109 protein-coding genes and 1 pseudogene (2 of these 110 only partly in view) are annotated in these 112,767 nt (G+C 62.2%); 59 read left to right on the top strand and 51 right to left on the bottom strand.

All coding sequences use genetic code 11. The features are described from left to right. A protein-coding gene (locus tag NTD82_RS25785) for a PA5502 family lipoprotein (protein ID WP_262130776.1) crosses the window boundary here: on the top strand, positions 1–673 show its 3' portion. Its footprint begins 44 nt before the window's first position; the window shows 673 of its 717 coding nt (coding positions 45–717); its start codon lies off the left edge, out of view; it ends in the stop codon at positions 671–673. Positions 674–778: 105 nt separating this feature from the next. Here the strand turns inward: NTD82_RS25785 and katE are convergent, their stop codons facing one another. Next, positions 779–2,917, bottom strand: a complete 2,139-nt coding sequence (katE, locus tag NTD82_RS25780; RefSeq protein WP_095159054.1) for a catalase HPII — start codon at positions 2,915–2,917, stop codon at positions 779–781. Between the two features lie 226 nt (positions 2,918–3,143). Between katE and NTD82_RS25775 the strand changes: the two genes are divergently transcribed. Genes NTD82_RS25775 through NTD82_RS25765 form a run of 3 tightly spaced genes read left to right on the top strand, consistent with a single transcriptional unit; the run spans position 3,144 to position 5,653 of the window. Continuing rightward, positions 3,144–4,151, top strand: coding sequence for a methionine ABC transporter ATP-binding protein (locus tag NTD82_RS25775; RefSeq protein WP_262130775.1), 1,008 nt, complete (start codon positions 3,144–3,146; stop codon positions 4,149–4,151). Beyond that, a complete protein-coding gene (locus NTD82_RS25770) occupies positions 4,151–4,822 on the top strand; it encodes a methionine ABC transporter permease (RefSeq protein ID WP_262130774.1) in 672 nt (223 codons plus the stop codon). The genes NTD82_RS25775 and NTD82_RS25770 overlap by 1 nt, the downstream gene beginning before the upstream one ends. A 57-nt stretch (positions 4,823–4,879) precedes the next feature. Next, positions 4,880–5,653 carry a MetQ/NlpA family ABC transporter substrate-binding protein gene (locus tag NTD82_RS25765; protein WP_095159057.1) on the top strand — a complete coding sequence of 258 codons (774 nt, stop codon included), beginning with the start codon at positions 4,880–4,882 and terminating at the stop codon, positions 5,651–5,653. 87 nt (positions 5,654–5,740) lie between these two features. Here NTD82_RS25765 and NTD82_RS25760 read toward each other — a convergent pair whose 3' ends face one another. Genes NTD82_RS25760 through NTD82_RS25740 form a run of 5 tightly spaced genes read right to left on the bottom strand, consistent with a single transcriptional unit; the run spans position 5,741 to position 9,651 of the window. Beyond that, positions 5,741–6,373: an SCO family protein gene (locus NTD82_RS25760; RefSeq protein WP_262130773.1), complete on the bottom strand. Its 633-nt coding sequence runs from the start codon at positions 6,371–6,373 to the stop codon at positions 5,741–5,743. Beyond that, the gene (cyoE, locus tag NTD82_RS25755; RefSeq protein ID WP_262130772.1) at positions 6,370–7,269 is read right to left on the bottom strand and encodes a heme o synthase; all 900 of its coding nucleotides are present in this window, start codon (positions 7,267–7,269) and stop codon (positions 6,370–6,372) included. Before cyoE ends, NTD82_RS25760 begins: the two co-directional genes overlap by 4 nt. Next, positions 7,254–8,336, bottom strand: a complete 1,083-nt coding sequence (locus tag NTD82_RS25750; protein ID WP_262130771.1) for a COX15/CtaA family protein — start codon at positions 8,334–8,336, stop codon at positions 7,254–7,256. Before NTD82_RS25750 ends, cyoE begins: the two co-directional genes overlap by 16 nt. 9 nt (positions 8,337–8,345) lie before the next feature. Then, positions 8,346–8,939: a hypothetical protein gene (locus tag NTD82_RS25745; protein WP_410017090.1), complete on the bottom strand. Its 594-nt coding sequence runs from the start codon at positions 8,937–8,939 to the stop codon at positions 8,346–8,348. Then, complete coding sequence (locus NTD82_RS25740; protein ID WP_262130769.1) at positions 8,905–9,651, bottom strand: SURF1 family protein; 747 nt, start codon at positions 9,649–9,651, stop codon at positions 8,905–8,907. Before NTD82_RS25740 ends, NTD82_RS25745 begins: the two co-directional genes overlap by 35 nt. Positions 9,652–9,700: 49 nt before the next feature. Between NTD82_RS25740 and NTD82_RS25735 the strand changes: the two genes are divergently transcribed. Next, positions 9,701–9,904 carry a twin transmembrane helix small protein gene (locus NTD82_RS25735; protein ID WP_095159063.1) on the top strand — a complete coding sequence of 68 codons (204 nt, stop codon included), beginning with the start codon at positions 9,701–9,703 and terminating at the stop codon, positions 9,902–9,904. Between the two features lie 9 nt (positions 9,905–9,913). Here the strand turns inward: NTD82_RS25735 and NTD82_RS25730 are convergent, their stop codons facing one another. Genes NTD82_RS25730 through coxB form a run of 4 tightly spaced genes read right to left on the bottom strand, consistent with a single transcriptional unit; the run spans position 9,914 to position 14,139 of the window. Further along, entirely contained in the window at positions 9,914–10,798 is an 885-nt protein-coding gene (locus NTD82_RS25730; protein ID WP_110969900.1) for a cytochrome c oxidase subunit 3, read from the bottom strand. Positions 10,799–10,810: 12 nt separating this feature from the next. Next, complete coding sequence (locus NTD82_RS25725) at positions 10,811–11,380, bottom strand: cytochrome c oxidase assembly protein (protein WP_110969899.1); 570 nt, start codon at positions 11,378–11,380, stop codon at positions 10,811–10,813. Between the two features lie 16 nt (positions 11,381–11,396). Next, the gene (gene ctaD / locus NTD82_RS25720) at positions 11,397–12,989 is read right to left on the bottom strand and encodes a cytochrome c oxidase subunit I (protein ID WP_095159066.1); all 1,593 of its coding nucleotides are present in this window, start codon (positions 12,987–12,989) and stop codon (positions 11,397–11,399) included. Positions 12,990–13,011: 22 nt separating this feature from the next. Then, entirely contained in the window at positions 13,012–14,139 is a 1,128-nt protein-coding gene (gene coxB, locus NTD82_RS25715; RefSeq protein WP_095159067.1) for a cytochrome c oxidase subunit II, read from the bottom strand. 368 nt (positions 14,140–14,507) lie between these two features. Here coxB and NTD82_RS25710 point away from each other — a divergent pair, with 368 nt between their 5' ends. Further along, the gene (locus NTD82_RS25710) at positions 14,508–15,161 is read left to right on the top strand and encodes a hypothetical protein (RefSeq protein ID WP_262130768.1); all 654 of its coding nucleotides are present in this window, start codon (positions 14,508–14,510) and stop codon (positions 15,159–15,161) included. Positions 15,162–15,290: 129 nt separating this feature from the next. Here the strand turns inward: NTD82_RS25710 and NTD82_RS25705 are convergent, their stop codons facing one another. From NTD82_RS25705 to prlC, 8 genes are all read right to left on the bottom strand, one after another. Then, complete coding sequence (locus NTD82_RS25705; RefSeq protein ID WP_262130804.1) at positions 15,291–17,684, bottom strand: TonB-dependent siderophore receptor; 2,394 nt, start codon at positions 17,682–17,684, stop codon at positions 15,291–15,293. Between the two features lie 133 nt (positions 17,685–17,817). After that, positions 17,818–18,786 carry a FecR domain-containing protein gene (locus tag NTD82_RS25700; protein WP_262130767.1) on the bottom strand — a complete coding sequence of 323 codons (969 nt, stop codon included), beginning with the start codon at positions 18,784–18,786 and terminating at the stop codon, positions 17,818–17,820. Between the two features lie 4 nt (positions 18,787–18,790). After that, entirely contained in the window at positions 18,791–19,303 is a 513-nt protein-coding gene (locus NTD82_RS25695; protein ID WP_095159070.1) for a sigma-70 family RNA polymerase sigma factor, read from the bottom strand. A 115-nt stretch (positions 19,304–19,418) separates the two neighbouring features. Beyond that, a complete protein-coding gene (locus NTD82_RS25690; protein WP_262130766.1) occupies positions 19,419–20,951 on the bottom strand; it encodes a SulP family inorganic anion transporter in 1,533 nt (510 codons plus the stop codon). A gap of 188 nt (positions 20,952–21,139) precedes the next feature. Continuing rightward, positions 21,140–21,862 (bottom strand): carbonic anhydrase, encoded by a 723-nt coding sequence (locus NTD82_RS25685; RefSeq protein ID WP_095159072.1) that lies wholly within the window; start codon positions 21,860–21,862, stop codon positions 21,140–21,142. Between the two features lie 247 nt (positions 21,863–22,109). Beyond that, the gene (locus tag NTD82_RS25680; RefSeq protein ID WP_095159073.1) at positions 22,110–23,168 is read right to left on the bottom strand and encodes a PA0069 family radical SAM protein; all 1,059 of its coding nucleotides are present in this window, start codon (positions 23,166–23,168) and stop codon (positions 22,110–22,112) included. Between the two features lie 319 nt (positions 23,169–23,487). Then, positions 23,488–23,754 (bottom strand): YheV family putative zinc ribbon protein, encoded by a 267-nt coding sequence (locus NTD82_RS25675; RefSeq protein ID WP_095159074.1) that lies wholly within the window; start codon positions 23,752–23,754, stop codon positions 23,488–23,490. After that, positions 23,751–25,802, bottom strand: a complete 2,052-nt coding sequence (prlC, locus tag NTD82_RS25670) for an oligopeptidase A (protein ID WP_262130765.1) — start codon at positions 25,800–25,802, stop codon at positions 23,751–23,753. Before prlC ends, NTD82_RS25675 begins: the two co-directional genes overlap by 4 nt. Before the next feature lie 91 nt (positions 25,803–25,893). Between prlC and NTD82_RS25665 the strand changes: the two genes are divergently transcribed. Together NTD82_RS25665 and NTD82_RS25660 are read left to right on the top strand one after the other, a co-directional pair. Then, the gene (locus tag NTD82_RS25665) at positions 25,894–26,442 is read left to right on the top strand and encodes a gamma carbonic anhydrase family protein (RefSeq protein WP_095159076.1); all 549 of its coding nucleotides are present in this window, start codon (positions 25,894–25,896) and stop codon (positions 26,440–26,442) included. A 31-nt stretch (positions 26,443–26,473) separates the two neighbouring features. Further along, entirely contained in the window at positions 26,474–27,124 is a 651-nt protein-coding gene (locus tag NTD82_RS25660; RefSeq protein WP_095159077.1) for an HAD family hydrolase, read from the top strand. A 122-nt stretch (positions 27,125–27,246) separates the two neighbouring features. Here NTD82_RS25660 and NTD82_RS25655 read toward each other — a convergent pair whose 3' ends face one another. Next, positions 27,247–28,308, bottom strand: coding sequence for an aminopeptidase (locus tag NTD82_RS25655; RefSeq protein WP_262130803.1), 1,062 nt, complete (start codon positions 28,306–28,308; stop codon positions 27,247–27,249). 83 nt (positions 28,309–28,391) lie between these two features. Here NTD82_RS25655 and NTD82_RS25650 point away from each other — a divergent pair, with 83 nt between their 5' ends. Then, positions 28,392–28,805 carry a hypothetical protein gene (locus NTD82_RS25650; RefSeq protein WP_262130764.1) on the top strand — a complete coding sequence of 138 codons (414 nt, stop codon included), beginning with the start codon at positions 28,392–28,394 and terminating at the stop codon, positions 28,803–28,805. Between the two features lie 53 nt (positions 28,806–28,858). Next, a complete protein-coding gene (locus NTD82_RS25645) occupies positions 28,859–29,269 on the top strand; it encodes a hypothetical protein (RefSeq protein ID WP_095159080.1) in 411 nt (136 codons plus the stop codon). Positions 29,270–29,272: 3 nt separating this feature from the next. Here the strand turns inward: NTD82_RS25645 and NTD82_RS25640 are convergent, their stop codons facing one another. Further along, positions 29,273–29,506: a DUF1161 domain-containing protein gene (locus NTD82_RS25640; protein WP_095159081.1), complete on the bottom strand. Its 234-nt coding sequence runs from the start codon at positions 29,504–29,506 to the stop codon at positions 29,273–29,275. Between the two features lie 83 nt (positions 29,507–29,589). After that, positions 29,590–30,015, bottom strand: coding sequence for an OsmC family protein (locus NTD82_RS25635; RefSeq protein ID WP_262130763.1), 426 nt, complete (start codon positions 30,013–30,015; stop codon positions 29,590–29,592). 173 nt (positions 30,016–30,188) lie between these two features. Between NTD82_RS25635 and NTD82_RS25630 the strand changes: the two genes are divergently transcribed. Continuing rightward, on the top strand, positions 30,189–31,193 hold the full coding sequence (locus tag NTD82_RS25630; RefSeq protein WP_262130762.1) for an LLM class flavin-dependent oxidoreductase: 1,005 nt from the start codon (positions 30,189–30,191) through the stop codon (positions 31,191–31,193). Between the two features lie 60 nt (positions 31,194–31,253). Here the strand turns inward: NTD82_RS25630 and NTD82_RS25625 are convergent, their stop codons facing one another. Together NTD82_RS25625 and NTD82_RS25620 are read right to left on the bottom strand one after the other, a co-directional pair. Beyond that, positions 31,254–31,478 (bottom strand): DUF1161 domain-containing protein, encoded by a 225-nt coding sequence (locus NTD82_RS25625; protein WP_095159084.1) that lies wholly within the window; start codon positions 31,476–31,478, stop codon positions 31,254–31,256. An 82-nt stretch (positions 31,479–31,560) separates the two neighbouring features. Continuing rightward, positions 31,561–31,776: a dodecin gene (locus NTD82_RS25620; RefSeq protein ID WP_095159085.1), complete on the bottom strand. Its 216-nt coding sequence runs from the start codon at positions 31,774–31,776 to the stop codon at positions 31,561–31,563. Between the two features lie 153 nt (positions 31,777–31,929). Here NTD82_RS25620 and NTD82_RS25615 point away from each other — a divergent pair, with 153 nt between their 5' ends. Then, complete coding sequence (locus NTD82_RS25615; RefSeq protein ID WP_262130761.1) at positions 31,930–32,256, top strand: YqjD family protein; 327 nt, start codon at positions 31,930–31,932, stop codon at positions 32,254–32,256. On the opposite strand, the gene NTD82_RS25610 is transcribed toward NTD82_RS25615, so the two are convergent. Next, a complete protein-coding gene (locus NTD82_RS25610; RefSeq protein WP_262130760.1) occupies positions 32,253–33,146 on the bottom strand; it encodes a LysR family transcriptional regulator in 894 nt (297 codons plus the stop codon). The two genes, NTD82_RS25615 and NTD82_RS25610, sit on opposite strands and share 4 nt — an antisense overlap. 110 nt (positions 33,147–33,256) lie before the next feature. On the opposite strand from NTD82_RS25610, the gene trpB reads away from it, so the two are divergent. Together trpB and trpA are read left to right on the top strand one after the other, a co-directional pair. Beyond that, positions 33,257–34,483 carry a tryptophan synthase subunit beta gene (trpB, locus tag NTD82_RS25605; protein WP_095159088.1) on the top strand — a complete coding sequence of 409 codons (1,227 nt, stop codon included), beginning with the start codon at positions 33,257–33,259 and terminating at the stop codon, positions 34,481–34,483. Then, complete coding sequence (gene trpA, locus NTD82_RS25600; protein ID WP_095159089.1) at positions 34,480–35,292, top strand: tryptophan synthase subunit alpha; 813 nt, start codon at positions 34,480–34,482, stop codon at positions 35,290–35,292. The genes trpB and trpA overlap by 4 nt, the downstream gene beginning before the upstream one ends. Before the next feature lie 98 nt (positions 35,293–35,390). Here the strand turns inward: trpA and NTD82_RS25595 are convergent, their stop codons facing one another. Next, a complete protein-coding gene (locus NTD82_RS25595; protein ID WP_095159090.1) occupies positions 35,391–35,720 on the bottom strand; it encodes a DOPA 4,5-dioxygenase family protein in 330 nt (109 codons plus the stop codon). Between the two features lie 360 nt (positions 35,721–36,080). Between NTD82_RS25595 and NTD82_RS25590 the strand changes: the two genes are divergently transcribed. Both NTD82_RS25590 and NTD82_RS25585 read left to right on the top strand, forming a co-directional pair. Then, a complete protein-coding gene (locus NTD82_RS25590; RefSeq protein WP_262130759.1) occupies positions 36,081–37,652 on the top strand; it encodes a SulP family inorganic anion transporter in 1,572 nt (523 codons plus the stop codon). A 450-nt stretch (positions 37,653–38,102) separates the two neighbouring features. Further along, a complete protein-coding gene (locus tag NTD82_RS25585; RefSeq protein ID WP_262130758.1) occupies positions 38,103–38,345 on the top strand; it encodes a hypothetical protein in 243 nt (80 codons plus the stop codon). Positions 38,346–38,421: 76 nt separating this feature from the next. Here the strand turns inward: NTD82_RS25585 and aroE are convergent, their stop codons facing one another. Both aroE and hemF read right to left on the bottom strand, forming a co-directional pair. Then, complete coding sequence (gene aroE, locus NTD82_RS25580; protein ID WP_095159093.1) at positions 38,422–39,246, bottom strand: shikimate dehydrogenase; 825 nt, start codon at positions 39,244–39,246, stop codon at positions 38,422–38,424. A gap of 55 nt (positions 39,247–39,301) precedes the next feature. Next, complete coding sequence (gene hemF, locus NTD82_RS25575) at positions 39,302–40,228, bottom strand: oxygen-dependent coproporphyrinogen oxidase (protein WP_095159094.1); 927 nt, start codon at positions 40,226–40,228, stop codon at positions 39,302–39,304. 154 nt (positions 40,229–40,382) lie between these two features. Between hemF and NTD82_RS25570 the strand changes: the two genes are divergently transcribed. Beyond that, positions 40,383–41,360 carry an NADPH:quinone reductase gene (locus NTD82_RS25570; RefSeq protein WP_262130757.1) on the top strand — a complete coding sequence of 326 codons (978 nt, stop codon included), beginning with the start codon at positions 40,383–40,385 and terminating at the stop codon, positions 41,358–41,360. 115 nt (positions 41,361–41,475) lie between these two features. Here NTD82_RS25570 and NTD82_RS25565 read toward each other — a convergent pair whose 3' ends face one another. Next, positions 41,476–42,033: an L-threonylcarbamoyladenylate synthase gene (locus NTD82_RS25565; RefSeq protein ID WP_095159096.1), complete on the bottom strand. Its 558-nt coding sequence runs from the start codon at positions 42,031–42,033 to the stop codon at positions 41,476–41,478. Between the two features lie 37 nt (positions 42,034–42,070). Beyond that, positions 42,071–43,168: a DNA-processing protein DprA gene (gene dprA, locus NTD82_RS25560; protein WP_262130756.1), complete on the bottom strand. Its 1,098-nt coding sequence runs from the start codon at positions 43,166–43,168 to the stop codon at positions 42,071–42,073. Between the two features lie 209 nt (positions 43,169–43,377). Between dprA and def the strand changes: the two genes are divergently transcribed. Genes def through NTD82_RS25535 form a run of 5 tightly spaced genes read left to right on the top strand, consistent with a single transcriptional unit; the run spans position 43,378 to position 47,919 of the window. Next, positions 43,378–43,884, top strand: coding sequence for a peptide deformylase (gene def, locus NTD82_RS25555; RefSeq protein ID WP_262130755.1), 507 nt, complete (start codon positions 43,378–43,380; stop codon positions 43,882–43,884). A gap of 58 nt (positions 43,885–43,942) precedes the next feature. Continuing rightward, entirely contained in the window at positions 43,943–44,875 is a 933-nt protein-coding gene (gene fmt, locus NTD82_RS25550; protein WP_262130754.1) for a methionyl-tRNA formyltransferase, read from the top strand. Further along, positions 44,872–46,185: a 16S rRNA (cytosine(967)-C(5))-methyltransferase RsmB gene (gene rsmB / locus NTD82_RS25545; RefSeq protein WP_262130753.1), complete on the top strand. Its 1,314-nt coding sequence runs from the start codon at positions 44,872–44,874 to the stop codon at positions 46,183–46,185. The genes fmt and rsmB overlap by 4 nt, the downstream gene beginning before the upstream one ends. A gap of 21 nt (positions 46,186–46,206) precedes the next feature. Next, positions 46,207–47,580 carry a Trk system potassium transporter TrkA gene (trkA, locus tag NTD82_RS25540; protein WP_262130752.1) on the top strand — a complete coding sequence of 458 codons (1,374 nt, stop codon included), beginning with the start codon at positions 46,207–46,209 and terminating at the stop codon, positions 47,578–47,580. A gap of 24 nt (positions 47,581–47,604) precedes the next feature. Then, positions 47,605–47,919: a tetratricopeptide repeat protein gene (locus tag NTD82_RS25535; RefSeq protein WP_262130751.1), complete on the top strand. Its 315-nt coding sequence runs from the start codon at positions 47,605–47,607 to the stop codon at positions 47,917–47,919. Positions 47,920–48,025: 106 nt separating this feature from the next. Here the strand turns inward: NTD82_RS25535 and NTD82_RS25530 are convergent, their stop codons facing one another. Then, entirely contained in the window at positions 48,026–48,913 is an 888-nt protein-coding gene (locus tag NTD82_RS25530) for a lysophospholipid acyltransferase (protein WP_262130750.1), read from the bottom strand. Between the two features lie 39 nt (positions 48,914–48,952). Beyond that, the gene (locus NTD82_RS25525) at positions 48,953–49,504 is read right to left on the bottom strand and encodes a DNA-3-methyladenine glycosylase I (RefSeq protein WP_262130749.1); all 552 of its coding nucleotides are present in this window, start codon (positions 49,502–49,504) and stop codon (positions 48,953–48,955) included. An 82-nt stretch (positions 49,505–49,586) separates the two neighbouring features. Between NTD82_RS25525 and glyQ the strand changes: the two genes are divergently transcribed. The 4 genes from glyQ to NTD82_RS25505 all read left to right on the top strand — a co-directional run bounded on the left by glyQ (position 49,587) and on the right by NTD82_RS25505 (position 53,959). Further along, complete coding sequence (gene glyQ, locus NTD82_RS25520; protein ID WP_110969864.1) at positions 49,587–50,534, top strand: glycine--tRNA ligase subunit alpha; 948 nt, start codon at positions 49,587–49,589, stop codon at positions 50,532–50,534. After that, entirely contained in the window at positions 50,531–52,585 is a 2,055-nt protein-coding gene (glyS, locus tag NTD82_RS25515) for a glycine--tRNA ligase subunit beta (protein ID WP_262130748.1), read from the top strand. The genes glyQ and glyS overlap by 4 nt, the downstream gene beginning before the upstream one ends. Positions 52,586–52,588: 3 nt before the next feature. Beyond that, positions 52,589–53,122, top strand: coding sequence for a D-glycero-beta-D-manno-heptose 1,7-bisphosphate 7-phosphatase (gene gmhB / locus NTD82_RS25510; RefSeq protein ID WP_095159106.1), 534 nt, complete (start codon positions 52,589–52,591; stop codon positions 53,120–53,122). 63 nt (positions 53,123–53,185) lie between these two features. Beyond that, positions 53,186–53,959, top strand: a complete 774-nt coding sequence (locus NTD82_RS25505) for a lysophospholipid acyltransferase family protein (protein ID WP_095159107.1) — start codon at positions 53,186–53,188, stop codon at positions 53,957–53,959. A 171-nt stretch (positions 53,960–54,130) separates the two neighbouring features. On the opposite strand, the gene NTD82_RS25500 is transcribed toward NTD82_RS25505, so the two are convergent. Further along, positions 54,131–55,753 carry an MFS transporter gene (locus NTD82_RS25500; RefSeq protein WP_262130747.1) on the bottom strand — a complete coding sequence of 541 codons (1,623 nt, stop codon included), beginning with the start codon at positions 55,751–55,753 and terminating at the stop codon, positions 54,131–54,133. Positions 55,754–55,862: 109 nt separating this feature from the next. Then, entirely contained in the window at positions 55,863–57,512 is a 1,650-nt protein-coding gene (locus tag NTD82_RS25495; RefSeq protein WP_262130746.1) for a GMC family oxidoreductase, read from the bottom strand. A gap of 138 nt (positions 57,513–57,650) precedes the next feature. Between NTD82_RS25495 and NTD82_RS25490 the strand changes: the two genes are divergently transcribed. After that, positions 57,651–58,538: a LysR family transcriptional regulator gene (locus NTD82_RS25490; protein WP_095159110.1), complete on the top strand. Its 888-nt coding sequence runs from the start codon at positions 57,651–57,653 to the stop codon at positions 58,536–58,538. Position 58,539: 1 nt separating this feature from the next. Here NTD82_RS25490 and NTD82_RS25485 read toward each other — a convergent pair whose 3' ends face one another. The 6 genes from NTD82_RS25485 to dnaA form a co-directional block, all read right to left on the bottom strand. Further along, the gene (locus NTD82_RS25485; RefSeq protein WP_262130745.1) at positions 58,540–59,358 is read right to left on the bottom strand and encodes a sulfite exporter TauE/SafE family protein; all 819 of its coding nucleotides are present in this window, start codon (positions 59,356–59,358) and stop codon (positions 58,540–58,542) included. Between the two features lie 2 nt (positions 59,359–59,360). After that, positions 59,361–60,248 carry an MBL fold metallo-hydrolase gene (locus NTD82_RS25480; RefSeq protein WP_262130744.1) on the bottom strand — a complete coding sequence of 296 codons (888 nt, stop codon included), beginning with the start codon at positions 60,246–60,248 and terminating at the stop codon, positions 59,361–59,363. A gap of 158 nt (positions 60,249–60,406) precedes the next feature. Then, on the bottom strand, positions 60,407–62,824 hold the full coding sequence (gene gyrB / locus NTD82_RS25475; protein ID WP_095159113.1) for a DNA topoisomerase (ATP-hydrolyzing) subunit B: 2,418 nt from the start codon (positions 62,822–62,824) through the stop codon (positions 60,407–60,409). 4 nt (positions 62,825–62,828) lie between these two features. Continuing rightward, positions 62,829–63,932 (bottom strand): DNA replication/repair protein RecF, encoded by a 1,104-nt coding sequence (gene recF, locus NTD82_RS25470; protein ID WP_095159114.1) that lies wholly within the window; start codon positions 63,930–63,932, stop codon positions 62,829–62,831. An 18-nt stretch (positions 63,933–63,950) separates the two neighbouring features. Further along, entirely contained in the window at positions 63,951–65,054 is a 1,104-nt protein-coding gene (gene dnaN, locus NTD82_RS25465; protein ID WP_042121660.1) for a DNA polymerase III subunit beta, read from the bottom strand. A 35-nt stretch (positions 65,055–65,089) separates the two neighbouring features. Then, positions 65,090–66,622, bottom strand: a complete 1,533-nt coding sequence (dnaA, locus tag NTD82_RS25460) for a chromosomal replication initiator protein DnaA (RefSeq protein WP_095159115.1) — start codon at positions 66,620–66,622, stop codon at positions 65,090–65,092. A gap of 592 nt (positions 66,623–67,214) precedes the next feature. On the opposite strand from dnaA, the gene rpmH reads away from it, so the two are divergent. From rpmH to NTD82_RS25350, 22 genes and pseudogenes are all read left to right on the top strand, one after another. Then, positions 67,215–67,349: a 50S ribosomal protein L34 gene (gene rpmH, locus NTD82_RS25455; RefSeq protein ID WP_002551315.1), complete on the top strand. Its 135-nt coding sequence runs from the start codon at positions 67,215–67,217 to the stop codon at positions 67,347–67,349. A 13-nt stretch (positions 67,350–67,362) separates the two neighbouring features. Beyond that, positions 67,363–67,767 (top strand): ribonuclease P protein component, encoded by a 405-nt coding sequence (gene rnpA / locus NTD82_RS25450; RefSeq protein ID WP_218241378.1) that lies wholly within the window; start codon positions 67,363–67,365, stop codon positions 67,765–67,767. Further along, positions 67,760–68,005 (top strand): membrane protein insertion efficiency factor YidD, encoded by a 246-nt coding sequence (gene yidD, locus NTD82_RS25445; RefSeq protein ID WP_095159116.1) that lies wholly within the window; start codon positions 67,760–67,762, stop codon positions 68,003–68,005. Before rnpA ends, yidD begins: the two co-directional genes overlap by 8 nt. Before the next feature lie 2 nt (positions 68,006–68,007). Continuing rightward, positions 68,008–69,687 carry a membrane protein insertase YidC gene (gene yidC, locus NTD82_RS25440; RefSeq protein ID WP_095159117.1) on the top strand — a complete coding sequence of 560 codons (1,680 nt, stop codon included), beginning with the start codon at positions 68,008–68,010 and terminating at the stop codon, positions 69,685–69,687. An 84-nt stretch (positions 69,688–69,771) separates the two neighbouring features. Further along, entirely contained in the window at positions 69,772–71,142 is a 1,371-nt protein-coding gene (gene mnmE / locus NTD82_RS25435) for a tRNA uridine-5-carboxymethylaminomethyl(34) synthesis GTPase MnmE (protein ID WP_262130743.1), read from the top strand. Positions 71,143–71,660: 518 nt separating this feature from the next. Continuing rightward, positions 71,661–73,553 carry a tRNA uridine-5-carboxymethylaminomethyl(34) synthesis enzyme MnmG gene (gene mnmG, locus NTD82_RS25430; protein ID WP_110969851.1) on the top strand — a complete coding sequence of 631 codons (1,893 nt, stop codon included), beginning with the start codon at positions 71,661–71,663 and terminating at the stop codon, positions 73,551–73,553. Further along, complete coding sequence (gene rsmG, locus NTD82_RS25425) at positions 73,550–74,194, top strand: 16S rRNA (guanine(527)-N(7))-methyltransferase RsmG (RefSeq protein WP_095159120.1); 645 nt, start codon at positions 73,550–73,552, stop codon at positions 74,192–74,194. The genes mnmG and rsmG overlap by 4 nt, the downstream gene beginning before the upstream one ends. An 18-nt stretch (positions 74,195–74,212) precedes the next feature. Beyond that, positions 74,213–75,004, top strand: a complete 792-nt coding sequence (locus NTD82_RS25420) for a ParA family protein (RefSeq protein ID WP_095159121.1) — start codon at positions 74,213–74,215, stop codon at positions 75,002–75,004. A gap of 9 nt (positions 75,005–75,013) precedes the next feature. Beyond that, a complete protein-coding gene (locus tag NTD82_RS25415) occupies positions 75,014–75,886 on the top strand; it encodes a ParB/RepB/Spo0J family partition protein (RefSeq protein ID WP_262130742.1) in 873 nt (290 codons plus the stop codon). Between the two features lie 149 nt (positions 75,887–76,035). Next, entirely contained in the window at positions 76,036–76,443 is a 408-nt protein-coding gene (locus tag NTD82_RS25410; protein ID WP_262130741.1) for a F0F1 ATP synthase subunit I, read from the top strand. Positions 76,444–76,459: 16 nt separating this feature from the next. After that, positions 76,460–77,329 (top strand): F0F1 ATP synthase subunit A, encoded by an 870-nt coding sequence (atpB, locus tag NTD82_RS25405; RefSeq protein ID WP_095159124.1) that lies wholly within the window; start codon positions 76,460–76,462, stop codon positions 77,327–77,329. Between the two features lie 145 nt (positions 77,330–77,474). Beyond that, a complete protein-coding gene (gene atpE / locus NTD82_RS25400) occupies positions 77,475–77,732 on the top strand; it encodes a F0F1 ATP synthase subunit C (protein WP_003097235.1) in 258 nt (85 codons plus the stop codon). A gap of 57 nt (positions 77,733–77,789) precedes the next feature. Then, positions 77,790–78,260, top strand: a complete 471-nt coding sequence (locus NTD82_RS25395; RefSeq protein WP_095159125.1) for a F0F1 ATP synthase subunit B — start codon at positions 77,790–77,792, stop codon at positions 78,258–78,260. Positions 78,261–78,272: 12 nt separating this feature from the next. Continuing rightward, the gene (locus tag NTD82_RS25390) at positions 78,273–78,809 is read left to right on the top strand and encodes a F0F1 ATP synthase subunit delta (RefSeq protein ID WP_095159126.1); all 537 of its coding nucleotides are present in this window, start codon (positions 78,273–78,275) and stop codon (positions 78,807–78,809) included. Between the two features lie 21 nt (positions 78,810–78,830). Further along, positions 78,831–80,375, top strand: coding sequence for a F0F1 ATP synthase subunit alpha (gene atpA, locus NTD82_RS25385; protein WP_095159127.1), 1,545 nt, complete (start codon positions 78,831–78,833; stop codon positions 80,373–80,375). Between the two features lie 50 nt (positions 80,376–80,425). Further along, complete coding sequence (gene atpG / locus NTD82_RS25380) at positions 80,426–81,286, top strand: F0F1 ATP synthase subunit gamma (protein ID WP_095159128.1); 861 nt, start codon at positions 80,426–80,428, stop codon at positions 81,284–81,286. Positions 81,287–81,313: 27 nt separating this feature from the next. Beyond that, a complete protein-coding gene (gene atpD / locus NTD82_RS25375; RefSeq protein ID WP_095159129.1) occupies positions 81,314–82,690 on the top strand; it encodes a F0F1 ATP synthase subunit beta in 1,377 nt (458 codons plus the stop codon). A gap of 44 nt (positions 82,691–82,734) precedes the next feature. After that, positions 82,735–83,151 carry a F0F1 ATP synthase subunit epsilon gene (locus tag NTD82_RS25370; RefSeq protein WP_095159130.1) on the top strand — a complete coding sequence of 139 codons (417 nt, stop codon included), beginning with the start codon at positions 82,735–82,737 and terminating at the stop codon, positions 83,149–83,151. Positions 83,152–83,274: 123 nt separating this feature from the next. After that, complete coding sequence (gene glmU, locus NTD82_RS25365; protein WP_262130740.1) at positions 83,275–84,642, top strand: bifunctional UDP-N-acetylglucosamine diphosphorylase/glucosamine-1-phosphate N-acetyltransferase GlmU; 1,368 nt, start codon at positions 83,275–83,277, stop codon at positions 84,640–84,642. Between the two features lie 194 nt (positions 84,643–84,836). Further along, positions 84,837–85,613 carry a DeoR/GlpR family DNA-binding transcription regulator gene (locus NTD82_RS25360; protein ID WP_262130739.1) on the top strand — a complete coding sequence of 259 codons (777 nt, stop codon included), beginning with the start codon at positions 84,837–84,839 and terminating at the stop codon, positions 85,611–85,613. A 3-nt stretch (positions 85,614–85,616) separates the two neighbouring features. After that, positions 85,617–87,452, top strand: a complete 1,836-nt coding sequence (glmS, locus tag NTD82_RS25355; RefSeq protein ID WP_175653095.1) for a glutamine--fructose-6-phosphate transaminase (isomerizing) — start codon at positions 85,617–85,619, stop codon at positions 87,450–87,452. 95 nt (positions 87,453–87,547) lie between these two features. Beyond that, a pseudogene (locus NTD82_RS25350) lies at positions 87,548–88,408 on the top strand (methyl-accepting chemotaxis protein); the annotation flags it as partial. A 29-nt stretch (positions 88,409–88,437) separates the two neighbouring features. Here the strand turns inward: NTD82_RS25350 and lpdA are convergent. Further along, positions 88,438–89,838 carry a dihydrolipoyl dehydrogenase gene (lpdA, locus tag NTD82_RS25345; RefSeq protein WP_262130738.1) on the bottom strand — a complete coding sequence of 467 codons (1,401 nt, stop codon included), beginning with the start codon at positions 89,836–89,838 and terminating at the stop codon, positions 88,438–88,440. A 212-nt stretch (positions 89,839–90,050) separates the two neighbouring features. Between lpdA and cfaB the strand changes: the two genes are divergently transcribed. Further along, positions 90,051–91,235, top strand: coding sequence for a C17 cyclopropane fatty acid synthase CfaB (gene cfaB / locus NTD82_RS25340; RefSeq protein ID WP_262130737.1), 1,185 nt, complete (start codon positions 90,051–90,053; stop codon positions 91,233–91,235). Positions 91,236–91,245: 10 nt separating this feature from the next. On the opposite strand, the gene cls is transcribed toward cfaB, so the two are convergent. Next, positions 91,246–92,685, bottom strand: a complete 1,440-nt coding sequence (gene cls / locus NTD82_RS25335; protein ID WP_095158882.1) for a cardiolipin synthase — start codon at positions 92,683–92,685, stop codon at positions 91,246–91,248. A gap of 127 nt (positions 92,686–92,812) precedes the next feature. Between cls and NTD82_RS25330 the strand changes: the two genes are divergently transcribed. Beyond that, positions 92,813–93,340, top strand: a complete 528-nt coding sequence (locus tag NTD82_RS25330; RefSeq protein WP_095158883.1) for a DUF3617 domain-containing protein — start codon at positions 92,813–92,815, stop codon at positions 93,338–93,340. A gap of 8 nt (positions 93,341–93,348) precedes the next feature. Here the strand turns inward: NTD82_RS25330 and folE2 are convergent, their stop codons facing one another. Then, on the bottom strand, positions 93,349–94,236 hold the full coding sequence (folE2, locus tag NTD82_RS25325; RefSeq protein WP_262130736.1) for a GTP cyclohydrolase FolE2: 888 nt from the start codon (positions 94,234–94,236) through the stop codon (positions 93,349–93,351). A 75-nt stretch (positions 94,237–94,311) separates the two neighbouring features. After that, positions 94,312–94,692: a glutamine synthetase gene (locus NTD82_RS25320; protein ID WP_262130735.1), complete on the bottom strand. Its 381-nt coding sequence runs from the start codon at positions 94,690–94,692 to the stop codon at positions 94,312–94,314. Between the two features lie 116 nt (positions 94,693–94,808). Here NTD82_RS25320 and zigA point away from each other — a divergent pair, with 116 nt between their 5' ends. Genes zigA through NTD82_RS25305 form a run of 3 tightly spaced genes read left to right on the top strand, consistent with a single transcriptional unit; the run spans position 94,809 to position 97,673 of the window. Further along, positions 94,809–96,017, top strand: coding sequence for a zinc metallochaperone GTPase ZigA (gene zigA / locus NTD82_RS25315; protein WP_262130734.1), 1,209 nt, complete (start codon positions 94,809–94,811; stop codon positions 96,015–96,017). Next, the gene (locus NTD82_RS25310) at positions 96,017–96,652 is read left to right on the top strand and encodes a DUF1826 domain-containing protein (RefSeq protein ID WP_095158887.1); all 636 of its coding nucleotides are present in this window, start codon (positions 96,017–96,019) and stop codon (positions 96,650–96,652) included. Before zigA ends, NTD82_RS25310 begins: the two co-directional genes overlap by 1 nt. 43 nt (positions 96,653–96,695) lie before the next feature. Further along, on the top strand, positions 96,696–97,673 hold the full coding sequence (locus tag NTD82_RS25305) for a CobW family GTP-binding protein (RefSeq protein ID WP_262130733.1): 978 nt from the start codon (positions 96,696–96,698) through the stop codon (positions 97,671–97,673). On the opposite strand, the gene NTD82_RS25300 is transcribed toward NTD82_RS25305, so the two are convergent. After that, positions 97,670–98,062, bottom strand: coding sequence for a DUF3301 domain-containing protein (locus tag NTD82_RS25300; RefSeq protein WP_262130732.1), 393 nt, complete (start codon positions 98,060–98,062; stop codon positions 97,670–97,672). The genes NTD82_RS25305 and NTD82_RS25300 overlap by 4 nt on opposite strands. A gap of 118 nt (positions 98,063–98,180) precedes the next feature. Between NTD82_RS25300 and pdxY the strand changes: the two genes are divergently transcribed. Then, complete coding sequence (pdxY, locus tag NTD82_RS25295; RefSeq protein ID WP_095158890.1) at positions 98,181–99,053, top strand: pyridoxal kinase PdxY; 873 nt, start codon at positions 98,181–98,183, stop codon at positions 99,051–99,053. Here the strand turns inward: pdxY and NTD82_RS25290 are convergent. After that, positions 99,050–99,541 carry an acyl-CoA thioesterase gene (locus NTD82_RS25290; protein ID WP_095158891.1) on the bottom strand — a complete coding sequence of 164 codons (492 nt, stop codon included), beginning with the start codon at positions 99,539–99,541 and terminating at the stop codon, positions 99,050–99,052. The genes pdxY and NTD82_RS25290 overlap by 4 nt on opposite strands. Before the next feature lie 322 nt (positions 99,542–99,863). Between NTD82_RS25290 and NTD82_RS25285 the strand changes: the two genes are divergently transcribed. After that, positions 99,864–101,624 (top strand): cation:proton antiporter, encoded by a 1,761-nt coding sequence (locus tag NTD82_RS25285; protein ID WP_262130731.1) that lies wholly within the window; start codon positions 99,864–99,866, stop codon positions 101,622–101,624. Here the strand turns inward: NTD82_RS25285 and NTD82_RS25280 are convergent. The 4 genes from NTD82_RS25280 to uvrD form a co-directional block, all read right to left on the bottom strand. Beyond that, entirely contained in the window at positions 101,618–102,439 is an 822-nt protein-coding gene (locus NTD82_RS25280) for an alpha/beta hydrolase (protein WP_262130730.1), read from the bottom strand. The two genes, NTD82_RS25285 and NTD82_RS25280, sit on opposite strands and share 7 nt — an antisense overlap. 152 nt (positions 102,440–102,591) lie before the next feature. After that, positions 102,592–102,999 (bottom strand): SMI1/KNR4 family protein, encoded by a 408-nt coding sequence (locus NTD82_RS25275; protein WP_095158893.1) that lies wholly within the window; start codon positions 102,997–102,999, stop codon positions 102,592–102,594. 120 nt (positions 103,000–103,119) lie between these two features. Then, the gene (locus NTD82_RS25270; protein ID WP_110969824.1) at positions 103,120–103,974 is read right to left on the bottom strand and encodes a Tim44 domain-containing protein; all 855 of its coding nucleotides are present in this window, start codon (positions 103,972–103,974) and stop codon (positions 103,120–103,122) included. A gap of 180 nt (positions 103,975–104,154) precedes the next feature. Next, complete coding sequence (uvrD, locus tag NTD82_RS25265) at positions 104,155–106,338, bottom strand: DNA helicase II (protein ID WP_262130729.1); 2,184 nt, start codon at positions 106,336–106,338, stop codon at positions 104,155–104,157. A 235-nt stretch (positions 106,339–106,573) separates the two neighbouring features. Between uvrD and NTD82_RS25260 the strand changes: the two genes are divergently transcribed. Further along, complete coding sequence (locus NTD82_RS25260; RefSeq protein WP_262130728.1) at positions 106,574–109,444, top strand: putative bifunctional diguanylate cyclase/phosphodiesterase; 2,871 nt, start codon at positions 106,574–106,576, stop codon at positions 109,442–109,444. Positions 109,445–109,447: 3 nt separating this feature from the next. Here NTD82_RS25260 and zwf read toward each other — a convergent pair whose 3' ends face one another. Beyond that, positions 109,448–110,890 (bottom strand): glucose-6-phosphate dehydrogenase, encoded by a 1,443-nt coding sequence (gene zwf / locus NTD82_RS25255; protein WP_095158897.1) that lies wholly within the window; start codon positions 110,888–110,890, stop codon positions 109,448–109,450. Between the two features lie 103 nt (positions 110,891–110,993). Here zwf and hexR point away from each other — a divergent pair, with 103 nt between their 5' ends. After that, complete coding sequence (gene hexR, locus NTD82_RS25250) at positions 110,994–111,860, top strand: transcriptional regulator HexR (protein WP_095158898.1); 867 nt, start codon at positions 110,994–110,996, stop codon at positions 111,858–111,860. 171 nt (positions 111,861–112,031) lie between these two features. Next, positions 112,032–112,250 carry a PA3496 family putative envelope integrity protein gene (locus tag NTD82_RS25245; protein ID WP_095158899.1) on the top strand — a complete coding sequence of 73 codons (219 nt, stop codon included), beginning with the start codon at positions 112,032–112,034 and terminating at the stop codon, positions 112,248–112,250. Here NTD82_RS25245 and NTD82_RS25240 read toward each other — a convergent pair. Then, a protein-coding gene (locus tag NTD82_RS25240; RefSeq protein WP_175653128.1) for a LysR family transcriptional regulator crosses the window boundary here: on the bottom strand, positions 112,192–112,767 show its 3' portion. It continues 372 nt past the right edge of the window; the window shows 576 of its 948 coding nt (coding positions 373–948); its start codon lies off the right edge, out of view; its stop codon occupies positions 112,192–112,194. The two genes, NTD82_RS25245 and NTD82_RS25240, sit on opposite strands and share 59 nt — an antisense overlap.

The raw sequence follows: 112,767 nt of genomic DNA, 5'->3' as shown, positions 1-112,767 counted from the left end.
CCTGATCCTGACCGCTTGCGCCAGCAAGCCGGTCGAAAGCACCGTCGTGCCGGCCGCGCCGGATGCCTGGCAACAACTGCAACAAAGCATCGCCAGCAACGAACTGGCCACCGCCGAGGACCAGTTGGCAACCCTGCAAACCGAATCGCCCAACGACAGCCGCGTCGAGCAATACCAGCGGCAACTGGCCGAGGCCTACCTGCAACGCAGCCAGATCGTCCTGCAGAAAGGTGATGTGAATGCCGCCGCAACCGCTTTGGCGCGCGCTCGCGCACTGATGCCCAAGGCCCCGGCGCTGACTGGCGGCGTCAACGGCGCCATCGCCCAGGCGCGCAAGGCCGAGCTGGACAAGGCCGAAGCTGCGCTCAAGGCCGCCGAGGCCAAGCCCAAGGCCAAACTGATTGATCCCACCGCGTTGAGCACGGTGATCGCCCTGGATATCCGCGAGATCGGCAAACTGCGTCGCCAGCTCGATGACATTGCCACCGACGTGGTCAATTACCAGTGCGACGTGCTTTTCCAGGTGCCGCGTACGGCCGATTACCCGTGGCTTTCGGGTTTACTGGCCAAGCGGGTGAACAAGCGCGATCCGGATTTCGAGTTGCAGGTGCGCAATGAAATCCACCGCAATCAGCCGGCGCAGGTGGTTCTGACTCCTCGTCGCAGCGAGTGATTTAAAGATCCCTCTTCGAATCTGGGGCCCTTTCGCGAGCAAGCTCGCTCCTACAGTTGGATCTGTAGAAGCGAGCTTGCCGGGCGCCGAACCGTCGCGAAGGGCTTAGGCCGGAATTGCCTTGGCCGCCGCCTCCCGCTCCCACACCCGATGCTTGCCGATCGCGGCAATGAACGCCTTGACCGTCTTGCCATCGCTGCCCGCCAGCAAACCGCTGTCGGCCTTGAGGTTGAGGCTGTCGAACCAGCCTTTCGCGGCCGCATCGCCCGCGACGGGCTTGAGGTGCTTGTAGGCTTCGAGAATGAAGTGCACCGCCACGCCGTCGCCTTTCAGCGCATCCAACACCGACTTGCCACTGGCGATCCATACCGCGTCGAAAATCACGGACGGCATGCCCTCCATCGACGCGTCCACCGCCAGCGGTTTGCCCGCGGAGGTCTTGACCGGCGCCGAGGTCGGGCCCAGCACCTTGATTTGCAGGCTTTCCGCTTCCAGCGCCTTGACCAGTTTGTCGGTCTCGGCGGCGTCGACACCGTCGGCCACCAGCAGCGCCACCTTGCGGCCTTTGATGCCTTCGCCCGGATGATTCATCTGGCTCAGCGCCGGCGAGGCCTTGAGCGATGAGTCAGGCGTATCCACGGTTCCGGCGGTCGGGGCCGGCAGGCCGAGGTTAGCGGCGACCTTCGCCGCCAGGTCCAGGTCGATATTGGCGAGGATTTCATTCACCTCGCGCACGCGGATGTGCTCGCGCTCGACCTTGCCCAACTCAAAGCTGTAGGCCGCGACGATATGCGCCTGCTCGTTCGGGCTCATGCTGTGGAAAAACAGCCGGGCCTGGGAGAAGTGATCGCCGAACGACTCGCTGCGCTGACGGATCTTGTGCGCCTCGATGCGCTCCGGGTACGACTCGAAGCCGCCGTCACGCGGGCCTGGCGGGGTTTCCTTCGGCCAGCCGCCGTCGATGGAGTTGGGCTCGTAGGACGTACGCCCCTTGTCGATGGTGACGCGGTGCAGGGCGTCGCGCTGGCCATTGTGGTTCGGCGCCAGCGGGCGGTTGATCGGGATTTCGTGGAAGTTCGGCCCGCCCAGACGGCTGATCTGGGTGTCGGTGTAGGAGAACAGCCGGCCCTGCAGCAGCGGGTCGTTACTGAAATCGATGCCCGGCACGATATGCCCAGGACAGAACGCCACCTGTTCGGTCTCGGCGAAGAAGTTGTCCGGGTTGCGGTTGAGCACCAGCCGGCCCAGCGGGGTTACCGGCACCAGCTCCTCGGGGATGATCTTGGTCGGGTCGAGCAGGTCGAATTCGAACTTGTGTTCGTCGGCCTCCGGCACGATCTGCACGCCAAACTCCCATTCCGGGTAATTGCCGGTTTCGATCGCTTCCCAGAGGTCGCGGCGATGGTAATCGGTGTCTTTGCCGGCGAGTTTCTGCGCTTCGTCCCAAAGCAGCGACAGCACGCCCTGTTTCGGCTTCCAGTGGAATTTGACGAAACTGGCCACGCCCTCGGCGTTGACCAGGCGGAAGGTGTGCACGCCGAAGCCTTCCATGGTTCGCAAGCTTTTCGGAATGGCCCGGTCAGACATGGCCCAAATCACCATGTGCGCCGACTCCGGCACCAGCGAGACGAAGTCCCAGAAGGTGTCGTGGGCCGAGCCGCCCGTGGGGATCTCGTTGTGCGGTTCGGGCTTCACGGCGTGGACGAAGTCGGGAAACTTGATCGCGTCCTGGATGAAGAACACCGGCATGTTGTTGCCAACCAGGTCGAAATTGCCCTCATCGGTGTAGAACTTCACGGCAAAACCGCGCACATCGCGCACGGTGTCGCCCGAGCCGCGAGGGCCCTGGACGGTCGAGAAGCGGACGAACACCGGGGTGATCTTTTCAGGGTCTTGAAGAAAACCGGCCTTGGTCAGCGCGGCATGGTTCTCGTAGGACTGGAAAAAGCCATGGGCGCCGACACCGCGGGCATGGACGATGCGTTCCGGGATGCGTTCGTGGTCAAAATGCGTGATTTTCTCGCGCATGATGAAGTCTTCCAGCAGCGACGGCCCGCGGTCGCCTGCCTTGAGGCTGTTCTGGTTGTCGGCGACTTTCACGCCCTGGTTGGTGCGCAAGGCCTGGCCCGTGGCGTCGCTACGCACCGTCTCGAGGCTCTGCAGCTTGGCGTTGGTGTTGGCCCGGTCGGGGGTGTCGACACCGGCGAGCTGGCTTTCCCGCGGCGGGTTCTTCTTGCTGGGCATGATCTGCTTTCCTCATCAGTCGTCAGGCGCCCTTCGCGGGCTTGTTCTGTTAGTGACTGGGGCGGCAAGCCAGGCGTTCCATCGGATGTGGCGACCACTGATCGCGTTATTCCCGCGACGTTGGTCCAATACGAAATAAATGCTAAGAACCTCTATACGAACAGGCTAAAATGCGCGGCCGGCTAACCGCTGACCCCCTTTCCATGCGCCCCACAAGGTTCGCTACGTGATCGAGTTTCAACAAGTCCACAAGACCTACCGCGTCGCCGGTAGGGACATTCCCGCGCTGCACCCCACCAGCCTGAGCATCGACAACGGCCAGGTGTTCGGCCTGATCGGCCATTCCGGTGCCGGCAAAAGTACGCTGCTGCGCCTGATCAACCGTCTGGAAGCCCCGAGCGGCGGCAAGATCATCGTCGATGGCGAGGACGTGACCGCGTTCGACGCCAACGCCCTGCGCCGTTTCCGCCAGCAGGTCGGGATGATCTTCCAGCACTTCAACCTGCTCGCCTCCAAGACCGTGGCCGACAACGTCGCCCTGCCACTGACCCTGGCCGGCGAGCTGTCGCGCAAGGACATCGACGCTCGGGTCAGCGAGCTGCTGGCGCGGGTCGGGTTGTCCGAGCATGCGAAGAAATATCCGGCACAGTTGTCGGGCGGACAGAAGCAGCGCGTCGGCATTGCCCGCGCCCTGTCGACCCAGCCGAAGATCCTGCTGTGTGACGAAGCCACCAGCGCCCTCGACCCGCAGACCACCGCCTCGGTGCTGCAACTGCTGGCCGAGATCAACCGCGAGCTGAAACTGACCATCGTGCTGATCACCCATGAAATGGACGTGATCCGCCGTGTCTGCGACCAGGTTGCAGTGATGGACGCCGGCCGGATCGTCGAGCAAGGCTCGGTGACCGAGGTGTTCCTGCACCCGAAACACCCGACCACCAAGCGCTTCGTCCAGGAAGACGAGCAGGTCGACGAAGCCGAACAGCGCGACGACTTCGCCCACGTACCGGGCCGCATCGTGCGCCTGACCTTCCAGGGCGACGCCACCTACGCGCCGCTGCTGGGCACCGTGGCCCGCGAGACGGGCGTGGACTACAGCATCCTTGCCGGGCGCATCGACCGCATCAAGGACACTCCGTATGGGCAACTGACCCTGGCCGTCACCGGCGGCGACATGGAAGCGGCGTTCGCCCGCTTCACCGCGGCTGACGTTCACATGGAGGTACTGCGCTGATGGACGCCCTGAGTTTCTTCGCCAACGTCGACTGGTCCGAGATCTGGCTGGCCACCGGCGACACCATGATCATGCTGTTCGGCTCGCTGCTGTTCACCGTGCTGCTGGGCTTGCCACTGGGCGTGCTGCTGTTCCTCTGCGGGCCGCGGCAGATGTTCGAACAGAAGGGCGTGTATGCGCTGCTGTCGCTGATCGTCAACATCCTGCGCTCGCTGCCGTTCATCATCCTGCTGATCGTGATGATTCCGGTGACGGTGTTGATCACCGGCACCTCGCTGGGCGTGGCCGGGGCCATCCCGCCGCTGGTGGTCGGTGCCACGCCATTCTTCGCGCGCCTGGTGGAAACCGCGCTGCGCGAGGTTGACCGCGGCATCATCGAGGCGACCCAGTCGATGGGCGCCACCACCCGCCAGATCATCGTCAATGCCCTGCTGCCGGAAGCGCGGCCGGGTATCTTCGCCGCCATCACCGTGACCGCCATCACCCTGGTGTCCTACACCGCGATGGCGGGTGTGGTCGGTGCCGGCGGTCTGGGTGACCTGGCCATCCGCTTTGGCTACCAGCGTTTCCAGACCGACGTGATGATCGTCACCGTGGTCCTGCTGCTGATCCTGGTTCAAGTTCTGCAGAGCGTCGGCGACAAACTGGTTGTGCATTTTTCCCGTAAGTAATGGGTCGGCGCTGCCGACACGCCGGGGGTCGTGATGGCCCCCTCAAGGAGTGATGGAATGAAGAAACTGCTTGCTGCTGTCGCCGCCTTCGCGGCCATCTCCGCCAATGCCGCGGAAACCCTGAGCGTCGCGGCGACCGCCGTGCCGCACGCCGAGATCCTCGAATTCGTGAAGCCGACCCTGGCCAAAGAAGGCGTGGACCTGAAAGTGAAGGTGTTCACTGACTACATCCAGCCGAACGTGCAGGTGGCCGAAAAGCGCCTGGACGCCAACTTCTTCCAGCACCAGCCGTACCTGGATGAGTTCAACAAGGGCAAGGGTACCAACCTGGTGAGCATTGCCGGCGTGCACCTGGAGCCACTGGGTGCCTATTCGAGCAAGTTCAAGAAACTGGACGAAATCCCGTCGGGCGCCAACGTGGTCATCCCGAACGACGCCACCAACGGCGGCCGCGCGCTGCTGCTGCTGCAGAAGGCTGGCCTGATCAAGCTGAAAGACGCGGCCAACATCCTGTCCACGCCGAAAGACATCGCCGAAAACCCGAAAGACCTGAAGATCCGCGAACTGGAAGCCGCCACCCTGCCGCGCGTGCTGACCCAGGTCGACCTGGCGCTGATCAACACCAACTACGCGCTGGAAGCCAAGCTGAACCCGGAGAAAGACGCGCTGATCATCGAAGGCAGCGACTCGCCTTACGTGAACATCCTGGTTGCCCGCCCGGACAACAAAGACTCCGACGCGCTGAAGAAACTGGTCGGTGCGCTGCACTCGCCTGAGGTGAAGCAGTTCATCCTCGAGAAGTACAAGGGCGCGGTTATTCCGGCGTTCTGATCTATCTGCATCGCGAGCGAGCTCGCTCCTACAGGTTCTCTGTAGGCGCGAGCTTGTCAGGGCACCGAACCGTCGCGATGGCCCGCCTCAATCCCGCTTCACCAACCCCGGCAATTGCGCTACCAGCTTCTGGTTGTTGAACGGCGCCCGTATAAAGCCCCGCTGCGCGCCATCCGGTCCGATCACCGCGAGGTTGCCGCTGTGATCCACGGTGTACCCCTCCTTGCTGGTATCCGCCGGAATGAACGGGATGCTCAAGGCATTCGCCAGTTTCTGCGTCGCTTCCAGCGAGCCGGTCAGGCCACGGAAATCCTTGTCGAAATAACCCAGGTATTGCTTGAGCTGCGCCGGCGTGTCGCGGTTCGGGTCGACGCTGACCAGCACCACCTGCATCCGCTCCACCGCCTCTTTCGGCAGTTCACTCTTCACCTGCCGCAATTGCGCCAGGGTCGTCGGGCAGATGTCCGGGCAGAAGGTGTAGCCGAAGAACACCAACGACCACTTGCCCTTCAACTGGTCAACGCGCACCGGCTGGCCGTTTTCGTCGCTCATTTCAAGCTCCGGCACCGCGCGGCTCTGCGGCAGCAGGATGATGCCGGCGTCGATCAGCTCGGCCGGGTTGCCCTGGCTGCGACCGCTGAGCACTTTGTTGATGGTAAGCCCGAGAATCAATGCGACCAGGGCGACGAGGATAAAGACGGTTTTCTGGGTTCGAGTCATAGATTCAGTAGTAGGTAGTGGTCTACGAGCAGCGCGATGAACAGCAGGAACAAGTACCAGACAGAGTACTTGAAGGTCTTGATCGCAGCGTGCGGCCGAACGCCACGGTACAACACCCAGGCCCACTGCAGGAAGCGCGCCCCCAGCAGCACGGCGCAGGCCAGGTAAAGCGGCCCACTCATATGGATGGCATACGGCAGCAGGCTCACCGCCAGCAATACGCAGGTGTAAAGCAGGATGTGCACCTTGGTGTAGTGCTCGCCGTGGGTCACCGGCAGCATCGGGATGTCGGCCTTGGCGTATTCGGCCTTGCGGTGGATGGCCAGGGCCCAGAAGTGCGGCGGGGTCCAGGCGAAGATGATCAGCACCAGCAGCAGCGGTTCGGCGCTCAGATGCCCGCTTACCGCTACCCAGCCCAACAGCGGCGGCGCCGCGCCGGCCAGTCCACCGATCACGATGTTCTGCGGTGTCGCGCGCTTGAGAAAGCCGGTGTAGATCACCGCATAGCCCAATAGCGAGGCCAGGGTCAGCCAGGCCGTGAGGGCGTTGGTGAAGGTCAGCAGCAGCGTCAGGCCGATCAGCGCCAGCAGCAGCGCGAACAGCATCGCCGGCAGCGGCGCCACCCGGCCTTCGGCCAGCGGTCGTTTGTGGGTGCGGGCCATCAGCGCGTCGATCCGCCGGTCCACCACGTGGTTCACCGCCGCCGCCGCGCCGGCGCAACAGCCGATGCCCAGGTTGCCGAACAGCAGCACGGTCCAGGGCACCCCGGCGCGCGTCGCGAGAAACATGCCCACCAGCGAGGTGATGAGCATCAGCACCACCACCTTGGGTTTGGTCAGTTCCAGATAGTCACGCCAGCCGGCCTGGCTCTGGCTTTCGGTCAGAAGCGCTGCCATGGATTGTCTCCCAGATAATGAAGGTCACCCGCAAGCCTGAGCGGGGTAAGCCGCCAGCCCGGGCTGACGCGGCGCGCGCGTGGCTGCATGGCCAGGCGGGTGCGGTAATTGACCAGCACCATGGTCAGCAGCAACCCGGCGCCGCCGGCGTTGTGCGCGACCGCCACGGCCAGCGGCAAGTGGAACACCACGTTGCTGATGCCCAGGGCGATTTGTATGAACAGCGCCGCCAGCACCAGCTTGGCCAGGCGCCGCAAGCCGACGCGGTGCAGTTGCCAGGCCAGCGCCAACGCCACGCAAGTGACCAGCATCGCGCCGAGGCGGTGGGTGATGTGGATGGCGGTGCGGGCCTCGCTGTCGAGCTGGCCGCCCAGGTAGTTGGGGCCGATGTGCTGGGTGAGGTGGAAGCCGTTGGCGAAGTCCGCCTCCGGCCACCATTGCCCGTGGCAGGTTGGCAGGTCGATGCAGGCCACCGCCGCGTAGTTGGCGCTGACCCAGCCCCCCAAGGCGACCTGCCCGATCACCAGCAACAACGCCGCGGCCGCCAACCGGCGCAGTCGTCGCGGCAGACCGGGCAGCGGCATATAGGCGCGGGACAGGCGCAAGCTAAGCAGGAACAGCAGGCTCAAGGTGGCAAAGCCGCCAAGCAGGTGCGCCGTCACCACCTGCGGCCAGAGTTGCAGGGTCACGGTCCACATGCCGAACGCTGCCTGCACCAGCACCACCCCGAGCACGATCAGTGGCAGGCGATAGGGCTGGCCGTCATGCCCATGGCGGCGCAGCGCCTGCACCGCGAGCATGGCGATCACCAGGGCCAGGGTGCCGGCGAAATAGCGGTGGACCATCTCGTTGCGGCCTTTGTGCGCTTCCACCGGCGAGTCGGGGAAGTTCAGCTCGGCGTGGGCCAGTTGCGCTTCGGTCTTGGGCACGCTGATGAAGCCGTAGCAGCCCGGCCAGTCCGGGCAGCCGAGGCCGGCGTGGGTGAGGCGGGTGTAGGCGCCGAGCAGCACCACCAGCAGCGCCAGCCCGGTGGCGAACACAGCGAGACGATATCCAGGTCGGGTCATGACGTGCTCCTAACCGATGTTGGACAGTTTGAGCAGGTGGCGCAGGTCGTTGAGCACGTCCTTGCCCTTGACCCGTGCGTCGTAGCGCAGCACCAGGTTGCCGTGAGGATCGACGATCCACAGTTGCGCCTCGCCGCGGTTGGGAATGGTCGCGCCATAGCGCGTCGGGTCCAGTGCGTAGCGCTGCAATTGCGGGTATTCGCGCTCGACCCGCGCCAGGTACTCGCCGCTCAGCGGTTCCGTGCTGGCCAGGGCGTGGCTGGCGCGGCCGGCGTCGCGGGCCAGGCCGATGTTGATCTGGCGGGCCAGGTAGACCAGTTGCTGGCAGTCCACCGCGCACTCCTTCGGCGTGGTGACCAGCAACTGCCAGCGCTGGTCGTCGGACTGCACGCCAAGGTCGGCCAGGCTCTGGCCATTGCCGATCATCTCGCCGTGGTAGCTGCGGCCTTCCGGCACCCAGAACTGCAGTTTGTACATGCCGGTGGCGAGCAGCATCGGCCCCACCACCACCAGCAAAATCAGGATGAGCTGCAAACGCCCCCAGGCCCGGCCGCGTGGCGCCTTGCCTTCAGACATGTCGAGTGGACCTGTGGCGACTCCCATGCTGTTGCTCCTTTTTATTGTTTTGATGCCAACCGAAATAGAGGAAGAGAACGATCAGGGCCAGCGCCAGGGCGAACCACTGCACGGCGTAACCCAGGTGTTTTTCCGGCCCGAGGGCGACCACCGGCCAGTCCACCCGGAAACTGCCGGGCCCCGGTTCCAGGCGCAGTTCATGGGCGTAGCCGTCGCGGGCCAGTTGGCTCCAGAGATGGCTGGCGTCGATGCTGTTGAGCAGCCGCGGCCAGTCGCCGTTCGGCGCATCGGCGCGCAGCAGGAAGCTGGCGCCCGGCGCGATATAGACCCAGGCGGTGAGGTTCAGGGTGTGCTGCGGCGTGTCGAAGGCCACCGGCACGCGCCGGTCGGGCCAGGGCAGCCAGCCGCGATTGACCAGCCACCAGCGCTGGCTCGGCTCATCGAAGAACGGTTGCAGCAGTTCGACGCCGGCGTGGCCATCGCGCATGCGGCTGTCCAGCAGCAGGCTGTGCTGGGCATCGAATTGACCGCGAAGGTGCACGCGGCGATAGGCGGGATCGACTTCATCGAGCAGGCGTTCGCCGGCCACCGGCTGGGCAATTTCGCGCTCGGCATAGACCTCCAGCAGCGCCCGCTTTTCCTCGGCGCGACCGAGCTGCCAGACGCCCAGGCCGATCAGCACCGGCAGCAGCATCAGCACCACCAGGGTCGGCACCACGCCAGGGCGAAAGGGCCTCATCGGGGCCCCGCTATACTCAAAGTCATCACATCCCCCCGGAGTTTTCGCCATGCTCAAAGCCGCGATCGTTGTGTTGTTGCTGGCGACTGTCGTCAGCCTGTTCAGCGGCCTGGTGTTTCTGGTCAAGGACGACGGAAACTCGACCCGTCTGCTCAAGGCCCTGACCGTACGGGTCAGTCTGGCCGCCCTCACCCTCGGCCTGATCACCTGGGGTTTCTACAGCGGCCAACTGGTTTCCCACGCCCCTTGGTAAGGCCTCCCGTCACAGCACGTAAACGAAGATAAACAACCCGACCCAGACCACATCGACGAAGTGCCAGTACCAACTGGCCGCTTCGAAACCGAAGTGTTTGTCGGCGTTGAAATGCCCTTTCAACACCCGCATCAGCATCACGAAGAGAATCAGGGTGCCCATGGTCACGTGGGCGCCGTGGAAGCCGGTGAGCATGAAGAAGGTCGCGCCGTAGATGCCCGAACCGAGGGTCAGCCCCAGCTTGGTGTAGGCCTCGTGGTACTCGTAGGCCTGCAGGATGAGGAAGGCGATACCGAGCGCGACGGTCAGCGCCAGCCAGAATTTCAGCGGGCCGCGATGGTCCTTGCGCAGGGCGTGGTGGGCGATGGTGATGGTCACGCTGGAGCTGACCAGCAGGATGGTGTTGATCAGCGGCAGGTGCCACGGGTCGATGACTTCCTTGGGCGGCGGGAACAGTTTCGGGTCCGGCGTGTGCAGCAGCGGCCAGGTGAACTCGAAGTTGGGCCAGAGCATGTGCGCCACGCCCTTGGCGCCTTCACCGCCGAGCCACGGCCCGGCCAGGTGGCGCACGTAAAACAGCGCACCGAAGAAGGCGATGAAGAACATCACCTCGGAAAAGATGAACCACGACATGCCCCAGCGGAACGAACGGTCCATCTGCGGGCTGTAGAGCCCGGCGCGACTTTCCTTGATCACCGCGCCGAACCAGCCGAACAGCATGTAGGCCAGACATAGCGCACCGACGAAGAAAATCAGCGGACCGTGAGAGTCGCGCCCCGCCTTGAGGTCGTTGAACCAGGTGCCGAGGCCGAACACCGTGATGAACATGCCAACGGTGGCGATGATCGGCCATTTGCTTTGCGCCGGTACGTAGTAATGCTCGTGAGAGGCCATGAATTGTTCTCCTTATCGGGCGCTCTGCGGGTTCTGGCTGGCCACATGGGCGACCGGCGGCTGGCGAGCGGTGATGTCGAACAGCGTGTAGGCGAGCGTCAGGTGTTTCACATCCTTGGGTAGGTCGCGGTCGACGATGAAACGCACCGGCATTTCGATGCGCTCACCCGGCTGCAGCACCTGCTGGCTGAAGCAGAAGCATTCGGTCTTGTGGAAATACGCCGCCGCCTCGGCCGGCGAAATGCTCGGGATGGCCTGGGCGGTCATGGGTTTGTCGGTCGGGTTGTGGGCAACGAAGATCATCTGGTTGACCGCCCCCGGGTTGACGTCGATCTGGTCGGCGGTGGAGTAGAAGTCCCAGACCATGTCGATGGCGTTGGTCGAGAGGAACTGCACCTTCACCGAGCGCGCCGGGTCCACCACCTGGCTGCCTTCGTACTGGCCGCCGGTCTTGCCGTTGATGCCGAACGCGCGGCACATCACGTCGTAGATCGGCACCAGGGCGAAGCCGAAGGCGAACATCAGCACCGCCAGCATCAGCAGGCGGGTGACCAGGCGCTTGATCGAGATGCCCTCGTTCATGACCGCGATGCTCCTTTCACTTCACTTCCGGTGGCGTCTGGAAGGTGTGGTACGGCGCCGGCGACGGAATCGTCCACTCCAGTCCTTCGGCGCCATCCCACGGCTTGGCCGGCGCCGGCTCACCGCCGCGGATGCATTTGATGACGATGAACAGGAAGAAGATCTGCGTGGCGCCGAAGGTGAAGGCGCCGATCGACGAGATCATGTTGAAGTCGGCGAACTGCAGGTTGTAGTCCGGGATCCGCCGCGGCATGCCGGCCAGGCCAACGAAGTGCATCGGGAAGAACGCCAGGTTCATGCCGACGAACGACAGCCAGAAATGCAACTTGCCGAGGGTTTCGTCGTACATGTGCCCGGTCCACTTCGGCAGCCAGTAGTAGGCCGAGGCGAAGATCCCGAAGATCGCCCCCGGCACCAGCACGTAGTGGAAGTGCGCCACCACGAAGTAGGTGTCGTGGTACTGGAAGTCCGCCGGGGCGATGGCCAGCATCAACCCGGAGAACCCGCCGATGGTGAACAGGATGACGAAGGCGATGGCGAACAGCATCGGCGTCTCGAAGGTCAGCGAGCCTTCCCACATGGTGCTGACCCAGTTGAACACCTTCACCCCGGTGGGCACGGCGATCAGCATGGTCGCGTACATGAAGAACAGCTCGCCCACCACCGGAATGCCCACCACGAACATGTGGTGCGCCCAGACGATGAACGACAGGAAGGCGATCGCGCCGGTGGCGTAGACCATCGAGGTGTAGCCGAACAGCGGCTTACGCGAGAACGCCGGGATGATCGAACTGACCGCGCCGAACGCCGGCAGGATCATGATGTACACCTCGGGGTGGCCGAAGAACCAGAACACATGCTGGAACAGCACCGGGTCACCACCGCCGGCGGCGCTGAAGAAGCTGGTGCCGAAATGGATGTCCATCAGCATCATGGTCACCACGCCTGCCAGCACCGGCATTACCGCGATCAGCAGGAAGGCGGTGATCAGCCAGGTCCAGACGAACAGCGGCATCTTCATCAGGGTCATGCCGGGGGCACGCAGGTTGAGGATGGTGGCGATGACGTTGATCGCGCCCATGATCGAGCTGATGCCCATGAGGTGAATGGCGAAGATAAAGAAGGTCACGCTTTCCGGCGCGTAGGTGGTCGAGAGCGGCGCGTAGAAGGTCCAGCCGAAGTTCGGCCCGCCACCGGGCATGAACAGCGTGGACACCAGCAGCAGGAACGCCGCCGGCAACAGCCAGAAGCTGAAGTTGTTCATCCGCGGCAGGGCCATGTCCGGCGCGCCGATCATCAGCGGGATCATCCAGTTGGCCAGGCCGACGAAGGCCGGCATCACCGCGCCGAAGACCATCACCAGGCCGTGCATGGTGGTCATCTGGTTGAAGAACTCCGGCTGGACGATCTGCAGGCCGGGCTGGAACAGCTCGGCGCGGATCACCATGGCGAAGGAGCCGCCCAGCAGGAAGGCGATAAAGGCGAACCACAGGTACATCGAGCCGATGTCTTTATGGTTGGTCGTCAGCACCCAGCGCATCAGGCCCTTGGCCGGGCCGTGGGCGTGGTCATGCCCGGCATGACCGTGGTCGTCGATCACTGTGCTCATGTCCTGTCTCCTGAAAACCGGCTCATTTGCTTTCCGCCTGTTTGATCGCCAGCACGTCTTTCGGCGTGACCATGTCGCCCTTGTTGTTGCCCCAGGCGTTGCGTTCGTAGGTGACGACGGCGGCCAGATCGACTTCCGAGAGTTGCTTGCCGAACGCCGCCATCGCGGTGCCGGGCTTGCCGTGGAACACCAGGTTGAGGTGGTCTTCCTTCGGTCCGGTGGCGATCTTCGAGCCTTTGAGCGCCGGGAACATCGGCGGCAGGCCCTGGCCTTCGGCCTGGTGACAGGCCACGCAGGTGGTGTGGTAGACCTTGTCGCCGCGCTCGACCAGCTCTTGCAGCGTCCATTCCTTGCTGGTCAGTTCCTTGAGCTTGGCCGCCTCGGCCTTGCGTTCGCCGAGCCAGGTGTCGTAGTCCTCTTTCGACTTGACCTCGACCACCACCGGCATGAAACCGTGGTCCTTGCCGCACAGCTCGGTGCACTGGCCGCGGTAGATGCCGGGTTTTTCGACACGGGTCCAGGCTTCGTTGACGAAGCCGGGGATGGCGTCGCGCTTGACCGCGAAGGCCGGCACCCACCAGGAGTGGATAACGTCGGCGGCGGTGACCAGGAAGCGCACTTTCGCGCCCACCGGCAACACCAGCGGCTGGTCGACTTCAAGGAGGTAGTGTTCGTCTTTCGGCGCTTTGTTGTGGATCTGGTCCGCCGGGGTCGCCAGGTTGCTGAAGAACTCGACGTCCTGGCCCAGGTATTTGTAGTGCCATTTCCACTGGTAGCCGGTGACCTGGATATCCACGTCCGATTCACTGGCGTCGTAGATGTCGATCAGGGTCTTGGTCGCCGGAATGGCCATGACCACCAGAATCAGGAAGGGCACCACGGTCCAGAGAATTTCGACCCAGGTGTGTTCGTGGAAATGCGCCGGCTGCTGGCCGGTGGAGCGGCGGTGGACGATCATCGACCAGAACATCGCGCCGAATACCACGAGGCCGATCACCACGCAGATCCAGAAGATGGTCATGTGCAGGTCGAACACGGCATTGCTGACTTCGGTCGCCCCCGGCGCCATGTTCACGGTCCAGGCGGCATGCGCTGGCGTGAGTAGCGACCACAGCAGGAGGCCCATCCAGACATGTGGATGTCGCATCATTGCGGGTTCCCCTTATCGTTCTTGTTATCCCGGAGGCGGGACCTACGGCAGGGGGCACGGCGTCAAGACTGCGGACTTTGACGACGGCCCCCCGCTGCACAACAGGCGGGCCTCATCAGCCAAATCACTTTCACAGCGGAGTATAGACAGGGGTCCCGACCGCGCAATGACGCGGCGGAAAAGCGCTGCTGACCAATCAGTCATCGCCGAAAATCCTTGTAGGACATTGGCTTACATGAATGATGGCATCTTGATATAACCCCATACTGCAAAAGGGCATGAGGGTTATGAGAAATGGATCTTAGGCGATAACAAAATAGGACTAATTTAGTGTCTTCCGTACGTCACCGCTTGTCCTTGGAGTTGTCATGAAGATTGCCGCTTTGCGCGAGCAGATCGCCCAAGCCCACCGTCACGAAGCCGAAACCGGCCAATTGAAGGAACGGCTAGAGCGCCAGTTACCCCATCTGCATCCCTTGATTCAGTTACCCGAGCAGGACGCGCAGGGTGCGTTGAACCGTTTCGTTACCGCTTACATCGATCAGGTCCCGGAGCTGCTGGAGGCCGCCAACGACGTCGCCCGCGAAGCGGGTATCGAATCGCAGATCAAACCGGTGCTGAAAATCGCCGAGGAATATTTCATCACCCCGCCGCAGATCGTGAATGGCCAGGTCGGCCTGGATTGCCTGCTGGACGAAGCGTATCTGGCGCATCGCCTGGTGGAAGAGGTCAACGACCTGTACATCAAGCATTTCCAGCAGCCGTTGATTCCGCTGGATACCACCGTGGCCAACCTGATCGCCCACCAGTTGATCGGCGAAGAATTCGCCAACCAGCTCGATGAAGTGGCGCATCACTCGCTGGACAACATGCTCAACGACGAAAGCTTCGCGCTGGAGTCAGTGGAGGCGTACCGCGAAACGCTGAGCAGCCCGGAGACGGGCGCAGCGTGGAAACGCTGGCCGTGCCTGTCGCGGCAGCTCGGGGTTGGGCTGGAGTTGGGCCAACAGCAGACGGGCTGATATTTATTGCCACTTTGATGGCCCTATCGTCGGCAAGCCAGCTCCCACAGGTCTTGTGGGAGTTGGCTTGTCGGGGCGCATCGCCGGCAAGCTGGCTTGCCAGCGATGAGGCCAGCACCAACAGCCGATTTACCAGTTGTAACTCACCGTCCCCAACACCGTCCGCTCTTCACCCCAGTAGCAACGCCCGGCGTTGTTGCAGCCCGCCACATATTCCTGGTCGAACAGGTTGCGAGCGTTGACCTCGGCCGACCAGTGCGCATTCACCTGATAGCCGATGGTGGCATCCACCAGCGTCACGTCACCCGTATCCAGCTTGCCGTACAGCGACGGGCTGGTGTACGCGAAGGTGCTGTCGAAATGACGGACACCAGCGCCAACACGCAGGCCCTTGAGCTGGCCGTCGAGGAAGCGGTAGGTGCTCCACAGCGACGCCTGGTTGCGCGGAACGCCGGTGACCTGATGGCCTTCGAGCAGCGAGCCGGCCACGTCCTTGGTGATCCGCGAGTCGGTGTAGGTGTAAGCCGCCGTCACGTTGATGTTTTCGCTGATGTCGCTGTTCAGCTCCAGTTCCACGCCCTTGGCGCGGCTGCGACCAATGTTGCGGTAGTCGCCGCTGGCGCTGTCGTACAGCGAGTCATCCTTCTTGCGCAGGTCATAGACCGACGCGCTGATCAGCGTATTCCAGCCCTTGGGCTCGTATTTCACACCGGCTTCGTATTGCTCGCTCAGCGTCGGGTCCAGCGGCCCCGAGGCGCTCGATACCTGCTGGATCGGGTTGTACGCGGTGGAATAGCTCAGGTACGGCGAGACACCGTTGTCGAACTGGTACATCAAGCCGGTCTGCCAGGTGAACTGACCATCCCAGTAGTCGAGGTCGGCCGGCGCGTTGAGGGTGCCGCGGCGATTGCGGTACTCGCTGTTGACCCGGTCATAGCGCCCGCCCAGCAACAGCACCCAGTTGTCGAGCCGGGACTGGATCTGGCTGTAGACGCCATACATGGTCTGTTCGAGCAGGGCGTCCTGGACCCGCGTCGAGGTCACCGGGTCGCCGTTGTAGACCGGGTTGAACACGTTGACGCTACCGCCGAAACCGGCGTTCCAGTCCTGATTGAACGAGGTGCGGTCGAGGCTGGCGCCGACCAGCAAGGTGTTTTCCACCTCGCCAAGGTTGAAGCGGCCTTCGACCTGGTTATCCAGCGAATAGGCGATCGACTTGTTGTAGCGGTCGTAGGCGGTGTTGGTCACCGTGGTGCCGAAGCCGCCGTTGTTCAGGTTGCCCGGCCAGATCTCCTGGCGGTCGATGCGCGACTGCATGTAGCGGGAGTTCTGCCGGTACTGCCAGTCGTCGTTGAACTGGTGATGGAATTCGTAGCCGAGGGTCCAGGTTTCCCGCTCGAAATTGTCCCAGCCGGGATTGCCCAGCAGGGCGTGCTTGCTGATCTTGCCGTTGGGATTGTTCAGCAGGGTGCCGGCCGCCGGGTAGCCCAGCTCCATCAGCGTACGGTCGCGCTGGTAGGACGCCAGCAGCGTCAGGTCATTCTGTTCGTCGAAGTTCAGCGTGAGCGACGGCGCGACATACAGGCGGTCGTCCGGCTGATGATCGACCTGAGTGCCGGACTTGCGCCCCAGCACCACCAACCGCCCGAGCACGTTGGGGTTGTCCGCCAGCGGGCCGGACACGTCGATGCCCAGTTGGCGGCGCTCATTGGAGCCATAGCTGAGCTGGATTTCGCCGCGTGGCTGGGCGGTCGGGCGCTTGCTCACCAGGTTGACCACGCCGCCGGGGGCGTTTTCGCCATACAGGATCGAGGTCGGGCCACGGAACACTTCCACCCGCTCCACGCCATAAGGCTCGCTGCTGGTGTCGTAGCGGTTGCCCTGCACCCGCAGGCCGTCGCGCAGCAGCCCGTAGCCGTAGTCGGTGGCGTTGAAACCGCGAATGAAGAACAGGTCGCCCGCCTGACCATCACCGGCCGCGAAGGGCGGGGCGAAGATGCCGGGAACGTAGCCCAGCACTTCGGTCAGGCTCTGCGATTGCTGGTCGTCCATGCGCTGGCGGGTAACCACCGAGACCGAGCGCGGGGTGTCGGCCAGCGCGGTGCTGGTCTTGCTCGCCGTCGCCGAATGGGTGGCGCGATAGCCTTTGTCTTCCTGGCCGTAGCGGCTGGCCAGGCCCTGACCGTTGATCGATGTCGCGTCCAATTGCACCGCGCCCGTCTCGGGAGCGGGTTGCAGCACATAGCCGCTGGCGCCCTGGGACACGGCGACCAGGCCGCTGCCCGCGAGCAACACCGCCAGGGCCTGTTCGACGCTGTATTCCCCGTCCAGCCCGGCGCTGCGCTTGCCGGTCGCAAGGCTGTCGCTGCCAGCCAGGTAAATGCCGGCCTGGCTGCTGAAGTCATTGAGCACCGTGCTCAGGCTACCCGCCGCAACGTGGAAGGTCTGGAGCCGGGCGCTGGCCTGCGCGGCCTGGACAGCGGCGGGCAGAAGGGCGAGCGGGGCGAAGCTGAGGATGGTCATCGGCACGAGTGCCAACACGCAGGAGCGGGGCGACGACATGGCAGTCCCTGTTGTGTTCATGCGGTAGATGGGAGGGTTCTGCTGTTGAACCGGACGACGGACGCAAAGGGGAACCGCCCGCTGAAAAAAATTTTCAGGCCGGCTCGACAGTCACCCACCAGTCGGTCATCCGCTTGATCCGCACCGGCAACGCGGCTTCGAGCAGGCGCAGGGCGTGATCCGTGTCGTCGAGGGGGAAGGTGCCCATCACCGCCAGCCGGGCGAGGTCCGGGTGCAGGCCGAGATGGCCGGGACGGTAGCGGCCCAGCGCATCGATCAGCTCTTCGAGGGGCATGGCCTCGGCGGTCAGCCGATCCTGCAGCCAGGATTCGCCCGCCCTCTGCGCCGGCGCCGGGGGCGAGACGGCGAGGGCGCTGAAATCGACGCGCTGGCCGGCCTCGATCAGCGCGCGGGTGCCAGTGCGCGTGAAGATTTCCACCTCACCCTGATAGACGTTGAGCCGGGCATTGCCCTCGGCATAGCGAAGCGCCAGGCGAATCGGCGTCGACACCATCTGCAACATGCCGGCCCCGGTTTCCAGCAGCAAAGGCCGGCGATCCCGCACCGAGGATTGCAACAGGACCTCACCGAAACGCAGGTCGAGCAGGCGCTGCCGCGCGTCGAAACGGGTATCGACGGCGGTCTGCGCGCCCAGCCACAAGGTGCTGCCATCGGCCAGCGCCACCTCGCGGTTCTCGCCGGTGCCGGTGTGCAGATCGGCGGTCCAGCCATTGCGCGATGCCGCCTGCCAGCCGCCGAGGCCCGCCATCGAACCGATCGCCAGCACCAACAGCGACTTCACCGTCTGGCGCCGCCCCAGGCGTGCCGGCCCGCGCTCGCGCAGCAGGCGGCCGGCGCGTTCGCCTTCCGCCCGCAGCGGGGCGAAGCGTTCGCCCACCCGTTCCATGTAGCGCCAGGCGGCCTGATGCTCGGCATGCTGGTCGAACCAGCATTGCCACTGCTCGCGAACGCTGCTCTGGTCGCCTTCTTCCTGCAGCCGCACGTACCACTGGGCGGCGTGTTCGAGGGTCGCGTGGCTGAGTTTTTCCTGGGTGGCCCTCATCGCGTCACTCCACCAGCAAGCCGTCGAGTTCGGCTTCGAGCACGGCGCAATGGAGGAACGCCTGCGCCATGTACTTCTTGACCATGCGCTCGCTGACCTCCAGGCGCTCGGCGATCACCGCGTAGGTCACGCCTTCGACCTGCGCCATGAGAAACGCTTCGCGCACCTTGGCCGGCAGGCGCGACAGCATCGCGTCGACCTCGAACAGGGTTTCGATCACCAACGCCGTGTGTTCAGCGGAAGGCACCGTCGCCTCGGGCTGCGCCGCCAGGGTTTCGCGCCAGGCGCGCTCGATCTGGGCGTGGCGCCAATGATCGATGCACAGGCCCTTGGCGATGGTGGCGAGGTACGAGCGTTCGCCGACCTGGCTGTCGAACTCGACAGGTCGGCGCAATACGCGCAGGAACGTGTCATGCAACAGATCGGCGGCATCCCAGCCATTGCCCAGGCGACGGCGCAGGAACAGCAGCAGCCAGGGTGAGTGTCGAACGTAGAGGGTCTGGGCAGGGGAAGGCATGGGAGATCCGCGCGCGGGTGACGCAAATGGTATTGATTCTTAATAGTATGGCAGTGACGGCACCTGCTGCAACGTGCGCTTACATTCGCAGGTGCCGGGTCTTTTCAGGGTTCGCCTACGTGCCCAGGCCCGCCGTGGTTCGTACCCGCCCTTCGACGCGCCGCTTCAACCGCCGCGACTCGATCACCAGCGTCGACCCGTTAGCGGCGTTCGCCCGCCCCCAGTCCTCCAGCAGTTCCAGGCAGGAATGGTCGATGTAACTGAGGTTGGCCAGCGGCACGTGCAAGGTGGTGCCCGGCGGAATTGCGTCCAGCGCCTGGGTCAGCGCCGGCACCTTGAGGAAGGTCGCGGCGCCGCTCAAGCGCAGTTCCATATGCCCGGGCCGCGCCAGGCTGCTGACGCTGATCTTCAGCCGCGCCGCCTTGAGCGCCAGTTTCAGCAAGGTCAGGGCGAAGCCCAGCAGCACGCCGGTCAGCAGGTCGGTGAAGACGATCGCCAGGGCGGTCGCCGCGTAGGTGAACATCGGCATCCGCCCATAACGACCGAGCCCGCGAAAGGCCTTGAGGTCCACCAGTTTCACCCCGGTGAACACCAGCACCCCGGCCAGACTCGCCACCGGGATCTGCTGCAGCACACTGCCCAGTAGCACCACGAACGCCAGCAGCCAGACGCCATGGAACACCGCCGACAGCCGCGTCCGCGCGCCCGCCTGAACATTGGCCGAACTGCGCACGATCACCCCGGTCATCGGCAGCGCACCCAGCACGCCGCAGATCATGTTGCCGACCCCTTGCGCCGAGAGTTCACGGTCGAAGTCCGAGCGCTGGCCGCTGTGCATGCGGTCCACCGCCGCCGCCGACAGCAGGGTTTCGGCGCTGGCGATAAAGGCCAGGGCGAAGGCCGCGACCAGCAGCGTCGGGTCGGCCAGCGCCAGCAGGTCGGCGGGGCGCAGCCAGTCGATCGCCTGGCTCAGGTCGTCCGGCACCTGCACGCGGTTGACCGGCAGGGCCAGGGCGATGCTCAGCAACGTCATCAAGCTCACCCCGAGCAGCGCGCCCGGCACGAAGCGCAGCGTGTTCGGTTTCCAGCGTTCCCAGGCCCACATCACCGCGATGGTGCCGAGGCCCAGGGCCGCGGCCTGCCAGCCGTTGCCCGCGTGCTCCAGCGGCAGCGCATCGCCGACGACCGCGGGAAAGCCCAGCAGGTTGTCCAGCCCGGAGGGCAGCGGCGAGCGGTCGAACATCACATGCACCTGCGACAGCACGATCAGCACGCCGATACCGGCGAGCATGCCGTAGACCACCGCCGGCGCCGTGACCCGGAACCAGCAGCCAAGACGGAAGCGCCCGGCCAGCAATTGCAGCAAGCCGGCCAGCAGCAGGATCGGCCCGAGCATGGCCATGCCGTGCTGGCGCACCAGTTCGAACACCAGCACCGCCAGCCCGGCGGCCGGGCCGCTGACCTGCAACGGCGAGCCGGCCAGCCAACCCACCAACAGCCCGCCGACGATGCCGGTAATCAGGCCCTTGGCCGGCGGCATGCCGGACGCGATGGCGATCCCCATGCACAGCGGCAGCGCCACCAGAAACACCACCACCGATGCCAAGAGGTCCCGCGGCAAGGCCGCTTTGAATTGCGTCATGTTCATCCTGTTCTCCTTTTTCAGGCCGTTCCTCTGGCCATATTCATGCGCAGCGCCAAATCACGGGCAGCCGAAGGCCGCCGGCGCTGCGGCAAGGCATCAAAGCGTTTTCAAAGACAGCCGACGCCCATCCACGGGCCGCGCGTGGCGGCCTGTGGTGGGTCAGTCAGCAGAATTGGGTGAAGCGAGAAGGCTTAGAAGCGGCCTTTTGGAGTAGCGCTTGGTATCGGCTCGCCGCGCTTGAGCGGCAGGAAGGCATCGCTGGCGGCGTCGTAGGCGGAGATCTCGCTGGTCTCGATGTCGTAGATCCAGCCGTGGATATACAACTGACCGGCCGCCAGGCGCGAAGCCACCGACGGGTGCGTGCGCAAGTGGTGCAGTTGGGCGATGACGTTTTCCTTGGTCAGCACCTGCATGTTCTCGTGCTCGGTACCGCACTGGCAGTTGTCCTCGACCACGGTGCGGGCGACTTCAGCATGGCGCAGCCAGGCTTTGACGGTCGGCATCTTTTCCAGCGACTGCGGGTTCAACACCGCGCGCATGGCGCCACAGTCGGAGTGGCCGCAAATGATGATGTGGTGGACGCCCAGCGCCAGCACCGCATATTCGATGGCGGTCGACACACCACCGTTCATCTGGCCATAAGGCGGCACGACGTTACCGACGTTACGGGTAACGAACAGGTCGCCGGGCGAGCTTTGAGTAATCAGTTCGGGAACGATCCGCGAGTCGGCGCAGGTAATGAACATCGCTCGGGGTTTTTGGGCGGTGGCGAGCTTTTTGAAGAGCTCTTCCTGTTCAGGGAACACTTCGTGATGGAATCGCAAAAAGCCATCAACGATGTGTTTCAGGGCGCCATCGGCAGTCTCGGCTTCCGGAGTAGCCGGGCCGGTCGGAGAGGGTTCCTTGTTCGACATGATTCATCCTCTTTGACAGGTTCGTAGGTAAGTCCAGTTTACCGGGTTGAGATTCAGACAGGCTTACGTCACTTGGATTACAGATGTAGTCAACAAATCACATATTCGTTTGCCTGAATTCCTACGCTACTTGTCGAAACTTAACTGAAACTGAATTCGGATGGCTCTAGAACAAGGGTTACAGGGGGTTTTGCCGGGGCCTCGATGGTATCAAAAAACCATCAGTTGCCAATGGCCATTATTGTTTTTACAACAATGACAACTGACCGCCCGGCGGACAGAAGGCCGTGCAATCCAGCGAATAGCCGCCGCGACGGTTCAGCCCGTAACGCCGGATGGCCTTGTCGAAGCGCTGCGCCAGCAGGTCGGCGAACACCCCTTCACCGCGCATGCGAGCGCCGAAACGGCTGTCGTACAGCTCACCGCCCCGGCTCTGCCGCACCAGGCTGAGGACATGGGCGGCCCGTTGCGGGTAATGGTCCTGCAACCACTGCTCGAACAACGGCGCCACCTCCAGCGGCAGGCGCAGCAGCATGTACGCGGCGCTCAACGCCCCGGCCTCGCTGGCGGCCTCCAGCAGACGCTCCAGTTCGCTGTCGTTGATCATCGGGATCATCGGCGAGCACAACACCCCCACCGGAATCCCCGCCTCGCGCATCACCCGGATCGCCCGCAGCCGGGCCTTGGGCGCGGCGGCGCGCGGTTCGAGGGTGCGCTTGAGTTCATCGTCGAGGGTTGTGAGGCTGATCATCACCGACACCAGCCGCTGCTTCGCCAGTTCGCTGAGCAGGTCGAGGTCGCGCAGGATCAGCGACCCCTTGGTGACGATGGTCACCGGATGCCGGTAGCGCAGCAGCACCTCCAGCAGGCGCCGGGTCAGTTGCTGCTCGCGCTCGATCGGCTGATACGGGTCGGTGTTGGAGCCCAGGTTGATCGGCGCACAGACATACCCCGGCTTCGACAATTGCTGCTCGAGCACGGCGGCGGCGTTGGTCTTGGCGATCAGCTTCGTTTCGAAATCCAGGCCGGGAGACAGGTCCCAGTAAGCGTGGCTGGGCCTCGCGTAGCAATAAATGCAACCGTGCTCACACCCGCGATAGGGATTGATCGAACGGTCGAAGGGCAGGTCCGGGGAGTTGTTGCGGGTGATGATGGTTTTCGCGGTTTCGATGCGGACTTCGGTGCCTTGGGTCAACGGCACTTCCTGATACCAGCCGTCGTCCTCGACCACCGAGCGGTTGGGGGCAAAGCGGTTGTGCGGATTGTGCGCGGTCCCGCGACCGCGCACCGGCGTTGGAGCAGCCATGACGCCCACCTCGATACTGTTTATTCATACAGTATAAAAGCATTTTTCTTACCGCCACACCTGATATTTCTGTCAGTTGTCGCTTGCCATGCCCCGTCACACACTCGAAGTGAGCCCATAGCGCCGTCTCTAGGGATAAAACAGTGCGGACGCTTACATCAGAGCAGGTGATCTCATGCAAAGGGCCGTCCCAGTGGGAACGATAGCCACCCGCGAATGGCAGAAATGCACCCAGGCATTCACGTTTCGGATGTAACACGCCAAACATCCGCTTTATGCCAAATGAAAAGGCCGTTCGGGGTAACCGAACGGCCTTCGTTCATTCCGACGGCTTCTTCAGCTTCGGATTGGGAAAGAACTGCACCGTCTGCACCGCAGGTTTCGGCGCTTTCGCCTCATTCTGGTTGACCCGCGTGCCCAGCTCCTTCGGCACCGACAGGCCCTGCTCGTTGAGGGTGTCGGAGAAACCACAGGCCACGCACTCGCGGTGCGGCGTGCCGTCGACGTTCCACATCATCAGCTTGTCCGGCTCGCTGCACGCCGGGCAGACCGCCCCGGCGATGAAGCGTTTCTTGGTCGTGCTCATGCCGCCAGGTCCTCGCTCAGGCCGCTGTGGCGCAGCAGCGCGTCGATGGACGGCTCGCGACCGCGGAAGTCGACGAACAGCAGCATCGGTTCCTGGGAACCGCCGCGGGCCAGGATCGCCTCACGGAAAGCACGGCCGGTCTCGGCATTGAGCACTCCGTCTTCCTCGAAGCGCGAGAAGGCATCGGCGGACAGCACTTCAGCCCACTTGTAGCTGTAGTAACCCGCGGCGTAACCGCCGGCGAAGATGTGCGCGAAGCTGTTGGGGAAGCGGTTGTAGGCCGGTGGCCGCATGACCGAGACCTCGTCGCGCACGCCTTCGAGGACTTCCAGCACGCTGCGGCCGTCGCCGTGGCTGGCGTGCAGTTCGAAGTCGAACAGCGAGAATTCCAGTTGGCGGACCATCATCAGCCCGGACTGGAAGTTCTTCGCCGCCAGCATTTTCTCCAGCAGGTCCTGTGGCAGCGGCTCGCCGCTTTCGTAATGACCGGAAATCAGCGCCAGGCCTTCCGGCTCCCAGCACCAGTTCTCCATGAATTGGCTCGGCAGTTCCACCGCGTCCCAGGCCACGCCGTTGATACCGGACACGCCGGCATGCTCGATGCGGGTCAGCAGGTGGTGCAGGCCATGGCCGAATTCGTGGAACAGGGTGGTGACTTCATCGTGGGTCAACAGCGCCGGCTTGCCCGGAGCGGCCGGGGTGAAGTTGCACACCAGGTTGGCCACCGGGCTCTGCAGCTTGCCATCAGCCGTGCGGCGACGGTCGCGGGCGCCGTCCATCCAGGCACCGCCGCGCTTGTTGGCGCGGGCGTAGAGGTCGAAGAAGAAGCGGCCGACATGCTGGCCGTTCTCCTTGATTTCGAACAGGCGCACGTCCGGGTGCCAGGTGTCGAAGCCCTTGAGCTCGGCAATCTCGATGCCGTACAGGCGCTGGACGATGGCGAACAGGCCGGTCAGCACCTTGTCGATCGGGAAGTAGGCGCGCAGGGTTTCCTGGGAAACGCTGTAGCGCTGCTCGCGCAACTTCTCGCCGTAGAAACCGCTGTCCCAACTGCTGAGGTCCGGGCAGCCCTGTTCGGCGGCGTAGGCCTTGAGCTGGGCCAGGTCCTGGGCGGCGAACGGCTTGCTGCGCTTGGCCAGGTCCCGCAGGAAACCCAGCACCTGGTCGCTGGACTCGGCCATCTTGGTCGCCAGGCTCAGCTCGGCAAAGTTGGCGAAGCCCAGCAGCTCGGCCAGTTCCTGGCGCAGGTCGAGGATCTCGCGCATCACCGGGCCGTTGTCGAACTGGCCGGCATTCGGGCCCTGGTCGGAGGCGCGGGTGCAGTAGGCGGCGTAGATTTCTTCGCGCAGGGCACGGTCGGTGGCGTAGGTCATCACCGCGTAGTAGCTGGGGAATTCCAGGCTGATCAGCCAGCCGTCGAGGCCCTTGGCCTGGGCGGCGGCGGCCATCTGCGCCTTGGCCGAATCGGTCAGGCCGGCGAGGGCGGCTTCGTCGGTGACGTGCTTGGTCCAGGCCTGGGTGGCGTCGAGCAACTGGTTGGAGAAGCGGCTGCCCAGCTCGGACAGCTTGCTCTGCACTTCGGCATAACGCTGCTGCTGGTCGGCGGGCAGGTCGATGCCCGACAGGCGGAAGTCGCGCAGGGCGTGTTCGATGATGGTTTTTTGCGCCACGTCGAAGCCGGCGGCTTCGGGGCTGGCGGCCAGCGCTTCCCAGGCCTGGAACAGTTCGCGGTTCTGGCCCAGCTCGGTGGCGTAGGCGCTCAGGGCGGGCAGGCAGGCCTCGTAGGCTTCGCGCAGTTCGGCGCTGTTGCACACGGCGTTGAGGTGGCTGACGGGACTCCAGGCCGCGCCGAGGCGGTCGTTGAGTTCGTCCATGGCCAGGACCAGTCCGGCCCAGCTCGGGTTCTGGCCCTGGGTCTTGAGAAGGGCGGCAATGGCGTTGCGGTTGTCGGCCAGGATCTGTTCAATCGCCGGCAGCACGTGCTCGGCGCGGATCGCCGAGAAGGGCGGCAGGTCGTAGGACTGCAGAAGCGGGTTGGTCGCACTCACGGTTGGACACCTTGGCAGAAGAAACACCGGCCCATCTTAATTACAATCGGCGCCGACCGCAGCTAATAAGCCTCAGAGAGAGACGCTATTCATGGCCATTCGCACCTTCCAGCAGCACACGCCCCGCCTGGGCGAACGCGCCTTCGTCGACCGCAGCGCGGTGGTTATCGGCGACGTCGAGATCGGCGATGACAGCTCGGTCTGGCCGCTGACGGTGATCCGCGGCGACATGCACCGCATCCGCATCGGTGCGCGCACCAGCGTGCAGGACGCCAGCGTGTTGCACATCACTCACGCCGGGCCCTTCAACCCCGACGGCTTCCCGCTGCTGATCGGCGACGACGTGACCATCGGCCACAAGGTCATGCTCCACGGCTGCACCCTCGGCAACCGCATCCTGGTGGGCATGGGCAGCACGATCATGGACGGCGCCATCGTCGAGGACGAAGTGATCATCGGCGCCGGTAGCCTGGTGCCGCCAGGCAAACGCCTGGAAAGCGGTTTCCTCTATGTCGGCAGCCCGGTGAAGCAGGCCCGCCCGCTAACCGACAAGGAGCGCGCGTTCTTCCCCTACAGCGCCGCCAACTACGTCCGACTCAAGGACCAGCACCTTGCTGAAGGCTACGACCAGCCCGAGTGAACGTATCCACACCCCTTTTTCCGAGATTGCCATGCACCAGCAGAACATCCTCTTCGACCTCGACGGCACCCTGACCGACCCGCGCGAAGGCATCACCCGCTCTATCCAGTACGCCCTGGCCAAGCTCGGCATCGACGAACCGGACCTGACCCGCCTGGAACACTTCATCGGCCCGCCGCTGTTGCAGGCGTTCATGCAGTTCTATGACTTCGACGAGGCCAAGGCGTGGGAGGCGGTGAATTTCTACCGTGAACGCTTCAAGGTCACCGGGCTGTACGAGAACCGCGTGTTCGACGGCGTCGGCGAATTGCTCAGCGAGCTGCAAGGGCAGGGGCGCACGCTGTATGTTGCGACGTCCAAGCCGTGGGTATTCGCCCGCGAGATTGCCCGACACTTCGATTTTGCCCGGCATTTCAAAGTGATCTACGGCAGTGAGCTGGACGGCACGCGGACCAACAAGGTCGAGCTGATCGGTCACCTGTTGGCCGAGGAAGGCCTGGACCCGGCGCAGACCCTGATGATCGGCGACCGCAAGCACGACCTGATTGGTGCGCGCAGCAACGGGCTGGAAGCGGTGGCGGTGGGGTATGGGTTTGGGAGTCATGAGGAGCTGGCGGCGGAAGCACCGGCGTATCACTTTGCGACGTTGGCAGAGATGCATCGGGCGTTCATGAAACCCTGAGTTGATGGGTTACTGAGGGCCTCATCGCCGGCAAGGCCGGCTCCCACAGGATTTCCAGTCGGTCACAAAACCAATGCCCGACAAACTACTTGTGGGAGCCGGCCTTGCCGGCGATGAGGCCCTTAAAGCCCCTTCAAAACCAACTGCCGCTCCCCAACCGGCAACCGCCCAATCTCTTCCACCCGCCCATAAAACCGCTGCCAATCCCCGCCCACCTGGGCAAACACCGCCGCAAACGCCGGCACCCACTGGTCATACAGCCCGAACGGCAACAGCTTGGCGTTGTTCATCGGTGCATTGATCCAGGCATCGAAACGTCCGACCCCGCCCCACTCGCTGTCTCGCAACTGCCGGTACTCCCGGCGTAGCCGCTCGAACTCCGCCTGCTTGGCCGCACGCATCGCATCCGGCGCCAGCGGCTGGGTGTACAGCGCCTTGAGCCGTTCCCGGCTCGCCAGCACCAATCCGACAAACTGGTCACGCTGCTTGCCACCCTCCTGCACCTGCACCGCCAATCCCCGCGCCGCACGCCATTGCCGCGTGCCTTCCTGCTCGACAAAGGTGGCGAAGGACTCATTGAAGGCGGTGTCGTCCTTCACGTACACCCGCTGGTGCGCCAGCTCGTGGAAGATCACCGTCGCCAGGCGCTCGTCGCCCCAGCCGAGCATGGAGTTGAGGATCGGATCGTCAAACCAGCCCAGCGTCGAATAGGCCTCGACCCCGCCGATATACACATCCAGCCCTTGCAGCTTCTGCACCGCCGCGGCCCCGCGCGCACCGCCCTGGCTGTAGTAGCCGCGGTAGGCGACGCAGCCGGCGATGGGGAAGCAGTGGGTCTGCGGCTCCAGCGAAAACTCCGGGGTGGCGAACACGTTCCACACCACGAACGGCCGGCCGATATCGGCGTAGACCCGGTAGCTGCGGTTGTCCGGCAGTTTCAGGTGCCGGCTGGCGAAAGCGCGGGCGCGTTGGGACTGTTCCAGGTGCTGGCGCAGTTTCGGTTCGGTGGCGGGATCGGCCAGCAATTGCGGCACCGGGGTGCGGGCGCGCAGCAGTTGCCACTGGCCGTTGGCGAGCTGGCCGTAGTAACCCACGCTCGCGCAACCGTTCAGCAGGCTGATCAGTAACAGGGGAACAAACAGGCGAAAAACGCGGTCGAGTGCCCCGGGGCTTGAGCGCAACAACAGAAGAATTCGAATCATGCGTGGGGTGGTCCCGCTCAAGTCCAGATCGATCCAAGACTATCCTGCCCGCCCGGAGTTTTGCCATGCGAACGATGCTCGCTGCCAGCGCCCTTCTGGCGCTCACCGGTTGCGCCGGCCTGCCCGCGCCGGACCCGACTCAGGCCTGGGTCGATCTCGCCCCCGGCCATGACGACACCTTGCACGCCGTCGAAGTGGACGAGCGAGCGTGGGACGACACCCGCTATTTCCAGGTCAGCCCCGGCAATCACCAGCTCACCGTGCGCTATCTGTTCGCCGTGGACCCGAGCAATATCGGCCCCACCAGCGAACCACTGTGGCGCGATTGCCAGCTCAATCTCAAGTTCAAGGACTTCAACGCCGGTCAAAAATACCGCCTGCAAGCGGGCAGCATCGGTTTCCGGCCCTGGGCAAAACTCTATGACGAACAGCAAAAAGTGGTGGGAAGCGGCGTGCCGGCTGGCTGCCAGCGCACCTGAGGGCCGCTGATGGCGCTATGCTTACGTTCTGTTACCTTTCTGGAGAGCTGAACATGCGCCAACCCGCGATGTTCCTCGCTTTCACCACGCTGGGCGCCTGCACCAGTCCGATGCCTCCGGTCGATCAGAAGCAGGCCTGGGTCGATCTCTACACCATCACCCCCGGCAAAGTGCTGATGGCCGAGCGTCTCGACGGCAAACGCCTCAACGACGGCCGTTACTTCCAGGTGTCGCCGGGCAAGCACGAGTTGGTGGTGCGCTTCGACTATGAGATCAGCACCGGCCTCTTCACCACCGACCCGACCGAGCGCACCTGCTACCTGACGCTGGAATACGACGGTTTCGAAGCCGGCCAGCGTTACCGGCTGGAAGCCCGGGCCATCGCCCTGCAACCCAACGCCTGGCTGTACGACGCCGAGCGCAAGGTGGTGGCGCAGGAACGGCTGACCCACTGCATCCCTTGAGGCTTACTGGCCGTTGCGCTGGTAGATGATCTTCTTGGTGCCGCCGTCGCAACTGCCCACGACCATGTTCTGGTCGTGGACTTCGCTGTTGGGCACGATTTCCAGGGTGTAGGACGTTACGCCTCGGGCCTGGATCTTGGCTTCGATCTCGGCCTTCAATTCCTCGCACGACTTGATCGCGGCGGAAGCATTGAAGGCCAACAGCGAAGCCAGCACGGCGATTGCGATACGGATCATGAGCAGTTCCTCGTGGCAAAAGACCTTGAGCCAACATCAGGTTGGACCGAAGGAGCATGCCATGGTTCTGCTACCAGGCAAGCTCACTGCAACAGCGTGGCGTCCAGGCTGATCTTCGCGTTCAACACTTTCGAGACCGGGCAGCCGGCCTTGGCCTTGTTAGCCAGTTCCAGGAACTGCTCCTCACTGGCGCCGGGCACCTTGGCCTTGAGGATCAGGTGAACGGCGGTGATGGCGAAGCCGTCGGGCTGTTTGTCGAGGGTGACTTCGGCAGTGGTGTCGATACGTTCTGCGGTCAGGCCCGCTTCACCGAGGATCATCGACAGCGCCATGGAGAAACACCCGGAGTGGGCGGCGCCGATCAGTTCTTCCGGGTTGGTGCCCGGCGTCCCTTCGAAACGGGTGTTGAAACCGTAGGGAACCTGTTTCAGCGCGCCGCTTTCCGTGGATATCTGGCCCTTGCCATCCTTCAGGCCGCCTTGCCAAACGGCCGATGCAGTCTTTTTCATGGTGCCTCCTCGGGTTGCCGACGCGGGTTGCGCCGTTACCTGAATTCAGAGGCCCCGCTCGCGGGCAAGTTCAGCCCGTTTGCCACATCCGGTATTGATTCCTCGGGCAACCGCCCCCACAGAGCAACAAAGGCTGCCATTTTTCGGCGGCTTCCGTTTGCTCAGGAGACCCCATGACGCAACTCGCGGACATCAAGATTTCCACCCTCGACCTCGTGCCCGTGCGCCAGGACAGTGGCCCGGCGCAATCGCTGCGTAATTCGCTGGACCTGGCGCAGCACGTCGAGCGCTTCGGTTACCACCGCTTCTGGGTGGCCGAGCACCACAACATGGACGGCATCGCCAGCTCGGCCACGTCGGTGCTGCTGGCGTACCTGGCCGGCGGCACCTCGACCATCCGCGTCGGTTCCGGCGGGGTGATGCTGCCCAACCATGCGCCGCTGGTGATTGCCGAACAGTTCGGCACCCTGGCCAGCCTCTATCCCGGCCGCATCGACCTCGGCCTCGGCCGCGCTCCCGGCTCCGACCAGATGACCGCCCGCGCCCTGCGCCGCGAACGCTCCGGCAGCGCCGACGACTTCCCCGAAGACGTGGCCGAACTGGTGCGCTACCTCGGCCCGCGCACACCTGATCAAAAAGTGATCGCCGTGCCCGGCTACGGCACCGAAGTGCCAATCTGGCTGCTCGGCTCCAGCCTGTTCAGCGCGCAACTGGCGGGCCAGCGCGGTCTGCCGTACGCCTTCGCCTCGCACTTCGCGCCGCGCTTCATGCACGAGGCGATTCGCGTGTACCGCAATCATTTCCAGCCATCGGCGGTGCTCGACAAGCCGTATGTGATGCTGGGCGTGCCGATGGTGGTGGCCGATACCGACGAACACGCCGAGTACCTGGCGACCTCGGTGTACCAGCGCATCCTCGCGCTGATGCGCGGCCAGAGCCTGGTGCAAAAGCCGCCGGTGGAAAGCATGAACGGGCTGTGGTTGCCTCATGAACGCGAGGCGGTGGGGGATTTCCTCGGCCTGGCGATGGTCGGCAGCCCACAGAAGGTCAAGGCCAAGCTGGAAGTGTTGCTGGAGCAGACCCAGGCGGATGAGCTGATCTTCACCTGTGATCTGTATGAGCATGCGGACCGCGTGCGGTCGTATGAACTGATGGCGCAGACGGTGCTCGGCAACTGAGGTTGTGATCGCGAGCAAGCTCGCTCCTACAGAGGAGCGAGCGTGCTCGCAATTGGCCACTCACCCACGCTTGTAGACAATCTCCTTGGTCCCGCCCTCGCAGGTCCCGACCACCTTCCCGCTCGCGGCTGCCCCCTTGCCTACAACCTCCAGCGAATAATGCTGAACGCCCTTGGCATCCAGCTTCGCCGCAATCTCGCTCTTCAATTCTTCACACGGCTTGCCCGCCGCCAGCGCGGTGCCGGCCAGGCCCATCAGTGCTACTGCCAGAATCAGTTGCTTCATTGATCGCTCTCCTTGGTGGATCAAAAACGAGAAAGGCCCCGGTGTCATTCCGGAGCCCTGGGTATCTAACCGGGTAATCGTTTCAACTGTTGGCGATGCGGAACCCGACTTTCAGGGTGACCTGAAAATGCGCCGCCTTGTTGTCGCGGATATGCCCGCGGGTATCCACCACTTCAAACCATTCCAGATGCTTGATGCTCTTGCCGGCCTCGGCCAGGGCACTGTTGATCGCGTCCTCGATGCTGGTGGGGGACGAGCCGACAAGCTCGATCTTCTTGTAGGTGTGATGATCGGACATCGCTGTTCTCCTTGAAGGTGTGCCGGTTGAGCCTAGCAGCGCCAGGGCGTTTTTCCTCTGAGGGGCATTTGGACCGAAACGTTCGATCGCACTTTCCAGACACGTCGTAGTCGGAACCTACAACACCTCACTCAACGCTGAAGGAGAGTCACCATGGCAACAAGTTCGCTACGCAAAGCCGCGCTGCAAAGCATGGAAGCGGAAATCGAAAGCCTGCTGAAATCGCTGGAAAGCCTGAAAGACGATGCCTCGGACGAATCGCGCAAAACCGTGAAGGCGCTGAGAAGCAACGCCGAGAACGCCCTGCGCCACTCGCGCAACCTGCTTGGTGATGCCTATGAAGAGGTGAAAACCAAGACCCGCGAAACCGGCCTCGCCACGCGCGACTACGCACAGCAACACCCCTGGACCACCGCCGGCGTTGCCGTTGGCGCGCTGGGTCTGCTGGCGGCTTACCTGCTGTGCAGCAAACGCGACTAAACCTGGCGCGCCAGTTCCGCGCGCAACCATCCCGCCAGTTGCTCGGCGCGCCCATCCGCGGCGCGTCGAGGGACCCACAGTGCCAGTGACGCCTCGGTCTGGCTGAAGCCCCACGGCGCGGCCAGGCGTCCGGCGCGCAAATCGTCGGCCACCAGCGGTTGTGGCGCGATCGCCACACCAAGCCCGGCCACCGCCGCCTCCAGCAAGTAATACAGATGCTCGAAATCCTGTCCGTAGCGCAGCGCTCGCGGGTCGATGCCCTGTTGCCGCGCCCAGTCCGGCCAGGCCTGAGGCCGGGAGTTGGTCTGCAATACGGCTTCGTCGAGCAGCGCGCTGGCCGGTGCCTGGCGCAGGCGCTCGAAACCGGCGAAATGCGGGCTGAGCACCGGACCGATGCATTCCCGGGCCAGCACATGAACCTGCATGTCCGCCGGCCACGGCGGCTCGGCGAAGACCAGCAGGGCATCCAGGCCGGGCCGGCGCGGATCGAGATCGCCTTCGCCGGCCGAGAGGTGCAGGCGCAGGTCCGGCAGGTCGGCCTTGAGCCGCCCCAGTCGCGGAATGAACCAGCGCGCCAGCAGGCTGCCCGAGCAGCCAAGGACGAACGGCGCATCGGCGCCGCTCTGGCTCACCTCGGCGCAGACCGAACGCAACCGCTCGAACGCCTCGCCGCTGACCTCGCGCAGGCGCAGCCCGGCATCTGTGAGTTTGATGCCGCGCCCATCCTTGACGAACAGGCTCACGCCGAGATGGCTTTCCAGCGTCTTCAACTGCCGGCTGACCGCGCCGTGGGTCACGTGCAGTTGCTCGGCGGCCTGGCTGACGCTGCCCAGACGAGCGGTAACTTCGAAGGCCCGAAGGGCATTGAGCGGCGGCAGTTCCCTGGACATGACGTGTGAGTTTTCCTGACAGGTTGCGGCGATCTTATCGGTTTTCAGCGAGGCGTGTCGTGGTTAGAGTAGGCCCATTGTCAGCCCACCCTTCTTCCTGGAGCGACCCCATGACCCAGAGCAACCTTCGCAGCGGCCCCGACGCCAACGGCCTGTTCGGCGCCTTTGGCGGCCGCTACGTCGCTGAAACCCTGATGCCGCTGGTGCTCGACCTGGCCCGCGAATACGAAGCGGCCAAGGCCGACCCGGAATTCCTCGAACAACTGGCGTACTTCCAGCGCGACTACATCGGCCGTCCGAACCCGCTGTACTTCGCCGAGCGCCTGACCGAACACTGCGGCGGCGCGAAGATCTTCTTCAAGCGTGAAGAGCTCAACCACACCGGCGCGCACAAGGTGAACAACTGCATCGGCCAGGTGCTGCTGGCCAAGCGCATGGGCAAGAAACGCCTGATCGCCGAAACCGGCGCCGGCATGCACGGCGTGGCCACCGCCACCGTCGCCGCGCGCTTCGGCCTGCCTTGCGTGATCTACATGGGCGCCACCGACATCGAGCGCCAGCAAGCCAACGTGTTCCGCATGAAGCTGCTGGGCGCCGAAATCGTCCCGGTCACTGCCGGCACCGGCACCCTGAAAGACGCCATGAACGAGGCGCTGCGTGACTGGGTCACCAACGTCGACGACACCTTCTACCTGATCGGCACCGTGGCCGGCCCGCACCCGTACCCGGCGATGGTCCGCGACTTCCAGTCGATCATCGGCAAGGAGACCCGCGCCCAGTTGCAAGAGAAGGAAGGTCGCCTGCCCGACAGCCTGGTCGCCTGCGTCGGCGGCGGCTCCAACGCCATGGGCCTGTTCCACGACTTCCTCGATGACAGCAGCGTGCAGATCATCGGCGTCGAAGCCGGCGGTCACGGCGTCGACACCGACAAGCACGCCGCCAGCCTCAACGGTGGCGTTCCAGGCGTCCTGCACGGCAACCGCACCTACCTGCTGCAGGACGAAGACGGCCAGATCACCGACGCCCACTCGATTTCCGCCGGCCTCGACTACCCCGGCATCGGCCCGGAACACGCCTGGTTGCATGAGATCAAGCGCGTCGAATACGTCAGCATCACCGACGACGAAGCCCTGGCCGCGTTCCACACCACCTGCCGCCTGGAAGGCATCATCCCGGCGCTGGAAACCTCCCACGCGCTGGCCGAAGCCATCAAGCGCGCGCCGACCCTGCCCAAGGATCACCTGATGGTGGTGTGCCTGTCCGGGCGCGGCGACAAAGACATGCAAACCGTAATGAGCCATATGGCCGCGACCCAAGCGCAGGAGAAGCAGGCATGAGCCGTCTTGAACAACGTTTTTCCGAGCTGAAGCAAGAAGGCCGCGCCGCCCTGGTGACCTTCGTCACCGCTGGCGACCCGGGTTACGACGCTTCGCTGGCGATCCTCAAGGGCCTGCCGGCGGCGGGTGCGGACGTGATCGAACTGGGCATGCCGTTCACCGACCCAATGGCCGACGGTGTCGCCATCCAGCTGGCGACCCTGCGCGCCCTGGACGCTGGCCAGACCCTGGCCAAGACCCTGCAAATGGTTCGTGAATTCCGCGTTGACGACCAGACCACCCCGATCGTGCTGATGGGTTACTACAACCCGATCCACCGCTTTGGCGTCGAGGCGTTCGTCGCCCAGGCCAACGAAGCGGGCGTCGACGGCCTGATCATCGTCGACCTGCCGCCTGAGCACGACGCCGAACTGGCGGCCCCGGCCCAGGCCGCGGGCATCGACTTCATCCGCCTGACCACCCCGACCACCGACGACGCGCGCCTGCCGCGCGTGCTGGAGCGCAGCTCGGGCTTCGTCTACTACGTCTCGGTGGCTGGTGTGACCGGTGCGGGCTCGGCGACTACTGAACACGTCACCGAAGCCATTGCCCGCCTGCGTCGGCATACCCCGTTGCCGATCAGCGTTGGCTTTGGTATCCGCACGCCGGAGCAGGCCGCGGCGATTGCGCGGCTGGCAGACGGTGTGGTCGTGGGTTCGGCGCTTGTGGATAAAATCGCCACCGCCGCCAGCCCGGAGCAGGCTGTGGATAACGTGCTGGCGCTGTGCTCGGCACTGGCCGAAGGTGTGCGGGCCGCGCGCAAGGCGTGATCCGCAATGGGGACGGTTCAGCGTCCCGACACGCTCGCTCCTACAGTCCAGCGTAGGAGCGAGCTTGCTCGCGATAGGCCGCGTTGCGGCCCCAGACATCACTCAAAAATCGAAAGATCCAGCGGCCTGACCGCCCCCATCCAGATCGCATGATCCCGGTGGTCCGCCAGCTCATCCCCGGTCAGCGGATGCAGAAACACCACCAGCCCCTGGCGATACAGCGCCAGCCACGGCAACACCACCCCGACCACCTCCGGCCCGAAGGCCAACTGGCAGCTCCAATCCGGATGCGGCCCCACCAATTTGCGGTGCATGCGCCCCATGGTCACCGGAAACAGCGCCGACGCCTCTTCGCATAACAAACGCGCCTGCTCGAACGTGCTGGCGTCGTAATACACGTGGGCGTGATACCCCTTGATCCTTTGCACACTGACTCCTTGGAAAACTGGTCTGCCCGGCACTATACCGGCTGCCGGGATTGCTCTTCACCCAACCATTCGACGAATCGTTCCGCCCGCGTACCGAGCGGGTTACACCAAGGACGTACTACGTACCATTCAAAAGCAGAACGAATTGATCCTTCAAGCGGCCGGCAAAGCAGGCCCGGCTCAAGAACGGCGGCCACCAAAACCGCGAAACAACGGCCACACCATCGTCCAGCACCGAAACCTCACGTGTACCTGCTCGTACAGCAGTACACAGGCCTCGGTCAGCGCCGGCATCGCCCGCTTGCACCTGCGCGCCGGACACCGCACCCTGAACGGCCTTCACCGGTATAGAGCGACCCCATGGCCTGGCCCGATCGCCACAGACTCCTGCCCTTTCTGCGCTGGCTGCCGCAGCAGAACCGCGCCAGCGTACGCCGCGACCTGCTGGTGGGCCTGAGTGGGGCGATTCTGGCGCTGCCGCAGTCCATCGCCTACGCCCTGATCGCCGGCCTTCCCGCCGAATACGGACTCTATGCCGCCATCGTGCCGGTGCTGATCGCCTGCCTCTGGGGCTCGTCGTGGCACCTGATCTGCGGGCCGACCGCCGCCATCTCCATCGTCCTCTACGCCAGCGTCAGCCCCATGGCGGTGGCCGGCAGCGCGGACTACATCACCCTGATCCTGTTGCTGACCTTCCTCGCCGGCGTGTTCCAGTGGCTTATGGGCATGCTGCGCTTCGGCGCGCTGGTGAACTTCGTTTCCCATTCGGTGGTGATCGGCTTCACCCTCGGCGCCGCCGTGGTCATCGCCCTCGGCCAGTTGCCGAGCCTGATGGGGCTCGACCTGGACAGCCAGACCACCGCGCTGAAAACCCTGCAAAGCCTGCTGGAGCACGTCGGCGAGATCGACGTGCCGTCGCTGCTGCTGGGATTGGGCACGTTGCTGATCGGCATGCTGATCAAACTGACCCGGCCGCGCTGGCCCAGCCTGTTGATAAGTCTAGTCGGGGCGAGCCTGCTGGCGGTGCTGTGGCCGGCGATGTTCGGGCATGTCGTTCGGGTGCCGGCGTTTATCGGCCAACTGCCGCCGCTGAGCCCGCTGCCGTTGCTCGACCTCGAACTGATCCTGCGCTTGCTGCCCGGCGCAGTGGCGGTGGGCATGCTTGGCCTGGTCACCAGCCTGTCCATCGCCCGCTCGCTGTCGATCCGCTCGGAGCAGTTGATCGACGCCAACCAGGAAATCCGCGCCCAGGGCCTGTCCAACATGATCGGCGCGTGGTGCTCGGGCTACCTCTCGTCCGGCTCGTTCACCCGCTCCGGGCTGAACTACGATGCCGGTGCCCGCTCGCCGCTGGCCGGGATATTTTCCGCGCTGTGGGTGGGATTATTCGCCGTGGCCGGTGCGCAACTGATCGCGCATATCCCGATTCCGGCGATGGCCGGGAGCATCCTGCTGATCTGCTGGGGGCTGGTGGATCACCGCGCGATCCGCGCGCTGTACCGGGTCAGCCGGCCGGAGTTTCTGGTGATGATCCTGACCTTCGTCGCCACCTTGCTGCTGGAATTGCAGACGGCGATCTACGCCGGGGTGCTGGCGTCGCTGTTCTTCTACCTCAAGCGCACCTCGCAGCCGCGGGTGCAGCAGAGCCGGGAAGGCGAGGCGGATGTGTTGCGGGTGGGTGGTTCGATCTTCTTTGGCGCCAGCCATTACCTGCAGGTGCGGCTGCAGCGCTGCCAGGCGGCCGAGGTGGTGATCGATGCGCGGCAGATCAACTTCATCGACTATTCCGGGGTCGAGATGCTGCATCAGGAAGCGCGGCGCTTGCGGCGACAGGACCGCAGCCTGACCTTGCGTCGGGCGCGGCCACAGGTGGTTGAAGAGTTGCAGAAGCTGGAAGGGGTGGAGCGGTGTCCGATTCGGTTTGAAGACTGAAGCCTGCTCGGGTGGCTGCCATGTGCATGTCGATGGTTCTCAGTGCCCTTCGCATCGCGAGCAAGCTCGCTCCTACAATGGCTTGCCCAAACCTCTGTAGGAGCGCGCTTGCTCGCGATGGGGCTGTGAAAACGGTTCCTGTTGGTGTCGCATATAGCTACGAACTTCACCAATCTCCGACTTTCTTGTAGGCAACTTCCCAAGCATACTGCCGCGCCTCATTAGCTGTTGCGCCCTGGTTAATCGCTGCCTAGTCTTCGGCGGTCGTTGAACATCGACGATCGGCTTTGACAGGCCGCCCTTCAGGTCGCCACCGCTGTTATGGCAGCTGTGCGCGTGGGCACCTCATGGTGCGCCGGGTTTCCTGGACCGGTCTGTCAACCCGCGTACAGCTGCCACCATCTGTTTGACAGCAGGCAATGGCAGCTCCTTTCACCCAGGAGATTCGCCATGAAAAAGCTCGTTCCCGATCCACCCCCTATCCTCAGTATCAAACCCGGCCTCACGCACGCCGATGCAATCAGCAAGGCCGCCGAGTACCTGGACCACGCGCTCGAAGCCGTCAGCCAGTTGCCCGAGCAAGCCAAGCCCCGACAGCAAGAAGCGCTGAGCAGTACGCAGGTCCACCTCAGGGTCACCAAGGCATTCCTGAATGTCGCGATGGCGAAATCGACGGTGAACATGCCGATATAACCCCGCCCCAAGCGCCATAAAAAAACCGGCCGTTGAATTCACTCAACGGCCGGTTTTTTCGATCTTCGCCCCGGGACTATCCCCGCGCCAACTGCCGACGCAGCTCCGCCAGCACCGGCGCACTATCCGGCCGTACACCCCGCCAGATGAAGAACGCCTCCGCCGCCTGCTCGGCCAGCATGCCCAGACCGTCCAGCACCTTGGCCGCGCCGTGTTCGGTGGCCCATTGGCAGAACGGGGTCGGCTCTTTGCCGTACATCATGTCGTAGCACACGGTCAGGCCCGGCTGGATCAGGCTCGGGTCGATCGGCGGCATTTCGCCGGCGAGGCTCGCCGAGGTGGCGTTGATGATGAGATCCACCGGCTCCTTGAGCCAGCTGAAGCCGCTGGCCGCCACCGGACCGAGGTCGGCGAATTCGCGGGCCAGTTGCTCGGCCTTTTCCACGGTGCGGTTGGCGATCACCAACGACGCCGGGTTGTGCGCCAGCAGCGGCTCCAACACCCCGCGCACCGCGCCGCCGGCACCGAGCAGAAGGATGCGCTTGCCGGCCAGTTCCACGCCCGCGTTGACGGTGAGGTCGCGGACCAGTCCGGCGCCGTCGGTGTTGTCGCCCAACAGGGTGCCGTCTTCCAGCTTGCTCAGGGTGTTCACCGCCCCGGCGCGCTGGGCGCGGGGGGTGAGGCGGTCGACCAGGCGGAAGGCTTCTTCCTTGAACGGCACGGTGACGTTGGCGCCAAGGCCCTGTTTGAAGAAGCCCAGCGCGCACGCGGTGAAATCATCCAGCGGCGCCAGCAGGGTGTCGTATTCCAACGCCTGGCCAGTCTGGTCGGCAAACAGCCGGTGGATCAACGGCGACTTGCTGTGGCCGATCGGATTGCCGAATACAACGTACTGGTCCATTCACGCGCTTCCTCAGTCAGGCCCGACGACCGGGCAACGGTTGTGCACAATGGGCTCAGTGCCCGGCCTTGTCCAGATTCAGCCAGTCGCGATCCTGCAGGAAGTACTCGGTCAGGCGAGCTTCGGCGCTGCCCGGCTCGGGCTTCCAGTCGTAGCCCCAACGCACTTGCGGCGGCAGCGACATGAGGATCGACTCGGTACGCCCGCCCGACTGCAGGCCGAACAGGGTGCCGCGGTCGTAGACCAGGTTGAACTCGACGTAGCGGCCACGGCGGAATTCCTGGAATTCGCGCTGTTCGGCGGTGTACGGCTCGGCCTTGCGGCGCTGGATGATCGGCAGGTACGCCTCGACGTAGGCATCGCCGATGGCGCGCATGAAGGCGAAGCTGGTGTCGAAGTCCCATTCGTTCAGGTCGTCGAAGAACAGGCCGCCGATGCCACGCGGCTCGCCACGGTGCTTGAGGTGGAAGTAGCGGTCGCACCAGGCTTTGTAGCGCGGGTAGACGTCAGCCCCGAACGGCGCGCAGGCCTGCTCGGCCACGCGGTGCCAGTGAATGCAGTCTTCTTCGTTGCCGTAGTACGGGGTCAGGTCGAAACCGCCGCCGAACCACCAGACCGCTTCTTCACCTTCTTTCTCGGCGATGAAGAAGCGCACGTTGGCGTGGGAGGTCGGCACATGCGGGTTGTGCGGGTGGATCACCAGCGACACGCCGAGGGCTTCGAAGCCACGGCCGGCCAGTTCCGGGCGGTGGGCGCTGGCCGACGGCGGCAGGCCGCTGCCGAAGACGTGGGAGAAGTTGACGCCGCCTTTCTCGATGACCTTGCCGTCGCCGATCACCCGGGTGCGTCCGCCACCGCCGGCCTCACGGGTCCAGGCATCCTCGACGAAGCGGGCGCCGCCGTCTTCGGTTTCCAGAGCGGCGCAAATCCGGTCTTGCAGGTCCAGCAGGTAGGCTTTCACGGCCTCGGTGCGGCTAGTCATCGGGTCACCTTGAAGCGGGCATGGGCCGGCCCAGGCGGCACCGGCGGAAAAATTCGGCGCACAGCATACCACCGTGCATGTGCCCTCCGTAGTTGACGGCGATCAAGCAAAAGCGTCCGATAGGCCCTTTCCCCGATGTCTCAGGAGAGTGCAGATGGCCAAGCGTATTCAGTTCAGCCAGCATGGCGGCCCCGAGGTACTGACCCTGGTCGATTTCGAACCCGCGGCACCCGCGCCGGGCAATGTGCTCGTGCGCAACCACGCCATCGGTCTGAATTTCATCGACACCTATTTCCGTAGCGGCCTCTACGCGCCGCCCGCCCTGCCGTCCGGCCTCGGGACCGAGGGCGCCGGCGTGGTCGAGGCGGTGGGCGATGGCGTGAGCCGCTTCAAGATTGGCGACCGCGTGGCCTACGGTGGCGGGCCGCTGGGCGCCTACAGCGAACTGCATGAACTGCCGGCGAACAACCTGGTGGAGATTCCGCAAAGCATCAGCTTCGAAGACGCCGCTGCGGTGATGCTCAAGGGCCTGACCGTGCAGTACCTGCTGCGCCAGACCTTCGACGTGCAGCCGGGCCAGATCATTCTGTTCCATGCGGCGGCGGGCGGGGTTGGATCGCTGGCCTGCCAATGGGCCAAGGCGTTGGGCGCGAAGCTGATCGGCACCGTCAGCTCGGCGGAAAAAGCCGAGCGCGCCAAAGCCCTGGGCGCCTGGGCGACCATCGATTACAGCCGTGAGGATGTGGCGCAGCGGGTGCTGGAACTGACCGACGGCAAGAAATGCCCGGTGGTGTATGACGGCGTGGGCCAGGACACCTGGCTGACGTCGCTGGACTGCCTGGCGCCGCGTGGTTTGATGGTGAGTTTCGGTAATGCGTCGGGCGCGGTGAGCGGAGTCAACCTCGGCATCCTGGCGCAGAAGGGCTCGCTGTACGTCACCCGCCCGACCCTGGCGAGCTACGCCAACAGCGCGGAAAACACCCAGGCCATGGCCAACGAACTGTTCGCGATGATCGCCAGCGGCAAGCTGAAGGTGGATATCCAGCAGCGCTATTCGCTGGCTGAGGCGGCGAAAGCGCAGGAGGCGTTGTCGGCGCGGCGGACGGTGGGGTCGACTGTCCTGATTCCCTGATTTTCCGGACTGCGCGTGTTCCCCCCCTGTAGGAGCGAGCTTGCTCGCGATAGCCCCGCAAGATGGCTTCATCGCGAGCAAGCTCGCTCCTACAGGGGGGCGAGTGAGCCGTTAGTCAGCCCGCCCGAACCACCTCACCACTGGCCAGATCCCGAATCACACTCGGATTCTTCCGCCCACCCAACGCCCCACCCAGCACCAGATCAAGCTGGTTGTGGAAATACTGCTCCACCCGCAACCGCGACTTGGCGGCCGGGCGTCCGGCCGGGTTGGCCGAGGTCGATACCAGCGGGCCAACCAGCGAACACAGATCCCGCACCAGCGGATGATCACTGACCCGCAACGCCACGGTGTCATGCACGCCGGTGATCCACTCCGGCAGCATGCCCTGGTGCGGCACCAGCCAGGTGTTCGGGCCGGGCCAGGTGCTGGCCATGCGGTCGAGCCAGAGTTCGGGGAAGTCTTCGAAGAGGAAGTCGAACTGGCGGATGTTGTCGGCGATCAGGATCAGGCCCTTGTTCACCGAGCGCGACTTGAGCGCCAGCAGCCGGTCCACCGCTTCTTCATTCCATGGGTCACAGCCCAGGCCCCAGACCGCTTCGGTCGGATAGGCGATCACCGCTCCGGCCCGGATTTCCCGCGCGGCTTGTTGCGCACGCCAACTGTTGACCATTTCTGTTACTCCGCTTGAAGGCTGGTGGGCAGTTTACTTAGCCAGGGCGGGCAAACCAACGCCCGGCTTCATTGCACACGCGGCCATCCAGTTCCAGGTCGGTCAACGCCGCCAGCACGCGGTTCAGCGGCAGGCCGCTGGCGTGGGCCAGGCCTTCGCTGGTCAGTGGCGCGGCCAGCAGCAGGGCAACCAACGGATGAGCCGGTTTATCCACAGGCGCCGGCGAAAGGTTCTGCCAGCCGCGCAGGCTTTCAAGGATCTGCTCGATGCTTTCCACCAGCAGCGCGCCGTCGCGGATCAACTGGTGGCAGCCCTTGGCGCCGGGGTGGTGGATCGAACCGGGAATGGCGAACACCTCGCGACCCTGTTCCGCCGCCAGCCGCGCGGTGATCAACGAGCCACTGGCGAGGCTCGCCTCCACCACCAGCACGCCCAGGGAAAGCCCGCTGATGATGCGGTTGCGCCGTGGGAAGTTGGCGGGCAGCGGCCCGGCATCCAGGGGAAACTCGGAAACCAGCGCACTGCCTTGTTCCAGCATGTGACGTGCCAGGTTGCGGTGGCGCTGTGGATAAAGTTTTTGCAAGCCGGTGCCGAGCACACCGATCGACGCCCCGCCCACCTCGATCGCGGCCTGGTGCGCGGCACCGTCGATGCCCAGGGCCAGGCCGCTGGTCACGACAAAACCGGCCCGGGCCAGGCTGCGGGAAAACGCTGCCGCAGTGCCCAACGCCGGCGGCGAAGCACGGCGGCTGCCGACGATGGCCAACTGCGGTTTATCCACAAGCGCAGGGTCGCCGGCGACAAATAGCAGCGGTGGCGGATTGGGGATTTCCGCGAGCAGCGCAGGGTAGGCGGGGTCGTCCCACATCAGCAAATGCTGGCCCGAACGCTCTAGCCAGGCCATTGCCGCCGCCGCGCCATCGCGCACTTCGGCGCTGCGTCGGGCCTCGCTCGCCGCTGGTGGCAGACCCAGCGTCCGCCAGGCGGAAGCCGGTGCGCTGAGCGCCGCCGAGGCACTACCAAACGCGTGGATCAGTTTCATAAAGCGTTGCGGGCCGACCTCGGGCAGACGCTGCAGACGCAAACGCGCCTCCAGTTCGGCAGGCGGGCAAGCGGGAAAATCGGGGCAGGGCATAAGACCGTCCTTGATCTTTTCGGGATTACCCACATCTCACAACCTGTGGATAACTCTGTTGATAATGCTTTGACAACTGCCCGACGAACGCGGTCCGACAGCCGGCTTTTCAACCCTAGACGACCTTTTCGCAGGTGCCGAACGCGCAGAATCCCTTTATTATGTGCGCTCATGTTTGTCACACATCGCACAGTGCAGCTCATACGCTTATGGCCATTCTGAACATCCTCGAATTCCCGGACCCGCGCCTTCGCACCATCGCCAAACCGGTGACGGAAGTCGACGACGCCATCCGCCAGTTGGTGGATGACATGTTCGAAACCATGTACGAAGCCCCAGGCATCGGCCTGGCCGCGACCCAGGTCAACGTGCACAAGCGCGTCGTGGTCATGGACCTGAGCGAAGATCGCAGCGAGCCGCGGGTGTTCATCAACCCCGAGCTGGAAGAACTGACCGACGACATGGGCCAGTACCAGGAAGGCTGCCTGTCGGTGCCGGGGTTCTACGAGAACGTCGACCGTCCGCTGAAAGTCCGGGTCAAGGCCCTGGACCGCGACGGCAAACCCTACGATCTGATCGCCGAAGGCCTGCTGGCCGTGTGCATCCAGCACGAATGCGACCACCTCAACGGCAAGCTGTTCGTCGATTACCTGTCGACGCTCAAACGCGACCGCATCAAGAAGAAGCTGGAAAAGCAGCACCGCCAGCAAGCTTGATCCTCCTCACTCCAGAAGGCTTGCTCCGGCAAGCCTTTTTCTTTTAAGCGAGAACTCCATGCGCATCGTCTTCGCGGGCACCCCCGAGTTTGCCGCCGAACACCTCAAGGCCCTGCTGGCCAGCCACCACGAAATCATCGCCGTCTACACCCAGCCGGACCGGCCGGCCGGCCGTGGGCAGAAGCTGATGCCCAGCCCGGTGAAGCAACTGGCTGTGGATAACAACATTCCGGTGCTGCAACCGCCGACCTTGCGCAACCCCGACGCCCAGGCCGAACTGGCCGCGCTCGCGCCAGACCTGATGGTGGTGGTGGCCTACGGCCTGATCCTGCCGCAAGTGGTGCTGGATATTCCCAAGCTCGGCTGCATCAACAGCCACGCCTCGCTGCTGCCGCGCTGGCGCGGTGCCGCGCCGATCCAGCGCGCCGTGGAAGCCGGCGATGCCGACAGCGGCGTGACCGTGATGCGCATGGAGGCCGGCCTGGACACGGGCCCGATGCTGCTGAAAGTCAGCACGCCGATCAGCGCCACGGACACCGGCGGCACCCTGCATGACCGCCTGGCCGAACTCGGCCCGCCCGCCGTGCTGGAAGCCATCGCCGGCCTCGACGCTGGCACCCTGCAAGGCGAAGTGCAGGACGATGCCCTGGCCACGTATGCACACAAGCTGAACAAGGACGAAGCACGCCTGGACTGGAGCCGCCCGGCCGTCGAGCTGGAGCGTCTGGTGCGCGCCTTCAACCCGTGGCCGATCTGCCACAGCACCCTGGCGGGCGAAGCGCTGAAAGTGCTGGCCGCCAACCTGGCCGAAGGCCAGGGCGCGCCGGGTGAAATCCTTTCGGCGAGCAAGGACGGCCTGGTCGTCGCCTGCGGCGAGCAGGCGCTGAGCCTGACCCGCCTGCAACTGCCCGGCGGCAAGGCGCTGAACTTCAGCGACCTGTTCAACAGCCGCCGCGAGAAATTCACCCCCGGCACGGTACTCGGCCAATGAACCCGCGTCTGGCCGCCGCCCGTGCCCTGGCCGCCGTGCTCAGCGGCAAGGCCTCGCTGAACAGTTCGCTGCCGGCGCAACTGGACAAGGTCGAGGCCCGCGACCGCGGCCTGACCCAAGACCTCGCCTTCGGCACCGCGCGCTGGCAGCCACGGCTCTCGGCGCTGGCCGAGCGCCTGCTGCAAAAACCTTTCAAGAGCGCCGACGCCGATGTGCAGGCGCTGCTGCTGGTGGGCCTGTACCAGTTGTTCTACACCCGCGTCCCGGAGCACGCCGCAATCGGCGAAACCGTGGGCTGCGCCGACAAGCTGAAAAAGCCGTGGGCCAAGGGCCTGCTCAACGCAGTGCTGCGCCGTGCCCAACGTGAAGGCAACGACATCCTCGCCGAGCTGGAGCGCGATCCGGTGGTGCGCACCGCCCACCCGCGCTGGCTGCAAAAGTCGCTGAAGGCGTTCTGGCCGGAGCAGTGGGAAGCCATCTGCGCCGCCAACAACGCCCATCCGCCGATGATCCTGCGGGTCAACCGCCGCCATCACAGCCGCGACGCCTACCTTGAACTGCTGCGCCAGGCCGGCATCGACGCCGCGCCGTGCCAGTACAGCGCCGACGGTATCCTCCTCGCCGCCGCCAGCGATGTGCGTGACCTGCCCGGCTTCGCCGAAGGCTGGATCAGCGTCCAGGACGAAGCCGCGCAACTGGCCGCCGACCTGCTGGAGCTGGCGCCGGGGCAACGGGTGCTGGACGCCTGCTGCGCCCCCGGCGGCAAGACCTGCCACCTGCTCGAAGCCGAACCGAAGCTGGCCGGCGTGGTCGCCATCGACCTGGAAGCCAAGCGCCTGGTGCGGGTCCGCGAGAACCTCGACCGCCTCGGCCTCGACGCCCAACTGATCGCCTGCGATGCCCGCGACACCGGCGAGTGGTGGGACGGCCAGGGCTTCCAGCGCATCCTGCTGGACGCACCGTGCTCGGCCACCGGCGTGATCCGTCGCCACCCGGACATCAAGCTGACCCGCCAGCCCGACGACATCGCCGCGCTGGCCGTCCTGCAAGGCGAACTGCTCGACGCGCTCTGGCCGACCCTCGAGGTCGGCGGCATGCTGCTCTACGCCACCTGCTCCACCTTGCCCACGGAAAACACCGAGGTGATCGAGGCGTTCCTCGCCCGCACCCCCGGCGCCCGTGAGCTGGACCTGGCCACCGACGCCGGCATTCGCCAGCCGCACGGTCGCCAACTGCTCGCCCAGGAAGGCGGGCACGACGGTTTCTACTACGCCAAGCTGATAAAAATCGCCGCCGCGCGCGGCCTATAACAACAAAGGAAGGGACAGCGGATGAAGATCATCATCCTTGGCGCGGGGCAGGTCGGCGGGACGCTGGCCGAACACCTGGCCAGCGAAGCCAACGACATCACCGTGGTCGACACCGATGGCGAACGCCTGCGCGATCTCGGCGATCGCCTCGATATCCGCACCGTCCAGGGTCGCGGCTCGCTGCCGACCATCCTGCGCCAGGCCGGCGCCGACGACGCCGACATGCTGGTGGCGGTGACCAACAGCGACGAGACCAACATGGTCGCCTGCCAGGTCGCCTACACGCTGTTCCACACCCCGACCAAGATCGCCCGGGTCCGCGAGTCCGCCTACCTGACCCGCAACGAGCTGTTCGACAACGAAGCCATTCCGGTGGACGTGCTCATCAGCCCGGAACAGGTGGTGACCCACTGCATCAAGCGCCTGATCGAACACCCCGGCGCGCTACAGGTGATCGACTTCGCCGAAGGCAAGGCGCAACTGGTGGCGGTGAAGGCTTACTACGGCGGGCCGCTGGTGGGCCAGCAACTGCGCCAGATCCGCGCGCACATGCCGAATGTCGACACCCGCGTGGCGGCTATCTTCCGTCGCGACCGGCCGATCCTGCCGCAAGGCGACACGGTGATCGAAGCCGACGACGAGGTGTTCTTCATTGCCGCCAAGGCGCACATCCGCGCGGTGATGGGCGAGCTGCGCCGCCTCGATGAAACCAACAAGCGCGTAGTGATCGCCGGTGGCGGGCAGATCGGCGAACGCCTGGCCGAGGCCATCGAAAGCCGCTATCAGGTGAAAATCATCGAGATGAACGCGGCCCGCTGCCGCTACCTCTCCGACAACCTCGACAGCACCGTGGTGCTCCAGGGCAGTGCCTCGGACCGCGACCTGCTGCTGGAAGAGAACATCGCCGACGCCGACATCTTCCTGGCCCTGACCAACGACGACGAGGCCAACATCATGTCCTCGCTGCTGGCCAAGCGCCTCGGCGCGCGCAAAGTGATGACCATCATCAACAACCCGGCCTACGTCGACCTGGTGCAGGGCGGCGAAATCGATATCGCCATCAGCCCGCAACTGGCGACCATCGGCACCTTGCTGGCTCACGTGCGCCGCGGCGATATCGTCAGCGTGCACTCCCTGCGCCGTGGCGCGGCGGAAGCCATCGAAGCGATCGCCCATGGCGACTCGAAGTCGAGCAAGGTGGTGGGCAAGGCCATCGAAGACATCAACCTGCCGCCGGGCACCACCATCGGCGCGATCATCCGCGACGACGAAGTGCTGATCGCCCACGACGACACGGTGATCAAGAGCGGCGACCACGTGATCCTGTTCGTTGTGGATAAAAAGTACATTCGCGATGTGGAGAAGCTGTTCCACGTCGGTCTGACGTTCTTCTGACCGTTACCGAAGGAAGGGAAGGCAATGCGCGAATCGCTGGAAAAGATGCTCGCCAAGGGTGTGGATAACCCGCTGTTGCGCTTTGGGCTGGGCAAGTCCTGGCTGGACGAAGGCAATGGCGCCGAAGCGGCGGTGCACCTGGCGCGGTGTGTGGAGCTGGATCCGAAGTATTCGGCGGCGTGGAAGTTGCTCGGCAAGGCGTGGGTGGCGGCTGGGGATAACGCTGCGGCGCGGGCGGCCTGGCAGCAGGGGATTGCGGCGGCGCAGGCTCATGGGGACAAGCAGGCCGAGAAGGAAATGGCGGTGTTCTTGAAGAAGCTGGATAAAGCGGGGAATTGAGTCGTCTGGTTTCGAGGGCTTCGCGAGCAAGCTCGCTCCTACAGGGGATTGCGTCATCCCTGTAGGAGCGAGCTCGTCGGGGCGCCGAACCGTCGCGATGAGGCCCTCAATACCAACGAGCTTCCCCAGCCGGCCGCTTCTTGAACCGTTTCATGCTCCACATGTACTGACTCGGATAGGCCCGCACATACTTTTCCACCACCTGGCTCATCGCCGCCGCCGAGGTCTCGGTGTCGGTGCTGTACATCGCCTCCGGCGCCGCTTCGAGGATCACCTTGAAGCCTGAACCGTCCGGCAGCCGCAAGGCATGCAGGAACACCCCGACCGCCTTGCCGCCCGCCAGCATGTTCGGCACGAACTTGCTGGTCAGCGCTTTGGTCCCCAGGAACGGCACGAAGATCCCCGCCGATTCGGCCGGCTCCGGGTCCGCCGGAATGCCGACCTGACCGCCTTTGCGCACTTCCTTGATGATGCTCAGGATGCCTTCCTTGGTCGAAGGCGCAACGCGGTTGCCCAGTTGCACACGCTGTTCGCGCAGCAGGTCATCGACCGCCTTGAGCTTGGGCGGGCGGTAGAAAATGATCGGTTTGCACTGGCTGCAATAGAAGTGGTTGAGCACTTCCCAGTTGCCGAGGTGGCTGGTGATGCCAACCACGCCTTTGCCCGAGGCCAGCGCGTCTTTCAACACCTCCAGGCCTTCGACTTCACGCACCAGGTCGATGGAACGCTGCGCCGGCCAGATCCAGGCGCAGGCGCTTTCGGTGAAAGACTTGCCGATGTCCATCAGCGAGCGTCCCACCAACTTCTCGCGCTCGACCGGGTCCATCTCGGGGAAGCATTTGGCGAGGTTGATCCGCACCACTTCACGGGAGCTGTTCGGCACCTTCCACATGATCCAGCCGATGGCCGCGCCGACCCGTTGCACCGCGCCCCAAGGCAGCTTGGCAAACAACCGCAACGCCCCGACCATCAAGGCGCCCTTGAACTTTTCCACAGGCAGGTTCCTCCGTAAGCAAGCCGGGCATTGTAACCGTCAGCGCCGCAGGGCGGCGTATCGATCGCAATCGGTGGTGTGATCCATGACCATGCCGGTGGCCTGCATGAAGGCATAACAGATGGTCGGCCCGACGAAAGTGAAGCCGGCCTTTTGCAGCGCCTTGCTCATGGCCTTGGCCTCGTCGGTCACCGCCGGCACGTCGCTGCGCTCGACAAAATGATTGATCTTCGGCTGGCCGCCAACGAAGGACCACAGCCACTGCGCCGGGTCTTGCAGTTCCAGCCACGCCCGCGCATTGCGCCGGGCGGCGTTGAGCTTCAGGCGGTTGCGGATGATGCCGGGGTCGAGCATGCGCTCTTCGATTTCTTCATCGGTCATCTGCGCCAGCCGGTGGGGATCGAAACCGAACAGCACTTGCCGATAACGCTCGCGCTTTTTCAGCACGGTGATCCACGACAGACCGGCCTGGAATCCTTCCAGAAGCAGCATTTCGAAGAGTTGCCGGGCATCGCGCTGCGGCGTGCCCCATTCCTGATCGTGATAAGTCTGGTACAGCGGATCGTCGGTACACCAAAAGCAACGTGGCATAAAGCACCATGGGTAGAGGCCGGGGCGAATCGGGTTATACTCCCGCTCTTTATATTCGCAGCCCTAGAAACAGGTGAATTTCGTGAGCCAGCCTACGCCAGCCGTGCGTACCTTCCAAGACTTGATCCTCGCGCTCCAGCAGTACTGGGCCGAGCAAGGTTGTGTGGTGCTTCAGCCCTACGATATGGAAGTGGGCGCCGGCACCTTTCATACCGCCACGTTTCTGCGCGCCGTAGGCCCGGAAACCTGGAACGCTGCCTACGTGCAGCCGAGCCGTCGCCCGGCCGATGGCCGCTACGGCGAAAACCCTAACCGCCTGCAGCACTACTATCAGTTCCAGGTAGTGCTCAAGCCGAACCCGGCCAACTTCCAGGAGCTGTACCTCGGCTCGCTGAAAGCCATCGGCCTGGATCCGCTGGTTCACGACATCCGTTTCGTCGAAGACAACTGGGAATCGCCGACCCTCGGCGCCTGGGGTCTGGGTTGGGAAATCTGGCTCAACGGCATGGAAGTCACCCAGTTCACCTACTTCCAGCAAGTTGGCGGCATCGAATGCCTGCCGGTCACCGGTGAAATTACCTATGGCCTGGAACGTCTGGCCATGTACCTGCAGGGCGTCGACTCGGTCTACGACCTGGTCTGGACCGACGGTCCGTTCGGCAAGGTGACCTACGGCGACGTGTTCCACCAGAACGAAGTGGAGCAGTCGACCTACAACTTCGAACACGCCAACGTCGAGAAACTGTTCGAGCTGTTCGACTTCTACGAAAGCGAAGCCAACCGCCTGATCGAGCTGGAACTGCCGCTGCCGACCTACGAAATGGTCCTCAAGGCGTCCCACACCTTCAACCTGCTGGATGCCCGCCGCGCCATCTCGGTCACCGAGCGCCAGCGTTACATCCTGCGCGTGCGCACCCTGGCCCGCGCCGTGGCGCAGAGCTACCTGAACGCCCGCGCCAAGCTGGGCTTCCCGATGGCGACCCCTGAATTGCGTGATGAAGTGTTGGCCAAGCTGGAGGCTGCAGAATGAGTGCTCAAGATTTCCTGGTTGAACTGGGCACCGAAGAGCTGCCACCCAAGGCCCTGGCCAGCCTCGGCGATGCGTTTCTCGCCGGCATCGAAAAAGGCCTACAGGCCGCCGGCCTGAACTACACCGGCAAACAGGTGTACGCCGCACCGCGTCGCCTGGCCGTGCTGATCCGTGAACTCGACACCCAGCAGCCAGACCGCAGCATCAACGTCGACGGCCCGCCCCGCCAGGCCGCATTCGACGCTGAAGGCAACCCGACCCAGGCCGCCCTCGGCTTCGCCAAGAAGTGTGGCGTGGAGCTGTCGGAAATCGACCAGAGCGGCGCCAAGCTGCGTTTCTCCCAGCACATCCCGGGCAAGGCGACCGCCAGCCTGCTGCCGACCATCGTCGAAGATTCGCTGAACGACCTGCCGATTCCCAAGCGCATGCGCTGGGGTGCTCGCCGCGAAGAGTTCGTGCGCCCGACCCAATGGCTGGTAATGCTGCTGGGTGACGAGGTGGTCGATTGCACCATCCTCGCCCAGACTGCCGGTCGCGAATCCCGTGGCCACCGCTTCCACCATCCGGAAAACGTACGCATCAGCGCTCCGGCCAACTACCAGGAAGACCTGCGCAAGGCCTACGTCCTGGCCGACTTCGCCGAGCGTCGCGAGCTGATCAGCAAGCGCACCGCTGAACTGGCGATGCAGCAGGAAGGCACCGCGATCGTGCCGCCAGCCCTGCTGGACGAAGTGACCGCGCTGGTCGAGTGGCCGGTGCCGCTGGTCTGCTCGTTCGAGGAACGTTTCCTCGAAGTGCCGCAAGAAGCCCTGATCACCACCATGCAGGACAACCAGAAGTACTTCTGCCTGCTGGACGTCGACGGCAAACTGCTGCCGCGCTTCATCACCGTGGCCAACGTCGAGAGCCGCGATCCGAAGCAGATCGTCGAAGGCAACGAGAAGGTCGTGCGCCCGCGCCTGACCGACGCCGAGTTCTTCTTCAAGCAGGACAAGAAGCAGCCACTGGCGAGCTTCAACGACCGCCTGCAGAACGTGGTCTTCCAGGCCCAGTTGGGCAGCGTCTTCGACAAGGCCGAGCGCGTTTCGAATCTGGCCGCGTTCATCGCCGGCAAGATCGGCGGCGACGCCCAGCGTGCTGCCCGCGCGGGTCTGCTGTCCAAGTGCGACCTGGCCTCCGAGATGGTCGGCGAATTCCCTGAAATGCAGGGCGTTGCCGGTTACTACTACGCGCTCAACGACGGCGAGCCGGAAGATGTCGCCCTGGCCCTGAACGAGCAGTACATGCCGCGCGGTGCTGGCGCTGAACTGCCATCGACCCTGACCGGCGCGGCCGTGGCCATCGCCGACAAGCTCGACACCCTGGTCGGCATCTTCGGTATCGGCATGCTGCCAACCGGCAGCAAAGACCCGTATGCACTGCGTCGTGCGGCCCTGGGCGTACTGCGCATCCTGATCGAGAAGCAACTGGACCTGGACCTGACCGAAGCAGTCGACTTCGCGGTCAAGCAGTTCGGTGCCAAGGTCAAGCCGGCCGGCCTGGCCGAGCTGGTGCTGGAGTTCATCTTCGACCGCCTGCGTGCGCGCTACGAAGATGAAGGCATCGATGTTGCCACCTACCTGTCGGTACGTGCCCTGAAGCCGGGTTCGGCGCTGGACTTCGACCAGCGCGTGCAGGCCGTACAGGCCTTCCGCCAACTGCCGGAAGCCGCCGCCCTGGCCGCGGTGAACAAGCGCGTGTCGAACCTGCTGAGCAAAGCCGAAGGCACCGTGGCCACCACCGTCGAGCCGAAGTACTTCGACAACGCCAACGAGTTCTCGCTGTACTCGGCGATCCAGCAGGCCGACCACGCCGTGCAACCGCTGGCAGCAGCGCGTCAGTACCGCGAGTCGCTGGCGCGTCTGGCTGCCCTGCGTGAGCCGGTGGATGCGTTCTTCGAAGCGGTGATGGTCAATGCCGAGGACGCCAACGTGCGGGCCAACCGTTATGCCCTGCTCAGCCGCCTGCGCGGTCTGTTCCTGGGCGTGGCCGACATCTCGCTGCTGGGGTAAGCCTTGAAACTGCTGATTCTCGATCGTGACGGGGTGATCAACCAGGACTCCGACGCCTACATCAAGTCGCTGGAGGAATGGATTCCGATCCCCGGCTCGATCGAGGCCATCGCGCAGTTGAGCCAGGCCGGCTGGACGGTGGCCGTCGCCACCAACCAGTCCGGCATCGCTCGCGGCTACTACCCGCTGTCGACCCTCGACGCCATGCACGCCCGCCTGCGTGAGCTGGTGGCCGCGCTGGGTGGCGAAGTCGGGCTGATCGTCCACTGCCCGCACGGGCCGGACGATGGCTGCGATTGCCGCAAGCCAAAGCCCGGAATGCTGCGGCAGATTGCCCAACACTATGACGCCAGCCTCGCTGGCGTGTGGTTCGTCGGCGACAGCAGCGGTGACCTGGAAGCTGCGGCAACCGTCGATGCTCAACCGGTTCTGGTACGCACCGGCAAGGGTGAGAAGACCCTGGCCAAGGGCGTTGCGCCGGATACACTGATTTTCGATGACCTGGCTGCCGTCGCCAGAGCACTTATCCACAAATAGCGCGCCTGCCCCTTGCGGGCGCACTCTTACTAGGCGGGCCCTCCCGCAACGGTACAAGCCGCTATGTCGATCCTGCAGGCGATCAGAATCGTTCCCTTTTATCTGTTGTTGGGCGCCAGCGCGCTGATCTGGTGTTCACTCAGCTTCTTTATCGCGCCATTCCTGCCGTTCCGTTATCGCTATCGCTGGATCAACGTCTACTGGTGCCGCTTCGCGCTGGTGCTGGTGCGGGTGTTCCTGAATATCCGGGTCAAGGTGACCGGCGCCGAAAACATCCCCGAGCGCCCCTGCGTGATCCTCTCCAATCACCAGAGCACCTGGGAAACCTTCTTCCTCTCCGCGTACTTCCAGCCTCTGAGCCAAGTGCTCAAGCGCGAGTTGCTGTACGTGCCGTTCTTCGGATGGGCCATGGCCATGCTGCGGCCGATCGCCATCGACCGCGATAACCCCAAAGCCGCCCTGAAACAGGTTGCCGCTAAAGGCGACAAGCTGCTCAAGGAACGTGTCTGGGTGCTGATCTTCCCGGAAGGCACCCGCGTGCCATTCGGCCAGATCGGCAAGTTCTCGCGCAGTGGCGCCGCCCTGGCGGTGAACGCCGACCTGCCAGTACTGCCCATTGCCCACAACGCTGGCAAGTACTGGCCCAAGGAAGGCTGGGGCAAGCGCGCCGGCACCATCGAAGTGGTTATCGGCGAGCCGATGTGGGCCGAAGGTAGTGGTCCGCGAGCAATCGCCGAACTGAACGACCGCGCTGCGGCCTGGAACGAAAAGACCCAGCGCGAACTGGGTTCGCTGCCGCCTCTGCAGGCAGTCAGCGAAACCCAGTCGGTCGCTTGACCCGTTCTGTGGATAACTTGTTGACAATATTTGGATTGCTTACGAAAAAACGCGCTAACTCATTAATCTACTTACATATTTCTATGTATGACTGTTTCGTGTAAATCGTGCATAAGTTTTTTCGCGGAATAAAAAAACCGGCTTTTACGCCGGTTTTTTTGTGCCTGTTATTCACACCTTGTCGATGTCTACGTCTCGGGTCTCTTTCAGGCAGAACAGCCCCACCACCAGGCTGACTCCGGTGATCAGAACCGGGTACCAAAGCCCGTAGAAAATATCGCCGGTGTACACCACCAGGGCGAACGATACGGTGGGCAGGAAACCGCCGAACCAGCCGTTGCCGATGTGGTAGGGCAGGGACATCGAGGTGTAGCGGATGCGGGTCGGGAACAGCTCGACCATCACCGCAGCCAACGGTCCGTAGGTCATGGTGGCGATCAGGATCATCACCACGATCAGCAGCACCACCATCGGCTGGTTGACGCTGCTGGCGTCCGCTTTAGACGGGTAGCCAGCCTTCTCGATGGCGGCGCGCATCGCGGCCTCGTCGAAGCCCTCGATGCGCAGCTCACCCACCATCACTGCCACGCTGCTGCCGGCAGGCACCGATTGCGAGCTGTACGGCAGGCCCTGCTTGACCAGGAACGTCTTGACCTTGTCGCACGGGCTGTCGAAACGCGCCTTGCCCACCGGGTCGAACTGGAAGGTGCAGCCGGCGGGATCCGCCATCACCACGATCGGCGACTGACGGCTGGCGGTGTCGATCTGCGGGTTGGCGTAGTGGCTCAGCGCTTTGAATAGCGGGAAGTAGAGCAGGGTGGCGAGCAGCAGGCCAAGCATCAGAATCGGCTTGCGCCCGATCCGGTCCGACAGCCAGCCGAAGAAAACGAAGAACGGCGCGCCGATCACCACGCTGATGATCAGCAGGGTGTTGGCTTGGGCCGGGTCCATCTTGAGCATCTGGGTCATGAAGAACAGCACGTAGAACTGCGCGGTGTAGAAGGTTACCGCCTGACCGGCGTTGATGCTGAACAGCGCCGTCAGAACGACCTTGAGGTTCGGCCAGGAGGTGAAGGACTCGCGGATCGGCGACTTGCTGATCTTGCCTTGGGCCTTCATTTTCACGAAGGCCGGCGACTCATGCATGCTCATGCGGATCCAGGTGGAGATCGCCAGCAGCACGATGGACAGCAGGAACGGCAGGCGCCAGCCCCAGGTTTCGAACTGGTCGCCACTGATGTAGCGGCTGCCCAGCACCACCAGCAGCGACAGCAGCAGGCCGAGGGTCGCGGTGGACTGGATAAAGCCTGTGTGGAAACCACGTTTGCCGTGCGGGGCGTGTTCGGCAACGTAGGTCGCCGCGCCGCCGTACTCACCGCCCAGCGCCAGGCCCTGGAGCATGCGCAGCACTACCAGGATGATCGGTGCGGCGATACCGATGCTGGCGTAGGTCGGCAGCAAGCCCACGGCGAAGGTCGACAGGCCCATCAGCACGATGGTCACCAGGAAGGTGTACTTGCGGCCGATCATGTCTCCCAGCCGCCCGAACACCAGGGCACCGAAAGGCCTGACCAGGAACCCGGCGGCAAATGCCATCAGCGCAAAGATGAACGCCGTGGTGTCGTTGACCCCGGCGAAGAACTGCTTGCTGATGACCGCGGCCAACGCCCCGTAGAGAAAAAAGTCATACCACTCGAAAACCGTCCCGAGGGATGACGCGAAAATGATCTTGCGCTCTTCGCGGCGGCTGCTGGCCGTCGTGGTTGCGCTCTGTTGCTGAAGGGTGTCCGACATCGTGCTGTCCTCGGCCCACGTTGGGGCACAGTGATTATTGTTGTTGTCCACTGTCGACACCGGTCGACTGCTGCCGGTGTCACTGTTGCCACGCCGCCCCGCGCAAGGCTCAGGGCGTCGCTATCTTCGTGCGGTCACTGCGGGTGCTGACGGCCTCATGGCCCTGGCGGATCAGTTGCGCGGCCTTTTCCGCGATCATCAAGGTGGGTGAGCAGGTATTGCCGGAAACGATGTTCGGCATGATCGACGCATCGGCAACCCGCAGGCCATTGATGCCGTGAACTCGCAATTGCGCATCGACCACATCCAGTGGACCGCTGCCCATGCGGCAGGTGCCCACCGGGTGGAAGATGGTGGTGCCGATCTGGCCGGCAGCGGCGTACAGGTCTTCGTCACTCTGCAACGTCGGTCCCGGCAGGTACTCGCGCGGCGAGAAGGGCGCGAGGGCAGGGGACTGGACGATGTTGCGGGTCAGGCGGATGGCCTGGGCGGCGACCTGCAGGTCTTCCGGCGCGCTGAGGTAATTGGGGTCGATCAATGGCGCGTCGGCAGGGTCCGCCGAGCGGATATCCACACGTCCGCGGCTGAGCGGGCGCAAGTTACACACCGACGCCGTGAAGGCGGCGAAGCGGTGCAACGGCTCGCCAAAGCGGTCCAGCGACAGCGGCTGAACGTGGTACTGGAGATTCGGCGAAGCCTGCTCCGGACCTGAACGCACGAACGCGCCCAGTTGACTCGGCGCCATGGCCAGCGGGCCACTGCGGTCATAGAGATAACGCAGGCCCATGCCCATCTTGCCGAAGAGCGTGTTGGCCACCTGATTGAGGGTGCGGACATTGTCGACCTGGTAGATCAGCCGCAGTTGCAGATGGTCCTGCAGGTTGCCGCCGACGCCCGGCAGCTCGTGGTTCACGCCAATGCCCAAGCGCTCCAGCAGTGGCCGCGGACCGATGCCGGAACGCTGGAGGATTCCCGGCGAACCGACGGAGCCGGCGCACAGGATCACTTCACGGCGCGCGTCGAAGTTCTGCCATTGCCCCTGCCACCGTGCGCGCACCGCAGAGGCACGACCGTTCTCCAGCAGCACACGGTCCACGTCGACACCCGTCAGTACGCTCAGGTTGGTGCGGTGGGCAATCGGCCGGAGAAACGCCTTGGAGGCATTCCAGCGCACGCCGGCTTTCTGGTTGACCTGAAAATATCCACAGCCTTGGTTATCGCCGCCGTTGAAGTCATCGACGCTGGCGATCCCCTGTTGCGCGGCCGCCTCGCGAAACGCGTCGAGGATCGCCCAGGAATAACGCTGCTGCTCGACCCGCCATTCACCCTCAGCACCGTGCGCCTCGCTGGCGCCGGCGTAGTGACGCTCGCTCGCCTTGAACAGCGGCAGCACATCCTTCCACGCCCAGCCGGGATTGCCCTCGTCGGCCCAGCGGTCATAGTCGCCGGACTGCCCGCGCATGTAGATCATGCCGTTGATCGAGGAACAACCGCCGAGCACCTTGCCCCGTGGATAACCCAGGCTGCGTCCGTTGAGGCCGGCTTGGGATTCGGTCTTGAAGCACCAGTCGGTGCGGGGATTGCCAATGCAGTAGAGATAACCGACCGGGATATGAATCCAGGGGTAGTTGTCGCGGCCACCGGCTTCGAGCAGGGCAACGCGGCAGGAGGGATCGGCGGACAACCGGTTCGCCAGCAGGCAACCCGCGGGACCGGCACCGACGATGACGTAGTCGTAGGAATGATCGGCTGATGGCATGAAGACCTCGCGCCTGATTTTTATTCTTGTCTTCCTTCAGTGTTATTGATTATTTTCGAGATGAAAACGTTCGTTTTCACTCAACCGCTGTGCGTTTAAACACAACGCCGGCAAGCCTGCGGTTAACAGGGACAGCCAATGTTCGACTGGAATGATCTGCGGTTTTTTCTCGAATTACAGCGCAGCGGCCGCCTGCTTACCGCCGCCAAACGCCTCAACACCACCCACAGTACCGTGGCCCGGCATATCGAAAATATCGAGCAGAGCCTGGGCACCGCGCTGTTCGTCCAGCATGCCCAGGGCTATGAACTGACGCCGTCCGGCCAGGCCCTGCTCAAGCATGCCGAGGCGATGGAGAACGTCGCGCTGCTGGCCCAGGAAGAAATCACCCAGGCCATCACCCCGCTGGGCAAGATCCGCCTGGGGGTCACCGAAGGCATCGGCATCATGTTTTTCACGCCGCGCATGGGCAGCCTGTTCGACCGGTATCCGGGACTGGAAGTGGAGCTGGTGGCGGTGCCGCGCTTTGTCAGCATCATCAACCGCGAGGCGGAAATCAGCATCCACCTGGAGCGACCCAACGCCGACCTGTTGATCACCCGCAAGCTCACCGACTACCGCCTGGCGCTCTACGCCAGCCCCGACTACCTCGCCCGCGCTCCCGCGCTGAACAGCCGCGAAGACCTGGCTCGGCACACCTGGATCGGCTACGTCGACGACCTGTTGTTCAGCCAGGAGCTGCTGTTTCTGCACAGCTTCTGCCGGGCGCCGAACGTTGTGTTCCGCAGCACCAGCGTGATCGCCCAGCAGCATGCGGCGCGCGCCGGGCTGGGCATCGCCGTGCTGCCCAACTACATGGCCCGGCACGACACAGGGCTGGTGCGTATCCTGCCCAGCGAAACCATCCAGCGCAGCTACTGGATCAGCACACGCCGCGAGTTGCACAAGTCGGTGCGCCTGCGGGTAGTCTGGGACTACCTGCTGGCGCTGTGCGCGCAAGAGCAGGGCGAACTGTTGGCCGACTAGCTCAGTGCAGCAAGGTGTTGAACGCCAGCAACACCGCAGCCCCGATCCCGACCAGCGCGAACCCCTGTTGCAGGCGCGGCCCGGCCAGGTGGTGGGCGATCTGGCGTCCAGCGAGCAGACCGGCCAGCGCGCCCACGGCAAACGGCGCGCCGACCGCCCAAGGCATCACACCACTGAAGCTGGCCGTCAGCACGCTGCCGCTGGAGACCAGGGCGATCACCGCCAGCGAGGTGGCCACCATGCTTTTCATGTCGAGGTTGGTGTAGCGACCCAAGGCGGGAATGATGACGAATCCGCCGCCCACGCCTGACAACCCGGACAGCAATCCAGCGAGCAATCCGGTAAAGGCGAGTGCCCGGGCGCAGGGCAGGGTCCAGCGCAACCGCCCCTGCTGCGGGTTGAGGACGCAAGGTTGTATCTGTCGATTAGCGCAGGGCGACTCGCCACGTAGCTCGCGTCGGGCCCTTAGAAGCATCCGTCCACAGGCATACACCAGCACCGCCGAGAATCCCAACGCCAGCGGCGCGTTGGGCAGTTGATGCGCCAGCCAGAAACCGAAGGGCGCTGCCAACCAGCCGAGCCCGGCGATAAAGAACGCCGCCCGGTAACGCACCAACCCTTGGCGCCAGCCCAGTATCGCGCCCACGCCAGCGGCCAGTCCCACGGCGAGCAAGCCCACCGGTGCTGCTTCGACCATCGACAGACCAAGTCCGAAGACCAGTAGCGGCACGGCAAGGATTCCTCCACCGGCACCCGTCAGCGCCAGGATCAAGCCAATGACCGCGCCCAGTCCGGCACCGAGCAACTCATGTTCCATCATGACTACGGCTCACCGGCCAGGGGAATCTTCAGGTAGCTCACGCCGTTGTCCTCAGGCTCGGGGAACTGGCCGCTGCGCATGTTGATCTGCACAGACGGCAGCATCAGCACCGGCATCTCCAGGGTTGCGTCACGGGCCTGGCGCATGGCGACGAATTCGTCCTCGCTGATGCCTTGGTGAATATGGATGTTGCTGGCACGCTGCTCCGCAACCGTTGTCATGTAGCGCAACTCGCGACCACCGGGTAAGTAGTCGTGGCACATGAACAGTCGGGTGTCGTCGGGCAGGGCGAGGATGCGCATGATCGAGCGGTACAGCACGCGTGCGTCGGCGCCGGGAAAGTCGCAGCGGGCGGTGCCATAGTCAGGCATGAACAGGGTGTCGCCAACGAAGGCCACGGTCTCGCCGGCGGCTTCCACCAGGAAGGTCATACAGGCCGGCGTATGCCCCGGGGTGTGCAAGGCACGGGCCTGCAAACCGCCAATGGCAAAAGTGGCCTCGTCGTCGAACAGCACATCGAACTGGCTGCCATCGCGAGCAAAGCCGGGCCCGGCGTTGAACAGCGCGCCGAAGGTCTTCTGCACCTGGGTGATCCGGCTGCCGATTGCCAGTTGTCCGCCGAGGACCTTTTTCAGGTACGCCGCCGCGGAAAGATGATCGGCGTGGACGTGAGTTTCCAGAATCCACTGCACGCTAGCGCCCAGCGCTTTTATGCGGTCAATCAGACGATCAGCGTTGTGAGTGTCGGTGCGCCCGGACTTCGGGTCGTAGTCGAGCACGCTGTCGATCAATGCGCAGTGTCTGGTTTCGGTGTCCATGACCAGATAGCTGATGGTCCAGGTCGTGCTGTCGAACAGCGCTTCCACATACAGATTGCCGGCGATGAGCATTATCCATTCTCCAGAAAGGTCACTACGGCCGACCATCGATGAACAGGGTGAGTGAACGCATCTTACCTCGACGTTTGCGCGAACTTTGGCTTTGAATTGATAAACCCCAGAAACAAGAAACCCGGCTTTCGCCGGGCTTTTTGTTTCACGTGGAACAATCAGAAGTCGAGGTTGGACACCGACAACGCGTTGCTCTCGATGAACTCACGGCGTGGCTCGACCGCATCACCCATCAGGGTGTTGAAGATCTGGTCAGCCGCGATTGCGTCTTCGATGGTCACCTTGAGCATGCGACGCACGCTTGGGTCCATGGTGGTTTCCCACAACTGATCCGGGTTCATCTCACCCAGACCTTTGTAGCGCTGGATGGTGTGACGCTTGGTGCTTTCGTTCATCAGCCATTCAAGTGCTTCCTTGAACTCGCTGATGGCTTTCTTGCGCTCACCGCGTTGAACGTAGGCGCCATCGTCCAGCAGCGTGCTGAGCTGTGCACCCAGTGCGGTGACGGTGCGGTAGTCGTTGCTGCCGAAGAAGTCACGGTTGAAGGTGACGTAGCTCGCCAGGCCGTGGGAGGTGATTTCCACTTCCGGCAGCCACACGTTGCGCTCGCGGTCTTCACGCAGACTGGCCTTGTACAGCAGGCCCGACTTCTCGCTGGTGCTCAGGCGCTCTTTGAACTTGTCCAGCCACCCGGTCATCTTCGCGTGGTCAGAAAGATCTTCCAGCGAAACGGCCGGCAGGTACAGGAAGTGCTCGGTCAGTTCCAGCGGGTACAGACGCGACAGACGCTTGAGCGTCTTCATTACCGAGCGGAACTCGTTAACCAGGCTTTCCAGCGCAGGGCCGGAGATCGCCGGAGCAGACTCGTTCAGGTACAGGGCTGCGTCTTCCAGGGCCGACTGGGTCATGTACTCTTCCATGGCCTCGTCGTCCTTGATGTACTGCTCCTGCTTGCCTTTCTTCACCTTGTACAGCGGCGGCTGGGCGATGTAGATGTAGCCGCGCTCGACCAGCTCCGGCAACTGACGGAAGAAGAAGGTCAGCAGCAGGGTACGGATGTGCGAACCGTCGACGTCAGCATCGGTCATGATGATGATGTTGTGATAGCGCAGCTTGTCGATGTTGTACTCATCGCGGCCGATACCACAGCCCAATGCGGTGATCAGGGTGCCCACTTCCTGGGACGAGATCATCTTGTCGAAACGTGCTTTCTCGACGTTGAGGATCTTACCCTTCAGTGGCAGGATCGCCTGGGTCTTGCGGTTACGACCTTGCTTGGCCGAGCCACCCGCGGAGTCACCCTCCACCAGGTACAGTTCGGAAAGGGCAGGGTCTTTCTCCTGGCAGTCCGCCAATTTGCCCGGCAGACCGGCGATATCCAACGCGCCTTTACGGCGAGTCATTTCCCGCGCTTTACGGGCAGCTTCACGAGCGCGCGCAGCGTCGATCATCTTGCCGACCACAGCCTTGGCTTCGTTCGGGTTTTCCAAGAGGAAGTCAGAGAAGTACTTGCCCATCTCCTGCTCGACAGCCGTCTTCACTTCGGAGGAGACCAGCTTGTCTTTGGTCTGCGAGCTGAACTTCGGATCCGGCACCTTGACCGAAATGATCGCGGTCAGACCTTCACGGGCATCGTCACCGGTGGTCGAGACCTTGTTCTTCTTGGCCAGACCTTCCTGCTCGATGTAGTTGTTCAGGTTACGCGTCAGCGCAGAACGGAAGCCCACCAGGTGAGTACCGCCATCGCGCTGAGGAATGTTGTTGGTGAAGCAAAGCAGGTTTTCGTTGAAGCTGTCGTTCCACTGCAGGGCGATCTCGACGCCCACGCCATCTTCACGCTGGACGTTGAAGTGGAACACCTGGTTCACCGGAGTCTTGTTGGTGTTCAGGTACTCAACGAATGCACGCAGGCCGCCTTCGTATTTGAAGGCCTCTTCTTTACCCGAGCGCTCGTCTTTCAGCAGGATGCCAACGCCAGAGTTCAGGAACGACAGTTCACGAATCCGCTTGGCCAGGATGTCCCAGCTGAAATGAATGTTCTTGAAAGTTTCAGCCGAAGGCTTGAAGTGAATCTGGGTGCCGGTGGTTTCACTGTCGCCAACGATTTTCATCGGAGCTTGTGGAACACCGTGGACGTAGATCTGCTCCCAGATTTTGCCGCTACGACGAACAGTCAGGGTCAGCACTTCGGACAGGGCGTTTACTACCGAAACACCTACACCGTGCAGACCACCGGAAACTTTATAGGAGTTGTCGTCGAACTTACCGCCGGCGTGCAGTACGGTCATGATGACCTCTGCGGCGGAAACACCTTCTTCTTTATGCACATCAACCGGAATGCCGCGACCGTTGTCGCGTACGGTGATGGATTCATCCGTGTGGATGATTACAGTAATGTCGTCACAGTGGCCGGCGAGGGCTTCGTCGATCGAGTTGTCGACCACCTCGAACACCATGTGGTGCAGGCCGCTGCCGTCATCAGTGTCGCCAATGTACATACCGGGGCGCTTGCGCACGGCATCCAGCCCTTTCAGCACTTTAATGCTGGAGGAATCGTACGTTTGATTTTCGCTCATGCCTTCACTCCCGATGGTCGTGGGTCTGGGTGATACGGCCCTGTTCCACGTGGAACAAAGCAACCGGCGTATCCATCTGCCAGCCTTCCCTCAGTAATTCGTGATCTACACAGGTGATAAAAACCTGGCAGCGTAAGTCTTCCAACAAGCGGCAAAGTGCACGACGGTGCTGCTCGTCCAGTTCGGACGGCAGGTCATCCACCAGGTAAATACATTGGCCGCGACGTGCCTGGCTGACCAGGTGTCCCTGGGCGATACGCAATGCGCAGACCACCAGCTTTTGCTGGCCGCGCGACAAAATATCCGCGGCATTGTTGGCGCCCAATCTGAGGCGCAAATCTGCACGTTGTGGACCCGCCTGGGTATGTCCCATCTGCTGATCGCGCTGGACGGAGGCCGCGAGAACGTCACTCAGCTCTCGGTCTTTATCCCATCCGCGGTAGTAACTCAGGGTAAGCCCTTCGAGTTCCAAAAGTTCGCTGAGGATTTGCTCGAAAACAGGCTTCAACGCTTTGATGTAATTACGGCGATATTCGTCGATTTCCGCACTGGCCAGGCACAATTCCCGGTCCCAAGCCGCTTGGGAAATAGCGTCAAGTGTACCATGCCGCAACCACGAGTTTCGCTGCCGAAGTGCCTTCTGCAAGCGCTGCCAAGTCCCCATAAAACGAGGTTCCACGTGGAACACTCCCCAATCGAGGAACTGCCGGCGGATTTTCGGCGCACCTTCAAGCAGGCGAAAACTGTCTGGATTGATCAATTGCAACGGCAGGATTTCCGCCAACTGGGCGGTACCGCGAGCGTTCTGCCCGTCGATACGGATGGTGAAGTCACCCTGCCGCTCCCGCGAAACACCCAGATTGCTTGAGGCGCCATTCTCCAACGCCACTTGGCCGAAGACCGTACACGTGGGCTGTTCATACTGAATGACGGGATTCAGACGAGTGCTACGGAATGAACGAGCGAGCCCCAGCAGATAAATGGCTTCCAGCACGCTGGTTTTGCCGCTGCCGTTATCGCCGTACAGAATGTTGATTCGCGGGGAGGGTGAGAAGGTCACCGGGTGCAGGTTGCGCACCGCGGTGACAGAGACACGACTGAGGGACATCTAGACAGGTCTGGGCAATTACAGGCGCATCGGCATAACGACATAAGAAGAGTCGTCGTTGCCCGCTTCCTGCAGCAGCGCACTGCTGTTGGAGTCGGAAAGGATCAGACGAACCTGCTCGGTCGTCATGACGCCCAGTACGTCCAGCAGATAGCTGACGTTGAAACCGATCTCGAGCGAGCCGCCGTTGTAGTCGACGCTGATTTCTTCCTCAGCCTCTTCCTGCTCCGGGTTGTTCGCCTGGATCTTCAATTGGCCAGCGGCCAGTTGCAGACGGATCCCGCGGTACTTCTCGTTGGAAAGAATCGCGGTGCGGCTGAACGCTTCGCGCAGCGCCTGACGATCACCCAGCACCAGCTTGTCACCGCCTTTTGGCAGAACGCGCTCGTAGTCCGGGAACTTGCCGTCGACCAGCTTCGAGGTGAAGGTGAATTCGCCAGTAGTTGCGCGGATATGGTGCTGGCCCAGCACGATGCTGACAGTGCCGTCTGGTTCGGTCAGCAGGCGCGCCAGCTCGAGGATACCTTTGCGAGGCACGATGACCTGATGGCGATCAGCCTGACCGATGTCAGCGCTCATCGAGCACATGGCCAGACGGTGACCGTCGGTGGCTACGGCGCGCAGGGTGCCTGTGGATACTTCCAGCAGCATACCGTTGAGGTAGTAACGGACGTCCTGCTGCGCCATGGCAAAGCTGGTGCGTTCGATCAGTCGACGCAGACGGCTCTGTTCCAGGGTGCAGGTCAACGAGCCTGGGCCTTCTTCCACAGTTGGGAAATCATTGGCCGGCAAGGTCGACAGGGTGAAGCGGCTACGGCCGGCCTTCACCAGGAGTTTCTGCTCGTCGACCTTGATGTCGATCAGAGCGTCGTTGGGCAAGCTCTTGCAGATATCCATCAGCTTGCGCGCAGGAACCGTGATCTCGCCCGGCTCGGCAGGTTCTTCCAGTTGGACGCGGCCAACCAGTTCCACTTCCAGGTCGGTACCGGTCAGCGACAACTGTTGACCCTGGACCACCAGCAGTACGTTGGACAGTACTGGCAAGGTCTGGCGGCGCTCTACGACACCTGCGACCAGTTGCAGGGGTTTCAACAGGGCTTCGCGTTGAATGGTGAAATGCATGGTCTAGTCCCTTGCCTTGAAAAGCTGCGCCGACATCAGGTTGTCAGAGTCCGCAGCAGGTTCTTGTAGTCCTCGCGGATATCCGCGTCGGATTCCTTGAGTTCGTTGATCTTGCGGCAGGCGTGCAACACCGTGGTGTGATCGCGTCCGCCAAAAACGTCGCCGATTTCCGGCAGGCTGTGGTTGGTCAGTTCCTTCGACAGGGCCATTGCCACTTGTCGAGGCCTGGCCACCGAACGCGAGCGTCGCTTGGAGAGCAGATCGGAAATCTTGATCTTGTAGTACTCGGCGACGGTGCGTTGAATGTTATCCACACTCACCAGCTTGTCCTGCAGCGCCAGCAGGTCCTTGAGCGATTCGCGAATCAGCTCGATGGTGATATCGCGCCCCATGAAGTGCGAGTGAGCGATGACACGCTTGAGCGCACCTTCGAGTTCCCGGACGTTGGAGCGGATGCGCTGGGCAATGAAGAATGCCGCGTCGTGCGGGAGGTCGACCTTTGCCTGGTCAGCCTTCTTCATCAAGATCGCTACACGGGTTTCCAACTCTGGAGGTTCGACCGCTACGGTCAGGCCCCAGCCGAAGCGCGATTTCAGACGCTCTTCCAGGCCTTCGATTTCCTTCGGATAACGGTCGCTGGTGAGAATCACCTGCTGACCGCCTTCGAGCAGGGCGTTGAAGGTGTGGAAAAACTCTTCCTGCGAACGCTCCTTGCGAGCGAAGAACTGAATGTCATCGATCAGCAGCGCGTCCACGGAGCGGTAGAACCGCTTGAACTCGTTGATCGCGTTGAGCTGCAGCGCCTTGACCATGTCAGCGACGAAGCGCTCGGAGTGCAGGTACACAACTTTGGCGTTGGGATTCTTCTTGAGCAGGTGGTTACCCACAGCGTGCATCAAGTGAGTCTTACCCAGGCCAACGCCCCCATAAAGGAAGAGCGGGTTGTAACCGTGTTTGGGATTGTCCGCTACCTGCCACGCGGCAGCGCGCGCCAGCTGGTTGGACTTGCCCTCGACGAAGTTCTCGAACGTGAACGTACGGTTGAGGTAGCTGGTGTGCTTCAGCGCACCCTCGACTTGCACCGTGCGCTGTTCAGAACGTCCGTTGCCGGCAGCCGGTGCGCTGACGGGCACCTCGACCATTGCATCGAAACTATCCCGCGAAGGACTGTCCTCAACAGCAGGCGCGACAGGAGCAGCGGCTGGAGCGCTGTTCACTGGCTCGCTGGCCACTGCTGGCCGGGCCTGGGCCGCAGCTTGCGCCTGTGACGCGGCGACTGACGCAGCCAAGGGCGCGTTGGGCGCCGCACGCGGAGCAGAGCTGCGACGGCTGCCTATTAATAAGGAGAGCGAAGGAGCGGCGCCGTTGCCGTGCTCACCCAGCAGCTCGAGCAGGCGGCTCAGGTACTTCTCATTGACCCAGTCGAGTACGAAACGGTTAGGCGCGTAAACGCGCAACTCGTCGCCTTCGGCTTCGACTTGTAGTGGACGGATCCAAGTGTTGAATTGCTGGGTAGGCAGTTCGTCGCGCAGAAGCTCCACGCACTGCTGCCAAAGTTCCACTGACACGGATATCCCCTGAATTTGAAAGCCGGTGAGGGCCAGTGAGGCAAAAACAAGCGGCCATTGTACCGGGCGACCGCACACTTATCCACACGGGACTGGCCCAAGAGAGGCGATAAATCAGTCATTTACTGACCAAAATCCAATCTACCCGGTGTGAATAAGCTCTGTGGATAACCGCACCTGAGGACTATGCACAAGTCGGGGCTGAACCCTGTTGATAACTCGCCTGTTGATAACTTGCTATTTTATCCACCGCTTTTCCGAGGGTCCGGCACAGCCAGAGCACCGTTTCCCGACAGGGTTTCAGATCTCTGTACAGTACGTGAATAAAGGCCTGTAGAGCTTTATCCACAGAAATGCTCTGTATAAGATTTATAAGTTCTACAGAAAAGCTTTAAATACCTCTTCTCTTTTTTTCTATGTTTAATCGCGATGTCCCTGAGTGAGGTGATCTCACGGGAAAGGAACGCGCCGTTTTTTTACCTATAAGGAAACGCTGGTTGGAAATTGACCTACGAGCTTGCTTTCTCTAGAATCGCCGGTCTCTTAAAACGGGGGCCATTCCGGCCCGTTGTCACGAACCAGGTAACACGCCATGAAACGTACTTTCCAACCAAGCACCATCAAGCGCGCTCGCACTCACGGTTTCCGTGCTCGTATGGCCACCAAGAACGGCCGTGCCGTACTGTCCCGCCGTCGTGCCAAAGGCCGTAAGCGCCTGGCAGTTTGATTTTTCGGCATCGGTGGTGAGTCAGGACTTCAGTCGGGAAAAGCGTCTGCTGACCCCTCGACACTTCAAAGCGGTCTTTGACTCTCCATCAGGCAAGGTGCCAGGCAAGAGTCTCTTGCTCCTTGCCCGCGAGAACGGCCTTGATCACCCCCGCCTGGGTTTGGTGATCGGCAAGAAGAGCGTCAAGCTTTCCGTTCAACGCAACCGCTTGAAGCGTTTGATGCGCGATTCGTTTCGCCTTCACCAGGAGATCCTGGTCGGCTGGGACATTGTCATCGTCGCGCGCAAAGGCCTTGGCGATATAGAAAACCCGGAATTGCACCAGCATTTTGGCAAGCTCTGGAAGCGACTCGCTCGTAGTCGGCCCTCTCCAGTGGTCAAGACCGAATCTGTAGGGGTGGACCGTCCAGATGCGTAAACTGGCACTCGTTCCGATCCAGTTTTACCGTTACGCCATCAGCCCATTGATGGCCAGTCATTGCCGTTTCTACCCAAGTTGCTCCTGCTATGCGTACGAAGCCATCGAAAAACATGGTCTCTTGCGTGGCGGGTGGCTGACCGTTCGTCGGCTGGGTCGCTGCCATCCCTGGAATGCCGGCGGCTTTGACCCGGTTCCGCCAGTTCCTTCTTCCCGTACTTCTTCGATAGCCGAGTAATCATGGATATTAAACGCACGATCCTGATCGCCGCCCTGGCAATCGTGTCCTATGTCATGGTCCTCAAGTGGAACCAGGACTACGGCCAGGCTGCCCTGCCGACTCAGAATGTTGCTGCCAACACTGTCGCGCCGTCTCTGTCGGACACCCCGAATGCTGGCAACAGCGCAAGTGCTGATGTTCCAAGCGCCAGCGGCGAATCCAGCCCAGCCGAACTGGCTCCGGTGGTCGTCAGCAAGGACCTGATCCGGGTCAAAACCGATGTTCTCGATCTGGCTATCGACCCAAGCGGTGGTGACATCGCGCAACTGATGTTGCCGAAATACCCGCGCCGTCAGGACCACCCTGAAATTCCGTTCCAGTTGTTCGACAACGGCAACGAGCGTGTTTACCTGGCTCAAAGTGGCCTGACCGGCGTCAATGGCCCGGATGCACGTTCGACTGGTCGTCCGCTGTACGCCACTGAACAGAAAAGTTATCAACTGGCTGATGGCCAGGACCAACTGGTCGTCGACCTGAAATTCAGCGACGCCGGCGTCAACTACATCAAGCGCTTCTCCTTCAAGCGCGGTGAGTACGACCTGACCGTCACTTACCTTATCGATAACCAGAGTGGTCAGCCATGGACCGGTAACCTGTTCGCGCAATTGAAGCGTGATGCAAGTTCCGATCCGTCGTCGTCGACCGCTACCGGCACTGCCACCTACTTGGGCGCTGCCCTGTGGACAAGTTCCGAGCCCTACAAAAAGGTGTCCATGAAGGACATCGACAAGGGCAATTTGAAAGAAAATGTGACTGGTGGCTGGGTAGCCTGGCTGCAGCACTACTTCGTGACCGCATGGATTCCGAAGTCCGGTGAGAACAACATTGTTCAAACCCGCAAAGACAGCCAAGGCAACTACATCATCGGTTTCACTGGCCCAGCGCTGAACGTGGCCACGGGTGCCCAGGCTGAAACCAGCACCATGCTGTACGCCGGTCCGAAGATTCAGGACAAGCTGAAAGCGTTGTCCCCAGGTCTGGAACTGACTGTCGACTACGGCATTCTGTGGTTCATCGCCCAGCCTATCTTCTGGCTGCTGCAACATATCCACAGCCTGCTCGGCAACTGGGGCTGGTCGATCATCGCCCTGACCATGCTGATCAAGCTGCTGTTCTTCCCGCTCTCGGCCGCCAGCTACAAGTCGATGGCGCGCATGCGTGCCGTGGCCCCTAAACTGGCTGCCCTGAAAGAACAGCATGGCGACGACCGGCAGAAAATGTCGCAAGCCATGATGGAGCTGTACAAGAAAGAGAAGATCAACCCGCTGGGCGGCTGCTTGCCGATCCTGGTGCAGATGCCGGTCTTCCTCTCGCTGTACTGGGTACTGCTGGAAAGTGTCGAGATGCGTCAGGCACCGTGGATGTTCTGGATCACCGACCTGTCGATCAAGGATCCGTTCTTCATCCTGCCGATCATCATGGGCGCAACCATGTTCATCCAGCAGCAGCTGAACCCGACTCCGCCGGATCCGATGCAGGCCAAGGTGATGAAGCTGATGCCAATCATCTTCACCTTCTTCTTCCTGTGGTTCCCAGCTGGTCTGGTGCTGTACTGGGTTGTGAACAACTGCCTGTCGATCGCACAGCAGTGGTACATCACCCGCAAAATCGAGGCAGCCACCAAGAAGGCCGCTGCCTGACAGGTTAGCCAGCTAATCTGTGGATAAACGCCCCACTCGTGGGGCGTTTTGCTATCTGACGTTTTTGTTTCGAGGCCACCGACCATGAATTCCCGTCGTGAAACCATCACCGCCATCGCTACTGCCCAAGGCCGCGGCGGGGTGGGCATTGTGCGTATTTCCGGGCCTTTGGCCAGCCAGGCCGGCCAAGCGATCACTGGTCGTCAACTGAACCCGCGGCATGCTCATTACGGCCCGTTTCGCAGTGAAGACGGTCTGGTTCTCGACGAAGGCATCGCCTTGTTCTTCCCCGGGCCGAACTCGTTCACCGGCGAGGACGTGCTGGAGCTCCAGGGCCATGGCGGTCCGGTGGTACTGGATATGCTTCTGCAGCGCTGTGTACAACTGGGTTGCCGGCTGGCGCGCCCCGGAGAATTCAGTGAGCGCGCCTTTCTCAACGACAAGCTCGACCTGGCGCAGGCGGAAGCCATCGCCGACCTGATCGAGGCGAGTTCTGCACAGGCTGCTCGCAATGCATTGCGTTCGTTGCAGGGGGAATTCTCGCGCCGTGTGGATAACCTCACCGAGCGCCTGATCAGCCTGCGAATCTATGTGGAAGCCGCCATCGATTTTCCCGAGGAAGAAATCGACTTTCTCGCCGATGGCCATGTCCTCGGCATGCTCGATCAGGTCCGCGAAGATCTGGCCTTGGTAATGCGTGAAGCCGGGCAGGGCGCTTTGTTGCGCGATGGTATGACGGTTGTGATTGCCGGCCGGCCCAACGCGGGCAAGTCCAGTCTGCTGAACATGCTTGCCGGTCGCGAGGCGGCAATCGTTACCGAGATCGCCGGTACAACCCGGGATATCCTGCGCGAACATATCCACATCGACGGCATGCCGCTGCACGTTGTGGATACTGCAGGCCTGCGTGACACCGAGGACCATGTGGAAAAAATCGGTGTGGAGCGTGCGCTGAAGGCCATTGGAGAGGCCGATCGGGTGCTGTTGGTCGTGGACGCCACTGCTCCCGAGGCCTGCGACCCGTTTGCGTTATGGCCGGAGTTCCTCGATCAGCGGCCGCAGCCTGACAAAGTTACCCTGATTCGCAACAAGGCCGACCTCACGGGCGAGTCGATTGGCATCGAACAGTGTGCGGATGGCCACGCCACGATCACTCTCAGCGCCAAAGCGCCCGATATGGGCCTGGATCTGCTGCGCGAACACCTCAAAGCCTGCATGGGTTATGAACAGACCGCCGAAAGTGGCTTCAGCGCCCGCCGGCGTCATCTGGAGGCGTTGCGTCAGGCCAGCGCGAGTCTCGAACACGGTCGCGCGCAATTGACCCTGGCAGGCGCCGGGGAGCTGCTGGCGGAAGATTTGCGTCAGGCCCAGCAGTCTTTGGGTGAAATTACCGGGGCATTCAGCTCCGACGACCTCCTGGGTCGAATCTTCTCCAGCTTCTGCATCGGCAAATAAGTCTTCTTATCCACAGACCGGGTCGCATCTGACGGCCCGGCTGTAGCGTCTTTCTGCACCTTTCACTTATCCACTGACGAAGACTCCGGGCTTGCCTGGGGCTTTCGCCTGCCCGCTTGTCCACAAAATGCCGGAATAAGCCCTGTGGAAAACCCGCCTTCAGCTCCGTTGATAACTAGGCCTCAAGGCTGGAGATAAATTCGCCTGTGGGTAAATAGCAGTTTAATCCACAGGCTTAAGGCGCTTATCCATAGCCCCCAGGGGTGGTGATGAACAGGGTTTTGAAACGCTGTACATATTGATCTATATGGGCTGTAGAACGTTATCCACAGATATGTGCTGCACTAAGAATAAACATAAAAACAAAGCTTTTATAAAGTTTTCTTCGTTATTTCTATTGCCGGCCATTCATCCACAGGCTGGTTAAATTTTGTGCAAAAGGTTCCTTTAGGAGGGGGTAAGTCCCTATACTTGCCAGCTATCCCTTTTTTATTCCCGAAACAGGCACGAGGTGCGTGGTGGATTTCCCTTCCCGTTTTGAAGTGATCGTCATCGGCGGCGGCCATGCCGGTACCGAGGCTGCGCTTGCGTCAGCACGTATGGGTGTCAAAACCCTGCTGCTGACCCACAACGTGGAAACCCTCGGGCACATGAGCTGCAACCCGGCTATCGGTGGTATTGGCAAGAGCCACCTGGTCAAGGAAATCGATGCGCTCGGTGGTGCCATGGCACTGGCCACAGACAAGAGCGGCATCCAGTTCCGCGTTCTGAACAACCGCAAGGGCCCGGCCGTACGGGCAACCCGTGCGCAAGCCGACCGCGCGATCTACAAGGCGGTGGTCCGGGAGATTCTCGAGAACCAGCCCAACCTGTGGATATTCCAGCAGTCCTGCGATGACCTCATCGTCGAGCAGGATCAGGTGCGCGGCGTTGTGACCCAGATGGGTCTGCGGTTCTTCGCCGACTCCGTGGTATTGACCACCGGCACCTTCCTCGCGGGACTTATCCACATCGGTCTGCAGAACTATTCCGGTGGTCGGGCCGGTGATCCGCCAGCGATCGCCCTGGCCCATCGCTTACGTGAATTACCGTTACGCGTGGGTCGCCTGAAAACCGGTACTCCACCGCGCATCGATGGACGTTCTGTGGATTTCTCGGTGATGACCGAACAGGCAGGTGATACCCCGATCCCGGTGATGTCGTTCATGGGCTCGAAGGAAATGCACCCGCGGCAGGTCAGTTGCTGGATTACCCACACCAATGAGCGGACCCACGAAATCATCGCGTCCAACCTCGACCGCTCGCCGATGTATTCCGGCGTCATCGAGGGCATTGGTCCGCGCTACTGCCCATCGATCGAAGACAAGATCCATCGGTTCGCTGACAAGCAGAGCCATCAGGTCTTCATCGAACCCGAAGGCCTCAACACCCACGAGCTGTATCCGAACGGGATATCCACATCCCTGCCGTTCGATGTGCAGTTGCAGATCGTGCGTTCGATCCGCGGTATGGAGAACGCGCACATCGTTCGCCCGGGCTACGCCATCGAGTACGACTACTTCGATCCGCGCGACCTGAAATACAGCCTGGAAACCAAAGTGATCGGCGGGCTGTTCTTTGCCGGGCAGATCAATGGCACCACGGGCTACGAAGAGGCCGGAGCCCAAGGATTGCTGGCCGGCGCCAACGCGGCGTTGCGTGCGAAAGGCCTGGAAAGCTGGTGCCCGCGCCGCGACGAAGCCTACATCGGCGTATTGGTCGACGACCTGATTACCCTGGGTACCCAGGAGCCGTACCGCATGTTCACCTCTCGCGCCGAGTACCGCCTGATCCTGCGCGAAGACAACGCGGATCTGCGCCTTACCGAAAAAGGCCGCGAACTTGGGCTCGTGGATGACGCACGCTGGGCGGCGTTCACTGCCAAGCGCGAAGGCATCGAGCGTGAAGAACAGCGTCTGAAATCCACCTGGATACGCCCGGGTACCGAGCAGGGCACCGCCGTTGCCGAACGATTCGGCACCCCGCTGAGCCACGAGTACAACCTGCTCAACCTGTTGAGCCGCCCGGAAATCGACTATGCCGGCCTCGTGGAAGTGACCGGTGGCAGCGATGTGGATGACCAGGTTGCTGAGCAAATCGAGATCAAAACCAAATACGCCGGTTACATCGACCGGCAACAGGAAGAAATCGCTCGCCTGCGTGCCAGCGAAGACACCCGCCTGCCGGAAGATATCGACTACAGTGGTATTTCCGGGCTATCCAAGGAGATCCAGGGCAAGCTCGGCCAGTCGCGGCCGGAAACCCTGGGCCAGGCTTCGCGTATCCCGGGCGTGACCCCCGCGGCGATTTCCCTGTTGTTGATCCATCTGAAGAAACGCGGCGCTGGCCGCGGTCTGGAGCAAAGCGCTTGAGTTCTATGGTCACCGCAAAACACGCCGATGAGTTGTCCACAGGGGCCCGCCAACTCGGGCTCGAGCTGAGCGAGGCGCAGCAGGAGCAACTGCTGGCCTATCTGGCTTTGTTGATCAAATGGAACAAGGCTTACAACCTCACCGCAGTACGCGATCCGGATGAGATGGTGTCTCGCCATCTGCTCGACAGCCTCAGCGTGATGTCGTTTATCCACAGCGACCGCTGGCTGGACGTTGGCAGTGGTGGGGGAATGCCGGGGATTCCGTTGGCTATCCTGCATCCGGAGAAGCAGGTCACGGTGCTGGACAGCAATGGCAAGAAAACCCGCTTCCTCACCCAGGTGAAACTGGAGCTGAAGCTGGACAACCTGACAGTTATCCACAAGCGGGCCGAAGAGTTCCAACCTGAGCAGCCATTCACCGGGATCATCTCGCGTGCTTTCAGCAGCATGGAAAATTTCACTAACTGGACGCGGCACCTGGGGGATTCCCAGACACAGTGGCTGGCAATGAAAGGACTGCATCCAGCCGATGAGCTGGTAGCATTGCCGGCAGATTTCGAAGTGGAGAGCGAGCAGGCCTTGACCGTTCCAGGTTGCCAAGGCCAACGCCATCTGCTGATACTGCGCCGCACGGCATGACTGGGAACACAAGCAAGAATGGCTAAGGTATTCGCGATTGCGAACCAAAAAGGGGGCGTGGGTAAAACCACCACCTGTATCAATCTCGCGGCCTCGCTGGTAGCAACCAAGCGTCGCGTGCTGCTGATTGACCTCGATCCACAAGGCAACGCCACCATGGGTAGCGGTGTGGATAAACATGTCCTGGAACATTCGGTCTACGATCTGCTGATCGGCGAGTGCGACCTGGCCCAGGCCATGCACATCTCCGAGCACGGTGGTTATCAACTGCTGCCGGCCAACCGTGACCTGACCGCCGCCGAGGTGGTGCTGCTGGAAATGCAGATGAAGGAAAGCCGTTTGCGCAATGCGCTGGCGCCTATCCGGGAAAGCTACGACTACATCCTCATCGACTGTCCGCCATCGCTGTCGATGCTGACCCTGAATGCCTTGGTCGCCGCCGATGGCGTGATCATTCCGATGCAGTGTGAATACTATGCACTGGAAGGTCTCAGCGACCTTGTGGATAACATCAAGCGCATCGCTGCCCGCCTCAATCCCGAGCTCAAGATCGAAGGCCTGCTGCGGACGATGTACGACCCGCGCCTGAGCCTGAACAACGATGTTTCGGTGCAGCTCAAGGAGCATTTCGGCGAGCAGCTCTACGACACGGTCATTCCTCGCAACATTCGCCTGGCGGAGGCTCCGAGCTTTGGCATGCCGGCGTTGGCCTACGACAAGCAATCCCGAGGCGCCCTGGCTTACCTGGCCCTGGCGGGCGAACTCGTTCGTCGCCAGCGTCGTCAAACTCGCACTGCACAGACAACTTAAGGAATCCGCATGGCCGTTAAGAAACGAGGTCTCGGACGTGGGTTGGATGCACTGTTGAGTGGTCCGACCGTCAGCGCGCTTGAAGAGCAAGCTGTAAAGGTCGACAAGAGAGAACTGCAACACCTACCGCTGGACCTTATCCAGCGGGGCAAGTACCAGCCGCGCCGGGACATGGACCCGCAGGCGCTTGAAGAACTGGCCCAGTCGATCAGAGGCCAGGGCGTCATGCAGCCGATCGTGGTCCGCCCTATCGAGGGTGATCGCTACGAAATCATCGCCGGTGAGCGGCGCTGGCGTGCCAGCCAGCAGGCCGGGCTCGACACTATCCCGGCGATGGTGCGCGATGTGCCGGATGAAGCTGCCATTGCGATGGCGCTGATCGAGAACATCCAGCGTGAAGATCTCAACCCGGTTGAGGAAGCGAATGCGCTGCAACGTCTGCAGACCGAATTCCAGCTGACTCAGCAACAGGTTGCCGATGCCGTGGGCAAGTCGCGGGTCACCGTGGCCAACCTGCTGCGTCTGATCTCCTTGCCGGAAGTCATCAAGACCATGTTGTCCCATGGCGATCTGGAAATGGGGCACGCACGTGCACTGCTCGGATTACCGGAAGAACAGCAGGTTGAAGGGGCGCGACACGTTGTCGCACGCGGGCTGACGGTACGTCAGACCGAAGCGCTGGTTCGCCAGTGGCTCAGTGGCAAACCTGAGCCTGTGGAACCAGCCAAGGCCGATCCGGATATAACCCGTCTGGAACAACGGCTGGCCGAGCGTTTAGGGTCTTCTGTACAGATACGTCATGGCAATAAAGGCAAGGGCCAATTAGTTATTAAGTACAACTCCCTGGATGAGTTGCAGGGCGTCCTTGCTCACATCCGCTGAAACAATTCCCTTTGTAGCGCGTAGTCGGAAATCACTACCCGGCAGTTGAATAGGGGTTAAACCGCCCCTATACTCTGCGCGCATTTTGTCGGCACAAATTATGCCAAGTCATAGTTGACTGGTTGGCCGACTTCAGGGGAGCAGTTTTGATGGAAACCCGCACGCCAAACCGCTTGCCTTTCCATCGCTGGGCGGTTTTCCCGGTACTGCTGGCCCAATGTGTCGTGTTTCTGTTGGCAGCTTTGGCTTTGTGGCAGTGGCGCGGGACAGTCAGCGGATATTCAGGCCTCTGTGGAGGTCTGATCGCCTGGCTACCGAATGTGTATTTCGCCTATAAGGCTTTCCGGTTTATCGGGGCCCGGGCAGCGCAAGCCATCGTCAAGTCGTTTTACGCAGGCGAGGCAGGCAAATTGATTTTGACGGCGGTGCTGTTCGCACTGACGTTCGCAGGAGTGAAGCCATTGGCGCCATTAGCAGTATTCGGCGTCTTCTTGCTGACCCAACTGGTCAGCTGGTTCGCGCCCCTGCTGATGAAAACAAGACTTTCGAGACCTTAGGGCGTTTGAGGCAAACATGGCAGCAGAAACCGCTTCGGGCTATATCCAGCACCACTTGCAGAACCTGACCTTCGGTCAACTACCAGATGGCGGTTGGGGCTTTGCCCATTCCGCAGCAGAAGCCAAGGCAATGGGCTTCTGGGCGTTCCATGCGGACACCCTGGGTTGGTCGTTCGGTCTGGGCCTGATCTTCATTCTTCTTTTCCGCGCCGCGGCGAAAAAAGCAACCTCCGGCCTGCCCGGCGGCCTGCAGAACTTCGTTGAAGTGCTGGTCGAGTTCGTCAACGGCAGCGTGAAGGACTCCTTCCACGGCCGCAGCCCGGTCATCGCACCGCTGGCACTGACCATCTTCGTCTGGGTCTTCATGATGAACGCCGTCGACCTGATTCCGGTCGACTGGATTCCTCAGCTGGCGATCATGATCTCGGGTGATCCGCACATTCCGTTCCGTGCCGTATCCACCACCGACCCGAACGCCACGCTGGCCATGGCAATCTGTGTGTTCGCGCTGATCATTTTCTACAGCATCAAGGTCAAGGGCCTGGGCGGCTTCCTCGGTGAACTGACCCTGCACCCGTTCGGTAGCAAGAACATCTTCGTGCAGATCCTGCTGATTCCGGTCAACTTCCTGCTCGAGTTCGTGACCCTGATCGCCAAGCCGATCTCGCTGGCTCTGCGTCTGTTCGGCAACATGTACGCCGGCGAGCTGGTGTTCATCCTGATTGCCGTGATGTTCGGCTCCGGCCTGCTGTGGCTGAGCGGTCTGGGTATCGTGCTGCAATGGGCGTGGGCTGTGTTCCACATCCTGATCATCACGCTGCAAGCATTCATCTTCATGATGCTCACCATCGTCTACCTTTCGATGGCGCACGAAGATAACCATTAAGACCGCCTGGCGTGTCTGATGATCCTCCCGTCGGTACGAGGGAGGGTCGAAAAAGTCCGCAAGGGCACCGTTGTACCAAACGATTTTGTTTTACCGCTTCAAACTAAAAAACCTAACCAATACGACGTAAAAGTCGGGAGGAAAGATGGAAACTGTAGTTGGTCTTACCGCTATCGCTGTTGCTCTGCTGATCGGCCTGGGTGCTCTGGGTACCGCCATTGGTTTCGGCCTGCTGGGCGGCAAGTTCCTGGAAGGCGCTGCTCGCCAGCCAGAGATGGTTCCAATGCTCCAAGTTAAAATGTTCATCGTTGCCGGTCTGCTCGACGCCGTAACCATGATCGGTGTTGGTATCGCACTGTTCTTCACCTTCGCGAACCCCTTCGTTGGTCAAATCGCAGGCTAATCACTCGATCATTCGAGTGGATTGGTGTGATAGACGAAGAACGAGCGAGGTGTTGGCGTGAATATTAATGCAACCCTGATTGGTCAGTCCCTTGCGTTCTTGATTTTCGTGGTGTTCTGCATGAAGTTTGTATGGCCTCCGGTCATTGCAGCTCTGCAAGAACGTCAAAAGAAGATCGCGGACGGACTGGACGCTGCCAACCGAGCAGCTCGCGACCTGGAGCTGGCCCAAGATAAAGCGGGTCAGCAACTGCGCGAAGCTAAAGCTCAGGCAGCCGAAATCATTGAGCAAGCCAAGAAGCGCGGTGCTCAGATCGTCGAGGAAGCCCGTGATCAGGCCCGCGTCGAAGCTGACCGTGTGAAGGCTCAGGCTCAGGCCGAGATCGAACAGGAAATTAACAGCGTCAAAGACGCGCTGCGCGCCCAAGTGGGTAGCCTGGCCGTTAACGGTGCTGAAAAGATCCTTGGCGCCACAATCGATCAAAACGCGCATGCGGAGCTGGTTAACAAACTGGCCGCTGAAATTTAAGCGAGGGCGATCATGGCAGAACTGACCACGTTGGCCCGACCTTACGCTAAGGCTGCCTTTGAGCACGCCCAGGCCCATCAGCAACTGGCCAATTGGTCAGCCATGCTCGGCCTGGCTGCTGCAGTGTCGGAAGACGGCACAATGCAGCGCCTGCTCAAGGCCCCGCGACTGACGAGCGCAGAAAAGGCCGCCGCATTCATTAATGTCTGCGGTGACAAGTTTGATGCACAGGCACAGAATTTCATTCATGTTGCCGCGGAAAACGATCGTCTCCTGCTGTTGCCGGAGATTTCGTCGTTGTTCGAGCTGTACAAGGCCGAACAAGAGAAATCCGTGGACGTGGAAGTCACCAGTGCTTTTGCGTTGAACCAAGAACAGCAAGACAAACTCGCCAAGGTTCTCAGTGCACGGCTCAGCCGGGAAGTGCGCCTGCATGCGACGGAGGATGCCTCCCTTATCGGTGGTGTCGTGATCCGCGCAGGTGACCTGGTAATCGATGGCTCGGTTCGCGGCAAAATCGCGAAACTGGCCGAAGCATTGAAATCTTGAGTTTGAAGGGGCAGCAGAGCAATGCAGCAACTCAATCCTTCCGAAATTAGTGAAATCATCAAGGGCCGCATCGAGAATCTCGATGTAGCCTCCCAAGCCCGCAACGAAGGTACTGTCGTCAGCGTTTCTGACGGCATCGTGCGGATTCACGGTCTGGCCGACGTTATGTACGGCGAAATGATCGAGTTTCCAGGCGGCGTCTACGGTATGGCCCTCAACCTGGAGCAAGACTCCGTTGGTGCGGTAGTACTGGGCGCTTACGACACCCTCGCTGAAGGCATGAGCGCCAAGTGCACCGGCCGCATCCTGGAAGTTCCTGTTGGTAAGGAACTGCTGGGTCGCGTCGTTGACGCACTGGGCAACCCAATTGACGGCAAAGGCCCGCTGGGCAACACCGAGACCGACGCGGTCGAGAAAGTTGCTCCGGGCGTTATCTGGCGTAAGTCGGTAGACCAGCCTGTACAGACTGGCTACAAATCCGTCGACGCCATGATTCCTGTCGGCCGTGGCCAGCGCGAGCTGATCATCGGTGACCGTCAGATCGGTAAGACCGCCATGGCGATCGACGCCATCATCAACCAGAAAGACTCCGGTATTTTCTGCGTTTATGTTGCCGTTGGCCAAAAGCGTTCCACCGTTGCCAACATCGTTCGCAAGCTGGAAGAAAACGGCGCCCTGGCCAACACCATCGTGGTGGTTGCCAGTGCTTCGGAATCCGCCGCACTGCAATTCCTGGCGCCATACGCCGGTTGCACCATGGGCGAGTTCTTCCGCGACCGCGGTGAAGACGCACTGATCGTTTACGACGACCTGTCCAAGCAAGCCGTTGCCTACCGTCAGATCTCCCTGCTGCTGCGCCGTCCACCAGGACGTGAAGCGTACCCAGGTGACGTGTTCTATCTCCACTCCCGTCTGCTGGAGCGTGCTTCGCGCGTTTCCGAAGAGTACGTCGAGAAGTTCACCAACGGCGCTGTAACTGGCAAGACCGGTTCCCTGACCGCACTGCCGATCATCGAAACCCAGGCTGGCGACGTTTCCGCGTTCGTTCCGACCAACGTGATTTCCATCACCGACGGTCAGATCTTCCTGGAATCGGCCATGTTCAACTCGGGCATCCGCCCTGCAGTTAACGCCGGTGTTTCGGTATCCCGTGTGGGTGGTGCCGCTCAGACCAAGATCATCAAGAAGCTGTCCGGTGGCATCCGTACCGCTCTGGCTCAGTACCGTGAACTGGCGGCATTCGCCCAGTTCGCCTCTGACCTGGACGAAGCTACCCGTAAGCAACTCGAGCACGGTCAACGTGTTACCGAGCTGATGAAGCAGAAGCAATACGCTCCTATGTCCATTGCTGACATGGCGCTGTCGCTGTATGCCGCTGAGCGTGGGTTCCTGACCGACGTTGAAATCGCCAAGATCGGTAGCTTCGAACAAGCCCTGATCGCTTACTTCAACCGTGATCACGCCGAACTGATGGCGAAGATCAACGTGAAGGGTGACTTCAACGACGAAATCGACGCTGGCATCAAAGCCGGTATCGAGAAGTTCAAGGCCACCCAAACCTGGTAAGCCGCAGCGGGGGCTTTGCAGCCCCCGCTTGCTAACCTGATAGGTGTTACATGGCAGGCGCAAAAGAGATTCGCAGTAAGATTGCGAGCATCAAAAGCACGCAAAAAATTACCAGCGCCATGGAAAAAGTGGCGGTCAGCAAAATGCGCAAGGCTCAAATGCGCATGGCTGCTAGCCGTCCTTACGCGGAGCGCATCCGCCAGGTGATTGGTCATCTGGCCAACGCCAACCCGGAATACCGCCACCCGTTCATGATCGATCGCCCTGTAAAGCGCGCCGGTTATGTCGTAGTGAGCAGTGACCGTGGTCTGTGCGGCGGCTTGAACACCAACCTGTTCAAGGCCCTGGTCAAGGACATGGCGGTAAACCGCGAACAAGGCGTCGAGATCGATCTGTGCGTGGTCGGCAGCAAGGGTGCAGCATTCTTCCGTAGCTTCGGCGGTAACGTTGTTGCTGCGATCAGCCACCTGGGCGAAGAGCCGTCGATCAACGATCTGATCGGTAGCGTCAAAGTCATGCTGGACGCTTACCTGGACGGCCGTATCGATCGTCTGTCCGTGGTATCGAACAAGTTCATCAATACCATGACGCAACAGCCAACGGTCGAGCAGTTGATTCCGTTGGTGGCAACCCCGGATCAAGAACTCAAGCACCACTGGGACTACCTCTACGAACCTGACGCCAAAGAGCTGCTGGACGGCTTGATGGTGCGTTACGTGGAGTCGCAGGTCTACCAGGCGGTGGTCGAGAACAACGCGGCTGAACAAGCTGCCCGGATGATCGCGATGAAGAACGCCACCGACAACGCCGGTGACCTGATCAGCGAATTGCAGCTGATCTACAACAAGGCGCGTCAGGCTGCGATCACCCAAGAGATCTCGGAAATCGTCGGCGGCGCTGCCGCGGTTTAACGGTTCAAATATTCAGAGGATCCAGCTATGAGTAGCGGACGTATCGTTCAAATCATCGGCGCCGTCATCGACGTGGAATTCCCACGTGACAGCGTTCCGAGTGTGTATAACGCACTGAAAGTACAAGGCGCAGAAACCACCCTGGAAGTTCAGCAGCAGCTGGGCGACGGCGTGGTTCGTACCATTGCGATGGGTTCGACCGAAGGCTTGAAGCGCGGTCTGGACGTTATCGACACCAAGGCAGCCATCTCCGTACCGGTCGGTAAAGCGACCCTGGGCCGGATCATGGACGTCCTGGGCAACCCGATCGACGAAGCTGGTCCGATCGGCGAAGAAGAGCGTTGGGGCATTCACCGTCCTGCGCCTTCCTTCGCTGACCAGGCAGGCGGCAACGACCTGCTGGAAACTGGCATCAAGGTTATCGACCTGGTTTGCCCGTTCGCCAAGGGTGGTAAGGTTGGTCTGTTCGGTGGTGCCGGTGTAGGCAAAACCGTAAACATGATGGAACTGATCCGTAACATCGCCATCGAGCACAGCGGATATTCCGTGTTCGCCGGTGTGGGTGAGCGTACTCGTGAGGGTAACGACTTCTACCACGAGATGAAGGACTCCAACGTTCTCGACAAAGTAGCCTTGGTCTACGGTCAGATGAACGAGCCACCAGGAAACCGTCTGCGCGTAGCGCTGACCGGCCTGACCATGGCTGAGAAGTTCCGTGACGAAGGTAACGACGTTCTGCTGTTCGTCGACAACATCTATCGTTACACCCTGGCCGGTACTGAAGTATCCGCACTGCTGGGCCGTATGCCTTCCGCAGTAGGTTACCAGCCGACCCTGGCTGAAGAGATGGGCGTTCTGCAAGAACGTATCACTTCGACCAAGGAAGGTTCGATCACCTCGATCCAAGCGGTATACGTACCTGCGGACGACTTGACCGACCCGTCGCCAGCGACCACCTTCGCCCACTTGGACGCCACCGTCGTACTGTCCCGTGACATCGCTTCCCTGGGTATCTACCCAGCGGTCGATCCACTGGACTCGACTTCGCGCCAACTGGACCCGAACGTCATCGGCAACGAGCACTACGACACCGCCCGCGGCGTCCAGTACGTGCTGCAGCGCTACAAAGAGCTGAAAGACATCATCGCGATCCTGGGTATGGACGAACTGTCCGAAACCGACAAGCAGCTGGTATCCCGTGCTCGTAAGATCCAGCGCTTCCTGTCCCAGCCGTTCTTCGTGGCAGAAGTCTTCACTGGTTCCCCAGGTAAATACGTTTCCCTGAAAGACACCATTGCTGGCTTCAGCGGCATCCTCAAAGGTGACTACGACCACCTGCCAGAACAAGCGTTCTACATGGTCGGCAGCATCGAAGAAGCGGTCGAGAAAGCCAAGAAACTGTAATCCCGGCGCCCCGAAAGGGGCGCTAATCAGGTCGAGGCAAGCAAATGGCTATGACAGTCCATTGCGATATCGTCAGCGCGGAAGGAGAAATCTTCTCCGGTCTGGTCGAGATGGTGGTTGCGCACGGTAACCTGGGTGATCTTGGTATCGCTCCAGGCCACGCGCCGCTGATCACCAATCTCAAGCCGGGTCCGATCACGCTGACCAAGCAGGGCGGCTCCCAGGAAGTGTTCTACATCTCTGGTGGCTTCCTTGAGGTCCAGCCGAACATGGTCAAGGTTCTCGCCGACACCGTGCAACGCGCTGCAGACCTGGATGAAGCTCAGGCGCAGGAAGCCCTCAAGGCTGCCGAAAATGCCCTGAACAGCAAAGGCGCGGATTTCGATTACAGCGCCGCTGCTGCACGTCTGGCCGAGGCCGCAGCCCAGCTGCGTACCGTCCAGCAAATGCGCAAGAAGTAATACGGCGCTTGCCGATCACTTCTGACGCAATTGAGTTAAAGGGTAGCCTCGGCTACCCTTTTTCTTTTTCCGAATTCTTCCCCCCGGTCACATCGCTGATCACCCAGGATTGGTAGCCAGTCAATGTCTCTCGATATCGTTATTCTCGCCGCAGGCCAAGGGACTCGCATGCGTTCCGCATTGCCGAAGGTGCTGCACCCGGTCGCCGGCAACTCCATGCTTGGCCACGTTATCCACAGCGCGCGCCAGTTGCAGCCGCAGGGCATCCACGTCGTCATCGGTCATGGTGCAGAGCTGGTCCGTGAGCGCCTCGCCGCGGAGGATCTGAATTTCGTTCTCCAGGATAAACAACTGGGCACTGGCCATGCGGTCGCTCAGGCACTGCCGGCGTTGAGTGCCGACACCGTGTTGATTCTGTACGGTGACGTGCCGCTGATCGAAGTGGAAACCCTCAATCGCCTGCTGGCGAAGGTCAACGAGCAGCAACTCGGCTTGCTGACCGTCACCCTGCAGGACCCGACCGGCTATGGTCGCATCGTGCGCGACGCCGAAGGGAAGGTCGCGGCGATTGTCGAGCACAAGGATGCCAGCGAGGCGCAGAAAGCCATTCGCGAAGGCAACACCGGTATTCTCGCCGTCCCGGGCGCTCGCCTGACCGAGTGGCTGGGCCGCCTGTCCAACGACAATGCCCAGGGCGAGTACTACCTGACCGATGTGATCGCCATGGCCGTAGCCGATGGCCTGGTGGTCGCTACCGAGCAGCCGCTGGACCCGATGGAAGTGCAGGGCGCCAATGATCGTCGGCAACTGGCCGAGCTGGAGCGTCATTACCAGTTCCGCGAAGCTCGCCGCCTGATGGCCCTTGGCGTGACCCTGCGTGACCCGGCGCGTTTCGATGTGCGCGGTGAAGTCAGTGTCGGCCGCGATGTACTCATCGATATCAACGTGGTTCTGGAAGGCCGCGTGGTAATCGAAGATGACGTCCAGATCGGACCGAATTGCGTGATCAAGAACAGCACCCTGCGCAAGGGCGTCGTCATCAAGGCGAACAGCCATATAGAAGGCGCCGTGCTGGGTGAGGGCAGCGATGCCGGCCCGTTCGCACGTCTGCGTCCCGGCACCGTGCTGGAAGCCCGTGCCCATGTGGGTAACTTTGTCGAACTGAAGAACGCTCATATGGGCGAGGGCGCCAAGGCTGGTCACCTGACTTACCTGGGTGACGCGGAAATCGGTGCCCGTACCAACATCGGCGCCGGCACCATCACCTGCAACTATGATGGTGCCAACAAGTTCAAGACCGTGCTGGGCGAGGATGTGTTCATCGGTTCGAACAACTCGCTGGTTGCCCCTGTGGATATCAAGGACGGCGCGACTACCGCTGCCGGTTCGACCATCACCCAGAACGTAGAGCCTTCGCAGCTGGCGGTGGGCCGGGCTCGTCAGAAAAATATCGATGGCTGGAAGCGGCCGGAGAAGCTCAAGAAGAGCTGAGTTATTCACAGCTGAATAGAAGGCCGACGTGCATTGTGCATAAGTCGGCCTTTTTCATTTCAGGCGCACCCTGTGGATAATCGGCCCTGCCAATAATGTTATCCACATCACTTTTTTCAACATCTGCCTTGACCAAAACAGTGCATTAGGTTTTGATTGGCACCGCTATCTTTCGAAACGAAACTTACCAGCCAATGTCGAAACGAAATACGCCCCAACGCCGACACAACATCCTCGCTTTGCTCAATGAAAAGGGCGAGGTGAGTGTGGATGAGCTGGCCAAGCGTTTCGAAACTTCCGAAGTCACCATTCGCAAGGATCTGGCGGCGCTCGAAACCAACGGTCTGCTGCTGCGTCGCTATGGCGGCGCGGTGACCATGCCGCAAGAGCTGATTGCCGATCAGACCCAACCCGTCTCCCTGTATAAGCAGGCCATCGCCCGTGCTGCGGTGGCGCGAATTCGTGAGCATGCGCGGATCATCATCGACAGTGGCAGCACCACCGCGGCGATGATTCCTGAACTGGGTCTCCAGCCCGGTCTGGTGGTGATGACCAATTCCCTGAATGTGGCCCGCGCACTGAGCGAGCTTGAGCATGAGCCGGTGCTGTTGATGACCGGCGGCACCTGGGATCCGCACTCCGAGTCGTTCCAGGGCCAGGTTGCCGAGCAGGTACTACGTTCCTACGACTTCGACCAGTTGTTTATCGGCGCCGATGGCATCGATCTTGTCCGTGGCACCACCACGTTCAATGAGTTGCTGGGGCTGAGCCGGGTCATGGCCGAGGTCGCCCGGGAAGTGATTGTGATGGTCGAGTCGGACAAGGTCGGGCGCAAGATTCCCAACCTTGAGCTGCCGTGGAGCAGCGTGAACACCCTTATTACAGATGAACGCCTGCCCGATGAGGCTCGCGAACATATTGAAGCCCGTGGCATAAACGTGATTTGTGCCGCTATCAGCCAGGAGCATTAATTTATGTGTGGAATTGTTGGCGCCGTCGCCGAACGCAATATCACCGCCATTCTGATTGAAGGCCTGAAACGTCTCGAGTACCGCGGCTATGACAGCGCAGGTCTTGCCGTCTTCACCCAGCAAGGAACCCTCGAACGTCGCCGCCGTATCGGCAAGGTCAGCGAACTGCAGGCTGCCGTCGCCGCCGAGCCGCTGGTTGGCCAGCTGGGCATTGCCCACACCCGTTGGGCCACCCATGGCGCACCGACCGAACACAATGCCCACCCGCATTTCTCCGGGCATGAGCTGGCGGTGGTGCACAACGGCATCATCGAGAACCACGAAGCCCTGCGCGAGCAGCTCAAAGCACTCGGTTACGTGTTCAGTTCCGAAACCGATACCGAAGTGATCGTGCACCTGCTGCACCACACCCTGAAAACCATCCCGGACCTGACCGATGCGCTCAAGGCCACGGTCAAGCAGTTGCACGGTGCTTATGGCCTGGCGGTGATCAGCGCCAAACAGCCTGACCGTCTGCTGGCCGCCCGCAGTGGCAGCCCGCTGGTGATTGGCCTGGGCCTTGGCGAAAACTTCCTGGCGTCTGACCAACTGGCGCTGCGTCAGGTAACCGATCGTTTCATGTACCTGGAAGAAGGCGATATCGCCGAGATCCGTCGTGAGCAGGTGAGCATCTGGGACGCCAGCGGCGCGCCAGTGCAACGTGAAACCGTGCAATACCACGAAGGTGCGGAAGCCGCGGACAAGGGCGAATACCGCCACTTCATGCTCAAGGAAATCCATGAGCAGCCTGCCGTCGTCCAGCGCACCCTGGAAGGCCGTCTGGGTAGCGACCACGTGCTGGTTCAGGCGTTTGGTCCGAAAGCTGCCGAGCTGTTCGCCAAAGTGCGCAACGTACAAATCGTCGCCTGCGGCACCAGCTACCACGCCGGTATGGTCGCCCGATACTGGCTGGAAGAGCTGGCCGGCATCCCGTGTCAGGTCGAAGTGGCCAGCGAGTTCCGCTACCGCAAGGTGGTGGTGCAGCCTGACACCCTGTTCGTATCGATTTCCCAGTCTGGCGAAACTGCCGACACCCTGGCTGCCCTGCGCAACGCCAAGGAGCTGGGCTTCCTCGGCAGCCTGGCCATCTGCAACGTCGGCATCAGCTCCCTGGTGCGCGAATCGGACCTGACCCTGCTGACCCTGGCCGGCCCGGAAATCGGCGTGGCCTCCACCAAGGCCTTCACCACCCAACTGGTTTCGCTGATGCTGCTGACCCTGTCCCTGGGCCAGGTGCGTGGCACCTTGGCGGCGGGTGTAGAGGCTGAGCTGGTCGAGCAACTGCGTCGCCTGCCGGTTCGCCTTGGCGAGGCGCTGGCGATGGACGCCACTGTAGAGAAAATCTCCGAGCTGTTCGCCGACAAGCACCACACCCTGTTCCTCGGTCGTGGCGCGCAATTCCCGGTGGCGATGGAAGGAGCGCTCAAGCTCAAGGAGATTTCCTACATCCACGCCGAAGCCTATCCGGCCGGTGAGCTCAAGCACGGTCCGTTGGCCCTTGTGGATAACGACATGCCAGTCGTTACCGTGGCGCCTAACAACGAACTGTTGGAGAAGCTCAAGTCCAACCTGCAGGAAGTGCGCGCTCGTGGTGGTCAGTTGGTCGTGTTCGCTGACGAGCAGGCCGGCATGAGCAATGGCGAAGGCACCCACGTCATCGCCATGCCGCACATCGCCGATGCGCTGGCGCCGATCCTCTACACCATCCCGCTGCAGTTGCTGTCGTACTACGTCGCCGTGCTCAAGGGCACCGACGTCGACCAGCCGCGCAACCTGGCCAAGTCGGTTACGGTTGAGTAAGCGAAAGCACGTGTAATATCAGGCAAGGGAGCGTCTTTCGTACGCTCCCTTCGCTTTTTTCCTCGCTGTAAATTCCCCGCCTCAGCCATTGTCAACGCCCGTGGTATCAAAAGGCGCTCGCCAACCCTGGCAAGGTTTCCCGCGCCGGCGCGTAGCTGTGGGGTAATGAAGCGTTGATTTGCACTGTACGCACGATTCACGGCCCGTCCGGTGAAGTGATCGGGGTGATGGGAACCGACGTGTCGCTGGCGCAACTGGCCGGGTTCATTGGCAAATCCAAGCTCGGCGAAAGCGGCTACCTGTTGCTGATCGAGGACACGGGCGCTGCGTTCGCCAACCTGATCGTCAACCCGATCAAGGGCGTGGCCGGCAGCCTTGAGGACATCGCTCAGGGTGAGGGCGATCTGACGCGCTCGCTGCAGGTGAAGGGCAACGACGAAACCGCCGCGCTGGCTGGCTGGTTCAACCAGTTTGTCGAGCGTATCCGCGTGCTGGTGCAGCGCATCGGCAATGCGTCCGCCGATCTGCAAAGCGCCTCGGAAACCAACAGCCGCGTCGCTTCGAACATGGGCGATGCCACTGGGCGCCAGCGTCAGGCGGTCGAACTGGTGTCGACCGCGTTCAACGAGATGGTGGCCACGGCCAACGAAGTGGCGAGGTCGTGCAGCAATGCCGCGTCGTCCGCCGATGCCGGTCAGCGTCAGGTAAACGCCGGCCAGCAGCAGATCGAGCAGGCGACCAGCAGCGTTGCCCGCCTGAGCGAAAACCTGCAGCAGTCCACCGAGGCGATGCAGGAACTCGAACGCGAGAGCCAGGACATCAACACCCTCCTCGGCACCATTCGCTCTATCGCCGAACAGACCAACCTGCTGGCGCTCAACGCAGCCATCGAGGCAGCCCGGGCGGGCGTTTGGTGTCGCGGTTCAGGACCTGAGGTCTCATCGCTGGCAAGTCGGGTGCTCCTGCTTGCCAGCGATGAGCGTGTTCAGATCTGCATTGCCATGCCGTCAACGTTCATTGCCGCTTGGCGCAGGGCTTCCGAACGCGTCGGATGCGGATGACAAATCAGTGCGATGTCTTCCGCCGAGGCGGCGAACTCCATGGCCACGCAGTACTCGCCGATCATCTCGCTGACGCACGGACCCACCAGGTGCACGCCCAGGACCTGATCGGTCTCGGCGTCGGCGATGACTTTGGCGAAGCCTTCGGTCTCGTGGTTGATCTTCGCCCGGCTGTTGGCCATGAACGGGAATTTTCCGACCTTGTAGGCACGACCTTCCGCCTTTAGCTGCTCTTCGGTCTTACCGACAGTGGCCAGCTCCGGCTTGGTGTAGATCACGCCCGGGATCAGGCCGTAGTTCACTTCGTGCGGCTTGCCGTGGATGCGCTCGATGCAGGCGATGGCTTCGTCTTCGGCCTTGTGCGCCAGCATCGGCCCGGAGGTGACGTCGCCGATGACCCAGACGCCCGGCACGCTGGTGCGATGGCCCTGGTTCTCCAGCATGCCGCGTTTGTCGGTCTGCAGGCCGACGCTGTCTAGGCCCAGGCCCTCGGTGTACGGACGACGACCGATGGCCACCAGCACGTAATCGGCTTGCAGCGTCTGGGCTTCGCCGCCGGCAGCGGGCTCCAGGGTCAGGCTGACGCCGTCGGCCGACGGGGTGGCCTGGGTGACTTTGCTACCGAGCTTGAAGGCCATGCCTTGCTTGGCCAGGGAGCGTTGCAGGGTCTTGGCGGTTTCTTCATCGATGCCGGGGCAGATCCGGTCGAGGTATTCGATCACGGTCACTTCGCTGCCCAGCCGGCGCCACACCGAACCCAGTTCCAGGCCGATCACGCCAGCACCGATCACCACCAGGTGCTTGGGCACTTGCGGCAGCGACAAGGCGCCGGTGGAGTCGATGATGCGCTGGTTGTCGATGGTCACGCCGGGCAGGGGAGTGGGCTCGGAGCCGGTGGCGATGACGATGTCCTTGGCGGTGTAGTCGCTGACGTTCCCCTGATCATCGGTGACCTTTACCTTGCCGGCGCCATCCAGGCGACCCCAGCCCTTGATCCAGTCCACCTTGTTCTTGCGAAAGAGAAACTCGATGCCTTTGGTCAGGCCGGTCACGCTCTCTTCCTTCTGCTTCATCATTTGCGCGAGGTTCAGGCTCGGCTTGACCTCGATACCGAGGTGAGCGAACTCGGCGCCGCTGGCCGCTTCATAGAGTTCCGATGCATGCAGCAGTGCCTTGGAGGGCATGCAGCCGACGTTGAGGCAGGTGCCGCCGAGCGTCGAGCGGCCCTCGATACAGGCGACGCTCAGGCCCAGTTGCCCGGCGCGAATGGCGGCGTTGTAACCGCCGGGGCCGCCGCCGATGATGAGGACGTCGTAGCTTTTCATTGTTGTGCTCCCGGATGAAGTGTCGAAAGTGGCGCCAAGGTTAGTCGTTCGAACGATAAGTTGTATACAATTTATGGCTTGTTTTTACACAAAGATAATTCCGCTGAACAGTTTCGATAGCGTCAGACTATGGTCCTAATAGCCTGAAAGATCTTACATATGAACTACCCTTTTCCCATGACGTCCTACGAAAACATGGGAGGGTTCACTTCATGCTCGTGCAACTTCCGCCAGCGCTGCAAAGCTTGCATTTGCCGCTTCGTCTACGGCTCTGGGATGGCCATGAGTTCGATCTAGGCCCTCAGCCGCAGGTCACCATTCTGGTCAAGGATCCGACGCTGATGAGTCAGCTCACCCATCCGGGCCTGGATGAACTGGGCACGGCGTTCGTCGAAGGCAAGCTGGAACTGGAAGGAACTATCAGTGAGGTCATCCGGGTCTGCGATGAACTCAGTGAGGCGTTGCTCAAGGATGAAGAAGACGACGTGCCCGTACGCGTCGAGCACGACAAGGCGACTGATGCTTCCGCCATCTCCTACCACTACGACCTGTCCAATGCCTTCTACCAGCTCTGGCTGGACCCGGACATGGCTTACTCCTGCGCCTATTTCAAGACCGCCGACGACACCCTGGAACAGGCTCAACAGAACAAGTTCGAGCACCTGTGCCGCAAGCTGCGACTTACGCAGGGCGATTACCTGCTGGACGTCGGATGTGGCTGGGGCGGGCTGGCGCGTTTCGCTGCGCGGGAGTTCGGGGCCAAGGTGTTTGGCATCACCCTGAGCAAGGAGCAGTTGAAGCTGGGTCGCGAGCGAGTCAAGGCCGAAGGGTTGCAGAAGCAGGTTGAGCTACAGATCCTCGACTATCGCGACCTGCCCCAGGATGGTCGTTTCGACAAGGTGGTCAGCGTCGGCATGTTCGAACATGTCGGCCATGCCAATCTGGACCTGTATTGCCAGCGCCTTTTCGGCGCGGTGCGTGAAGGTGGGCTGGTGATGAACCACGGGATCACCGCGAAGCACCTGGACGGTCGTCCGGTGGGCCGCGGGGCCGGAACCTTCATCGAGCGCTACGTGTTTCCCCACGGGGAGTTGCCGCACGTATCGATGATCAGCGGTTCCATCAGTGAGGCCGGGCTGGAAGTAGTGGACGTGGAAAGCCTGCGGTTGCACTACGCACGCACGCTGAAATTCTGGAGCGACAATCTTGAGGGCCGGCTCGAAGAAGCGTCCGCCATGGTCCCGGAAAAAGCCTTGCGCATCTGGCGGCTTTATCTGGCGGGCTGTTCCTACGCGTTTACCCGCGGCTGGATCAATCTGCATCAGATCCTAGCGGTCAAACCCAGAGCGGACGGCAGTCACGACCTGCCGCTGACCCGCGCTGATCTCTACCGCTGAGCGCCACTCGCTAAAGGATCGGAGATATCAGCCGCGCGATACGCATCCCCAGTTGTTGCAGGCGGTGCGTATCGCGGCTGTCTTCCGGGGTGATTTCCCGGGCCTGGTCGAAGTCGTTCACCAGCATCTGCTCCACCGTGGTAGCGAACTCCGCGTCGATCGTCACCAGCATGATTTCGAAATTCAGGCGGAAGGACCGGTTGTCCAGGTTGGCGCTGCCAATCGCGGCGACGTCGTTATCCACAAGCACCACTTTCTGATGCAGAAACCCCGGCTCATACCGAAACATCCGCACGCCCGCGCGCACCGCTTCGAAGGCGAACAGGCTGGAGGCGGCGTAGACGATGCGGTGGTCGGGGCGGGATGGGATCAGAATGCGCACGTCCACTCCACGCAGGACCGCCAGGCGCAACGCGGCGAACACCGCTTCATCAGGAATGAAATAGGGACTGGTTATCCACACCCGCTCTTGTGCCGCGTGGATGGCATCGAGGAAAAACAGTGAGCAGGTTTCTTGTGGATCAGCCGGACCGCTGGCCAGGACCTGACAGAGCATGCCGTTTTCCGGGTAGGTATCCGGCAGGATCAATGGCGGCAATTTGCGCGCGGCCCAGAACCAGTCTTCGGCGAAGGACTCCTGTAAACAGGCCAGCACCGGACCACCCACCTGAACATGAGTGTCGCGCCATGGGGATAACCGAGGGTTGCCGCCGAGGTATTCATCGCCGACGTTGTGTCCGCCGACAAAGCCCGTTACACCGTCCACCACCACGATCTTGCGGTGATTGCGGAAGTTCACTTGGAAGCGGTTGAACCAGCCGCGACGAGTAGCAAAGGCCCGGATATCGACGCCGCCTTCGCGCAGGACCTGACTGTAACGGGTGGGTAGGGCGTGACTGCCTACGCTGTCGTACAGCACATAGATCTTCACGCCTTCGGCAGCTTTCTTCAGCAGCAGTGCCTGAAGCTGACGGCCCAGGTCATCGTCATGAATGATGAAGAACTGCACCAAGACCGTATCGCGAGCCTGATCGATGGCATTGAAGATCGCCTTGAAGGTAGCCTGGCCATCGATCAGCAGTTTCAACGTGTTGTTCGCCAGGCACGGCATGCGACTGAGTCGTGGCAGGGCGCGTAGACCGGCATAGGCGGGTGAGTTGCTGGCGGCCAACGCTTCCTCCACCCAGGGGCGCCAGTTCAGGTCGGCCATGGCGATGTGCATTTCCTGGTTGGCCTGGCGTCGCGCCTGGATGTAGGCGTCGAAGGTACGACTGCCGAAGATCAAGTAGGGAATCAGTGTCAGGTAGGGGATGAACAGCAGCGACATCGCCCAGGCGATCGCTCCTTGGGCGGTACGCACTGTGAACACTGCGTGCGCGGCGGCAATCAGGCCGAGCAGATGAATTGCACCAATGAGGTAACCGAAGAACTGGGGGCTGTGGTAATCCATGTACGTCCTGCCGTCCGCAATCAGGGTCCTAACAGAGCATGTTCCTGATGTGTCTTGCAACCCGATGGGCAATTTGTCGTCTAATCGGTAGTCCGGCACGGGGCCGGAGTTTTCGGGGAGTCATTAGATGAACATTCGCATGTCGATGCTGGCGCTGCTGGTTGGCCTGTCGAGTCCTCTGGTTCAGGCGCAGATGCTGCAACCGGGTTTGTGGGAGCTGACCACCAGCAACATGCAGGTCGATGGCAAGGCGCTGCCTGACATGGACTTCATGCTTGGACAATTGAAGAACCTCCCGCCGGAGCAACGGGCAATGATGGAAGGTGTGCTGGCCAAGCAGGGCGTCACGGTGGCGGGCAAGGGTGTGCGCTCATGTCTGACGCCAGAACAGGTGAAGACCGACAACATTCCCTTGCAGGACCCGCAGTCGGGTTGCACCCAGCGAATCACCGAGCGCAATGGCAATGTCTGGAAGTTCGAGTTCAGTTGCCCCAAGGCACAGGGCACCGGGCAGGCGCAGTTTCTCAGCGATCGTGAATTCCTGACCAAGGTCCATGGCACCTTCAACGCAACCGGCGCGCAGCAGCAGGGCAGCATGGATACTCGCGCGGTGTGGCTGGGGGCCGACTGCGGAACGGTCAAGCCGCGCAGCTAAGACTCGTTTCACCAGTTCCAGTGACTTTGGGCGACAGCGTCGTGGGCGTGCAGGCTCTCTGCATGTTCCACGCGCAACTGGAAGCCGGCCACTGAGGGCACCAGCTTCAGGGCCAGGTTCAGGCGGCGGGCAGCGTCTTCGCAGAACATCAGGTTCTGACCATTGGCCAAGGCAAAGGCTTGTTCGTCAGCTCGTTTTACGGCGGTTTGTACCGCAGTGCCCAAGGCAGCTTCCGCCTGATCAACCACTTCGAGAATTGGCAGCTCATCGCAGCTCTCTTTGAGCCGTACCCGCAACTTGGCTGTGCTGCGCTGGCTGTGGGGCGTCGCGACGATGCCCTGGGCGCTGCCGAGCCAGCTCAATACTTGTTCATGGGTCAGGTTGCGGTTGCCGAAGTCAGTGAGGAACTGCTGTTGAATCAACTGTCTGGCCAGCGCCGCCGAGCAGGGGCATGTTGAGGAATAGATCACCTCTGCATTTAGTTCCACGTGGAACATTTCATCTTCCAGCCGCGCATCAATGACTATTGGATAGCGCTTGAAACCGGATTCCGAGCTGACCAACGCCGCGCGCTCGAGCAGTACGTCGAAGCGCAGGGTGAGTTGTGCGCGCGTGGACAGGCCTTCATGGCTGTCGAGAAATTGCCTGAGCACGCGACGGATCAGCGGGACCGACAGCGGTTCATCCTTGAACACTGCGAGCGCTAGATACAGCCGAGACATGTGGATGCCGCGTGATGTGCCATCGCTCAGGTTCACGCCCGCGTCTGCGGTCCCTTGAAGGATTTGCTGATCCAGACGCAACGGAAGCGCGATGCCGCACATGCCAACCCATTCCAGCGGCAGGGATTGCTGGCTGGCTTGTGCGGCAATATCAGGAAGGGTCAGGGCGTTCATAGTGCGAGCCGTCGGTGAAGAGATTGCAATAAGTTACATTATAACAATTCGAATACCAGCACTTTTTCACTCGCCTCACTGGCAGCCGCTGAGTCGGTTGCAACGCAGGTTGAAACGCTGGCCGCTGGAACTGGAAACCCGGTTGAGGGTGGTCCAGCCCACTCGTCGGCTGTATCCGACCCAGGCTTCGCCGTCGCTGGCGATGCCGGTAAAGAAGGTCAATTGGCCATAGCGGCTGTTGGTCTGGGCCCAGCGGCGCTCGCTCGGAGCGTCGTAGCCGCGCAAGTAGGTTGTCGCGCCTTGGGTCTGCACGCTGTAGTAACCGCCCTGACGATCAGCGCAGGCCAGCAGATTGGCGCTGCGGGTGCAGGTTGCCGGTTCGCTGCGGGGCATGGCTTGGGTGCTGCTGGCGATACAGAGCAAGGTTATCCACAGCAGGTTTTTCTGTGACGTCATGAGGCCCTCTCGCTTTGGACGTGGACAGGTGGTTGATGAAAGTGCATTGTTATAATGTAACAATAAACCAATGCATCGTTCGAATGCACTCTGCCGCCCTGATGAGGAACCGCGCCATGCCCGATCGTCTTCCCGTAACCGTGCTCTCCGGCTTTCTTGGTGCCGGCAAGAGCACGGTGCTCAACCATGTGCTGCGTAACCGCCACAACCTGCGGGTCGCGGTGATCGTAAACGACATGAGCGTGATCAATATCGATGCCACCGAAGTGCAGCGCAACGTCAGCCTCAACCGCACCGAAGAGAAACTGGTGGAGATGAGCAACGGCTGCATCTGCTGCACCTTGCGCGAAGACCTGCTGGAAGAAGTCAGCCGCCTGGCCGCAGAAGGCCGTTTCGACTATCTGCTGATCGAGTCCACGGGGATCGCCGAACCGCTACCGGTGGCGGAAACCTTCACGTTCCGCGACGACCAGGGCCGTAGCCTGGTCGAGATGGCGCGGCTGGATACCATGGTCACCGTGGTCGACGGGCTGAATTTCCTCCGTGACTATCAGGCGGCCGAGAGCCTGGCGAGTCGCGGCGAAACCTTGGGTGACGACGACGAGCGCTCCATCAGCGATCTGCTGATCGACCAAGTGGAGTTCGCTGACGTGATTCTCCTGAGCAAGATTGACCTGATCAGCAGCCACGAGCGTGAAGAACTGAGCGCGATCCTGCGCCGCCTCAATGCTCACGCGCGAATCGTGCCGATGCTGATGGGGCAGGTTGATCTGGAAGAGATCCTCGACACCGGCCTGTTCGACTTCGACCGCGCTTCCAGCGCTCCGGGCTGGCTCCAGGAACTGCGTGGCGAACACGTCCCGGAAACCGAGGAATACGGTATTGCCGCCAGCGTCTGGCAGGCCCGCCGCCCGCTGCATCCGCAGCGTTTCTTCGACTTTATCCACAGGCCCTGGGGCAATGGCCGCCTGCTGCGTTCCAAAGGTTTCTTCTGGCTAGCCAGCAAATACCAGGAGGCGGGAAGTTGGTCGCAGGCTGGCGGCATGATGCGCCACGGTTTCGCCGGGCGCTGGTGGCGTTTTGTCCCGAAAGCCCAATGGCCACAGGACCCCGAGAGCACTGCGACGATTCTTCAGCAATGGGACCCGGAATCCGGCGACTGCCGTCAGGAGCTGGTGTTCATCGGTCAGCACATCGATGTGCCGCGCCTGCATGCCGAACTCGACGCCTGCCTGCTCAGCAACGCTGAAATGGCCCTCGGTGCAAGTCGCTGGCGCCAGCTGCCGGATCCGTTTGGCGCCTGGCATGAAGAGGAGGTGGCCTGATGCAAGTGGCCGAAGCACTGGCGCCCGTGCGCCAGGTATTTGGAGAGACGCCGATGGCGCTGACCGAGGCCCTGCTCGACGGCGTCAATCTTGCGGTATGGCAGCGGCGCTTGCCGGCGCATATCAATGACTTCGCCGCGCTGTTGTTGTCGTTGAATGAGCCGTTGGCTGAATCCTTCACCTTGACGGTCGGCAAGGACGGCCAGATGCCACTGCTTGATGGCGTGGCCAGTGCTTACACGGATCTGGCCGGTCATGAAGGCTTCATCGCCGACCTGGCCTGGCTGATCGATGCCTATGCCTGCCTGCTCGGTGCCAAGAGCGTCGGTGTTCGTCTGCGCGCGCTGGAGCGGGCCATGTGCCCGCGGTTTCATGTCGATCATGTGCCGTTGCGTTTGATCACAACCTACGCCGGGCCGGCCAGTGAGTGGCTGGAGGAAGGCGCGGTAGATCGGCGGCGGCTGGCACAGGACGAGGTGGACAGCGCCGATATCCGGCAGCTGGCCTGTGGTGATGTGGCGCTGTTCAAGGGCGAGAAATGGCTGGGTAACGAAGGCGCTGGTGTGGTCCACCGTTCTCCGGCGCTGGCCAACGGCGAGCGACGTTTGATACTGACCCTTGACTGGCTGGCATGAGCGCGGAGCATAGTGCTGAAATTTCCCGCTGAAACGGCTCTCCATGCTGAAGAACATTCCCACCCATCTAATCGCCGGCCCGCTCGGGGCCGGGAAGACCAGCCTGATTCGTCACCTGCTCAGCCAGCGTCAGGCTGATGAGCGCTGGGCCGTGCTGATCAACGAGTTTGGTCAGATCGGCCTGGATGCGGCGCTGCTCAGCACTGATGACGCGGGCGTGAGCATAGGCGAGGTGGCTGGCGGCTGTCTCTGCTGCGTGAACGGTGCGCCGTTTCAGGTTGGCCTGGCCCGGTTGCTGCGCAAGGCGCGGCCGGATCGCCTGTTTATCGAACCTTCCGGGTTGGGGCATCCGGCGCAATTGATGGCGCAACTTCGATTACCGCCGTGGCAGGGCGTATTGGCGGTGCAGCCGGCAGTGCTGGTGCTCGATGCCGAAGCGCTGGCCGCCGGCGCTGAGCTACCGCAGGCGCAGGTACAGGCGTTGGCCGACGCTGGCTTGCTGGTACTGAACAAAGCATCGGTTGTGGGTGACAAAAGCCGCCTGTGGATAACCTCGAAACTGCCTTCAGTGCCGCTTTTCTGGACAGATCACGGGCAGGTGCCGCTCGATGAACTGCCATCTGGCCCGCTCTCGGCAGTGGATAACTCGATTGTGGATAACCTTTTGCCCAGCGGCCCGCCTCCAGTTACCGCGCTGTGGACGGATATTTCCCAGCCAATATGCACTTATCAACAGCTCCCGGAAGGCTGGAGCATCGGCTGGCGATTTCATCCACAGCAAAAGCTTGAGAGGGCGCAATTGCAGCAGTTTGTGCAAAAGCTGGACTGGCGTCGGGCAAAGATGGTGGTGCACGGTGCGCAAGGTTGGTGTTCAGCCAACGCCGTGGCGGGGCAGGCGCTGGAATGGCAGGAAAGTGCCTGGCGGCGGGATTCGCGGATCGAACTGATCTTCGATCAGGCCCAGGAACCCGCGGCGCTAGCGCGGCAGATGCTCGCTTGCCGCTTGCCTGTGGATAATTAGTGACGCGAGCGGCTGTGTTCCTGGCGCCACTGCTTCATTTCGATGACGTTGTCGCCATGCACGGGCGGTTTGATCTCGAAAGGATAGGGCGCCAGCTCGATCTGCACGCTGTGGGCACCGAACTGGGTGACCGTTCCGGGATGTCGCTGCTCGCCGGTAACGGTGAATTCGAAGTTATACACACGCGCCAGCCGCTTGCGGCCGTTGGCGTCGCGTACGAAGGCGATCTTCTTTAGCGCGACGTTGCCGTCGAGCAGTTCCAGGTCAAGCTTTGCGCAGTGCTGCTTGACCCGCTCCAGCGCCTTTTCCCGCAATCCATGGTTGTGCCACAGCCACGCGCCCGCCGTGGCCAGCAACATCAGCACCAGGATGTTTTCGAGGGTAACCATCTACACATGCTCCAACGAGGTGTGCCCAGCTTAACTGCCGCCCCGGTCTGTCGTACAGGTGGCATTTGGCGCCATACTGCGCGCCTTGTTCGTCATTCAACCGTTTTGGACGCCCTGCATGAAACGTACGCCGCACCTGCTCGCCATCCAGTCTCACGTTGTGTTTGGCCACGCCGGCAACAGCGCCGCTGTATTCCCGATGCAGCGGGTCGGGGTCAATGTCTGGCCGCTCAATACGGTGCAGTTCTCCAATCACACTCAGTATGGCCAGTGGACGGGAGAAGTGCTTGCTCCAGCTCAAATTCCCGCGTTGGTGGAAGGGATTAGCAATATCGGTGAGTTGGGCAATTGCGACGCAGTTCTATCCGGCTATCTGGGCAGTGCTGCGCAGGGCCGCGCGATCCTCAGCGCGGTAGCGCGAATCAAGGAAGCCAACCCGCGTGCGCTGTACCTTTGTGACCCGGTGATGGGCCATCCGGAGAAGGGCTGCATCGTCCCGGCCGAAGTCAGCGATTTTCTTCTGCGCGAGGCCGTGGCGGCGGCCGATGTGCTCTGCCCTAATCAGCTCGAGCTGGACAGCTTTGCCGGCCGATCCGCCGAATCGCTGGAAGACTGTGTGGGCATGGCCCGCGCACTGATGGCGCTCGGGCCGAAGGCGGTGCTGGTCAAGCACCTGTCCTACCCCGGCAAGCTCGCGGATGACTTCGAAATGTTGCTGGTAACCGAAGACGGTAGCTGGCATCTGCAACGCCCGCTGCTGGCGTTCCCGCGCCAGCCGGTCGGTGTGGGTGACCTGACGTCCGGCCTGTTCATCGCTCGGCTGTTGTTGGGCGATAACTGGGTGACGGCCTTCGAATTCACCGCTGCGGCAGTGCACGAAGTGCTGCTTGAAACCCAGGCCTGCGGCAGCTACGAGCTGGAAGTGGTGCGGGCCCAGGACCGCATCGTGCACCCACGGTTGCGTTTCGAGGCCCGGCGTCTTTCGGTTTAGATCGAGTCGAGATCGACCTTGAGCTCCTGGTAACGCTTCTCCAGTTCCTGCCGGATCAGACGGCGCTGCTTGCCCTGCAGGAAGCGTCGTTTTTCTTCGCTGGTTTGTGGCTGGCGTGGCGGCACGGCCACTGGCTTGCGGTCATCGTCCACCGCGACCATGGTGAAAAAGCAGCTATTGCTGTGGCGTACCGAGCGCTCGCGGATGTTCTCGGTCACCACCTTGATCCCGACTTCCATCGAGGTGTTCCCGGTGTAGTTGACCGAGGCCAGGAAGGTCACCAACTCACCGACATGCACCGGCTCGCGGAACACCACCTGGTCCACCGACAGGGTCACGACGTAGCGCCCGGCATAACGGCTGGCGCAGGCGTAGGCCACTTCGTCGAGGTACTTGAGCAGGGTGCCGCCGTGGACATTGCCGGAGAAGTTGGCCATGTCGGGGGTCATCAGGACGGTCATCGATAGCTGGGCGTTTCCGGGTTCCATAATCTGCTCACGGTAAGGTTGCGCTGAGGCGGGGTGGCGCGGTTTGTCCATGCTTCTTTCCCCCTATGAATTGCCATCTTGAAAACGGGACGCTGACACCTCGCCTCTCGTCACGCGGTTCATGCCATTTGCGGTGATGGAAGTGCCGATCTGTTTCTGCATATTGCACGACCATTTTGCAGCAGTCGTCGGTGATAACCTCCAGAAACGACTTTGTAACAGGTCTATTTCCTACATTTAAAACAGAAACGTCCGCAACTCAATCCGAGCTGGGGTTGGGTCGCGCTTTGTTCTTCGCATGAGAAGTAAGGAGCGTCACGCCGTGCATGCCATCAGCTTTATCCAGGATCTGGCGGTGATCATGCTGGTTGCCGGTGTAGTCACCATTCTCTTTCATCGTCTCAAGCAGCCCGTCGTGCTGGGCTACATCGTCGCCGGCTTCATCATCGGCCCCCACACCCCGCCATTCGGCCTTATCCACGACGAAGACACCATCAAGACGCTCGCCGAGCTCGGGGTGATCTTCCTGATGTTCTGCCTGGGCCTGGAATTCAGTCTCGGCAAGCTCTTCAAGGTGGGCGCCACGGCGTTCATTGCCGCGTTCCTGGAAATCGTCCTGATGATCTGGATCGGTTTCGAGATCGGCCGCTGGTTTGGCTGGAGCACCATGGACTCGCTGTTCCTCGGCGCGATCCTGGCGATTTCCTCCACCACCATCATCGTCAAGGCGCTCAATGACCTGAAGATGAAGAACGAGCGCTTCGCCCAACTGATCTTCGGCGTGCTGATCGTCGAGGACATCCTCGGGATCGGCATCATCGCGCTGCTCTCCGGCATTGCCGTCAGCGGCACGGTCAGCTCCGGCGAAGTGTTCTCCACCGTGGGCAAGCTGTCGCTGTTCATGATCGTCGCGCTGGTGATTGGCATCCTCCTGGTTCCGCGGCTGTTGGCCTACGTGGCGCGCTTCGAAAGCAATGAAATGCTGCTGATCACCGTGCTCGGCCTGTGCTTCGGCTTCTGCCTGCTGGTGGTCAAGCTGGAATACAGCATGGTATTGGGCGCCTTCCTGATCGGCGCGATCATGGCGGAGTCGCGGCAACTGGTGAAAATCGAGCGCCTGATCGAGCCGGTGCGTGACATGTTCAGTGCCATCTTCTTCGTCGCCATTGGCCTGATGATCGACCCGACGGTGCTGGTGGAGTACATCTGGCCGATCGTGGTCATCACCATCGCGGTGGTACTGGGCAAGATGCTGTCCTGCGGCATGGGAGCCTTTATCGCCGGCAACGATGGTCGTACCTCACTGCGTGTCGGGATGGGCCTGTCACAGATTGGCGAGTTTTCCTTCATCATCGCCGCGCTGGGCATGACCCTGCAGGTGACCAGCGACTTCCTGTATCCGGTGGCCGTGGCGGTGTCCGCCATCACCACGCTGCTGACACCGTACCTGATCCGTGCCGCCGATCCGCTGTCGATCAAGCTGGCCAAGGTGGTCCCGAGCCGTTTGTCCCGGGTGCTGTCGTTGTATGGCGAATGGCTGCGTAGCATTCAGCCGCAGGGTGAGGGGGCGATGCTGGCGTCGATGATCCGGCGTATCCTGTTGCAGGTTGGCGTGAACCTGGCGCTGGTAGTGGCGATCTTCTTCAGTGGTGGTTATTTCGCCGTTCAGATCGGGACCTATCTCACTCACTGGCTGCCGGATATCGGTCAGCAGAAGGCGCTGATCTGGGGCCTGGCCTTGCTGCTGTCGCTGCCGTTCCTGATTGCCGCGTACCGCAAGCTCAAGGCGCTGTCGATGTTGCTGGCGGAAATGGGCGTGAAGCCGGAAATGGCCGGCCGTCATACCCAGCGCGTGCGCCGGGTGATCGCCGAGGTCATTCCGGTGCTGTCGCTGTTGGTGATCTTCCTGCTGCTCTCGGCATTGTCGGCGAGCATCCTGCCGACCAACGAGCTGCTGCTATTGATCGCCGTGGTGGCGGCGGGTGTGGTGGCGTTGCTCTGGCGCTGGTTCATCCGGGTGCACACACGGATGCAGATCGCCTTGCTCGAAACCCTCGAGAACCAGAAAGAACACCATCACTGAGGCGCGCAGCGCAGTGGCCGGTCGCGCCACTGCGCCCAGGCTGCGGCCCAGCCTTCCGCATGATTCACTCCCGGAAGGCGGACACTCTCGATGCAGGCGGCGGGGCCGAGTGCACTGCGGTAGTGTTCATAGAGCGCTGACGGCACCGTGCGGTCGCCTAGGCCGAGAAAGTGTCGCTGCGCGACCCGAGCTAGCCGTCCCGAGTGATCCAGTGGTTCCAGCGAACCGTGCAGAGGGCTCAAGCCCAGGCTTTGCGTCCACTGACGCGGGCTGAGGTTGCCGGCCAGGGTCTGCACCACCGCGATGTCGTCGCGTTTTGCGGCGAGCAACAGCGCCAATGCCGCGCCGCCGGAGTAACCGATCAGCTCGAAATCCCGATTGCCATAGTGCTGCCGAATACGGTCCAGGGCCTGGTCGAGGCTGTCGAGTGCCGCCTGGCCGAAACGCTGGTCGGTCCAGACCACGGGTTTGCACGCCGGGCTGCTGACGAACTGACAAGGCCGCGCGAGGTACACGCTCGGTTGGGGATCGCTCATTGCCAGGCGGGCCAGCAGCAGTGTTCGCGGGCTGGGGTCGAGGCTGGGTTGGGTTGCGGTAGCCCAGGCATGACCGTCGCCTTCCAGATAGACACGCAATCGGCTGCCGGAGGGGCGCGCTAGCGGGAGGCTCATGGCGAGGGGAAACGGTCGGGACGACTCGAGGGTGACGCGGTGGGCGTGCTCGGTGCTCAGTTCCTGCAATTGCGTCAGAGGCGCCTGACAGCCTGCGAGCAGCATCAGCGTAAATGACAGCAACCAACGAGGATGGATCGACATCGAAGACCCGTAAACGGCGAGGGGGCTTCCTGTGCGTGCGGGACGTATGTCCGAGGGGATGGAGCGGTAGCGACCCGCCACGCACAGGAAGACGCGGCGGATTCTACGAACATTGATGGCCAAGAGCCATTAATTTGTATAAGGGAATTGATTCAGCTTTCCAGCCAGACATCCCGCACCCAGTGCCACACCGACTCCCAGCTTTCTTCGGTGACGATCTCTTCTTCGCCGGACCACAGCACCACGGTGCCGTCTTCCTCGACGCAGTAGTAATCGTCGCCGTCCTGGCAGATTGGAATCAGGTCGCGCGGCACGCCGGCGTCCCAGGCGTTGGCGGCAACTTCCGGCAGGTAGGTATGGGACTGTGGATCGGTGACAGTCACCGGCTCCAGGCTGCCATAAACCACATCACTGACGGTCAGCAGGAATTCCTTGAAGACAAACGGAATATTGATGAACAACTCTTCTTCGATTTCGACCAGTTGGTCTTCGTCGGGTAGCTCAAGCGGTACCGGTACCGGTTCGTTGGCCTCACGAAGCTGTTCGATGACTTCTTCCACGGTGCTTGTCCTCTGTGTCCTGACCTTTTCAAAGCGTTGCGCGTTATACCCTAGTAGGGCAGTGCGCTAAAAGCAAAACCCCGGGCAAGCCCGGGGTTTTTTCTGTGCGGCGCCTCAAGATCAGCCGTTCTGGCGGATACCTGCGACCAGCCAAGGCTGGTTCTCGCCTGGGGCACGCTCCATGTTCCAGCTTTCGCTGAACACTTCGCCCTTGTCGAAACGCGACGTCTTCGACACACCACTGAAGGTCAGGGTGGCGATGGTCTTGTCGGCACGATCGTCGACACCTTCGAGCTGCACTTGCAGGTCATCGATGTAGGTGGACTGGAAGGTGTCACCCAGGTCGGCACGCTCCTGCTTGAGGAACTGCAGCATCTGCGGGGTCACGAACTCGGCGATCTTGTCCATCTCGTTGGCATCCCAGTGCTGTTGCAGCGACTGGAAGTGGCTGCGGGCAGCCGCCAGGAAGTTTTGCTCATTGAACCAGGCCGGGGCGTTGATCACCGGGCGGGCGGCCGCGGCAGGTGCGGAGCCACCGAAGATCGACGGCTGGGCAGGCTGCTCGTAGGCTTCACGCTGATACGGCGGGTGGCCAGCGGCTGCCATTTGTGGCTGCTGTTGTTTGCGACGGCGCGCGGCGATGAAGCGGAAGACCAGGAACGCAATCAGCGCCATGATCAGGATGTCGAAGATCTGCATGCCTTCGAAACCATCGCCCATCAGCATGGAGGCCAGCAGGCCACCTGCGGCGATACCGGCCAGCGGGCCGAGCCATTTCGAAGCGCCGCTGGCGGCGGCAGGAGCACGGCCTGGCGCGTTCGGGGTGGCGGCAGGGTTGGCAGGGGTGGCCTGACGGGCCTGGTGCGTCGGTGCGGCGCCCGAGCTCTTGCCGCCGCCGAAGCGCTTGGCGTTGGCGTCGAGGCTCATGGTGAGACCGATGCACAGCGCCAGGGCGATGCTGAGAAAACGTTGCATAGAAGGGTATTCCCGTTTGTGGATTACACGCGCGCCATGGTGCACAGGTTGCCTGACACATGACCAGCGACAACATGTTTCCATCTTTTGCCTGAAAAGTCTGACCGCCTACACAGCAGGCCATGGGCCTGTCCTTCCTCTATAGAAGGAAAGGCCCATGTCGATGGTCGGATTTGTCTTTTAGATAGTTTCGAGCTTGGCGTAGCCGAGCATCAGCCACTTGCTGCCTTCGGCGAAGTTCACCTGGACCCGGGCCTGGGCACCGGAACCCTCGAAGTTGAGGATGACGCCTTCGCCGAATACCGCGTGCTGGACGCGCTGACCGAGGTTGAAGCTGGTCTGCGGGATGTTGGCGTTGGCGAACAGGCTGTTGACGGTCTGTTTCTGCGCGCCGGAGAAGGGCCGGCTGACACTGTTGGACAGGCGCACTTCCTGGACCAGGCCTGCGGGGATCTCGCGTACGAAGCGGGAAACCTTGTTGTAGGTCTCGCTGCCGTACAGGCGTCGGGTTTCCGCGTAGGTCATGACCAACTGCTGCATGGCGCGGGTGATACCCACGTAGGCCAGGCGACGTTCTTCTTCGAGACGGCCAGGTTCTTCCAGGCTCATCTTGTGCGGGAACAGGCCTTCTTCCATCCCCACCAGGAACACATGAGGGAATTCCAGGCCCTTGGCGCTGTGCAAGGTCATCAACTGGATGCTGTCTTCGTGCTCGTCGGCCTGGGCATCGCCGGCTTCCAGCGAGGCGTGGCCGAGGAAGGCCGACAGCGGCGACAGGTCGGCATCTTCTTCGGCGCTCTCGAAGTTGCGTGCGGCGCTGACCAGTTCCTCAAGGTTTTCTACCCGTGCCTGGCCCTTTTCACCTTTTTCTTCCTGGTGATAGACGATCAGCCCGGACTGCTCGATGACGGTCTGGGTCATCAGGTGCAGCGGCATGTCCGTGACTTTGGCAGCGAGATTTTCGATCAGCTCGATAAACGCGCCCAAGGCGCTCGCGGCGCGGCCCTTGAGGGCTTTGTTGGCGAGCAACTGGGCCATCGCTTCCCACATGGAAAGCTGGGCGTGGCGGGCATGCTCGCGGATGGCTTCGACGGTTTTTTCGCCGATGCCGCGTGGCGGCACATTGATAACCCGCTCCAGCGCGGCGTCGTTGCCACGGCCCTCCAGCAGGCGCAGGTAGGCCATGGCGTTCTTGATCTCGGCACGCTCGAAGAAGCGCTGGCCGCCGTAGATGCGGTAAGGAATGCGTTCGCGCAGCAGCGCCTCTTCCAAGACCCGCGACTGGGCGTTGGAGCGGTAGAGGATGGCGATGTCGCTGCGCGACATGCCGGTCTTCAGCGCGCTTTCGATGGTTTCTACCACGTAGCGGGCTTCGTCGTGCTCGTTGAAGGCGGCGTACAGGCTCAGCGGCTCGCCATCGCCACCATCGGTCCAGAGTTCCTTGCCGAGGCGCCCGCTGTTGTTGGCGATCAGGGCGTTGGCGGCCTTGAGGATGCCGGCGGTGGAGCGGTAATTCTGCTCCAGGCGGATCACTTCGGAATCGGGGAAGTCTGTAGAGAATTGCTGGATGTTCTCGATCCGCGCGCCGCGCCAGCCATAAATGGACTGGTCGTCGTCGCCGACCACCATCAGGCTGTCGCCACCCTGGGCCAGCAGGCGCAACCAGGCGTACTGCACGGCGTTGGTGTCCTGGAACTCGTCCACCAGCAGGTGGCGGAAGCGTCGCTGGTAGTGCTGCAACAGGCCGGGGTGGTCACGCCACAGGTCCAGGGCGCGTAGCAGCAATTCGGAGAAGTCGATGACGCCGGCGCGTTGGCAGGCGGCTTCGTAGGCTTCATAGATGCTGCGCATGGTGCCCAGGAACAGGTCGCCATTGACCTGGATGTGCTGGGGCCGCAGGCCTTCGTCTTTCTGTCCGTTGATAAACCACTGCGCCTGACGGGCTGGCCAGCGCTGTTCGTCCAGGCCCAGGTCGCGGATCACCCGCTTGACCAGGCGTTGCTGGTCATCGCTGTCGAGAATCTGGAAGTTCTGGTTCAGCCCGGCTTCCTGCCAGTGCGCACGCAGCAGGCGGTGGGCCAGGCCGTGGAAGGTACCGACCCACATGCCGGCCGGGCTGATGCCCAGCAACTGCTCGATGCGGTGGCGCATCTCGGCGGCGGCTTTGTTGGTGAAGGTCACCGACAGGATCGAGTGCGGCGAGGCCCGTTCGACCTGGATCAACCAGGCGATACGGTGCACCAGCACACGGGTCTTGCCGGAGCCGGCACCGGCCAGGACCAACTGACGCCCGACCTGCGCGGCTACGGCCTGGCGCTGGGCGTCGTTGAGGGAGTTCAACAGGAGGGAGAGGTCATCGTGCATCCGCCCATTCTATGGGGGCAACGGATGCATGGGCAAACCCGTCGGGGAAAAAGATACGCCCGCCGACCGGCCGGTCATCGGACGCAAGCCTTCGCCCGCGCGCTTGAGCGCTCGGCACGGAACAAAAGGATGGGAAAAGGGGGTACGAATTTATGACACAGAGCAGTTTGGCGTGGGCCGATGCTTGTGTATGCTCCGTCCACGTTTGTGGCTCACCATTACAAGAACATTGCCCATGACACTCGCATCTGGCCCCGCGAGCGTGCCAATTGAGGCGCGCCGAGGAATACGCAAGCAGTTCGCCACGCAGCTGGCGGTCGAGCGTACCCGTCTGTTGTATCAAGGTTCTCTGTTGCCAACGCTGTTCATGCTGCTGAACGGTCTGGTCTGCGCGTGGCTGTTGTGGAGCCCGCAGCGTTACCTGCTGGTGAGCATCTGGGTGGTGTGGCTGATGGCGCTGGTGGCCCTGCGGGTAATCCAGGTGGCCGCGTTCGATGCCGCCATGCCCGATCGCCAGGCGAAACCCACCTGGCGCCGGATGTTCCTGTTGGGCTCGGCCTTCAGCGGCCTGACGCTCGCCAGCGCGGCGATCGCGCTTGTCCCTGTGGATAACTTCGTGCAGCAGGCCTGGGTATTCGGCCTGCTCGGTGCCGCGACCCTTTCGGCCAGCGTGGCCTACGCCGTCAGCCTGCCGGCCTTCCTCAGCTTTTCGCTGCCCTGCCTGTTGCCGCCAATCGCCTTCCTGTTCTGGACCGGTGACCAACAACAGCAGGGTTGGGGTCTGCTTGGCCTGATTCTGTTGAGTGCGTTGCTGGTGGTGGCCTGGCAGGTCAATCGGCTGATTGAGCACAGCTTGTTGCGGCGATTCCAGAACCAGGCGCTGATCGAGCACCTGCAAGCCGCCCACACCCGCAGCGAGCAACTCAACCAGGCACTGGCCGGGGAGGTCGAGCAGCGCCGTGGGGTCGAGGAGCAATTGCGTGAAGCCCAGACGGGGCTGGAGCACCGCGTGTTCCAGCGCAGCGCCGAGCTGGACGCCGCCAACCAGGCCCTGAGCAAGAGTGAGCAGCGTCTGGCTCAGGCGCTGGAGGCGAGTGAGCTGGGCCTGTGGGACTGGAACCTGCAAACCGACGAGGTCCATCACACCCAGCTCATGGAGCTGTTCGGCCTCAATCCCGACCACGTCAAGGCGATGCTCGTGGATCTCAAGCCACGCCTGCACCCTGATGACGTGCTTTCACTGAAGCGGACACTGGTGGAGCACCTCAAGGGCCGCACCGACGATTACCGCATCGAGTACCGCTTCCGCCACAACCTGGGCCACTGGTGCTGGATCGAAGACCGCGGTCGCGCCGTGGAGCGCGACAGCAGTGGCCGTGTAATAAGGATGATCGGCACCCGCCGCGACATCAGCGCGCGCAAGGCGCAGGAAGAACAGCAACGGCTGGCGGCGACGGTCTTCGAAGCGGCCAGTGAAGGGATCGCCATTCTCGGCCCGGATTACCAACTGCTGGCGCTCAACCAGGCGTTTTGCCGGATGACCGGTTACAGCCGCGAAGAACTGCTGGGCCGCAACGCCCTGGAGTTGCCCTGCAGCCTCGATGCGCGACGGCACTACGGGGCGATCGATCAAGCGCTGGAGCAGCAAGGACGTTGGCAGGGCGAGCTGGTCGAAGCGCGCAAAGACGGCTCGTTGTACCCGCAGTGGTTGCAACTGAACGGTGTTTGCGACAATCGCGGCAATATCAGCAACGTTGTCGGCTTCTTCAGCGATCTTTCCGAGCGGCGCGAATCCGAGGAGCGTCTGCGCTACCTCGCCCATTACGACGAACTCACCGGCCTGGCCAACCGAGCGCTATTCCGCCTGCGCCTGCACGAGGCGGGGCAGCGCCTGCGTACCAGCGGCCGAAGCCTGGTGTTGATGCATATCGACCTGGACCGCTTCAAGCTGCTCAACGACAGCCTTGGCCATGAAGTCGCTGACCAGTTGCTCAAGCAGATGGCCATGCGCATCGGCAACGCGATGCCCGAGGCCGATACTGTGGCCCGGCTGTCCGGTGACGAATTCGTGGTCCTGTTCGATGGCTACAGCAATCTGTCGAGTCTGGTCCGGGTCGCCACCCGGCTGCTGGACAAGCTGCGGGTACCGGTGCGGGTCGACGGTCATGAGCTGGTGATCAGCGCCTCGGTGGGGATCGCGCTGCTGTCCGACATGACCCTCGAACTGAACCAGTTGGTCAGCCAGGCGAACATGGCCATGCAGCATGCCAAACACCTCGGTGGCGACAACTTCCAGTTCTACACCGAGAGCCTGCAGGCCAGCACCCTGGACCGGCTGCAACTGGAAAACCAGTTGCGCAAGGCCATCGAGGAACGGCAACTTGAGGTCTATTATCAGCCCAAGGTGTGCCTTGCCAGCGGTCGCTTGCATGCCGCGGAGGCGCTGGTGCGCTGGCATCACCCGGCCATGGGGATGGTGCCGCCGGGGGATTTCATCGGCCTTGCGGAAGAAACCGGGCTGATCGCGCCCATGGGCGAATTCGTCCTGCGCCAGGCCTGCTGGCAGGCCTGTGAATGGCAGCGCCAGGGGCTGAACCCGATTCGCGTGTCGGTGAACCTGTCGGTCTACCAGTTGCGCCAGGGCAAGTTGGTCAGCCTGGTACGGCAGGTGCTTGAGGAAACCGGTCTTGAGCCGCATTTGCTTGAGCTGGAGCTGACAGAGAGCCAACTGCTGGACAGTGTCGAACACATCATCGCGATCTTCCGCCAGTTGCATGAGCTGGGTGTGAAGCTGGCCATCGACGATTTCGGCACGGGCTATTCCTCGCTCAGCTACCTGAAACGCTTCCCGGTGGATTACGTGAAGATCGACCAGACGTTCATCCGCGGCCTGAGTGAAGGCAGCGAAGACGCTGCGATCACCCGCGCGATCATTGTCATGGCCCACAGCCTGGACCTGCAGGTGGTGGCCGAGGGCGTGGAAACCCTTGAACAGCTCAAGTTCCTGCGCGAGCAGGGCTGCGACGAGGTCCAGGGCTACCTGATCAGCCGCCCCGTCGAAGCCGCCACGCTGGCGCGGCTGCTTCAGGAAGACGCGGTCTGGTAGGCATCAGCCGTGCCAGGCGCGTCCGTGGCGGGCCAGCAGGCTGTGGGCCTGTTCGGGGCCGTTGGTGCCGGCGTGGTAAGGGCGCGGTGTCTGGAAGTGCTCCTGCCAGCCATTGAGGATCGGGTCGATCCAGGCCCAAGCCGCCTCCACCTCGTCACGACGCATGAACAGCGTCGAATCGCCATCCAGCACATCCAGCAGCAGGCGCTCGTATGCCTCCCAGCGCCGTGTCTGGCCGAACACCTGGGCCAGGTTCAGGTTCAGCTCAACCGGTTCCAGGCGCATGCCCTTGCCCGGTGTCTTGGTCATCATCTGCAAGCTGATGCGCTCGTCCGGCTGTAGCTGGATCAGCAACTGGTTGGCGCGGTCGTCCTCGAACAGCCGATGTGGCACGGGCTTGAACTGGATGACGATCTGCGACGAGCGCTTGGCCAGCCGCTTGCCGGTGCGCAGGTAGAACGGCACGCCGGCCCAGCGCCAGTTGTTGATGTGTGCTTCGACGGCGACGAAGGTCTCGGTGTCGCTGTCGTTGTCCACATCCTTCTCGAAGTAATAGGCCGGCACTTCCTGGCCGCCGATCTTGCCGGCGCTGTACTGGCCGCGCACGGTCTTGTCCTGGACGTCCTGGTCGGTGATTGGCTTGAGGGCGCGAAGGATCTTCACTTTTTCGTCGCGTACCGCCTCGGCCTCGAACTGCGCCGGCGGCTCCATGGCCACCAGGCAGAGCAGTTGCAACAGGTGGTTCTGCAGCATGTCGCGGGTGGCGCCGGCGCGGTCGTAGTAGGCGCCGCGATTTTCCACGCCGAGGGTCTCGCAGACGCTGATTTGCACGTGGTCGATCTGGTTGGCGCGCCAGACCGGCTCCAGCAGCGCGTTGGCGAACCGCAGGGCCATGAGGTTCTGCACGGTTTCCTTGCCCAGGTAGTGGTCGATGCGAAACACCTGGGATTCGTCGAACACTGCGCCAATCGCACTGTTGATGGCGGTGGCCGATTCCAGCGAGTGGCCGATGGGTTTTTCCAGGACGATGCGCGATTCGCTGTCCACCAAACCGGCAATGTGCAGGTGGGTGACGATGGGCACGAACAGGTTGGGCGCGGTGGCGAGGTAGTAGATGCGGGCCAGGCCACCGGGTTCGCCGAGGAAATGCGCCAGGCGACCGAAATCGGCGCTTTGCGAGGCGTCCATGGAGAAGTAGTCGAGGCGGGTGGAGAAGCGGTGCCAGGTGTCTTCGTCGAAGTCGTTGCGGGCGATCTGGGCGCGGCAACGGCGCTCTGCAAGTTTTTGAAAACTATTGCGCGGCATGGGGCTTCGGGCCAGCGCGACGATCCTCACCGCAGGGTGCAGGCGAGCCTCGCGAAACAGGTGATAGAGCGCTGGAAGCAGTTTGTGCAGGGCCAGGTCGCCGGTACCGCCGAAGACCAGAATGTCACAAGGAATAGTCAATACCACCACACTCCTGATTCGTTTAGCTGGGCGGTTCGCTGGTCATGTAGTATAACTACAAGATTGCTACAACCGGCCAGCCGATCATAACCGAGTCCCGCCATTGAATCTGTTGCAACACATCGCCCAGTCGCGCCACCTGCTACGCAAATCGGAACTCAAGGTTGCCGACCACGTATTGCTTGACCCTGCGGCGGTCATGCACAGCTCTATGGCTGACCTGGCGCACAACGTTGGCATCAGCGAGCCGACCATCGTGCGCTTCTGCCGGGCGATTGGCTGCTCGGGCTTCCAGGACCTGAAACTCAAGCTGGCGCAGAGCCTCGCGGCCGGTGCCAGTTTCGGTCAGTTTGCCATCCATGAAGATGACTCGGTCGCCGACTACAGCCTGAAAATCTTCGACACCACCCTGCACACCTTGATGGAAGTGCGCGAGAACCTCGACGCTCAGGCCCTGCAACGCGCAGTGACCGCCATGGCCCAAGCCCAGCGTGTCGAGTTCTACGGTTTCGGTGCTTCCGGTGCGGTGGCGGCCGATGCCCAGCACAAGTTCTTCCGCCTGCTGCTCAGCGCGGCGGCGTACTCCGACCCGCACATGCAAGCCATGTCGGCGGTAACCCTCAAGCCCGGCGACGTGGCAGTGTGCATCTCCCAGTCCGGTCGTTCCAAGGACTTGCTGATCACCGCGAACCTCGTGCGCGAAAGCGGCGCCACGCTCATCACCTTGTGCCCGAGCCAGACGCCTCTGGCCGAGTTGTCGACGGTCAACCTGGCCATCGATGTCCATGAAGACACCGAAATCTACACCCCGCTGACCTCGCGTATCGCCCACCTGGTGGTGATCGACGTGCTGGCCATGGGCGTGGCCATGGCTCGCGGGCCGAGCCTGGTCAACCACCTCAAGAGCGTCAAGCGCAGCTTGCGTAGCCTGCGGTTGTCGCCCAAGTCGCTGAAAAACGTGGAAGATTGAGCTTCAAGCTTCAAGCCATAAGCGGCTGGAAAGCACGTTCCCCCTGCTTTGCTTGCGGCTTGCAGCTTGTCGCTTGCCACTGCGTTTAACGCCTCTGTCACCCGCTCGCCGTCAAACCGTCAACTTTGCCAGTCAGGCTGAAACTCCCGCACTCGATCAGGGAGATATGCAATGGCTCGTGAACTCGATGGCTCGTATCAGCCCAGCGCCAAATCCCGTAAACAACAGGAAAAAGACCTGCGCCGCATGGAGTATCGCCGCGCGATCGAAAGCTACTGCGAGCAGCGCCGCCTGCTCCAGGACATCACCGACTACCCCGACCTGCAAGCCGTCAATCTGTGGCAGGTATCGGCGGCAGAACCCCAGAGAAACGCTCAACAAGCGCGCTGATCTGCACACGTTCGCTGCGAATGAACGCAAGAAACGCCAAGGCCACCGGCGACTGCCGCTTGGCCTTGGATTGCACCACGCACCAGCTTCGGTACAGCGGCAGTTCTTCCACCGGCAGCTCGCGCAGCACGCCGGTCGCCAGCTCCATATTCAACGCATGACGGGTCAGCAGGGCAATGCCCAGCCCGGCAATCACGCATTCGCGCTGGGCGTCGGCCGAGGCCACTTCCAGCGTCTGGGTGAAGTGCACGCGCTTTTCCTTGAAGTACTCCTCGCAGGCCTTGCGGGTGCCGGAGCCTTGCTCACGCACCAGCAGCGTATGCGGCTCCAGATCCTGCAAGCGCAAGCTGTCCAGCTTGCACAGCGGGTGGTCGGGTGGGGCGACTGCAACGATCGGGTTGTTGAGGAAGGGCAGAAATTCCAGGCCCATGTCCTGCGGGACCATGGACATGATGATCAGGTCGTCACGGTTGTCGGAAAGGCGCCGGATCGCCTGGGCGCGGTTGACCACCGTGAG

The sequence above is a fragment of the Pseudomonas sp. 5P_5.1_Bac1 genome, assembly GCF_025466015.1.
Lineage (GTDB): Bacteria > Pseudomonadota > Gammaproteobacteria > Pseudomonadales > Pseudomonadaceae > Aquipseudomonas.
The sequence above is the reverse complement of the archived record's forward strand: the minus strand, read 5'-3'. Positions and strand labels throughout refer to the sequence as shown.

Coding starts and splice junctions, on each gene's coding strand:
- katE (WP_095159054.1), bottom strand. CDS start 2,917: ATGCCCAGCAAGAAGAACCCGCCGCGGGAAAGCCAGCTCGCCGGTGTC.
- NTD82_RS25770 (WP_262130774.1), top strand. CDS start 4,151: ATGGACGCCCTGAGTTTCTTCGCCAACGTCGACTGGTCCGAGATCTGG.
- NTD82_RS25765 (WP_095159057.1), top strand. CDS start 4,880: ATGAAGAAACTGCTTGCTGCTGTCGCCGCCTTCGCGGCCATCTCCGCC.
- NTD82_RS25760 (WP_262130773.1), bottom strand. CDS start 6,373: ATGACTCGAACCCAGAAAACCGTCTTTATCCTCGTCGCCCTGGTCGCA.
- cyoE (WP_262130772.1), bottom strand. CDS start 7,269: ATGGCAGCGCTTCTGACCGAAAGCCAGAGCCAGGCCGGCTGGCGTGAC.
- NTD82_RS25750 (WP_262130771.1), bottom strand. CDS start 8,336: ATGACCCGACCTGGATATCGTCTCGCTGTGTTCGCCACCGGGCTGGCG.
- NTD82_RS25745 (WP_410017090.1), bottom strand. CDS start 8,939: ATGGGAGTCGCCACAGGTCCACTCGACATGTCTGAAGGCAAGGCGCCA.
- NTD82_RS25740 (WP_262130769.1), bottom strand. CDS start 9,651: ATGAGGCCCTTTCGCCCTGGCGTGGTGCCGACCCTGGTGGTGCTGATG.
- NTD82_RS25735 (WP_095159063.1), top strand. CDS start 9,701: ATGCTCAAAGCCGCGATCGTTGTGTTGTTGCTGGCGACTGTCGTCAGC.
- NTD82_RS25730 (WP_110969900.1), bottom strand. CDS start 10,798: ATGGCCTCTCACGAGCATTACTACGTACCGGCGCAAAGCAAATGGCCG.
- NTD82_RS25725 (WP_110969899.1), bottom strand. CDS start 11,380: ATGAACGAGGGCATCTCGATCAAGCGCCTGGTCACCCGCCTGCTGATG.
- ctaD (WP_095159066.1), bottom strand. CDS start 12,989: ATGAGCACAGTGATCGACGACCACGGTCATGCCGGGCATGACCACGCC.
- coxB (WP_095159067.1), bottom strand. CDS start 14,139: ATGATGCGACATCCACATGTCTGGATGGGCCTCCTGCTGTGGTCGCTA.
- NTD82_RS25710 (WP_262130768.1), top strand. CDS start 14,508: ATGAAGATTGCCGCTTTGCGCGAGCAGATCGCCCAAGCCCACCGTCAC.
- NTD82_RS25705 (WP_262130804.1), bottom strand. CDS start 17,684: ATGACCATCCTCAGCTTCGCCCCGCTCGCCCTTCTGCCCGCCGCTGTC.
- NTD82_RS25700 (WP_262130767.1), bottom strand. CDS start 18,786: ATGAGGGCCACCCAGGAAAAACTCAGCCACGCGACCCTCGAACACGCC.
- NTD82_RS25695 (WP_095159070.1), bottom strand. CDS start 19,303: ATGCCTTCCCCTGCCCAGACCCTCTACGTTCGACACTCACCCTGGCTG.
- NTD82_RS25690 (WP_262130766.1), bottom strand. CDS start 20,951: ATGAACATGACGCAATTCAAAGCGGCCTTGCCGCGGGACCTCTTGGCA.
- NTD82_RS25685 (WP_095159072.1), bottom strand. CDS start 21,862: ATGTCGAACAAGGAACCCTCTCCGACCGGCCCGGCTACTCCGGAAGCC.
- NTD82_RS25680 (WP_095159073.1), bottom strand. CDS start 23,168: ATGGCTGCTCCAACGCCGGTGCGCGGTCGCGGGACCGCGCACAATCCG.
- NTD82_RS25675 (WP_095159074.1), bottom strand. CDS start 23,754: ATGAGCACGACCAAGAAACGCTTCATCGCCGGGGCGGTCTGCCCGGCG.
- NTD82_RS25665 (WP_095159076.1), top strand. CDS start 25,894: ATGGCCATTCGCACCTTCCAGCAGCACACGCCCCGCCTGGGCGAACGC.
- NTD82_RS25660 (WP_095159077.1), top strand. CDS start 26,474: ATGCACCAGCAGAACATCCTCTTCGACCTCGACGGCACCCTGACCGAC.
- NTD82_RS25650 (WP_262130764.1), top strand. CDS start 28,392: ATGCGAACGATGCTCGCTGCCAGCGCCCTTCTGGCGCTCACCGGTTGC.
- NTD82_RS25645 (WP_095159080.1), top strand. CDS start 28,859: ATGCGCCAACCCGCGATGTTCCTCGCTTTCACCACGCTGGGCGCCTGC.
- NTD82_RS25640 (WP_095159081.1), bottom strand. CDS start 29,506: ATGATCCGTATCGCAATCGCCGTGCTGGCTTCGCTGTTGGCCTTCAAT.
- NTD82_RS25635 (WP_262130763.1), bottom strand. CDS start 30,015: ATGAAAAAGACTGCATCGGCCGTTTGGCAAGGCGGCCTGAAGGATGGC.
- NTD82_RS25630 (WP_262130762.1), top strand. CDS start 30,189: ATGACGCAACTCGCGGACATCAAGATTTCCACCCTCGACCTCGTGCCC.
- NTD82_RS25625 (WP_095159084.1), bottom strand. CDS start 31,478: ATGAAGCAACTGATTCTGGCAGTAGCACTGATGGGCCTGGCCGGCACC.
- NTD82_RS25620 (WP_095159085.1), bottom strand. CDS start 31,776: ATGTCCGATCATCACACCTACAAGAAGATCGAGCTTGTCGGCTCGTCC.
- NTD82_RS25615 (WP_262130761.1), top strand. CDS start 31,930: ATGGCAACAAGTTCGCTACGCAAAGCCGCGCTGCAAAGCATGGAAGCG.
- NTD82_RS25610 (WP_262130760.1), bottom strand. CDS start 33,146: ATGTCCAGGGAACTGCCGCCGCTCAATGCCCTTCGGGCCTTCGAAGTT.
- trpB (WP_095159088.1), top strand. CDS start 33,257: ATGACCCAGAGCAACCTTCGCAGCGGCCCCGACGCCAACGGCCTGTTC.
- trpA (WP_095159089.1), top strand. CDS start 34,480: ATGAGCCGTCTTGAACAACGTTTTTCCGAGCTGAAGCAAGAAGGCCGC.
- NTD82_RS25590 (WP_262130759.1), top strand. CDS start 36,081: ATGGCCTGGCCCGATCGCCACAGACTCCTGCCCTTTCTGCGCTGGCTG.
- NTD82_RS25585 (WP_262130758.1), top strand. CDS start 38,103: ATGAAAAAGCTCGTTCCCGATCCACCCCCTATCCTCAGTATCAAACCC.
- aroE (WP_095159093.1), bottom strand. CDS start 39,246: ATGGACCAGTACGTTGTATTCGGCAATCCGATCGGCCACAGCAAGTCG.
- hemF (WP_095159094.1), bottom strand. CDS start 40,228: ATGACTAGCCGCACCGAGGCCGTGAAAGCCTACCTGCTGGACCTGCAA.
- NTD82_RS25570 (WP_262130757.1), top strand. CDS start 40,383: ATGGCCAAGCGTATTCAGTTCAGCCAGCATGGCGGCCCCGAGGTACTG.
- NTD82_RS25565 (WP_095159096.1), bottom strand. CDS start 42,033: ATGGTCAACAGTTGGCGTGCGCAACAAGCCGCGCGGGAAATCCGGGCC.
- dprA (WP_262130756.1), bottom strand. CDS start 43,168: ATGCCCTGCCCCGATTTTCCCGCTTGCCCGCCTGCCGAACTGGAGGCG.
- def (WP_262130755.1), top strand. CDS start 43,378: ATGGCCATTCTGAACATCCTCGAATTCCCGGACCCGCGCCTTCGCACC.
- fmt (WP_262130754.1), top strand. CDS start 43,943: ATGCGCATCGTCTTCGCGGGCACCCCCGAGTTTGCCGCCGAACACCTC.
- rsmB (WP_262130753.1), top strand. CDS start 44,872: ATGAACCCGCGTCTGGCCGCCGCCCGTGCCCTGGCCGCCGTGCTCAGC.
- trkA (WP_262130752.1), top strand. CDS start 46,207: ATGAAGATCATCATCCTTGGCGCGGGGCAGGTCGGCGGGACGCTGGCC.
- NTD82_RS25535 (WP_262130751.1), top strand. CDS start 47,605: ATGCGCGAATCGCTGGAAAAGATGCTCGCCAAGGGTGTGGATAACCCG.
- NTD82_RS25525 (WP_262130749.1), bottom strand. CDS start 49,504: ATGCCACGTTGCTTTTGGTGTACCGACGATCCGCTGTACCAGACTTAT.
- glyS (WP_262130748.1), top strand. CDS start 50,531: ATGAGTGCTCAAGATTTCCTGGTTGAACTGGGCACCGAAGAGCTGCCA.
- NTD82_RS25505 (WP_095159107.1), top strand. CDS start 53,186: ATGTCGATCCTGCAGGCGATCAGAATCGTTCCCTTTTATCTGTTGTTG.
- NTD82_RS25500 (WP_262130747.1), bottom strand. CDS start 55,753: ATGTCGGACACCCTTCAGCAACAGAGCGCAACCACGACGGCCAGCAGC.
- NTD82_RS25495 (WP_262130746.1), bottom strand. CDS start 57,512: ATGCCATCAGCCGATCATTCCTACGACTACGTCATCGTCGGTGCCGGT.
- NTD82_RS25490 (WP_095159110.1), top strand. CDS start 57,651: ATGTTCGACTGGAATGATCTGCGGTTTTTTCTCGAATTACAGCGCAGC.
- NTD82_RS25485 (WP_262130745.1), bottom strand. CDS start 59,358: ATGATGGAACATGAGTTGCTCGGTGCCGGACTGGGCGCGGTCATTGGC.
- NTD82_RS25480 (WP_262130744.1), bottom strand. CDS start 60,248: ATGCTCATCGCCGGCAATCTGTATGTGGAAGCGCTGTTCGACAGCACG.
- gyrB (WP_095159113.1), bottom strand. CDS start 62,824: ATGAGCGAAAATCAAACGTACGATTCCTCCAGCATTAAAGTGCTGAAA.
- recF (WP_095159114.1), bottom strand. CDS start 63,932: ATGTCCCTCAGTCGTGTCTCTGTCACCGCGGTGCGCAACCTGCACCCG.
- dnaN (WP_042121660.1), bottom strand. CDS start 65,054: ATGCATTTCACCATTCAACGCGAAGCCCTGTTGAAACCCCTGCAACTG.
- rpmH (WP_002551315.1), top strand. CDS start 67,215: ATGAAACGTACTTTCCAACCAAGCACCATCAAGCGCGCTCGCACTCAC.
- yidD (WP_095159116.1), top strand. CDS start 67,760: ATGCGTAAACTGGCACTCGTTCCGATCCAGTTTTACCGTTACGCCATC.
- yidC (WP_095159117.1), top strand. CDS start 68,008: ATGGATATTAAACGCACGATCCTGATCGCCGCCCTGGCAATCGTGTCC.
- mnmE (WP_262130743.1), top strand. CDS start 69,772: ATGAATTCCCGTCGTGAAACCATCACCGCCATCGCTACTGCCCAAGGC.
- NTD82_RS25420 (WP_095159121.1), top strand. CDS start 74,213: ATGGCTAAGGTATTCGCGATTGCGAACCAAAAAGGGGGCGTGGGTAAA.
- NTD82_RS25415 (WP_262130742.1), top strand. CDS start 75,014: ATGGCCGTTAAGAAACGAGGTCTCGGACGTGGGTTGGATGCACTGTTG.
- NTD82_RS25410 (WP_262130741.1), top strand. CDS start 76,036: ATGGAAACCCGCACGCCAAACCGCTTGCCTTTCCATCGCTGGGCGGTT.
- atpB (WP_095159124.1), top strand. CDS start 76,460: ATGGCAGCAGAAACCGCTTCGGGCTATATCCAGCACCACTTGCAGAAC.
- atpE (WP_003097235.1), top strand. CDS start 77,475: ATGGAAACTGTAGTTGGTCTTACCGCTATCGCTGTTGCTCTGCTGATC.
- NTD82_RS25390 (WP_095159126.1), top strand. CDS start 78,273: ATGGCAGAACTGACCACGTTGGCCCGACCTTACGCTAAGGCTGCCTTT.
- atpA (WP_095159127.1), top strand. CDS start 78,831: ATGCAGCAACTCAATCCTTCCGAAATTAGTGAAATCATCAAGGGCCGC.
- atpG (WP_095159128.1), top strand. CDS start 80,426: ATGGCAGGCGCAAAAGAGATTCGCAGTAAGATTGCGAGCATCAAAAGC.
- atpD (WP_095159129.1), top strand. CDS start 81,314: ATGAGTAGCGGACGTATCGTTCAAATCATCGGCGCCGTCATCGACGTG.
- NTD82_RS25370 (WP_095159130.1), top strand. CDS start 82,735: ATGGCTATGACAGTCCATTGCGATATCGTCAGCGCGGAAGGAGAAATC.
- glmU (WP_262130740.1), top strand. CDS start 83,275: ATGTCTCTCGATATCGTTATTCTCGCCGCAGGCCAAGGGACTCGCATG.
- NTD82_RS25360 (WP_262130739.1), top strand. CDS start 84,837: ATGTCGAAACGAAATACGCCCCAACGCCGACACAACATCCTCGCTTTG.
- glmS (WP_175653095.1), top strand. CDS start 85,617: ATGTGTGGAATTGTTGGCGCCGTCGCCGAACGCAATATCACCGCCATT.
- lpdA (WP_262130738.1), bottom strand. CDS start 89,838: ATGAAAAGCTACGACGTCCTCATCATCGGCGGCGGCCCCGGCGGTTAC.
- cfaB (WP_262130737.1), top strand. CDS start 90,051: ATGCTCGTGCAACTTCCGCCAGCGCTGCAAAGCTTGCATTTGCCGCTT.
- cls (WP_095158882.1), bottom strand. CDS start 92,685: ATGGATTACCACAGCCCCCAGTTCTTCGGTTACCTCATTGGTGCAATT.
- NTD82_RS25330 (WP_095158883.1), top strand. CDS start 92,813: ATGAACATTCGCATGTCGATGCTGGCGCTGCTGGTTGGCCTGTCGAGT.
- folE2 (WP_262130736.1), bottom strand. CDS start 94,236: ATGAACGCCCTGACCCTTCCTGATATTGCCGCACAAGCCAGCCAGCAA.
- NTD82_RS25320 (WP_262130735.1), bottom strand. CDS start 94,692: ATGACGTCACAGAAAAACCTGCTGTGGATAACCTTGCTCTGTATCGCC.
- zigA (WP_262130734.1), top strand. CDS start 94,809: ATGCCCGATCGTCTTCCCGTAACCGTGCTCTCCGGCTTTCTTGGTGCC.
- NTD82_RS25310 (WP_095158887.1), top strand. CDS start 96,017: ATGCAAGTGGCCGAAGCACTGGCGCCCGTGCGCCAGGTATTTGGAGAG.
- NTD82_RS25305 (WP_262130733.1), top strand. CDS start 96,696: ATGCTGAAGAACATTCCCACCCATCTAATCGCCGGCCCGCTCGGGGCC.
- NTD82_RS25300 (WP_262130732.1), bottom strand. CDS start 98,062: ATGGTTACCCTCGAAAACATCCTGGTGCTGATGTTGCTGGCCACGGCG.
- pdxY (WP_095158890.1), top strand. CDS start 98,181: ATGAAACGTACGCCGCACCTGCTCGCCATCCAGTCTCACGTTGTGTTT.
- NTD82_RS25290 (WP_095158891.1), bottom strand. CDS start 99,541: ATGGAACCCGGAAACGCCCAGCTATCGATGACCGTCCTGATGACCCCC.
- NTD82_RS25280 (WP_262130730.1), bottom strand. CDS start 102,439: ATGTCGATCCATCCTCGTTGGTTGCTGTCATTTACGCTGATGCTGCTC.
- NTD82_RS25270 (WP_110969824.1), bottom strand. CDS start 103,974: ATGCAACGTTTTCTCAGCATCGCCCTGGCGCTGTGCATCGGTCTCACC.
- uvrD (WP_262130729.1), bottom strand. CDS start 106,338: ATGCACGATGACCTCTCCCTCCTGTTGAACTCCCTCAACGACGCCCAG.
- NTD82_RS25260 (WP_262130728.1), top strand. CDS start 106,574: ATGACACTCGCATCTGGCCCCGCGAGCGTGCCAATTGAGGCGCGCCGA.
- NTD82_RS25245 (WP_095158899.1), top strand. CDS start 112,032: ATGGCTCGTGAACTCGATGGCTCGTATCAGCCCAGCGCCAAATCCCGT.